Origin of the sequence: Bradyrhizobium sp. SZCCHNR3119 (assembly GCF_032487775.1) — a bacterium.
Taxonomy (GTDB): Bacteria; Pseudomonadota; Alphaproteobacteria; order Rhizobiales; family Xanthobacteraceae; genus Bradyrhizobium.
The window spans coordinates 5187691-5303033 of record NZ_JAUEUV010000001.1; the positions used below are offsets into that span (position 1 = coordinate 5187691).

At 63.6% G+C, this 115343-nt stretch carries 102 protein-coding genes; 44 read left to right on the top strand and 58 right to left on the bottom strand.

The window, feature by feature from the left end; translation table 11 throughout:
- The first annotated feature begins 163 nt into the window (after positions 1-163).
- Positions 164-928 (top strand): phosphorylase, encoded by a 765-nt coding sequence (locus QX034_RS23830; protein WP_315706194.1) that lies wholly within the window; start codon positions 164-166, stop codon positions 926-928.
- 28 nt (positions 929-956) lie between these two features.
- On the opposite strand, the gene QX034_RS23835 is transcribed toward QX034_RS23830, so the two are convergent.
- From QX034_RS23835 to ispH, 8 genes are all read right to left on the bottom strand, one after another.
- Positions 957-1505: a TonB family protein gene (locus QX034_RS23835; RefSeq protein WP_316195869.1), complete on the bottom strand. Its 549-nt coding sequence runs from the start codon at positions 1503-1505 to the stop codon at positions 957-959.
- A gap of 216 nt (positions 1506-1721) precedes the next feature.
- Positions 1722-2105 (bottom strand): biopolymer transporter ExbD, encoded by a 384-nt coding sequence (locus tag QX034_RS23840; protein ID WP_315706192.1) that lies wholly within the window; start codon positions 2103-2105, stop codon positions 1722-1724.
- Positions 2098-2526, bottom strand: a complete 429-nt coding sequence (gene exbB / locus QX034_RS23845; protein ID WP_316195870.1) for a TonB-system energizer ExbB — start codon at positions 2524-2526, stop codon at positions 2098-2100. The genes QX034_RS23840 and exbB overlap by 8 nt, the downstream gene beginning before the upstream one ends.
- Before the next feature lie 30 nt (positions 2527-2556).
- On the bottom strand, positions 2557-4281 hold the full coding sequence (locus QX034_RS23850; RefSeq protein ID WP_316195871.1) for a ShlB/FhaC/HecB family hemolysin secretion/activation protein: 1725 nt from the start codon (positions 4279-4281) through the stop codon (positions 2557-2559).
- 56 nt (positions 4282-4337) lie between these two features.
- Positions 4338-7709, bottom strand: a complete 3372-nt coding sequence (locus QX034_RS23855) for a beta strand repeat-containing protein (protein ID WP_315706189.1) — start codon at positions 7707-7709, stop codon at positions 4338-4340.
- A 242-nt stretch (positions 7710-7951) separates the two neighbouring features.
- Positions 7952-8812, bottom strand: a complete 861-nt coding sequence (modA, locus tag QX034_RS23860) for a molybdate ABC transporter substrate-binding protein (RefSeq protein WP_315706188.1) — start codon at positions 8810-8812, stop codon at positions 7952-7954.
- Between the two features lie 500 nt (positions 8813-9312).
- On the bottom strand, positions 9313-10467 hold the full coding sequence (gene hpnH, locus QX034_RS23865) for an adenosyl-hopene transferase HpnH (protein ID WP_315706187.1): 1155 nt from the start codon (positions 10465-10467) through the stop codon (positions 9313-9315).
- A gap of 34 nt (positions 10468-10501) precedes the next feature.
- Positions 10502-11428 (bottom strand): 4-hydroxy-3-methylbut-2-enyl diphosphate reductase, encoded by a 927-nt coding sequence (ispH, locus tag QX034_RS23870; RefSeq protein WP_315706350.1) that lies wholly within the window; start codon positions 11426-11428, stop codon positions 10502-10504.
- 460 nt (positions 11429-11888) lie between these two features.
- Here ispH and QX034_RS23875 point away from each other — a divergent pair, with 460 nt between their 5' ends.
- Entirely contained in the window at positions 11889-14480 is a 2592-nt protein-coding gene (locus QX034_RS23875) for an MMPL family transporter (RefSeq protein ID WP_315706186.1), read from the top strand.
- 75 nt (positions 14481-14555) lie between these two features.
- Here the strand turns inward: QX034_RS23875 and QX034_RS23880 are convergent, their stop codons facing one another.
- Positions 14556-15161: a DUF2147 domain-containing protein gene (locus QX034_RS23880; protein WP_315706185.1), complete on the bottom strand. Its 606-nt coding sequence runs from the start codon at positions 15159-15161 to the stop codon at positions 14556-14558.
- 101 nt (positions 15162-15262) lie between these two features.
- On the opposite strand from QX034_RS23880, the gene hpnO reads away from it, so the two are divergent.
- Positions 15263-16654, top strand: a complete 1392-nt coding sequence (gene hpnO, locus QX034_RS23885; RefSeq protein ID WP_315706184.1) for an aminobacteriohopanetriol synthase HpnO — start codon at positions 15263-15265, stop codon at positions 16652-16654.
- 179 nt (positions 16655-16833) lie between these two features.
- Here the strand turns inward: hpnO and QX034_RS23890 are convergent, their stop codons facing one another.
- From QX034_RS23890 to QX034_RS23905, 4 genes are all read right to left on the bottom strand, one after another.
- Positions 16834-17598 carry an anti-sigma factor gene (locus QX034_RS23890; RefSeq protein WP_315706183.1) on the bottom strand — a complete coding sequence of 255 codons (765 nt, stop codon included), beginning with the start codon at positions 17596-17598 and terminating at the stop codon, positions 16834-16836.
- Positions 17595-18149: a sigma-70 family RNA polymerase sigma factor gene (locus QX034_RS23895; protein ID WP_315706182.1), complete on the bottom strand. Its 555-nt coding sequence runs from the start codon at positions 18147-18149 to the stop codon at positions 17595-17597. The genes QX034_RS23890 and QX034_RS23895 overlap by 4 nt, the downstream gene beginning before the upstream one ends.
- 91 nt (positions 18150-18240) lie before the next feature.
- Entirely contained in the window at positions 18241-18573 is a 333-nt protein-coding gene (locus tag QX034_RS23900; protein WP_315706181.1) for a cupredoxin family copper-binding protein, read from the bottom strand.
- A gap of 11 nt (positions 18574-18584) precedes the next feature.
- Positions 18585-19529 (bottom strand): metallophosphoesterase family protein, encoded by a 945-nt coding sequence (locus tag QX034_RS23905; protein ID WP_315706180.1) that lies wholly within the window; start codon positions 19527-19529, stop codon positions 18585-18587.
- 504 nt (positions 19530-20033) lie between these two features.
- Here QX034_RS23905 and QX034_RS23910 point away from each other — a divergent pair.
- Positions 20034-21770, top strand: coding sequence for an adenylate/guanylate cyclase domain-containing protein (locus QX034_RS23910; protein ID WP_315706179.1), 1737 nt, complete (start codon positions 20034-20036; stop codon positions 21768-21770).
- 65 nt (positions 21771-21835) lie between these two features.
- On the opposite strand, the gene QX034_RS23915 is transcribed toward QX034_RS23910, so the two are convergent.
- Together QX034_RS23915 and QX034_RS23920 are read right to left on the bottom strand one after the other, a co-directional pair.
- Positions 21836-22792 (bottom strand): IS110 family transposase, encoded by a 957-nt coding sequence (locus tag QX034_RS23915; RefSeq protein WP_315701447.1) that lies wholly within the window; start codon positions 22790-22792, stop codon positions 21836-21838.
- Between the two features lie 252 nt (positions 22793-23044).
- Entirely contained in the window at positions 23045-24664 is a 1620-nt protein-coding gene (locus tag QX034_RS23920) for a GMC family oxidoreductase (RefSeq protein ID WP_315706178.1), read from the bottom strand.
- 170 nt (positions 24665-24834) lie between these two features.
- On the opposite strand from QX034_RS23920, the gene QX034_RS23925 reads away from it, so the two are divergent.
- Positions 24835-26004 carry a M20 aminoacylase family protein gene (locus QX034_RS23925; protein ID WP_315706177.1) on the top strand — a complete coding sequence of 390 codons (1170 nt, stop codon included), beginning with the start codon at positions 24835-24837 and terminating at the stop codon, positions 26002-26004.
- Positions 26005-26105: 101 nt separating this feature from the next.
- Here QX034_RS23925 and QX034_RS23930 read toward each other — a convergent pair whose 3' ends face one another.
- The 3 genes from QX034_RS23930 to QX034_RS23940 all read right to left on the bottom strand — a co-directional run bounded on the left by QX034_RS23930 (position 26106) and on the right by QX034_RS23940 (position 29566).
- A complete protein-coding gene (locus QX034_RS23930; RefSeq protein ID WP_315706176.1) occupies positions 26106-26345 on the bottom strand; it encodes a hypothetical protein in 240 nt (79 codons plus the stop codon).
- 373 nt (positions 26346-26718) lie between these two features.
- A complete protein-coding gene (locus QX034_RS23935) occupies positions 26719-28221 on the bottom strand; it encodes a UdgX family uracil-DNA binding protein (protein WP_315706175.1) in 1503 nt (500 codons plus the stop codon).
- A gap of 106 nt (positions 28222-28327) precedes the next feature.
- Positions 28328-29566 carry a putative DNA modification/repair radical SAM protein gene (locus QX034_RS23940; RefSeq protein WP_315706174.1) on the bottom strand — a complete coding sequence of 413 codons (1239 nt, stop codon included), beginning with the start codon at positions 29564-29566 and terminating at the stop codon, positions 28328-28330.
- Positions 29567-29729: 163 nt separating this feature from the next.
- On the opposite strand from QX034_RS23940, the gene QX034_RS23945 reads away from it, so the two are divergent.
- From QX034_RS23945 to QX034_RS23965, 5 genes are all read left to right on the top strand, one after another.
- Positions 29730-30524: a DNA repair protein gene (locus QX034_RS23945; RefSeq protein WP_315706173.1), complete on the top strand. Its 795-nt coding sequence runs from the start codon at positions 29730-29732 to the stop codon at positions 30522-30524.
- Positions 30418-32010, top strand: a complete 1593-nt coding sequence (locus QX034_RS23950; protein WP_315706172.1) for a DNA polymerase Y family protein — start codon at positions 30418-30420, stop codon at positions 32008-32010. The genes QX034_RS23945 and QX034_RS23950 overlap by 107 nt, the downstream gene beginning before the upstream one ends.
- Complete coding sequence (locus tag QX034_RS23955; RefSeq protein WP_315706171.1) at positions 32007-35534, top strand: error-prone DNA polymerase; 3528 nt, start codon at positions 32007-32009, stop codon at positions 35532-35534. Before QX034_RS23950 ends, QX034_RS23955 begins: the two co-directional genes overlap by 4 nt.
- 140 nt (positions 35535-35674) lie before the next feature.
- Positions 35675-37201, top strand: a complete 1527-nt coding sequence (locus tag QX034_RS23960; protein ID WP_315706170.1) for an FAD-dependent monooxygenase — start codon at positions 35675-35677, stop codon at positions 37199-37201.
- A 505-nt stretch (positions 37202-37706) separates the two neighbouring features.
- A complete protein-coding gene (locus QX034_RS23965) occupies positions 37707-38345 on the top strand; it encodes a VOC family protein (protein ID WP_315706169.1) in 639 nt (212 codons plus the stop codon).
- 72 nt (positions 38346-38417) lie between these two features.
- On the opposite strand, the gene QX034_RS23970 is transcribed toward QX034_RS23965, so the two are convergent.
- Genes QX034_RS23970 through QX034_RS23985 form a run of 4 tightly spaced genes read right to left on the bottom strand, consistent with a single transcriptional unit; the run spans position 38418 to position 45156 of the window.
- Positions 38418-40538, bottom strand: coding sequence for a tetratricopeptide repeat protein (locus QX034_RS23970; RefSeq protein WP_315706168.1), 2121 nt, complete (start codon positions 40536-40538; stop codon positions 38418-38420).
- The gene (locus QX034_RS23975; RefSeq protein WP_315706167.1) at positions 40531-41772 is read right to left on the bottom strand and encodes a hypothetical protein; all 1242 of its coding nucleotides are present in this window, start codon (positions 41770-41772) and stop codon (positions 40531-40533) included. Before QX034_RS23975 ends, QX034_RS23970 begins: the two co-directional genes overlap by 8 nt.
- 28 nt (positions 41773-41800) lie before the next feature.
- A complete protein-coding gene (locus QX034_RS23980; RefSeq protein ID WP_315706166.1) occupies positions 41801-42928 on the bottom strand; it encodes a serine protease in 1128 nt (375 codons plus the stop codon).
- A 38-nt stretch (positions 42929-42966) separates the two neighbouring features.
- The gene (locus tag QX034_RS23985) at positions 42967-45156 is read right to left on the bottom strand and encodes a DNA/RNA non-specific endonuclease (protein ID WP_315706165.1); all 2190 of its coding nucleotides are present in this window, start codon (positions 45154-45156) and stop codon (positions 42967-42969) included.
- A gap of 519 nt (positions 45157-45675) precedes the next feature.
- Between QX034_RS23985 and QX034_RS23990 the strand changes: the two genes are divergently transcribed.
- The 4 genes from QX034_RS23990 to QX034_RS24005 all read left to right on the top strand — a co-directional run bounded on the left by QX034_RS23990 (position 45676) and on the right by QX034_RS24005 (position 52598).
- Positions 45676-46893: an efflux RND transporter periplasmic adaptor subunit gene (locus tag QX034_RS23990; RefSeq protein ID WP_315706164.1), complete on the top strand. Its 1218-nt coding sequence runs from the start codon at positions 45676-45678 to the stop codon at positions 46891-46893.
- A gap of 45 nt (positions 46894-46938) precedes the next feature.
- Positions 46939-50061, top strand: a complete 3123-nt coding sequence (locus QX034_RS23995) for a CusA/CzcA family heavy metal efflux RND transporter (protein ID WP_315706163.1) — start codon at positions 46939-46941, stop codon at positions 50059-50061.
- Between the two features lie 183 nt (positions 50062-50244).
- Entirely contained in the window at positions 50245-51684 is a 1440-nt protein-coding gene (locus QX034_RS24000; protein ID WP_315706349.1) for a hypothetical protein, read from the top strand.
- Positions 51685-51695: 11 nt separating this feature from the next.
- Positions 51696-52598: a hypothetical protein gene (locus QX034_RS24005; RefSeq protein WP_315706162.1), complete on the top strand. Its 903-nt coding sequence runs from the start codon at positions 51696-51698 to the stop codon at positions 52596-52598.
- 382 nt (positions 52599-52980) lie between these two features.
- Here QX034_RS24005 and QX034_RS24010 read toward each other — a convergent pair whose 3' ends face one another.
- Together QX034_RS24010 and QX034_RS24015 are read right to left on the bottom strand one after the other, a co-directional pair.
- Positions 52981-54081, bottom strand: coding sequence for an IS4 family transposase (locus tag QX034_RS24010; protein WP_315701243.1), 1101 nt, complete (start codon positions 54079-54081; stop codon positions 52981-52983).
- A gap of 574 nt (positions 54082-54655) precedes the next feature.
- Positions 54656-55621: an amidohydrolase family protein gene (locus tag QX034_RS24015; RefSeq protein ID WP_316195873.1), complete on the bottom strand. Its 966-nt coding sequence runs from the start codon at positions 55619-55621 to the stop codon at positions 54656-54658.
- A 378-nt stretch (positions 55622-55999) separates the two neighbouring features.
- Here QX034_RS24015 and QX034_RS24020 point away from each other — a divergent pair, with 378 nt between their 5' ends.
- The 3 genes from QX034_RS24020 to QX034_RS24030 all read left to right on the top strand — a co-directional run bounded on the left by QX034_RS24020 (position 56000) and on the right by QX034_RS24030 (position 59105).
- Positions 56000-56452: a (2Fe-2S)-binding protein gene (locus QX034_RS24020; protein WP_315706160.1), complete on the top strand. Its 453-nt coding sequence runs from the start codon at positions 56000-56002 to the stop codon at positions 56450-56452.
- Between the two features lies 1 nt (position 56453).
- Entirely contained in the window at positions 56454-58769 is a 2316-nt protein-coding gene (locus QX034_RS24025) for a xanthine dehydrogenase family protein molybdopterin-binding subunit (protein WP_315706159.1), read from the top strand.
- A gap of 72 nt (positions 58770-58841) precedes the next feature.
- Positions 58842-59105, top strand: coding sequence for a hypothetical protein (locus QX034_RS24030; RefSeq protein ID WP_315706158.1), 264 nt, complete (start codon positions 58842-58844; stop codon positions 59103-59105).
- A gap of 52 nt (positions 59106-59157) precedes the next feature.
- On the opposite strand, the gene QX034_RS24035 is transcribed toward QX034_RS24030, so the two are convergent.
- The 3 genes from QX034_RS24035 to QX034_RS24045 form a co-directional block, all read right to left on the bottom strand.
- The gene (locus QX034_RS24035; protein ID WP_316195875.1) at positions 59158-60576 is read right to left on the bottom strand and encodes a TolC family outer membrane protein; all 1419 of its coding nucleotides are present in this window, start codon (positions 60574-60576) and stop codon (positions 59158-59160) included.
- 290 nt (positions 60577-60866) lie between these two features.
- Complete coding sequence (locus QX034_RS24040) at positions 60867-61646, bottom strand: enoyl-CoA hydratase (RefSeq protein ID WP_315741479.1); 780 nt, start codon at positions 61644-61646, stop codon at positions 60867-60869.
- A gap of 111 nt (positions 61647-61757) precedes the next feature.
- Positions 61758-62162, bottom strand: coding sequence for a hypothetical protein (locus QX034_RS24045; RefSeq protein WP_315706155.1), 405 nt, complete (start codon positions 62160-62162; stop codon positions 61758-61760).
- A gap of 283 nt (positions 62163-62445) precedes the next feature.
- On the opposite strand from QX034_RS24045, the gene QX034_RS24050 reads away from it, so the two are divergent.
- Positions 62446-62991 carry a sigma-70 family RNA polymerase sigma factor gene (locus QX034_RS24050; RefSeq protein WP_316168143.1) on the top strand — a complete coding sequence of 182 codons (546 nt, stop codon included), beginning with the start codon at positions 62446-62448 and terminating at the stop codon, positions 62989-62991.
- 2 nt (positions 62992-62993) lie between these two features.
- Entirely contained in the window at positions 62994-63632 is a 639-nt protein-coding gene (locus QX034_RS24055; RefSeq protein ID WP_315706153.1) for a DUF1109 domain-containing protein, read from the top strand.
- Between the two features lie 8 nt (positions 63633-63640).
- On the opposite strand, the gene QX034_RS24060 is transcribed toward QX034_RS24055, so the two are convergent.
- Positions 63641-64756: a DUF2336 domain-containing protein gene (locus QX034_RS24060; RefSeq protein WP_315706152.1), complete on the bottom strand. Its 1116-nt coding sequence runs from the start codon at positions 64754-64756 to the stop codon at positions 63641-63643.
- Between the two features lie 485 nt (positions 64757-65241).
- Here QX034_RS24060 and QX034_RS24065 point away from each other — a divergent pair, with 485 nt between their 5' ends.
- The 3 genes from QX034_RS24065 (at position 65242) to QX034_RS24075 (ending at position 67630) form a co-directional block, all read left to right on the top strand.
- Entirely contained in the window at positions 65242-65811 is a 570-nt protein-coding gene (locus QX034_RS24065) for a sigma-70 family RNA polymerase sigma factor (protein ID WP_315706151.1), read from the top strand.
- Entirely contained in the window at positions 65808-66554 is a 747-nt protein-coding gene (locus tag QX034_RS24070) for a hypothetical protein (protein WP_315706150.1), read from the top strand. The genes QX034_RS24065 and QX034_RS24070 overlap by 4 nt, the downstream gene beginning before the upstream one ends.
- A gap of 548 nt (positions 66555-67102) precedes the next feature.
- Entirely contained in the window at positions 67103-67630 is a 528-nt protein-coding gene (locus QX034_RS24075) for a TIGR03809 family protein (RefSeq protein WP_315706149.1), read from the top strand.
- 5 nt (positions 67631-67635) lie between these two features.
- On the opposite strand, the gene QX034_RS24080 is transcribed toward QX034_RS24075, so the two are convergent.
- Entirely contained in the window at positions 67636-69009 is a 1374-nt protein-coding gene (locus QX034_RS24080; RefSeq protein WP_315706148.1) for a TIGR03808 family TAT-translocated repetitive protein, read from the bottom strand.
- 254 nt (positions 69010-69263) lie between these two features.
- Here QX034_RS24080 and QX034_RS24085 point away from each other — a divergent pair, with 254 nt between their 5' ends.
- Positions 69264-69551, top strand: coding sequence for a GlsB/YeaQ/YmgE family stress response membrane protein (locus tag QX034_RS24085; protein ID WP_315706348.1), 288 nt, complete (start codon positions 69264-69266; stop codon positions 69549-69551).
- Positions 69552-69569: 18 nt separating this feature from the next.
- On the opposite strand, the gene QX034_RS24090 is transcribed toward QX034_RS24085, so the two are convergent.
- The 11 genes from QX034_RS24090 to QX034_RS24140 all read right to left on the bottom strand — a co-directional run bounded on the left by QX034_RS24090 (position 69570) and on the right by QX034_RS24140 (position 79280).
- Entirely contained in the window at positions 69570-70268 is a 699-nt protein-coding gene (locus tag QX034_RS24090) for a pyroglutamyl-peptidase I (protein ID WP_315706147.1), read from the bottom strand.
- Positions 70265-71260, bottom strand: a complete 996-nt coding sequence (meaB, locus tag QX034_RS24095; RefSeq protein WP_315706146.1) for a methylmalonyl Co-A mutase-associated GTPase MeaB — start codon at positions 71258-71260, stop codon at positions 70265-70267. The genes QX034_RS24090 and meaB overlap by 4 nt, the downstream gene beginning before the upstream one ends.
- 31 nt (positions 71261-71291) lie before the next feature.
- A complete protein-coding gene (locus QX034_RS24100; RefSeq protein ID WP_315706145.1) occupies positions 71292-72068 on the bottom strand; it encodes a DUF3298 and DUF4163 domain-containing protein in 777 nt (258 codons plus the stop codon).
- Positions 72069-72198: 130 nt separating this feature from the next.
- Positions 72199-74355, bottom strand: a complete 2157-nt coding sequence (gene scpA, locus QX034_RS24105) for a methylmalonyl-CoA mutase (protein ID WP_315706144.1) — start codon at positions 74353-74355, stop codon at positions 72199-72201.
- A gap of 18 nt (positions 74356-74373) precedes the next feature.
- Positions 74374-74838, bottom strand: coding sequence for a GFA family protein (locus QX034_RS24110; RefSeq protein ID WP_315706143.1), 465 nt, complete (start codon positions 74836-74838; stop codon positions 74374-74376).
- Between the two features lie 2 nt (positions 74839-74840).
- A complete protein-coding gene (locus tag QX034_RS24115) occupies positions 74841-76709 on the bottom strand; it encodes a methylmalonyl-CoA mutase subunit beta (protein ID WP_316195877.1) in 1869 nt (622 codons plus the stop codon).
- Between the two features lie 95 nt (positions 76710-76804).
- Positions 76805-77299, bottom strand: a complete 495-nt coding sequence (folK, locus tag QX034_RS24120) for a 2-amino-4-hydroxy-6-hydroxymethyldihydropteridine diphosphokinase (RefSeq protein ID WP_316185029.1) — start codon at positions 77297-77299, stop codon at positions 76805-76807.
- A complete protein-coding gene (gene folB / locus QX034_RS24125; RefSeq protein WP_315706140.1) occupies positions 77299-77664 on the bottom strand; it encodes a dihydroneopterin aldolase in 366 nt (121 codons plus the stop codon). The genes folK and folB overlap by 1 nt, the downstream gene beginning before the upstream one ends.
- Entirely contained in the window at positions 77661-78524 is an 864-nt protein-coding gene (gene folP / locus QX034_RS24130; RefSeq protein ID WP_316195878.1) for a dihydropteroate synthase, read from the bottom strand. Before folP ends, folB begins: the two co-directional genes overlap by 4 nt.
- Before the next feature lie 72 nt (positions 78525-78596).
- A complete protein-coding gene (locus QX034_RS24135) occupies positions 78597-79004 on the bottom strand; it encodes a DUF4332 domain-containing protein (protein ID WP_316195880.1) in 408 nt (135 codons plus the stop codon).
- A gap of 39 nt (positions 79005-79043) precedes the next feature.
- Positions 79044-79280, bottom strand: a complete 237-nt coding sequence (locus tag QX034_RS24140; protein ID WP_316195882.1) for a hypothetical protein — start codon at positions 79278-79280, stop codon at positions 79044-79046.
- A gap of 345 nt (positions 79281-79625) precedes the next feature.
- Here QX034_RS24140 and QX034_RS24145 point away from each other — a divergent pair, with 345 nt between their 5' ends.
- The 4 genes from QX034_RS24145 to QX034_RS24160 all read left to right on the top strand — a co-directional run bounded on the left by QX034_RS24145 (position 79626) and on the right by QX034_RS24160 (position 84910).
- Positions 79626-81236, top strand: coding sequence for a helicase HerA-like domain-containing protein (locus QX034_RS24145; protein ID WP_316195884.1), 1611 nt, complete (start codon positions 79626-79628; stop codon positions 81234-81236).
- Between the two features lie 34 nt (positions 81237-81270).
- Positions 81271-82596, top strand: coding sequence for a glycosyltransferase family 87 protein (locus tag QX034_RS24150; protein ID WP_315762132.1), 1326 nt, complete (start codon positions 81271-81273; stop codon positions 82594-82596).
- Between the two features lie 14 nt (positions 82597-82610).
- Positions 82611-84014 carry a M20/M25/M40 family metallo-hydrolase gene (locus tag QX034_RS24155; protein WP_315762130.1) on the top strand — a complete coding sequence of 468 codons (1404 nt, stop codon included), beginning with the start codon at positions 82611-82613 and terminating at the stop codon, positions 84012-84014.
- Between the two features lie 149 nt (positions 84015-84163).
- Complete coding sequence (locus tag QX034_RS24160) at positions 84164-84910, top strand: SDR family oxidoreductase (protein ID WP_315741468.1); 747 nt, start codon at positions 84164-84166, stop codon at positions 84908-84910.
- A gap of 85 nt (positions 84911-84995) precedes the next feature.
- Here QX034_RS24160 and QX034_RS24165 read toward each other — a convergent pair whose 3' ends face one another.
- Both QX034_RS24165 and QX034_RS24170 read right to left on the bottom strand, forming a co-directional pair.
- Entirely contained in the window at positions 84996-86213 is a 1218-nt protein-coding gene (locus tag QX034_RS24165) for a GGDEF domain-containing protein (RefSeq protein WP_315706133.1), read from the bottom strand.
- A 154-nt stretch (positions 86214-86367) separates the two neighbouring features.
- Positions 86368-87465, bottom strand: coding sequence for a trypsin-like peptidase domain-containing protein (locus QX034_RS24170; protein WP_315706132.1), 1098 nt, complete (start codon positions 87463-87465; stop codon positions 86368-86370).
- A gap of 335 nt (positions 87466-87800) precedes the next feature.
- Here QX034_RS24170 and QX034_RS24175 point away from each other — a divergent pair, with 335 nt between their 5' ends.
- From QX034_RS24175 to QX034_RS24185, 3 genes are all read left to right on the top strand, one after another.
- Positions 87801-88250 (top strand): Hsp20 family protein, encoded by a 450-nt coding sequence (locus QX034_RS24175; RefSeq protein WP_316195887.1) that lies wholly within the window; start codon positions 87801-87803, stop codon positions 88248-88250.
- A gap of 73 nt (positions 88251-88323) precedes the next feature.
- A complete protein-coding gene (locus QX034_RS24180) occupies positions 88324-88818 on the top strand; it encodes an Hsp20/alpha crystallin family protein (RefSeq protein WP_316195888.1) in 495 nt (164 codons plus the stop codon).
- Between the two features lie 85 nt (positions 88819-88903).
- Entirely contained in the window at positions 88904-89449 is a 546-nt protein-coding gene (locus QX034_RS24185) for a hypothetical protein (protein WP_315728563.1), read from the top strand.
- 123 nt (positions 89450-89572) lie between these two features.
- Here the strand turns inward: QX034_RS24185 and QX034_RS24190 are convergent, their stop codons facing one another.
- On the bottom strand, positions 89573-90568 hold the full coding sequence (locus QX034_RS24190; protein WP_315706128.1) for an NAD(P)-dependent oxidoreductase: 996 nt from the start codon (positions 90566-90568) through the stop codon (positions 89573-89575).
- A 211-nt stretch (positions 90569-90779) separates the two neighbouring features.
- Between QX034_RS24190 and QX034_RS24195 the strand changes: the two genes are divergently transcribed.
- Positions 90780-92171, top strand: a complete 1392-nt coding sequence (locus QX034_RS24195; protein WP_315706127.1) for an NAD-dependent succinate-semialdehyde dehydrogenase — start codon at positions 90780-90782, stop codon at positions 92169-92171.
- A gap of 82 nt (positions 92172-92253) precedes the next feature.
- On the opposite strand, the gene QX034_RS24200 is transcribed toward QX034_RS24195, so the two are convergent.
- Positions 92254-93906 carry a glycosyltransferase family 39 protein gene (locus QX034_RS24200; protein WP_315706126.1) on the bottom strand — a complete coding sequence of 551 codons (1653 nt, stop codon included), beginning with the start codon at positions 93904-93906 and terminating at the stop codon, positions 92254-92256.
- A 447-nt stretch (positions 93907-94353) separates the two neighbouring features.
- Between QX034_RS24200 and QX034_RS24205 the strand changes: the two genes are divergently transcribed.
- A complete protein-coding gene (locus tag QX034_RS24205) occupies positions 94354-95220 on the top strand; it encodes a hypothetical protein (RefSeq protein ID WP_315706125.1) in 867 nt (288 codons plus the stop codon).
- Positions 95221-95449: 229 nt separating this feature from the next.
- The gene (locus tag QX034_RS24210; protein WP_315706124.1) at positions 95450-95866 is read left to right on the top strand and encodes a MucR family transcriptional regulator; all 417 of its coding nucleotides are present in this window, start codon (positions 95450-95452) and stop codon (positions 95864-95866) included.
- Between the two features lie 4 nt (positions 95867-95870).
- Here the strand turns inward: QX034_RS24210 and QX034_RS24215 are convergent, their stop codons facing one another.
- Both QX034_RS24215 and QX034_RS24220 read right to left on the bottom strand, forming a co-directional pair.
- Entirely contained in the window at positions 95871-96296 is a 426-nt protein-coding gene (locus QX034_RS24215) for a SufE family protein (RefSeq protein WP_315706346.1), read from the bottom strand.
- Positions 96297-96368: 72 nt separating this feature from the next.
- Positions 96369-96821: a DUF5330 domain-containing protein gene (locus QX034_RS24220; protein WP_315706123.1), complete on the bottom strand. Its 453-nt coding sequence runs from the start codon at positions 96819-96821 to the stop codon at positions 96369-96371.
- A 384-nt stretch (positions 96822-97205) separates the two neighbouring features.
- Between QX034_RS24220 and QX034_RS24225 the strand changes: the two genes are divergently transcribed.
- The 3 genes from QX034_RS24225 to QX034_RS24235 are packed head-to-tail and all read left to right on the top strand — an operon-like array spanning position 97206 to position 100114.
- Positions 97206-99035: a PAS domain-containing sensor histidine kinase gene (locus tag QX034_RS24225; protein ID WP_315706122.1), complete on the top strand. Its 1830-nt coding sequence runs from the start codon at positions 97206-97208 to the stop codon at positions 99033-99035.
- Positions 99028-99720 carry a peptidoglycan-binding domain-containing protein gene (locus QX034_RS24230; RefSeq protein ID WP_315706121.1) on the top strand — a complete coding sequence of 231 codons (693 nt, stop codon included), beginning with the start codon at positions 99028-99030 and terminating at the stop codon, positions 99718-99720. The genes QX034_RS24225 and QX034_RS24230 overlap by 8 nt, the downstream gene beginning before the upstream one ends.
- Before the next feature lie 52 nt (positions 99721-99772).
- Entirely contained in the window at positions 99773-100114 is a 342-nt protein-coding gene (locus QX034_RS24235) for a DUF1491 family protein (protein ID WP_315706120.1), read from the top strand.
- Positions 100115-100189: 75 nt separating this feature from the next.
- Here QX034_RS24235 and QX034_RS24240 read toward each other — a convergent pair whose 3' ends face one another.
- From QX034_RS24240 to QX034_RS24250, 3 genes are all read right to left on the bottom strand, one after another.
- A complete protein-coding gene (locus QX034_RS24240) occupies positions 100190-100486 on the bottom strand; it encodes a hypothetical protein (protein WP_315706119.1) in 297 nt (98 codons plus the stop codon).
- A gap of 129 nt (positions 100487-100615) precedes the next feature.
- On the bottom strand, positions 100616-101167 hold the full coding sequence (locus tag QX034_RS24245; protein WP_315706118.1) for an inner membrane-spanning protein YciB: 552 nt from the start codon (positions 101165-101167) through the stop codon (positions 100616-100618).
- A 26-nt stretch (positions 101168-101193) separates the two neighbouring features.
- Complete coding sequence (locus QX034_RS24250; protein ID WP_315706117.1) at positions 101194-101769, bottom strand: hypothetical protein; 576 nt, start codon at positions 101767-101769, stop codon at positions 101194-101196.
- Between the two features lie 266 nt (positions 101770-102035).
- On the opposite strand from QX034_RS24250, the gene QX034_RS24255 reads away from it, so the two are divergent.
- Positions 102036-102767 carry a TetR/AcrR family transcriptional regulator gene (locus QX034_RS24255; RefSeq protein ID WP_315706116.1) on the top strand — a complete coding sequence of 244 codons (732 nt, stop codon included), beginning with the start codon at positions 102036-102038 and terminating at the stop codon, positions 102765-102767.
- 43 nt (positions 102768-102810) lie between these two features.
- Here the strand turns inward: QX034_RS24255 and QX034_RS24260 are convergent, their stop codons facing one another.
- Positions 102811-103446 (bottom strand): hypothetical protein, encoded by a 636-nt coding sequence (locus tag QX034_RS24260; protein ID WP_315706115.1) that lies wholly within the window; start codon positions 103444-103446, stop codon positions 102811-102813.
- A gap of 148 nt (positions 103447-103594) precedes the next feature.
- Between QX034_RS24260 and QX034_RS24265 the strand changes: the two genes are divergently transcribed.
- Positions 103595-104224: an SET domain-containing protein gene (locus tag QX034_RS24265; RefSeq protein ID WP_315706114.1), complete on the top strand. Its 630-nt coding sequence runs from the start codon at positions 103595-103597 to the stop codon at positions 104222-104224.
- A gap of 94 nt (positions 104225-104318) precedes the next feature.
- Here the strand turns inward: QX034_RS24265 and QX034_RS24270 are convergent, their stop codons facing one another.
- Both QX034_RS24270 and QX034_RS24275 read right to left on the bottom strand, forming a co-directional pair.
- Positions 104319-104936, bottom strand: a complete 618-nt coding sequence (locus QX034_RS24270) for a class I SAM-dependent methyltransferase (protein ID WP_315706113.1) — start codon at positions 104934-104936, stop codon at positions 104319-104321.
- A gap of 96 nt (positions 104937-105032) precedes the next feature.
- A complete protein-coding gene (locus QX034_RS24275) occupies positions 105033-105257 on the bottom strand; it encodes a hypothetical protein (RefSeq protein WP_315706112.1) in 225 nt (74 codons plus the stop codon).
- A gap of 100 nt (positions 105258-105357) precedes the next feature.
- On the opposite strand from QX034_RS24275, the gene QX034_RS24280 reads away from it, so the two are divergent.
- Both QX034_RS24280 and QX034_RS24285 read left to right on the top strand, forming a co-directional pair.
- Positions 105358-106176 carry a helix-turn-helix transcriptional regulator gene (locus tag QX034_RS24280; RefSeq protein ID WP_315706111.1) on the top strand — a complete coding sequence of 273 codons (819 nt, stop codon included), beginning with the start codon at positions 105358-105360 and terminating at the stop codon, positions 106174-106176.
- A 66-nt stretch (positions 106177-106242) separates the two neighbouring features.
- On the top strand, positions 106243-106920 hold the full coding sequence (locus tag QX034_RS24285; protein WP_315706110.1) for a DsbA family oxidoreductase: 678 nt from the start codon (positions 106243-106245) through the stop codon (positions 106918-106920).
- A 9-nt stretch (positions 106921-106929) separates the two neighbouring features.
- Here the strand turns inward: QX034_RS24285 and QX034_RS24290 are convergent, their stop codons facing one another.
- From QX034_RS24290 to QX034_RS24300, 3 genes are all read right to left on the bottom strand, one after another.
- Complete coding sequence (locus tag QX034_RS24290; RefSeq protein WP_315706345.1) at positions 106930-108114, bottom strand: GNAT family N-acetyltransferase; 1185 nt, start codon at positions 108112-108114, stop codon at positions 106930-106932.
- 145 nt (positions 108115-108259) lie between these two features.
- Positions 108260-109309, bottom strand: coding sequence for an HD-GYP domain-containing protein (locus tag QX034_RS24295; RefSeq protein WP_315706109.1), 1050 nt, complete (start codon positions 109307-109309; stop codon positions 108260-108262).
- A gap of 163 nt (positions 109310-109472) precedes the next feature.
- Entirely contained in the window at positions 109473-109907 is a 435-nt protein-coding gene (locus QX034_RS24300; protein ID WP_409977698.1) for a hypothetical protein, read from the bottom strand.
- Between the two features lie 372 nt (positions 109908-110279).
- Here QX034_RS24300 and QX034_RS24305 point away from each other — a divergent pair, with 372 nt between their 5' ends.
- Positions 110280-111749, top strand: a complete 1470-nt coding sequence (locus QX034_RS24305) for a caspase family protein (RefSeq protein ID WP_316195890.1) — start codon at positions 110280-110282, stop codon at positions 111747-111749.
- A gap of 122 nt (positions 111750-111871) precedes the next feature.
- Complete coding sequence (locus QX034_RS24310) at positions 111872-112105, top strand: hypothetical protein (RefSeq protein ID WP_315706107.1); 234 nt, start codon at positions 111872-111874, stop codon at positions 112103-112105.
- Positions 112106-112157: 52 nt separating this feature from the next.
- On the opposite strand, the gene QX034_RS24315 is transcribed toward QX034_RS24310, so the two are convergent.
- From QX034_RS24315 to QX034_RS24325, 3 genes are all read right to left on the bottom strand, one after another.
- Positions 112158-113333, bottom strand: a complete 1176-nt coding sequence (locus tag QX034_RS24315; protein WP_316195892.1) for an aminotransferase class V-fold PLP-dependent enzyme — start codon at positions 113331-113333, stop codon at positions 112158-112160.
- 96 nt (positions 113334-113429) lie between these two features.
- Positions 113430-113684 (bottom strand): PilZ domain-containing protein, encoded by a 255-nt coding sequence (locus QX034_RS24320; RefSeq protein ID WP_315706105.1) that lies wholly within the window; start codon positions 113682-113684, stop codon positions 113430-113432.
- A gap of 219 nt (positions 113685-113903) precedes the next feature.
- Positions 113904-114344, bottom strand: coding sequence for a PaaI family thioesterase (locus QX034_RS24325; RefSeq protein WP_315706104.1), 441 nt, complete (start codon positions 114342-114344; stop codon positions 113904-113906).
- Positions 114345-114663: 319 nt separating this feature from the next.
- Here QX034_RS24325 and QX034_RS24330 point away from each other — a divergent pair, with 319 nt between their 5' ends.
- Both QX034_RS24330 and QX034_RS24335 read left to right on the top strand, forming a co-directional pair.
- On the top strand, positions 114664-114957 hold the full coding sequence (locus tag QX034_RS24330) for a hypothetical protein (protein WP_315706103.1): 294 nt from the start codon (positions 114664-114666) through the stop codon (positions 114955-114957).
- 135 nt (positions 114958-115092) lie between these two features.
- Complete coding sequence (locus QX034_RS24335; RefSeq protein ID WP_409977536.1) at positions 115093-115290, top strand: hypothetical protein; 198 nt, start codon at positions 115093-115095, stop codon at positions 115288-115290.
- Positions 115291-115343: the final 53 nt, after the last annotated feature.

Genomic DNA, 115343 nt, shown 5'->3' on the forward strand with positions numbered 1-115343 from the left:
TGGCAACACCGGGCAAAAAACGCATGTCGGACGGCCGCACTGCGGCGTAAACGGGGTTTCCTGACGAATTCTTTCTGCGTAATCGTAGGATTTGTGAATGCTTCTCGCTTCGGGTGTCCCCCGCGGCGGAGAAATTGGGACAAGAGATAGCAGGGGTCGGATTGTGAAATTGGGGACGGGGGACAGAACGTCCGCGGATCGCCCGATCGATCCGCGGCCAGTCTTGGTTGTGACTGGCCTGGTACAGGAAGCCCGTATCGCGGCTGGTCCTGGGATGATGGTCATCTGCAGTTCGAGCGATCCGCAGCAATTGCGCTCGCTGCTCACCGTGTTCGACCCGACCTCGATTCGCGGCGTCATCAGCTTCGGCGTGGCTGGCGGACTGGATCCGTCACTGAAGGCCGGCGATATCGTCGTGGCGACGGAGGTCACCGCCGGTGACGCGCGCTGGTTTGCCGGGCTGTCCTTGAGCGAGTCGCATATCGCGCGCGCGGCCCTCGGCCGACGCCGGGTGGTTCGCGGCGTGCTTGCCGGGGCCGAGGAGGTCGTGGTGGCGCAGGCGCGCAAGGCGGCGCTGCGGATGAGCACGGGCGCGGCTGCGGTCGATATGGAGAGCCATATCGCGGCGGCCTATGCCACCGAATACGGCCTGCCTTTCGCGGCGCTGCGCGTGATCTCCGATCCTGCCCACCGCACGCTGCCGTCGCTGGCCAAGGACGCCATCAAGCCGAATGGCGACATCGATCTGCCGCTGATCCTGCGCGGCGTAGCGCGCAATCCCGGCGTGCTGCGGGGCTTGGTCTCGACCGGCATCGAGTTCAATCTTGCTCTGCGGTCGCTGCGCGGTTGCCGCGATTTTCTACTGAACAGCCTCTTGGGGGCTGAGGCATTTGCCGGCACCACGGAGCTTGCTGCCGCCGAGGGCTGAGTTCAGTCCCGGCCTTCGGAGCGGGACGTCAACGCTGGCGCCCGAACTCGACGGCAATGGCGATGGGCATCTCGGCCGGTGCGGGATCGAAAGGCACGCTGGCGCGAATGGTCTTCAGCGCGCTGGTGTCGAGAAGCGGTTGGCCGCTGCTGGCAACGATCTTCAGGGTTTCCGGACGGATATCTCCGCTTGGCAGAACGACGAAGGATACCTTCGCGGTGCCCTGAAGCTTGGCCTTGCGAGCGTCGTCGGGATAGACCAAGTGGGCCTGCACTCTCTTCGACAACCGCGCTCCATATTCGCGGCGCAGAGCGATCTCCGCCTTGCGATCGGGCTGGACGGTATGGGCGACCTGACCCTCCTGAGCACCGGCGATGGTGTTGTCGCTGGTGCCGGCTGATTTTGTGTCGGCCTGCGGCTCCGGCTTCTGTTCCGTCGGTCGAGGCGCGGGCGGCGGCATCGCCGCATCCTGGTCATCGATCGGATGTTGTTCGGCGGCTTCCGAAGCGGGCGTTTGCGCGGGCTTCGTCGGTTCTGGCTTATCCTGCTCGACGGAGCCCTTGATCTCCTGCTGCACGATCGCTTCGGTTTGAGTGTCCGCGACGGCGCCTTGCAATTCGACCACCAGGCTCGACGGTTCGTCCGGTGGTGCGGCCCACGTGGACCAGACGTACGAAGCGGCCGGCGCGGCATGGAGCAGCAGCGAGGCTGCAAGACCATGCCAGATCGTGAACCAGGATCTTCGGCTGGTGTTGTCTGCAGGCATGGCGGTCTTCCTTCCCGGAGAACGCCGCTACCGGGACAGAGTCTGGGTCTGCACGGCGGTCTTGCTGAAGTTGAGCCGCTTGAGAAGGTCGGCGACGTCCACGAAGTTCTGGAACGGCGTGGCGCGATCGGCGCGGATCAGGAACGACGTCTCCGGCGGCAGCGCCTTGATCCGGCTTTCCAGCTCGTCCTTCGTCACCAGCGCGCTGTCGAATGCCAGCGCGCCGGTGGCGGAGATCTCGATGATGATGTCCTTGTGCTTTTCGACCTTGGTCTGCGAAGCCTGAGGCAAGGCGAGCGGAATGCGCCCGGTGGCGATGAAGTTCGCTGTCGTCAGCACCATGGTCAGCAGCACCAGCATGATGTCGACGAAGGGAATGACGTTGAGGGTCTCGAATGGTTTCTCATCCATGGGCGATCTCCCACCGCACGAGCAATACCTTGGTCTTGCGCAGCAGCGCGTTGTAGGAGACCACCGACACCAGGGCGACCACGAGGCCGACCGCGGTGGCCTTCAACGCCAGTGCAAGGCCGACCATGATCTTGCTGGCATCCGCCGAGGCATCGAGTCCCATGTTGTAGAACGTCAGCATGATGCCGAGCACGGTGCCGAGCAGGCCGATATAGGGAGCGTTGGAGGCGACGGAGGCGACGACGATGAGGCGCCGGGTCAGTTCCAGTTCAAGCGCCTTGATATTCGTGAAGCTGTCCAGATCCACGGCGCGGAAGAAGAAGATCCGCTCGAGCACGATGGCGACGACGACGATGCTCAGTGCGATCAGAACCCCGATGATGCCGTAGTCGATTGCGGCCGACAGCCATTGCATCTCCATGTGGATCTTCCCGGAGGTTGAGCGGTTTGGTCAGAAGGTCACGCCGATCTGCACCAGGGCCTTGGTGCCGCGGTCGTAAGTTTGCGCGCCGGCATTCGAGCCATAGCTGTGGGCGACCTGGGCCTTGAGCAGCACCAGCCGCCTCGGCGAATATTCGTAATTCGCGTAATAGCCGAGGCCGACGGCATTGAGTTGGGTGTAGCCCTTCTGCAGCGTCGTGAACGCCGGGTTCTCCAGCCAGACCGCACCGACATCGGTGAACAGGCCGACCGAGTGGCGATAACTCTGAATCTCGGGCAGGGCGTATCTCAGCTCTGGCGTGAACAGATAGCCGCTATCGCCGGCCAATCCCTCGTCATAGGACCGCACGCCGTAATAGCCGGTCAGGCCGAGTTGTTCGCTGGAATCCAGATTGCCGCGCAGGGATTTTTGCGCCCGGACGCTGGTCGCAAGCGACAGCTTGTCCGTGAAGGCCAGCACCGCATTGAGGTTCAGATTGATCTTCGCAAAGTCGCCCGCAGTGTGGACGCCGGCGAGATTCGCCGCCCGTTGCGCCGGATCGGGAAAATCCACCGTGCCTCCGGAGATGGAAAACATCGCACTGGTGATCAGTGGCAGCCCCGCAAGAGCGCCCACGGTGTCGCGGGTGACGCTGAGGAGTCCGACGTCCATGTTGCGGTCGGCGATGGACACGCCGAGGACGTTGTCGTTCAGCTTCTTATGGGTGTATCCGCCTGAGATATAGATGCTCTCGTCGCGTCCGCGCAGCACGGGATAAGTCAGGGCGGCGCTGAACGCGTCGGCAGTGCCGGTCGCGTTGAGGCTCTGATAGATGCTTCCGAGCGTATAGGTGGTACGATAGGCTGCGATCTCGCCGCGCAATCCATTATAGCCAAGCGGAGCAGAATAGGCGATCCGCCCGTTCAAGAGATGTTTGTCGTCCGTCACGATCCCGAACGCCGAGAGCCGGTCGCCGAAGCCGAGCGGCGAGTTCAGGTTGATGCCGCCGGTGAGCCGGTCGCGGCCGGTGTAGGGCGAGCCGAAATTGTCAGCGAGCAGGTAGCCGTCGACGCGCCGCGCTTCCGGCACGCCGAACACGAAATCGGACGTCTCAGGCTGCTGCCCGCGCGCGATCGCAACCCGCGGCATGCCGGCGCCGGGCAGATCGGAGGTCAGCAGCATGGCCCGTTCGAGCTCGTCCTGGTGGATGAACGGCGAGGCGGCCAGCGCCTGATCGATCACGCCGCGCAGGAAATCGTCGCGGACCAGCGACTCGTTCTTCAGGGTGATGGTGCCGTACTTGCCGACGACGATCTTGAACCGCAGCACGCCCTTGCGCGCGTTCTGGGCCGGCACATAGGTCTTGGCGACGAGATAGCCGCTGTTGCGGTAAAGCAGCGTCACCTTGTCGGCGGCCTCGTAGATTTCGGCCAAGGTGAGCCTGCGGTTCTCGTAGGGCGCCAGGATCGCGCGCAACTCGGCCTCTCCCGTCAGCTTCGGGCCGTCGACCTGAATCGAGCGGACCAGCAGCTTTTCGTGGTCGTTGAGCGTGAATGGCGGGTCGACCAGCCGCGGCAGCACAGGCTCGGCATTGGTCTGAGGGGACGGAGCATGCTTGCGGGTTTCGTCCGCCTGCCGCACCGCGTCGCCAATGCCCGGCAACGTCTGTGCTTGTGTCTGCGCCTGCGACGGTTGGGCTGAGATCAGCGTCGTGGAGAGCACGCCACAGCAAACGAGAATTGCGGCTGACTTCATGGACCAACTACCTTTGGAATTTGCTGTGATGAGGACGGCCGGTTCACCAATGGCGGTCATTGGGGCTTCTCAGCCGGAGCGCCTTTCTTGCCGCCGCCCTGCAGGTCGAACCGCTCGCCGTCGACCTCGATGCTGCGGATGGTCGCGCCCAGATCGGAACCGCCATTGCCATTGTTGCCACGGCCGCGGCGTGCAGCTAACGCGCCGGCGACTGCCGCGGTCGTGCGGCGGCGGGCGCGATCGTCGTCGGCCTTGACGCGGTTCCCGATTGTCTTGAGGCTGTCGTCCATCCTCTCGCCGGCCGGAGAGCTCGTTGCCTGCGTGCCGGCCGTGGAAGACGCCGGGTTTGGCGGTGTCGCGGCGGACGTTGCTGCATTGCTCGCCACAGTGTTGGCGGATCGCGAAGCGGCCTGGGCAGTTTGGGCAGCTGCTTCCTTGGCAGCTGCCTCCTTGGCAGCGGCTTCCTTGGCAGCGGCTTCCTTGGCTGCTGCTTCCTTGGCGGCAGCGGCCCTGGCGGCTGCCTCCGCCGCAGCCTGGGCAGCGGCATCTGCTGCGTCCTGCGCTCTGCTGGCAACGGTCGACACGCGCCCAGATCCGGCCGAGTTGGTGACGGTTGTGTTGTCGGACATGCCGACCAGGCTGCCGGTATTTGCACTGTTTGGATCGTTCGACGTGACGTTTCCCGAGGCGTGATCCCCGCTGAACGTGCTACCCTTGCCGCTCGGGAAAGCCACGCCCGTACTTCTGCCAACGAGTCCGCCGACTGCCGATCGCCCGATAACGTTGCCCGTCGCATACGAATCCACGATGGTGACTCCGCCGGTGTCGCCCACCAGGCCGCCGACGGAACTGCTGTCTGGCGCCGTCACATTGCCGGTCGCGTGCGAGCCCGAGATGGTGCTTCCGCCGCCGAGGATGCCGACAAGGCCGCCGATGCCGCAACGGTTGTTCGGACAAGATCCCGCGGCCGCCCCTGTCACGGTAACGTTGCCGCTCGCATAGGAATCGGAGATGGAGGTGGAGCCCGAACTCGTCCCGACCAGTCCGCCGATCCCTGTGCCACCGGAAACTGCGGCGACGACGGTTATGTCGCCAGTGGCGTGTGAACCTGTGATCGTAGCTGAGTTGTAGCCGACAAGACCTCCGACGTTGAGGCTGTTCGTCGCAGAAATGGCAGTGTCCGCGTAGGAGTTGCTGATCGAACCGGATGCGCCTCCAGCGAGCCCGCCGACGGCATTGCCGCCTGTGACGGTGATTTGCGCCACATCGGAGTGGGAGTTCGAGATCGTACCGACGCTATAACCGACCAGTCCTCCGATCCCTACAACGGTCGAACTGACTGCGTTCACGGTCCCTGTTGCGTAGGTGTTGTCCAAAGTGCCGGCATTGGATCCCGCAAGCCCGCCGATGTACTGTTTGCCAGAAACTGCCGCGCTGGTCGCGTGACTATCCTTGACAGTACTGCGTGCAGACGTGGCCCCGACCAGACCGCCGACGGCAGTCGCGGTCCCGGCCACCGTGACACCATCCGCGTAGCTGCTTTGGATCACGCCGCCCGAATTGTTCCAGCCGACCAAGCCGCCCAGATTGCCGCTCCCGGATATATTCGAGACCGCGATGTAAGAATTACTGATCGTCCCACTATTTTTTCCGGCGAGACCGCCCACAGTGCCGGCGGACCCCACAATCGTGGCATTTGTGATGCCGATGTCGTGGACTGCCGCGTTCAATCCGACTACGCCGAACAGGCCGACATTGGAGGTCGCCGCGTTGATGGTCAGGCCCCTGATGGTATGGTTGCCGCCGTCGAAAACGCCTGAGAACGCCGTCGTCAAGTTTCCGATCGGCGTGAAGCCGGCACCGCTGTTCCAGCTTGCCGTTCCGCTCGCGTCCACGTCATTGGCCAGCACGACCGAACTCCCCAACAGGGAGGTCGAGCCGATACCCTGCAGGCCGTAGACGTCGGCGATCTGATACGGGTTGGCGCTGCTGCCATCGCCGCCCAACGCACGAATGAATGTCCCGCCGGCTATCCGGAAGTCAGCCGCGCTGAAGCTTGCCAGGGCCGTGCCGACCTGTCGCCATGTGCCGCTCGCCAGCGTGAAGGTGCCGACATTGACGGCGGCGATCGTGCTGATCTGGCCGGTCGCATTCAATGTCAAGCCGCCGCTGGCGGCCGTGATGGCCGAATTGATGTTGATGCCGTTGGTGGCATTCAGCACGAGGTTTGAGTTGGTCGACCAGCTGATCGTGTCGTTGACGTTGATGTTGCCGTCCGTCCCGTTCCCGCTGGTCGAAGCAATAGTCACCGTTCCGTTGGTGGCGAGCAGGGCTGATAGGGCGGCGCCCGTGGTGTCGCCACCGCTCGATGCGATGGTGTAGCCATCCGGATCGATCAGCCACGTTCCGCTCTTGCCGCTCGGAGCCAGAGTGGTGATGACCGCGTCATCCGCGATCTTCACCTTGTTGCCGCTGGTCTCGATCGCTCCGCCGTCGCCGCCTTTCGGCGCCGAGGCGTCGAGCTTGCCCGAGACTGTGGTGGTGCCGCCGTCGGCGATCAGCTTGATCGAACCGGTTTTGGCGGCGCGCGTCTTGCCCGAGCCGCCCGTGAGGGCGGCCATGGTGCGCGCCTGGATGATGCCGGAATTGTTGACCTGCGCCGACAGCACGCCATCTGCCGCCTTGGCGGTCATGATGACTTGCCCGCCGTCGGCGATGATGGCGCGCTTGTTCTCGACCAGCGCATTCAAGGTGCCGCGGTCGATGGTGACGTCGAGCAGCGAGTTGCCGCCGAAATTGAGGGTGATCTGGCTGCCGGCGGCCATGGCGACGGTGCCGAGCCTTGCGGAAATCACGCCGTCGTTCGCAACCGTGTTGCCGAGCAGCGCGACGTAGCCGCCGCCATGGGCGTGGATGCTGCCCTGGTTGACGACGGACGCCGCCGAATTGCCGGAGAAGGTGTACTTGCCCGCCATGAAATTGGCGTTGGAGATATCGAGCGTCGACGCGACCAAGCCGCCGACATTGACCTGGGCGTTCTTGCCGAACAGAACGCCGGCCGAATTGACGATGAAAACCTGTCCATTGGCATTGAGCGCGCCCGAAATGACACTGGTCTCGTTGCCGATCACCCGGTTGAGGGTGACTGACGAACTGCCTGGCTGGTTGAAGTTGACGGTTTCACCCGTGCCGATTGAGAAGCCTTGCCAGTTGATGATCGCTTTATTGGAGGATTGATTGATGTTGGTGGTGCTTCCGGCCTGGGAGATGCCGGCTGAGCCTTCGACCACTGTGCCGCCGAGGGGAGCGGCGAATGTCGCGCGTTGTCCGATCAATAACGCCGTCACCGCAGTCATGGTGGCGAAACAAACGGGAGGCCGGCGACGCTCTGTCCGGCGGATGCGGACAGTCAGGAACTGATCGAACATCACGGAAACTCACTACTAACGACATGCGCTATATATAAGTAAACATATCGTTAAAGGAGCTGCGGTGGGTAAGTCAATACTCAGTCGGCAACACTGCTCGTCAGATACTGCTGATTTTTTCCGCCGACAGCTGTGTTCATCACAAAGGTACGCGCGCGCATGCGATCATGCCATGATGTGCCTCGAAGACGAGCTACAGCGTTGCCGAAGCAGCGCCGTAGCTCGATGCGGACGGCTGTTTGCTATGGAGTGCTGTAGCAATAGTTCGTCAGGGTGGTGATCATCTGCGACGGCGGCAACGTCGTATAATCGGTCAGATAGGCGACAAAAGCGTCAAGTTCGGTGTTCTGGTCCGTCGTGCGGGTACGCGCAATTCTGATGCCGGCTTGCACGATAGGGTTATAGTTGAAGATGACAGGAGATACGCTGGTATCGGTCGGCGGATAGACCAAGGCGCTGCCCGATGTCGGGTAGCTTCCGTTCTGGCAGATTTGCGACAAAGCCACGAAACCGACAGTCGCAGTCTGGTTCTTCACGGCGGCAAGTGTCGTGTCGATGTTGCTGTACTCGCTGACCAACGGATTGGTCGAAAGCGGCGCTGTCAGGCCGTAGCGACCGGTCAGCACCGTGTTGGCCGCGAGGCCATAGGGAGCCGTGCTCGGATTGGCGATCGCCACGTTGTGATAGGTGCTCGAATTATAGCCACAGCTTCCGCCGCTGCTGCAGGTCACGTTCACATTCGGCGTATTGCTCCAGAACACGAGCGTGCCGACGGCGTAGTTGAATGGGCTGCCGACCACCAGTGATGAATAATTGGTCGCGAGATCCTGGGGATGCGCGGTGTCGGCGGCCAGGAAGAGGTCGACGCCGAGCCCATTGCCGCCCGTGATTTGACTTTCGAGCGTGCCGGTCGCCCCGTTTTGGACGACTGTGACCGTGCTTCCAGGGTTGGCGGTCTGGAAGGCGGCGATGAGATCCGCGATCGCGCTGCTGCCGGCCTGGCCCGAATTGTAGAAATTCGATGCAACCGCGATGTTGATATTGGCTGCCTGTGCCCCGAACGACGATGTCGCCAGCAAAGCCGCGGCGAGGCCGCCTTGCATGACACGCCTTATATTATTGCCTCTGTTCAACGTGATTCCCTTTCATTTCTTTCCATGCGCCCAAGGTCAGTATCAATCCTTGGAGCCACCAACGGTAGACTCAACCCCAGGGTCTACCTAATTAGTTACATATACCGCTATAGTTGCGCTTATATGACGGTAAGCAATGCGGGTGCGGGAGATATCGCTATATCACAGCATATATAATGGGCAGCGCGGTGCCGGCTCGCGTCGTCACGAGCTTGGATAGTGGGTCGGTGAGGCGATGATCGCGTTGGGGGGCGGGCGGCCGTGTTGCTGAGCGCCGGCTACGCTCTGCTGTCGTCGTCAGGGCGATCGAGATGTCCTGGCGGACAGCCTCCTTGGCCTGACGCATTGATGGGGGCGGGCTGAGTTGGCGCGACGGATTTCTGCTGGCACACGAAAAAAGCCGCCGGTTTGCCGAGATCGTCTCGGCAAACCGGCGGCCCGTGTGGCTCGCGGACCGTTGCGTCGTGGCTTTAGGCCGCCGTCGATGCCTTTTTCGGCTGCTGCGCTTCCAGCGCTTCGTCGCGGCGGATCTCGGACAGGCGCTTCTGCACCTCGGCCGAGAACACGTACTGCGCCGGGCGCTGCTTGGAGAGGTCGATCTCCGGTGCCATCGGGCCCGTGGTCTTGATGCCGCGCAGGCTGACCCACATCGCCTTCAGCGGGTTGGTCAGCGCGGCGTTGGCTGCCGTCGCCTCGTAACCGCAATGGGCCATGCAGTCGGCGCACTTCTCGTACTTGCCGGTGCCGTAGGAATCCCAATCGGTGGTTTCCATCAGCTCCTTGAAGGTCTTCGTATAGCCCTCGCCGAGCAGATAGCAGGGCTTCTGCCAGCCAAAGATGTTGCGGGCCGGCATGCCCCAGGGCGTGCACTCGAATTCCTGATTGCCGGCCAGGAAGTCCAGGAACAGGCCGGAGTGCATGAAATTCCACTTCTTGCCCTTGCCGCGCGCGAACACGTCGCGGAACAGCTGCTTGGTCTTGGTGCGGTTCAGGAAGTGCTCCTGGTCCGGCGCGCGCTCGTAGGCATAGCCGGGCGACATGGTGACGCCGACGCCGAGCTCGGTGGTGAAGTCGAGGAACTTGGCGATCTCCTCGGCCGGATGACCGTCGAAGACAGTGGCGTTGACGTTGACGGTGAAGCCGCGCGCCTTCGCCGCCTTGATCGCGGACACCGCGCGATCGAACACGCCCTTCTGCGACACCGCCTTGTCGTGGTGGTCGCGCAGACCGTCGAGATGCACCGAGAAGAAGAGGTAGGGCGAGGGCTCGAACAGGTCGAGCTTCTTCTCCAGGAGCAGGGCGTTGGTGCACAGCGAGACGAACTTCTTGCGCGCCACCAGGCCGCGCACGATCTCGCCGATCTCCTTGTGGATCAGGGGTTCGCCGCCGGGGATCGCCACCATCGGCGCGCCGCATTCGTCGGCGGCGTCCCAGCACTCCTGCGCCGTCATGCGACGGTTCAGGATCGCATCCGGATAATCGATCTTGCCGCAGCCGGCACAGGCGAGGTTGCAGCGGAAGAGGGGCTCCAACATCAAGACCAGCGGGTAGCGTTTGCGGCCGAGAAGCTTCTGCTTCATCAGATAGGCCCCGATGCGCAGTTCCTTATGGAAGGGGATTGCCATTGCGTGTCTTCTTTCTGGACCAAACGGATTGCGATTAGCCCGCGACCAGCTCGGCCGGCAGGCGGAATTCGATGTTTTCTTCCCGTCCCGGGAGCACGGAGACCTCGACCGGTCCGATGCGCCGCAGGGCTTCGATGACGTCGTCGACAAGAACTTCCGGCGCCGAGGCGCCGGCAGTGATGCCGACGGCCTTGGCCTCCTTCAGCCATTCAGGATTGAGCTCGCTCCCGTCTGCGATCAGATAACTCGCGACCCCGGCCTCGGTACCGATCTCGCGCAGCCTGTTCGAGTTGGAGCTGTTGGTGGCGCCGACCACCAAGATCACATCCACCAGCTTAGATAGGTCCCTTACCGCAGATTGGCGGTTCTGTGTCGCATAGCAGATATCCCGGATATCCGGACCTTGAATGTCTGTAAAGCGGGCCTGGAGGGCGGCGATGATATCCTTGGTATCATCGACGCTGAGTGTGGTCTGGGTGATATAGGCCATTGGCGTATCGGCCGGCATCGGCAATTCCGCCACCTCTGCCTCATTCTGGACCAGGTGGACCGGGCCGGGAACCTGGCCCATGGTGCCCTCGACCTCGGGATGCCCGGCGTGGCCGATCAGGACCAGGGTCCGGCCTTTGGACATGTAACGCTTGCCCTGGTTGTGGACCTTGGTTACGAGCGGACAAGTTGCATTGAGCACCGGCAGGCCCCGGACGGCTGCTTCCTCTTCCACCGAGCGGGCCACGCCATGGGCGCTGAACACGGTCACCGCCAGCGGCGGCACTTCGGAGAGGTCCTCGACGAAGATGGCGCCCTTGTTCTTCAGGTTTTCGACGACGTATTTGTTGTGCACGATCTCATGGCGCACATAGACGGGCGGCCCGTATTTCTCCAGCGCGCGCTCCACGATCTCGATCGCGCGCACGACTCCTGCACAAAAACCGCGTGGTTGCGCGAGATAGACCTGCATCGGACGTCCGTTACCCACGTTGCCTCACTGTCATCCGTCACCCCGCGGCCGGATCAACGCTTGACGGGGTGCAATATCCACACCAGCGATGTGCCCCGGTTTAGGCCAGTTTCCGGCCGTTCAAGCGCAATGGAGGCGCAGGGCTTTGTGTCAAAATTTCCGGGAAGAGGGAAGTCTGTTTGCAAATGGCTCGCATGTGACTGGAAATACACAGTCGGATCAATTGTGGTATTTTAATAAGGATGAATAATATAAGTAATTACAACATATTATAATCTCACCCGTTCGTCACTTTACCGCCGAAGAGCGCCGCTATATCAGCCGCCCCGGGCAGGGCCGTCCGTGTGTGATCCAGCCCGCCTTCCGCAGCAGAACATCATCCTGTTGGGCTAGCCCGGACGATGGAACTCCGATAGGCAGCGGACGTTTCAGCCGAGCTCAAATATGAGAAAGTCAAGAAGTGCTCACAACTATTGTTGTCTCGATCGTCAGGGCCAGTACCCGGTTTGCATGGCCGACCTTGATTGTGGGACTCCTCCTTGCGGTGGGCGCCGGGTTTTATACGGCGCATCATTTCGTCATCAATACTGACATCAATACGCTGATTTCCCCCAATCTGGACTGGCGTCAGCGCGATCAGCAATACGAGCAGGCCTTCGATCGCGATCGCTCCATCCTTGCCGTGGTGGAAGCGCCGACACCGGAGCTGACCGGCGTTGCGGCCAACGCGCTGGTGGAGAAACTCAAGGGCGATACCACGCATTTCTCCTCGGTCGAGCCGCTCGGCACCGGCGAGTTCTTCGCCAAGAACGGCCTGTTGTTCCTGCCGACCGACGAGGTCAAGCAGTTGACCGAGCAGTTCACATCGGCTGCGCCGCTGCTCGAGATCATGGCGGGCGACCCTTCGATTCGCGGGCTGACCGGCGCGCTGGAGACCGGCCTTGCCGGCGTCAAGCGCGGCCAGGTCAAGCTCGACAGCACGGCGCGGCCGTTCGACTACATTTCGGAGACCGTCGAGACCGTGCTGAACACGGGTGACGCCACGTTCTCCTGGCGTCAGCTGATCAGCGACAAGCCGCTTCAGGACAGCGACAAGCGCGCCTTCATCCAGTTCAAGCCGATCCTCGACTACCAGGCCCTGGAGCCTGGCAAAGCGGCCACCGATGCCATCCGCCAGGCGGCGGCCGAGCTCGACTTTGCCGGCAAGTACAAGGCGCGAGTGCGCCTGACCGGGCCGGTCCCGATTGCGAACGAGGAATATGCCACCGTGCAGGAAGGCGCGGTCACCAACGGCATCGGCACCGTCGTGGTGGTGCTGGTCATTCTCTGGCTGGCGCTGCACTCGGCCAAGATCATCTCGGCCGTGTTCGTCAACTTGTTCATCGGCCTGTCGCTCACCACCGCGGTCGGGCTGATGATGGTCGGTTCGCTCAATCTGTTGTCGGTGGCGTTTGCGGTGCTGTTCATCGGGCTGGGCGTCGATTTCGGCATCCAGTTCAGCGTGCGCTACCGCTCCGAGCGCTACAAGAACGACAATCTGCCGGAGGCGCTGGCGGAAGCCGCGCGCCGTTCGGCGGTGCCGCTGTCGCTCGCGGCGATGGCGACTGCGGCCGGCTTTCTGTGCTTCCTGCCGACCGACTACAAGGGCATTTCCGAGCTCGGCGAGATCGCCGGCGCCGGCATGCTGATCGCTTTCATCTCCTCGATCACGGTGCTGCCGGCGTTCTTGAAGATCCTCAATCCGCCCGGCGAAATGGAGCCGGTGGGCTACGCGTTTCTCGCGCCGTTGGACCGCTTTCTGGAGAAGCACCGCGTGCCGATCATCGTCGGCACGCTGGGCATCGTGATCGCAGGCCTGCCGCTGCTCTACTACATGAAGTTCGACTTCAACCCGATGAACCTGCGCAACCCGAAGGCGGAATCGATCGCGACCTATCTCGATCTGCGCAAGGACCCCAACACCGGTGCCAATGCGATCGACGTGCTGACGCGCTCGGAGGCGGAGGCCAAGGCGATCGAAGACAAGCTGTCAAAGCTGCCGGAAGTGGCGCGTGTGACCTCGCTCGACACCTTCGTGCCTGCAGACCAGCCCACCAAGCTGAAGCTGATCGCACAGGGGGCGAAGGTCTTGGGGCCGGCGATCAATCCGGATCAGATCGACGCTCCGCCGACCGACCAGGAAAATGTCGAGGCGCTCAACTCGACGGTCGCCAATCTGCGCCGGACGGCGGGCGAGGATAAGGGACCGGGTGCGGTGGCCTCGCGACGGCTGGCCGACGCGCTGGCCAAGCTTGCATCCTCCAATGAAACGGTGCGCAATAAGGCGCAGGCGGTGTTCGTCGAGCCGCTCCGCATCGTGCTGGAGCAGCTGAACATGGCGCTGCAGGCCCAGCCCGTCAGCCTCAGCAACCTGCCGCACGAACTGGTCTCGCAATGGAAGAGCAAGGATGGCCTGATCCGGGTGGAAGCGGAGCCGAAGGGCGATCCGAACGATAACGACAATCTGCGCCGCTTCGCCAATGCGGTGTTGGCGGCGGAGCCGATGGCGATCGGCGGGCCGGTGTCGATTCTCAAATCCGGCGACACCATCGTAAAGGCGTTCATCCACGCCGGCATCTATGCGCTGGTCGTGATCAGCCTGCTCTTATGGGCGACGCTGCGGCGCCTGACCGATGTGCTCATGACCATCGTGCCGCTGTTGGTGGCGGGGGCTGTCACGCTCGAGATCTGCGTGCTGATCAAGCTCCCGCTCAACTTCGCCAACATCGTTGCTTTGCCGCTGCTGCTCGGCATCGGCGTGGCGTTCAAGATCTATTATGTCGTGGCCTGGCGGTCAGGCAGGACCAACCTGCTGCAGACCAGCCTCACGCGCGCGATCTTCTTCAGCGCGCTGACGACGGCGACGGCGTTCGGCAGCCTGTGGCTGTCGAGCCATCCGGGGACGTCCAGCATGGGCAAGCTGCTGGCGCTGTCGCTGGTGACCACGCTGGCTGCCGTGCTGCTCTTCCAGCCGGCGCTGATGGGCAAGCCGCGCGTGATCAAAGAAAATTAGCGCCGAAGAGCTAACCAAAAAAATGAAAGCGGTCGAGGATCTCGGCCGCTTCCACCTCTTGAGCATCGGCCCGTCTTAGTGGGTGTGCTCGATTTCCGGAAGCAGACAGATATCGCCGATCTGATCGCCCGGTTTTTTGGCTGCCGTCGTCGCCGCGCCAGTGGTTTTCGGCGCCGGAGCGATCGGTTTCTGCGTACCTTTGGCCATGCTGTTGACCGGGCTCGACGGGATCGGCGGACCGACGCGCGTCCAGGTTTCGCCGCCGCACAGGAAGCCGAGCACACATCCCTGGATTTCAAGGTGGTCTTGATCAGTCGGGGTGATTGTAGAGCTGTAGAGCTGGCCGTCCTTGGCGTTGTAGACTTGGCCTTCCCACTGATCCGTGCCTGCCTTTTTCTTCATGTCGATCAGAATCGACATGCCCAGCGTCGGCCGGCTCTGCTTGGCCGGATCGGGGTTGTGGGTATCGCGGCCACCGGGTGTCTTTTCCCAGGCCACCACGCCCCACATGCTGCCATTACATTGTGCGACTCGGATGTTAGCGACGCCATCTGCCACTCGCCAGTCTCCGGTCGGATCGGCGGCCAAAGCGGGCGACAGAAAGGAAGAAAATCCTACTGCGAACAGCACACCAGAACATGATATGACTGTGCGCATGAGAGATTTGGGGCGATGCAACATTGGCTGAAACCCGTGCTTGCTTTGATGGTGCGAATGGGGGCAAAACGCCGCATTGCGCGTTTTCAGTTGACGAAGCGTCCATCAACCGAAGTATGTAGCCGATGCTAAAATCCAATCTAGACGTTTCCGAGATGTTTGTGGAGCGCCAAGCGCAGCGCAGTTCCATGCATTCTCGGCATCTGAACGAGCAGTTGGTCCGCGTTCTCAAAACGATCGGATACGATGTCGGTTTCAAAAGAGGGCAGGGGCAGTACCTCTACGACCGCGAGGACGTCCGTTATCTCGATCTTTTGAGTGGATTTGGCGTTTTCGCAATCGGCCGCAATCACCCGACGCTCCGTGATGCGCTCAAGAGCGTGCTCGACAGCGACCTGCCGAACCTGGTGCAACTCGACGTTTCGACCTTGGCCGGCGTGCTCGCCGAGCGCCTGCTCGAACATGTGCCATACCTGGACAAGGTGTTCTTTGCCAATTCCGGCGCCGAGACGGTGGAAGCGGCGATCAAGATCGCGCGTGGCGCGACTGGCCGCCCCGGGATCGTCTATTGCAGCCATTCCTATCACGGTCTGACCTATGGCGCGCTGTCGCTGACGGACGATTCGAACTTCCGCGCGGGTTTTGAGCCGTTGCTGCCGGGCTGCACCGCGATCCCTTTCAACGATCTCGCAGCACTCGAGCAGGCGCTGTCGTCACGCGAGATCGCGGCCTTCATCGTGGAGCCGATCCAGGGCAAGGGCGTCAATATGCCCACCGACGAGTTCCTGCCCGGGGCTGCGGCGCTCTGCAAAAAATACGGCACGATCTTCATCGCCGACGAGATCCAGACCGGCATGGGCCGCACCGGCCGGTTCCTTGCCGTGGAACACTGGAATGTCGAGCCCGATATGGTGCTGCTGTCCAAGGCGCTGTCGGGCGGGCACGTCCCGGTCGGCGCGCTGCTGACGCGCAAGGCGATCTTCGACAAGATCTTCAACCGCATGGATCGCGCCCTCGTGCATGGCTCGACCTTCGCGAAGAACGACCTCGCGATGGCCGCGGGTATCGCCACACTGGAAGTGCTGAAGGCCGAGAAACTGATCGAAGCCGCCGCCAAGCGCGGCGCCGAGCTCCGTCTGGCACTGACCCGCATGGTGCCGGGTTATGAGCTGCTCAAAGAGGTGCGCGGCAAGGGCCTGATGATCGGCGTCGAGTTCGGACCGCCGAAATCGCTGCGGTTGAAGGCGTCCTGGAACGTGCTGGAAAGCGCCAACAAGGGGCTGTTCGTGCAGCTGATCACGGTGCCGCTGTTCAAGGATCACAAGATCCTGACTCAGGTTGCCGGTCACGGTCTGCACACGGTAAAGTTGTTGCCGCCACTCACCATCACCGAAGAGGATTGCGCCTGGATCGAGCGCGCCTTCGACGACGTGATCGCCCAAAGCCACAAGGTGCCCGGCGCGATCTGGTCGCTGGGCAAGACCCTGGTCGACAACGCCATCCGCAAATCGGCGTGAGGCGGATTTGATCGTAGGGTGGGCAAAAGCGCGAAGCGCTGTGCCCACCGCAGAGTCTCCTGAAACGGCGCTGTAACGTAACGGTGGGCACGCTTCGCTTTGCCCACCCTACGAATATGACCAGGATGACTTCGCCCTTGGGATGCGGCGGAGAAGCGATTTTGCTTACCCTGCGTTTTTCACCCCTCCTTATTCCCCCGCATCGCGGTCTCGAATTTCTCGCCGAACTCGTTGAGCTCGTCGGCGCCGATGTCGCTGATCGCCCAGAATTTCAGCCCGCGCTCGCCCCAGCGGCGGATGTTGAAGCCCTGAATGGTATCCATCTTCGCGGCGTGTTGCGCGGTGTCGGCGGTCTGCGCGACGAACAGGTTGATGATGTGCTGCCGACGGCGATAGATCACGGCCCCGATCGGGCGGGCATCGACATAGTCGAGCCGGCCGCCGATCAGGGTGAAGCCGAGCGCGGTCAGGTCGATCACCGGCGGAGCCACGTCGAGTTTGCCGTTGAACCAGGGCTTGACCGTATGCTGGTCGGTCGACAGCACGTCCGCGAGATGGCCGGCCTGCAGCGAGCGCAGATGGGCCGAGACGATCTCGGCCTCGATGCGCTGCTGACCGTCCTGGCGCAGCACGATGGCGACCAGCCCGGTCGCGGCCAGCGCCGACACCGCGGATCCCAGGGCAAAGCCCTTCAGCACCGAGCGGCGGTTCGGCGGCGTGGCTACCGCCGGCAGCGCATCTTCGATGCGACGGCGCAATTGCGGCGGCGCCTTGAAGCCGAGATCGGCGCGAGCGATGGCCTCCTTCATCTCTCTGATGGCCGCTAACTCGGCCGTGCAGCGTGGGCAGCCGGCGACATGGGTTTCCACCTCGCTGGCGTGGCCGGCGTCGAGCTCGCCGTCGGCGAGGGCATGGATCAGGATGTCGGCCTCCTCGCAGGTCATTCCGAAGACTCCTCTTCCGCGAGCCACGCAGTGCGCAGCATCGCGCGGGCGCGGGCAAGCCGCGACATCACCGTGCCGACCGGCACGCCGGCGCTGTCCGCGATCTCGCGATAGGACAGGTTGTTGATCTCGCGCAGCACGAAGGTCTCACGAAATGGTTCGGCGAGCCGGTCGATCAGCTTGCGGATCGCCGAGGCGTCGCGCTCGCGCAGGACGGTGCCTTCCGGCGTCTCCTGGGCTTCGTGCCAGAGCGGCGGCTTGTCCTCGGCTTCCGGCGCGTCGTCGATCGCCTGGATCTTCGCACTGCTGCGGCGGGTGAATTCAGTGTGGCAGACATTGCGCAGGATCGCAAACAGCCAAGGTTTCATCGCCGGGCCGCGATAGGTGTCGAAATGCTTGAAGGCGCGCAGGTAGCATTCCTGCACGGCATCCTCCGCATCCGTCGGATCGCGCAACAAATAGCGCGCCAGCGTATAGACGTCGTCGAGATAGGGCAGCGCCAGCTCGCGGAAGCGCCGGTTACGCGCGGCATCGTCGGTGTTCAGCGGCATCGTCTGCGGACCGGCTTTTGGGGAAGCGGGAGACGCCTGGCCGGAGGCGAGCCTCCGGCCAGGGAATATGCTGATGCCCTGGTTTGGCGCGCTACTCAACCCTGATCAGCCCGGTCATGTGCGGGTGCAGCGAGCAGAAATATTTGTAGTCGCCGGCCGCGGTGAAAGTGAAGGAGAAGCTGTCGTCGCTGTCCAGCGCCTTGGAGCGGAACTTTCCTGCGGATACCACCGTGTGCGGAATGTCGTCATGGTTGGTCCAGGTCACGGTGTCGCCGAGTTTCACGGTCAGCTCGGGCGGATTGAACGTGAAATTGTCGATCACGACCGCAGCCGTCTGGGCGTTCGCCTTGCGGGTTTCCGATGGCAACAAAATAGCGACCGCGGTGAGACGCACGCCGCGGAGGAGAACATCGCGTCGGTTCATGGGAAGGTCCTTCAGCCCTGCAGCGGCGTGTCGATAATGGCGAGCCGTTCGTCGCCGAGCTTGAAATTGATGCTGGCGATGCCGAGCAGGCTGCGCAGCCTGGCATCCTCCACCTTCATCGGGCCGGGCGAGGGCGCCGTGCCGGGCGCCGGCTGCGGGAAGGCGGTGGAGCGCGCGGTGTGGAAGGTGACGTTGCCTTCGACCTTCTGCATCACTTGGTGAATATGGCCGTTGAGCACGGTGACCGAGCCGAAGCCCTTCAGATAATCGAGCGCCCGCGCGCCGTCCTCGGTGCCCCAGCCCCATTGCGGATAGACGGTCCACAGTGGGATATGCGCGAACACGACGATCGGCGTCGATTTCGAACGGCCCTTCAGATCGCCCTCGAGCCATTCGAGTTGCTCGGCACCGAGATTGCCGAGGCCACCGGCCTTGAGGTCGACGACATTGACGAGACCGATGAAATGAACGCCGCTGGCGTCGAAGGAGTACCAGCCCGCGCCGCGCGTCCCCTTGCCGTAACGTTCCTTGTAGAGCTTGACCTCCTCGTCGAGGAAATCATGCTCGCCCGGCACATAATGCACGTCGAGCCTGGCCTGCGAGATGATGCGGTCGGCGTCGTCGAACTCGGACGCCTTGGACAGATGCGAGATGTCGCCGGTGTGGATCATGAAGGAGGGCTTGACCGGTATCGCGCCGACTTTCTGGATCGCTTCCTCCAGCGTGCCCAGTGCATTCGGATTGGCGGGTTTGTCGAAGCCGACATGGCTGTCGCTGATCTGCAGGAAGGTAAGGGGGGAGGCCTGTTGGGCGGCTTTGGCCGCATCGACCAGTCCAAGCGAGCGCGGCACGCCTCCCGCGATGGTCCAGAGCACGCCGGTACCGGCCCAGGTCATGCATTCCAGCACTTTGCGGCGGTTGACGCCGCTTTCCTCGTCGTGATCGTGATGGCTCATCGCGCTCTCCTTCGGCCCAGCATTGGGCTAGCGGGCGAGGAGATCGGTCGGAGAGCTGCTTTATTCCCGCCCGGCTGCTTTGAGCCGCGGATGACGTGCTTGTGAGGTAACGCGGACCTCAGGTCAAAGGAGGTGGGCCCGCCAGGCACATCTCGTTGACATGCCGATGATGGACGAGGTCTTTTCCCCGATCTTCTCGTCAGTCTGCCGGCCTCCCGCCTGTCGTGCAATTGTCAGCCGATTGTCAGCTCCGTCGGCTAAGCCTCGCGCGTTCGGAGCTCAGTATCGCGTCATGCCGCCCGTGTCGTACGGGCGGCATTGTCGTCTGGTCCAGGCTGCTGCGCTCGTTTGGCGCTGACGGGTCGGTTATCAGGGAAGCCGCGGCGAAGGCACGGTCCCAATCGATCTTCCTTAACGATCAATGAGTTGTTAGCGCTCTTCGATAGTTCGCAAACGGGTTTGCCGCGATAGGATGCGAACCTCGGAATCGGGGGGGCGCTCGTCATGTTTCGCAAATCGATCAGGCAGAAGATCATCGGCATCGCGGCCGGACTGATCGTCCTCGCGGTGATCACGTCCATCCTGTCGATGGTGTTGGCCAGCAGGGTCGGCCATCTGCTCGAAGAGCTGACCGGCAGATACATTCCGGCCTACGGCCATCTGGCGCGGGTGAACATCAAGTCGCTCGAACGTTCGGTTGCGCTGCGTCGCATGATGGGCGCGCGGATGATGGAAGCCGCACCGGACCAGGCCTCCTATGCCGAGCAATTGAAGCGATTCCAGGAGCTCGATGCCGATGTTGCCCGTGAGGCCGCGGCGGCGCGTCAGCTCATCAACGCGATCATCGAGGATCCCAGCACGCCATCGGACAACGCCGCGCTGGGGCGGCTGGACGCCCGGATCGAGGCGACCATGAGCGATCTGCGCCGCCGCGTGAACGAGGACAGTGCGCGGGTGATCGAGCGGCTCGACGCGCATGATTTTCCCGAGGCCGCTCGCATGATGGCGGAAGTCGACCAGTTACGGGACGAGTTCAACGGCCGGATCGACGGCATCCGCGCCGACATGCTGGGCCAGGTCGAAGCCAGCGCCGCCACCGTTGTCAGTGAACAGCGGCACGCGATCGCGATTTCGGCCGCGGTGACGGCGATCGCCTCGGTGCTGGGCTTCGTCTTCGCGATGCTGGTCGGCAGCGGCATCACCCAGCCGGTGATGCGGCTGCTCGAAGGGACGCGGGAGGTCGAAGCCGGCCGGCTCGATCAGCCGATCAGCATCACCACCAGGGACGAGATCGGCCAGCTTTCGGCCGCCTTCAACCGCATGATCGAACGTCTCAGGCAGAATCAGCAGATCAGGGAGACCTTCGGCAGGTATATCGACCCGCGGGTCGCCGAAGGATTGCTCGATCAGCCGGCACTTGCGGCCGCCGACGGCCAGCGCCGCACCATGACCGTGATGTTCTGCGACATGAAAGGGTTCACGACGCTCAGTGAAGGCGTGACGCCGCAAGGCCTCGTCAAGATCATGAACCTGTATCTGTCGACGATGTCGGAGCCGATTCACGCCCATCGCGGCATCATCGACAAATATATCGGCGACGCGATCATGGCCTATTGGGGCCCGCCCTTCGTTGAAGAGGCTGAGCAGGCAAACCTCGCCTGTCTTGCGGCGGTTGACATGGTGGGACGCGTCGCCGGCCTGCGCAAGGCGCTACCCGAGCTGCTCGGCGTGCGTACGATTCCGGCCGAGTGCGACCTTCGGATCGGGATCGCGACCGGTGAGGCCCTGGTCGGCAGCATCGGCTCGGCGTTCATGATGAACTACACGGTCATGGGGGCCACCGTGAATCTGGCCTCGCGCCTGGAAGGTGCCAACAAGCTCTACGGCAGCCGCTGCCTGATCTCGGAGGCGACCGCCGAAGCGGGGGAAGCAGTGATCGAGGTCCGGGAGATCGACAGGATCGTCGTGCTCGGCCAGACCCAACCGCAGACCGTGTTCGAGATCATGGGCGCGAAAGGCGGCCTGACGCCGGAGCAGGAACTGTTGCGCGACCATTACGACGAAGGCCTCGCCGCCTACCGGGCGCAGCGCTGGGATGAGGCGCTCGCCGCTTTTACGGCCGCGCTCGAGGTGGCGCCTGGAGATGGTCCCTCGCTGGCTTTGGTCGCGCGCATCGAAGGCCTGAAGCAAAATCCGCCCGGGTCGGACTGGGACGGGGCCTGGAGGCTGGAGCGGAAATAGGGGGCTGGCGGAGCTTTTTGAGATCGTCATTCCGGGGCACGCGAAGCGTGAACCCGGCGACTGTCTTAGCTGTCAAGCGATTGCTGGGTATATCGGGTGTTGTTTTTGACCATGGTGTTTGCGGTGACCAACAGCTTTCGGGCGATGGCAATGAGGGCGAGCTTGGCGGGCTTGCCCTGTTCTCGCAGGGCTTGGTAGGCGGCTTTCATTCGGGGATTGTGACGGCTGGCGACGAGGGCGGCCATGTAGAGCGCCGTGCGCACGCAAGGGCGGCCGCCCGAGATGGCGGCACGGGGCGGCGCATTGCCGGACTGGCTGACATGCGGCGCGAGGCCGGCCAGGCTGGCGACAGCCTTGCGATCGACGCGGCCAATCTCAGGCAGTTCGGTGATCAGCACAGTGGCCACGCGCTCGCCGATCCCGGGGATCGAGGTGAGGATCTCGAAGCTGCAGGCAAGCTGCGGATCGGCGGCGATCCGGCGGTCGAGTTCGGTCTCGATCTGGCGGCACTGGGTCGTCAGAACAGAGATGGTGGCACGGTGATTGTCCAATAGGAGTGGCTCGGCGGTTTGTTTCAGCCGTGTCTTCTCCATGGCGATCATTTCCGTGAGCTGGCGACGACGTGTGGTGAGGGCCTTGAGCGTCAGCTGCTCGGCGGATGGCAATGGGCGAATGGCGTCGGTCATGGCGAGAGCGAAGCGCGCAATCAGCCGCGCGTCCAGCCTGTCGGTCTTGGCACGGCGCCCTTCAAACTCACGGAATGCCTTGATGCGGCGCGGATTGACGAGACCGACCTCGAACCCGGCCGCGCCGAGAGCGCTGACGAGTTGCCGGGCATAGGGGCCGATCGCCTCCAGCACGACACGGCCGACGCCGGCCTGGGTCAACCGCTCGACCACGGCGGCGACGCCTTCGGCAGCGTTGGCAACCCGGAAAGTCTTGCCCGAGGGAGCAAGGCCGACATCAAGAAAGCGCTGACCGACATCGATGCCGGCCGCGAGCGCAAGAGACTGAGCTGTCATGGGGATCAGACCTGTATGCGAGCTACCGGAAATCGGCGCTCATGCGACTGTTCGATCAGACAAGGCAAGCGGAGACGCCCAAGCCGGGTTACGGTCGCCGAGGCAACCGGGAATCCAACGAGCTGTCTCTACCCGCCGCCACTATGACAGTGACACCCGGTCAGATACAGGAATCCATTTGGCCTTGCAGACGGTGGTGAAATGGATTCCGGGTCCGCCCTGCGGGCGCCCCGGAATGACGATCGAGAGAGACTACTTCGCATCCTCCAAAATCATTGCCGCGGCTTTCTCCGCGATCATCGCGGTCGGCGTGTTGGTGTTGCCCGAGGTGATGGTCGGCATGATCGAGGCGTCTGCGATCCGAAGCCCCGCGATGCCATGGAAGCGCAGACGTTCGTCGACGACGGCCATGGGATCGTCGCGGGTGCCCATCTTGGCCGTGCCCACGGGGTGGAAGATCGTGGTGCCGATATCGCCGGCCGCCTTCGCCAGCGACGCGTCGTCGTCGCCGACGGCAGGGCCGGGGAGGAATTCGACCGGGTTGAAGCGCGCCAGCGTCTTCTGCTTCATCAGCCTGCGCGTGACGCGGATGGCGTCGGCCGCGACCTGGCGGTCTTCTTCGGTCGCCAGATAGTTCGGCGCGATCGACGGCGCCTCATCCAGCTTGGCCGAGCGGATCCGCACGGTGCCCCGCGAGGTCGGACGCAGATTGCAGGCGCTGACCGTGATCGCGGGGAAGCGGTGCAGGGGATCGCCGAACTTGTCGAGCGAGAGCGGCTGCACGTGAAACTGGATATTGGCGCGGTCGCGCGTCGAGTCCGAGCGGGTGAAGATGCCCAGCTGCGATGGCGCCATGGTGAGCGGGCCGCGGCGGCGGAGGGCGTAGTCCAGCCCCATCAGGCCGCGGCGGAATAGCGAGTAATAGGTCTCATTCAGCGTGCGGACGCCCGTGACCTTGTAGATCGCGCGCTGCTGCAGATGGTCCTGCAGGTTGCGCCCGACGCCAGGCTTGTCGAGCGTCACGTCGATCCCCAGCGGGCTGAGCCACTCCGCCGGCCCGATGCCGGAGCGGTGCAGCACCTGGACCGACCCGATCGCGCCGGCGCTGAGGATGACTTCTCCTCGCGTGCGTGCCTCGATCGTCTCGCCGTTCTGGATGAAGCGCACGCCGACCGCGCGTCCGTTCTCGACGATCAGCTGCTCGACCAGCACATGCGTCTCCAGCCGCAAATTGGGACGGCTCAGTGCCGGCTTGAGGAAGCCCCGTGCTGACGACCAGCGCCGCCCGCGCTTCTGGTTGACATGGAAATAGCTGACGCCCTCGTTGTCGCCGGTATTGAAATCAGGAATCCGGCGGATGCCCATCTCCTCCGCGGCGTCGCCGACCGCGTCAAGGACGGCCCAGGACAGGCGCGGAGCCTCGATCCGCCAGCCGCCGCCGGTGCCATGGTGTTCGCTTTCGCCGAGGAAGTGGTCCTCCAGCCGCCGGAATACCGGCAGTACGTCCTGATAGGACCAGCCGGCCAGGCCGAGCTGGCGCCAATGGTCGTAATCGGCCGCCTGGCCGCGCATGGAGATCATCGCATTGATGGCGGAGCAGCCGCCGATCACCTTGCCGCGGGGATAGGCCAGCGAGCGGCCGTTGAGCCCCGGCTCCGGCTCGGTCCGGAACATCCAATCGGAGCGGGGATTGCCGATCGCAAAGAGGTAGCCGACCGGAATATGGAACCAGATCCAGTTGTCGTTGCCGCCGGCTTCCAGGATCAGGACGCGCTTGGTCGGGTCGGCCGAGAGCCGGTTCGCCAGGATGCAGCCGGCCGTGCCGGCGCCCACGACGATATAGTCGAATTGTCCCTCGAGCTGCCTTGGCATCGGCGTCCTTCCCTGGTCTGCTTGCGGCGGTTTTAGTCAGCGGGATGGCCGGGGGACAAGTCCATCTTCATGCGCATGGCCGCATTGCTCGCGGACGTCTATCGGTTGGGCGGTGTGCATCTTGCATGCTACACAGGCCTCAATGCCAACAGGGATCACGAGAATTTCCTATGCCTATCGTCAATCGCGTCGCCGATCTGCAGCCCGATATCCAGGCCTGGAGGCGGGATATCCATTCTCATCCGGAGCTGCTCTACGACGTGCATCGGACCGCGGCGTTCGTGGCCGAGCGGCTGCGCGAATTCGGCTGCGACGAGGTCGCCACGGGCCTCGGCCAGACCGGCGTGGTCGGCGTGATCAAGGGCAGGAAGCCGGGCAACGGTGAGGTGAAGGTGATCGGCTTGCGCGCCGACATGGACGCGCTGCCGATCGAGGAGGCCACCGGCCTGTCTTATGCCTCCAAGACACCCGGCAAGATGCATGCGTGCGGCCATGACGGCCACACCGCGATGCTGCTGGGCGCGGCCCGCTACCTCGCCGAGACCCGCAATTTCGCCGGCGAGGTCGCCGTGATCTTCCAGCCGGCCGAGGAGGGTGGCGGCGGCGCCCATGCCATGATCAAGGATGGCCTGATGGAGCGCTTCAAGATCGACCAGGTCTATGGAATGCACAACGGCCCCGGCATCCCGGTCGGTGCGTTTGCGATCCGGCCGGGTCCGTTGATGGCCGCGACCGACAACATCGACATCACCATCGAAGGCCATGGCGGCCACGCGGCCAAGCCGCACAACTGCATCGATTCGCTTCTGGTCGGCGCGCAGCTGGTCACGGTGTTGCAGCAGATCGTCTCGCGCAATGTCGACCCGCTGGAGTCGGCGGTGGTCTCGATGTGCGAATTCCACGCCGGCAACGCCCGCAATGTCATTCCGCAGACGGCGACTTTGCGCGGCACGGTGCGAACGCTGACGCCGAAGATCCGCGATCTCGTCGAGAAACGCGTGCGCGAGGTGGTTGCGGGCACGGCCCAGATCACCGGCGCCAAGATCAACCTCACCTATACGCGTGGCTACCCGGTGACGGTCAATCATGCCGAGCAGACCGAGATCGCGTTGCGCGCCGCCAAGGAGGTCGCGGGCGAGACCAATGTACATGAGATGCCGCCGATGATGGGCGCGGAAGATTTCTCCTACATGCTGGAGGCGCGGCCCGGTGCCTTCATCTTCATCGGCAATGGCGACTCGGCCGGGCTGCATCACCCCGCCTACAATTTCAACGACGAGGCGATCGTCTACGGCACGTCCTACTTCATCAAGCTCGTGGAGAACACGCTGGCGGCGTGAGCCGGAGCGGTCTCAAGCTCGCCATCACCTTGCGACGTCCCGTCGGCATCGTAGCGGTGCCGATGGGGTCGATCGCTTTGTCGGTCCGAGGAGTCGCGCACTCACGCCGCGTTCTTGATCTTGTCGTCCAGTTCGCCGCGCTCATGATGATGCACCAGCTGCGAGAGCGACTCCTCGTCGATGCGGTGTAGCACGTCTGCGAGCCTGTCCGAGTCGGCGGCTCCCTTCGCAAAGCCGGGGCCGTAGATCGTGCGCAGCGTGCGGATCAGGGTGTTGCCGTGCTTTCTGCTGATTTCGCCATTCTTGTCACGATGGCGGTGATCCAATCCAGGCTGTCTCATCCGTCTCTCTCCGCTGATTCGCTGCTCATGTGAAAAGGCGCCGAGACTCGCACAGTGGCTCCGCGCGGCCGTCGTGCCCGGATGCTGATGACGCGCTTACTCTGGACTGCTCGTGGCAGATCGCACGGCGGAGCTCCCGGCGAACAGCAGGCGAGCTGCATCGAAGCCAGCCTCGCCCGTGTGCCATTCGCCCTGTCCTGCGGTTCGGAATGATCCGACCCCGCGATCCGAGCACCTTGCAGGCCGTTCGGATCTGAACTGGACGATAGTTCGTGCTGGCGGCGGGGTTTTGACCCAACTCAAAGATAAAGACCGAACAGGACACGGGCCGGCGAGCTCATTCCCGGTATTTGGCTACGAAGATTTTCGACGACTACGCTGCCCGAACCGACCGCTTCATCGCATGCGCAGCGATCTGCAGGTCCTCGACGAAGCGCTGATATTCGCGCGCCTTGGCATCCGCGTCGGGCAATCGCAACAAATAGGAGGGATGGACCGTCACCATCGCCTTGACCCCGTCGGGCAGGTCCACCACATGGCCGCGGCTCTTGTTGACCGGAGTGATCTTGCCGAACACGGATTGCGCGGCGGTCGCGCCGAGCGCGACGACGAGGGCTGGGCGGATTGCGGCAAGCTCGCGCTCATACCATTGCCGGCAGGCCTTGATCTCCGGCGTCGTCGGCTTCTGATGCAGGCGGATCTTGCCGCGGGGCACGAATTTGAAATGCTTCACCGCGTTGGTGACATAGACCTTGGTGCGGTCGATACCGGCTTCGTCCAGCGCGCGGTCGAGCATCTGCCCGGCCGGGCCGACGAACGGCTGGCCCGCGAGGTCTTCCTTGTCGCCGGGCTGCTCGCCGACCAGCATGATCGGGGCGTGCGCCGGCCCTTCCCCGAACACGGTCTGGGTGGCGTTCTTCCACAGTGGGCAGGCGCGGCAAGAGGCAGCTTCTTCACGCAACGTCTCAAGAGCGGCGGCATCGGTCTCGTGCGGCTTGGATGCATGAGCCTTAGTTTCGTGAGCCTTAGTTTGAGCTTTGGGCTTGCGGGCCATCACTGTCTCCTCAACCCGTTTCTGCGCTTTGTGCGCTTCGGTGCCGGGCTCGGCGATCATCGCGCTCGCCCGCTGGGCGGCGGTTTCGATCAGCGGCTTGATCAGGGAGGCTTCGGGCAGGTTGTGCCAATATCGCTTCGGCATCTCCTTCTCCATCGCCTTCACTTTCAGCCGTGCAGGATTGAAAATGCTCGCATAATAGCGCCGCCAGACCTCCTCGAGCCGATCTTCAGACGGCGCCTCAGCTTTGCTCACGCCGGGCGTGAAGCTGACTCGGCTGCCGTCCCAATGCGCGCAGAGGTCGGGGGTGAGGATAGACCAGGGCATGTCGGCGAAGCGGCGGGCGAAGAAGGGGGCGGCGAGTTCGACGATGTGGTGCTCCGGCTCGAACCAGGCGACGTAACGCGTCTCGCGTTCCCGGCCGATCTCGCGGAAGCGGACGAAGGCGTGCATCTTGTGCTCGTCGCGGCGCACCGCCCGCGCTATCGCATTGACCTGGGCGACATCGGGATCGGTCGCGATGGTCATGAGGTCGTGATTGGCGCGCAAGCGCCACAACAGCCGATAGAGCAGGCCGAAGCGATTGGGATCGCGATGCAGGATGGCGGATTGCGCCAATTCGACGAATGACGCCGGCACCGAGAACGTGCCCTCCGGGACCTCCGGCAGCGTCGTCTCGGCCTGATCGTCGAACAGGTCAGCCGTCGCGCCTCGCACGCGCCAGGTCACCTCCGCCGGCTTGACGTCGTTCGTCGCCAACGCCCGCGCCGCCTTGCGCCAGCCGTCGAAGTCGGTGTTGCTGTCGAGGGTGACGATGTGCATCTGTCTCCTCCCGTCATTCGAGGAGCCGAAGGCGACGAAGCAATCCAGAATCGTTGTCTGGCTCCTGGATTGCTTCGGGGCTTCGTCCCTCGCAATGACGGCTCGGTTAGAATCCAAATCCCAATTGCTGCGGCTTCGGCTGAAGCCTCGTCCGCAGCCCGGCGGCATCAAGCAGCCCGCGAGACGGACGATGGTCTGAGAGAACGATGAACGGCAGCGCCTTGTTCCGGGCCACGTGCAGTCGGGTGAGGTCGGCGAGCCGGATCGAGGTCGCGCGGCGCATGGTGAGAATGCGCTCGACCGTGCGGGTGCCGAAGCCCGGCACGCGCAACAGCTCCTCGCGGCTCGCCGTGTTGATGTCGAGCGGAAAGCGGTCGCGGTGGCGCAGCGCCCAGGCGAGCTTGGGGTCGATGTCGAGCGGCAGCATGCCTTCGCCTTCGTCGACGATTTCCTCGGCGTCGAAGCCGTAGAAGCGCATCAGCCAGTCGGCCTGGTAGAGCCGGTGCTCGCGCGCGAGGGGCGGCGCCTGCAACGGCAGCGCGCGGCTGGCATCCGGGATCGGACTGAAGGCGGAATAGTAGACACGCCTCAGCTTGTAGGCGCCGTAGAGATTGGCCGAGGTCGCCAGGATGGTGCGGTCGTTAGCGCTGTCGGCGCCGACGATCATCTGCGTGCTCTGGCCTGCGGGCGCAAAGCGCGGCGGCCGGGCCTTGCGGATCGCCTTTTTGGCTTCATCCGCTTCGTCGAGCTTGAGCCGGAGCCGCCCCATGGTGCGGCGGATCGCGCGCTGGTTCTTTTCCGGTGCGAGTTTGGCGAGGCTCGTCTCCAGCGGCATCTCGATATTGATGCTGAGCCTGTCGGCATATTTGCCGGCTTCCGCGATCAGCGCTTCGTCCGCTTCGGGAATCGTCTTCAGATGGATGTAGCCGCGGAAACGATGCTCCTCGCGCAATTTGCGCGCGACCGACACCACTTGCTCCATCGTGTAGTCGGGGCTGCGGATGATGCCGGAGGAGAGGAACAGGCCCTCGATGTAGTTGCGGCGATAGAAGTCGATGGTGAGCTTGACGATCTCATCCACCGTGAAGCGTGCGCGAGGGACGTTGGAGGAAGCGCGATTGACGCAATAGAGGCAATCGTAATTGCAGGCATTGGTAAGAAGGATCTTGAGCAGCGAGATGCAGCGGCCGTCGGGCGCATAGGAATGACAGATGCCCATGCCGGGCGCGGTCGAGCCGAGACCCTTGCCGTCGCTGGAATCCCGCATCTCGGTACCGCTGGAGGCGCAGGAGGCATCGTATTTGGCGGCATCGGCCAGGATCTCCAGTTTGCGTAGCAGCTCCATCGGCCTGAATCCCTTTGATTCCGTTGCGTGAATCTCGTCCGGGTCAATCCCGATTGACTCATCGCAAGGCGTTAGCTTTATATTAGAACGTATCATGAACAAAGAGGTTCGTTGCGGGTTCAACCGCAAGGACCTGTAACGGGGCGAGAAGGAGCGGCGACGCATGACCGGCGCACGCATGGACACGCTTGCGCGCCTGCGCAGCGGCATCGCCCGCCTCGAGGCGGGCGAGGGCACGCTGGAGGGGCGCCGTGTCGCGCTCGGCCATGACGAGGTCGACGCGACCTTGCAGGGCGGGCTCGCCACCGGCGCATTGCACGAAGTGTTTGCGCCGAGCGGAACGCAGGCGGCAGCCGCAACCGGCTTTGTCTTTGGGCTTGCGGCGCGCGTCTCGGCGCGGCGGCCGCTGATCTGGATCAGGCAGGATTTTGCCGAACGGGAGAGCGGCGCGCTGTCGCCATGTGGATTGGCCGAACTCGGCCTCGATCCACGCCTGCTGGTGACGGTGCGTGCGCCCGATCTCGAAACGGCGCTGCGCACAGGCGCGGATGCGCTCGCCTGCGATGCGCTCGGCGCCGTGATGATCGAGGTCTGGGGCGAGACCAAGAAGTTCGATCTCGTCGCCAGCCGCAAGCTGACGCTGGCGGCACAAGCGTCCGGCGTCGCCGGGTTGATGTTGCGGATCGCCGCCGAGCCCGTCCCTTCGACCGCCGAAACGCGCTGGATGTTGCGCACCGCGCCGTCTTTGCCCGGGGCGTCTTGGACCGCGTGGGGCGCGCCGCGCTTCGATGCCGAGCTTGTTCGCAACCGTCACGGCCAGACCGGGCGATGGATCATGGAGTGGACCTGCGATGACCAGTGTTTCAGCCAACCGGCGGCGGATCCTCAGCCTGTGGCTGCCGCGCCTGCCGATCGATCGCATCAAGCGAAAGCTGGCATCCACAAGCGCCACGCCTGATGACGGCAAGCCGAACGTCGTCGTCATCAAGGACGGCAACGCGCTTTTGATCCATTCGCTCGACGAGGCGGCGGCCCGCTGGGGCCTGACGCATGGCCTGCCGCTCGCCAATGCCCGCGCCATCTGTCCGGACCTCCTGGTGCACGAAGCCGATACCGCGGCGGATACCAAGACGCTGGAGGACATCGCCGATTGGTGCGACCGCTTCACGCCGCTGGTGGCGCTCGACCCGCCGCATGGTCTGGCGCTCGATGTTACCGGCTGCGCCCATCTGTTCGGCGGTGAGGCCATGCTGATGAAGCTCTTGTGCGACGCGCTGACCGCGCGCGGCTTCACCGTGTCGGCTGCGATCGCGTCGAATGCGATCTGTGCGCGCACCTTGAACCACCATGTCCACGGCCGCATCGTGCTTGACGGTGAGGAGGCGGCTGTCGTCAGTCCGTTGCCGGTGGTGGCACTCGGCGCCGGCGAGGCGATCACGCTGGGGCTGCGCCGCGCGGGGTTGAAGACCATCGGCGATGTCGCATCCCGCGGCCGCCACGAGATCACCGCGCGCTTCGGCGCGGTCTTCACGCGCGTGCTGGCCCAGGCGTTGGGCGAAGCGGATGCGCCGATCAGTCCGCGCAAGCCGCCGCCGGACTACATCGTCGAGAAGCGCTTTGCCGAACCGGTGGCGACCGACACCGTCATCGCCGCGAGCCTGTCGAGCCTCGCATCCATGCTGGTGGCTGCGATGGCGCAGCAAGGCAAGGGCGCGCGGCGGCTGGAGGCTTATTTCTTCCGCACCGACGGTGTGGTGCGCATGATCGCGGTCGATACCGGCCGGCCGGTGACGGAGATGCGCGTGATCGACCGGCTGTTTCGCGAACGGCTGGACGCCTTGAGCGATCCGCTCGATCCCGGCTTCGGCTTCGACCTGATCCGGTTGTGCGCCAGCCGCAGCGAGCTCGTGGTGCAGGAGCAGCGCGATCTCGACGCCCATGTTCATGATAATGACGAGATCGCCGCGCTGATCGATCGTATTGCTGCGCGGATCGGGGGCAAGCGCGTCATCGTGCATCTGCCTGTGGATACCCACATTCCCGAGCGCGCAAGCCTGCCGGCTCCAGCGCAGCAGCAGCTTGTTGCGGCTTCGAAGGCCGACTGGCCCGCGCGCGTCGAGGGCGAGCCGCCGCTGCGGCCCTTGCGGCTTTTTGACTGTCCTGAGGAAATTCAGGTGATCGCGCAGGTGCCGGATGGGCCGCCCGCGCGCTTCGTCTGGCGGCGTGCCGCACATGCGATCGTGCGTGCCGAAGGGCCGGAGCGGATCGCGATGGAATGGTGGCGGCCGGATGGGCAGGGGCTGACGCGCGACTATTTTCGCGTCGAGGACGAGAACGGTTTGCGGTTCTGGCTCTATCGCGACGGCCTCTACGACCGCGAGATCGAGCAGCAGCCGGGCAGAGTCGTGCAGCCCGCCTGGTACATGCACGGTCTATTCGCATGAGCATCGAATATGCCGAGATCGGCATCACCACCAATTTCTCCTTCCTGCGCGGCGGCTCCCATCCGCAGGACTATGTGCAGCAGGCCGCCATCTATGGCTTGAAGGCGATCGGGATCGCCGACCGCAACACGCTCGCCGGTATCGTCCGCGCCTATGCCGAACTCGACAATGACAAGCTCCCTTACCGGCCGAAGCTGCTCTATGGCGCGCGCATCGTCTTCACCTGCGGCACGCCAGACATCCTGGTCTATCCGCGCGATCGCGCCGCCTATGGCCGGCTGTGCCAGCTCCTGACCCGCGGCAAGCGCGGCGACGACACCGACAAGGTCGAGAAGGGCGCCTGTTATCTCGCTTTCGATGATCTCCTGGAGTTTGCCGAAGGCCAGCTCCTGGTGGTGATGCCACCACATCGCTTTGAGGAAGCCGGCTTGCGCAAGGTCCTGGTGCGCCTGCAAGAGAGCCAGGCTGAGGGCGTGTGGTTGGCGGCAAGTTTGCTCTATCGCGGCGATGACCGCCGGCGTTTGGCTCGGCTTGCGCGGCTTGCCGCCTCAGCTCACGTGCCGCTGATCGCGACCAATGACGTGCTCTATCATCATCCCGCGCGACGTCCGCTCCAGGATGTGCTGACGTGCATCCGCGAGAAGACCACGATCGAGGCGGGCGGCCGCAAGCTCGAGGCCAATGCCGAGCGTCATCTCAAGCCGGCGCAGGAGATGGCGCGGCTGTTCCGCGACCACCCGGATGCGATCGCGGAGACCGTCCGTTTTGCCGACCGCATCACCTTTTCGCTGGATCAGTTGAAGTATCAATATCCGGACGAGCCCGTGCCGCCCGGCAAGACCGCGCAGCAGCATCTGGAAGACCTGACTTGGGACGGCGCGGAAAAATATTTCGGTGACGGAATCGACGAGAAGCTGCGCGCCACCTTGAAGAAGGAGCTCGCGCTGATCGCCGAACTCAACTACGCGCATTACTTCCTCACCGTCCACGACATCGTGCGCTACGCGCGCAGCCGTGGCATCCTGTGCCAGGGCCGCGGATCTGCGGCCAATTCCGCGGTCTGCTACGTACTCGGCGTGACCTCGGTCGATCCCACCAAGGTCGATCTGTTGTTCGAGCGCTTCATCTCCAAGGAGCGGCTGGAGCCGCCTGACATCGACGTCGATTTCGAGCATTCCCGGCGCGAGGAGGTGATGCAATATGTCTATCGCCGCTATGGCCGCCACCGCGCCGCGATCATCGCCACCGTGATCCATTATCGCCCACGCAGTGCGATCCGCGATGTCGGCAAGGCGCTGGGCTTGACGGAAGACGTCACATCGCTGCTTGCCGACACCGTGTGGGGCAGCTGGGGCGACGGGCTGTCGGAGATGCAGGTGCGGCAGGCCGGGCTCGATCCCAAAAATCCGATGGTCGGCCTTGCGGTCGAGCTCGCCGCCGAGCTGATCGAATTTCCCCGGCATCTCTCCCAGCATGTCGGCGGCTATGTGCTGACCCAGGACCGGCTCGACAGCTACGTGCCGATCGGCAATGCCGCGATGGAGGACCGCACTTTCATCGAATGGGACAAGGACGATGTCGACGCGCTGAGCATGATGAAGGTCGACGTGCTGGCGCTTGGCATGCTGACCTGCATCCGCAAGAGCTTTGACCTGATCGAGCGGCACAAGGGCGAACGCCACGAGCTTGCGACCGTGCCGCGCGAGTTGCCGGCGGTCTACGACATGCTGTGCAAGGGCGAGTCGCTTGGCGTATTCCAGGTCGAGAGCCGGGCGCAGATGAACATGCTGCCGCGGCTCAAGCCGCGCAAGTTCTACGATCTCGTCATCGAGGTCGCGATCGTGCGCCCCGGGCCGATCCAGGGCGACATGGTGCATCCCTACTTGCGTCGTCGCAACGGTCTCGAAAACGTCAGCTATCCGTCGCCATCACCCGATCGAGGCCCAAAGGACGAGCTCTACAAGGTACTGCACAAGACGCTCGGCGTGCCCTTGTTCCAGGAACAGGCGATGCGGATCGCGATCGAAGCCGCGAAGTTCTCGCCCGAGGAGGCCAACGGCCTGCGCCGCTCGATGGCGACCTTTCGCAATGTCGGCACCATCGGCTCCTATGAGGACAAGATGGTGAACAGCATGATCGCGCGCGGCTACGACCCGGCCTTCGCGAAAAGCTGCTTCGACCAGATCAAGGGCTTCGGCTCTTACGGCTTTCCGGAAAGCCACGCGGCGAGCTTCGCGCAGCTTGTTTACATCTCCTCCTGGCTGAAATGCTTCCATCCCGACGCATTCTGCTGCGCGCTCCTGAACTCGCAGCCGATGGGCTTCTACGCGCCAGCGCAGATCGTCGGCGACGCCCGCAAGAACGGCGTCGAGGTGTGCGACATCGACGTGTCCTACAGTTTCGCGCAGAACACGCTGGAGGAGGGAGACGGCAAATATTGTGCCGTGCGGCTCGGCTTTCGCCAGATCGACGGCTTTTCCTGGATCGATCCGGACGAGGAGGGGTTGAAACGATCGAAGCAGCTCCAGGCATCATTCGGGGATAAGGCTCCCGCTATCTCCACGTCGCCATTCCTGGGCGATGCGCCGCAACAAAATGGCGGAGCTATTTTGCAAGGCGCATCGAACCGGGAAGCTCGAGGTTCCGGGGGCGCACTGCATGCGTCCCGGAACGACGAAGTGAACACAGCGCACAACGACAACCACGATCTCGACGACTGGGGCGAGCGCATCGTCAAGGCACGTGCGCGCCGGCCGTTCACCTCGCTGGAGGATTTCGCCCGCGACACTGGCTTGCCCAAGCGTGCGCTCCTGCTGCTCGCCGATGCCGATGCGTTCCGCTCGCTCGGGTTCGACCGCCGCGCCGCGCTATGGGCTGTCCGCCGGCTGCCGGATGACGTGCCGCTGCCCTTGTTCGAGGCTGCGGTGGCGCGCGAGCAGCCGGACGAGTGCGCAAAGCCGCTGCCGCAGATGCCGCTAGCGGAGCAGGTGGTCGCCGATTATCAGACCATCCGCCTGTCGCTGAAGGGGCATCCGATGGAATTCTTGCGGCAGCGCTTCGCGCGTGAGGGTGTGATCGCCTGTCGCGATGTCAATGATGCCAATGACAGGCGCTTCATGCGCTGCGCCGGCGTGGTGCTGGTGCGCCAGCGGCCCGGCAGCTCCAAGGGCGTCGTATTCATGACCTTGGAGGACGAGACCGGCATCGCCAACATCGTGGTGTGGCCGAAGGTGATGGAGCGCTTCCGGAAAGAAGTGATGGGCGCGCGGCTCGTGCTGGTCGAGGGCCACATCCAGAGCAGCCCCGAAAAGGTCGTACATCTTGTCGCTGAACGGCTGATCGATCGCTCCGCCGATCTGTCATTGCTCTCAGACGATCGCCTCGGCCCACAGGCCGTGCCGCATGGTCCGATGCCGGCCGAACCGCTGCAGGATGATCGCCGGCAGCATCACGACAATCCCGCCCAGAAGGTCGGCCATCCCCGCAACGTTCGCATTCTGCCGCGCTCGCGCGATTTTCATTAGCGGGGGATCGTCTCGATCGCGGCATCGCGGAGAGAAGCATCGCTCCTCCCAGCTTGATATGGGGCGTGCAAGGGGCTTGCTTCAAGCCCCGGCTCATCCCGTAGAACCGCCGCCCCTGCCACAACCCATGGGGTGACGAAATGCGTGCATCATTGTCGACGTCTGCAGCGCGCGCCGCAGAGCGGAGCGACGTGACCAATCATGCGGTGGTGATCGTCGGCGCAGGCCCGACAGGGCTGATGCTGGCGGCCGAACTGGCGCTGGCGAAGGTCGACGTCGTGATCGTCGAACGTCGCGCCAGCCAGGATATTGTTGGCTCCCGCGCAGGCGGTCTGCATGCGCGCACCATCGAGGTGCTCGATCAGCGCGGCATCGCCGATCGTTTCCTGGCACAGGGCCAGATCGCGCAGGTCGCAAGCTTCGCCTGGATCCGGCTGGACATCAGCGACTTTCCCACCCGGCATCCTTACGGGCTCGCGCTGGGGCAAAGCCATATCGAGCGCATCCTGGCCGACCGGGTCGGCGAACTCGGCGTTGAGATCCAGCGCGGACGCGAGGTGACTGCGATCGCGCAGGACGACACCGGCGTCGATATCGCGCTGGATGACGGCCGCTCGCTGCGGGCGGATTATCTTGTCGGCTGCGACGGCGGGCGTAGCCTCATTCGCAAGTCAGCCGGCATCGATTTTCCCGGGTGGGATCCGACCATCAGTTGTCTGATCGCCGAGATCGAAGTGACGAAAGAGCCGGCGTGGGGCTTACGCCGCGACGACAAGGGCATTCATTCCTTCTCGCGCCTGGAAGACGGCAAGCGCGTGCGCCTTCTCGTGACCGAGCCGCACGTCGGACAGCGTGGATACGTCAGCGAGCCCGGCTTGCGCGATCTCAGCGAGGCACTCATCGCTGTCTATGGGACAGATTACGGAATCCGCACCCCGACCTGGATCTCCAGGTTCACCGATATGACGAGGCAAGCGGCATCGTACCGGAATCGACGGGTCCTGCTGGCCGGCGACGCCGCCCATGTGCATTTTCCGGTGGGCGGGCAGGGGCTCAACGCCGGTGTGCAGGATGCGGTGAATCTCGGATGGAAGCTGGCCCAGGTGGTCAAGGGCACATCGCCGGACAGCCTGCTCGACAGCTACCACGCCGAGCGTCATCCGGTCGCGGCGCGCGTCCTGCGCAACACGATGGCGCAGACCCCGCTGCTAGGCCACGGCGACCGCATCGATGCATTGCGCGATACCGTGTCCGAATTGTTGACGATGGACGAACCGCGCAAGCGGATCGCCGGCATGATCTCCGGTCTCGACATCCGTTACGATCTCGGCGAGGGACATCCGCTCCTCGGCTGCCGCATGCCCGATCTCGATCTCGTTACCGCCAATGGATCGCTGCGGCTCTACGCTCTGTTGCACGACGCCCGGCCGGTGCTGCTCAATCTCGGTGAGCCCGCGGGTCTCGACATCACAGCCTGGGCTGACCGGGTGCGACAGATCGATGCCGCATATGCCGGTGCGTGGGAGCTTCCGGTCCTCGGCGCTGTCACTGCACCCATGGCTGTTTTGATCCGGCCCGACGGATATATCGCGTGGGTGGGAGATCGGGCCGGGCACGGGCTTGCCGATGCGCTGACCACTTGGTTCGGAGCGCCCAGCCGCGTATAGCGCAGCGCAGCTTCTTACTCGGCAAGCTCTTTCAGGATGCGGTCGCGGTCTTGCAGATGCAGGGCCTGACTTGTCCGAAGCGTCTGCAGAATGGCTCTGGCGTCCTTCGTATCGTGGCCGTCCCGGTCCAGCTCCGCGATCAATTCCTCTTGCCGCACGAGATGCCATACTTGCTCAGGTCAGGCTTGTCCTCCGATTTCGACGTCCTCGGCGCGCGCGGACCCATCCGCAGCGCGCGGGGGAAACTCGCGAATCGAATTGGGATTGTGGCGAAAATACAATTGGCTCGCGCAGGATATTCCTCATACTCATGAGAATGATTCGGGGGGTGAGGCGTCAAATGATGATCCAGTGGGACAAGGTCTCGACGACCGAAATTCTATTCATCGCAGTCATGCTCGTCAGTGTCGCCGCGATCGTCGGTACCGGCCTTGAATGGGCCATGCTGCGTTAGTCGCTCCGCGACAGGCTACTGTCCGTCACCGCTGCTGGCGGTCCGGCAGACATGCTCAAGCTCGACCATCTCACCGTTATTGCTCCGAATTTGGCCGAAGGTGTCCTGCACGTTCGAAACTGCCTCAATCTCGATGTCCCGTTTGGGCAACGCCACGCCTATATGGGCACTCACAATCACCTGCTTCAGCTGGGTGACACGGTCTACCTCGAGATCGTTGCTCTCGACCCGGAGGCGGGGACGCTGAGTCGCCGACGCTGGTTCGGTCTGGATGACCTGGCCAAGGTCGAGTTGGATTGGGACGAGGGCCGGCGTTTGCGAGCCTGGGTCGCGCGAACCGATGCGATCGACGCGATCTTGGCAACCCACGGGCACATCTTTGGAGAGAAGGTCCCGCTTCCGACCGTCGACTCGTCCTTTGATTTCGCCATTCCGGACGACGGCTCTCTTCCCTTGGACGGAGCGGCGCCTTCCATTATCGATAGGCGTGGCAGGCCACGTGCGATGGCGACAATTGCCGATCTCGGTGCGCGCCTGCGATCCTTCGCTCTCGAACATCCGAACCCCGCCGCCATAGAGACGCTGTATCGCGCGCTGAAGGTGGACCGCGCGCCCGACATCGTGAGAGGTTCCAAGCTGCGGTATCGTGCGCAGATCGAAACACCGGCCGGGGTGAGGGAACTCACGTGAGCATAAGGCCGCTCAGGTCAAGAGGTTCAACGGGGCTCGGGTGAGGCCAAAGCCCGCGCACGTCTTGCAGCTTCACTGCGCGATTGATGTCAGAGCATCCATCTTCTTCCGCAGCCGGTCGCGCGCCGGTTCCAGGCGGCTGCCCGGGTCCTTGCGCAGGAATGCTTCAATGACGGTCAGTCCGGCTTGATAGGCATCGCCAGCATCCCGGAGGTCAGATTGACTCTTCTGCGCCTTTCCTCGTGTCGCCAGCGCGTCCCCTTTATGCTCATATGCGGTGGCGAACTGAGATTGGCGACTGCGATCGTCGGGAAACTTCGCCGCGAGGTCTTTCCGCTGCTCAAGAGCCGCGTCGTATTCCTTCAACGCGCTATCAAATTGCTGATCCTGCATAAGAGCGCTGGCCAATCCATCATGGGTGCTGGCAAGATTCGCTTTCCACGCGGCGTTATTGGGATCTTTGACGACCAGTGCCTGCCGAATATCGAGCGCCGTTCGGTACTTTTCCATGGCTCCCGCCAGGTCCTGCTTCCGTAAGAGCGCGTCCGCAATCGCGAGTTCCTCTTGCTGGAGCGAATCCTGCCAGGAGGCATTGCCGGGATCCACGTTCGCACGCGCCTGCCTGATCTTGAGCGCTGCACCATATTGTTGCAGCGCCTTGTCCAGCAGGTCATCATTCTTGGTCGCGCTGTAATAGTTCCGATATACGCCGCCCATGAAATGATAGGCCGCTGCAAGATTGCCTTGATATACGCCTTCCTCCGGATGCTCGTCGGCCAAGGACTTCCGTATGTTGAATGCTTCCTGATATTGCTTGAGGGCCTCGTCATAACGTCCCTGGGCGGCGGAAAGTCCTCCGAGTCTCGCCCACGCGTCGCCTACGATCTTTCGCGCGGCAGGATTTTGCTGCGGCTCCCCTCCCTTCAACGCCTTGCCGATATCGAGTGACTTTTGGTACCGGGACAGCGCAGAATCCCAGTTGCCCTTCATAAGGTCAAGGTCGCCTTCCTTGTTCATCACCAAGGCGACGTCCGCCTGTCGGTCGACGTTGCTGGGATCCTTGTCTGCAAACGTTTCCGCGACCTTGAGCGCAAGGTCATATTTTACTTTCGCTGCTCCAATATCGTAGTTCACGACGATGTCCCCGATACGAAATGCGGTCTTGTAAACCAGGCTCTGCCAGGCGTCGTTGCCGGGATCTTGCCCGGTAAGTTGGCCCGCCAGTTTCTCCGCTTGTTCGGCGAGCGCAAGCGCCGTCCGGGAATCGCCTGCATCCAGGTATACATCCGAAAACTGTATGAGCAGCTTGGCGTGCGCTTCGATCACTTCAGGCCGCTTTCCGTCGGGCTCCTGGTCGCCGGACGAAAGAATACTCTCTGCGCCCTTGAACAATTCCGCTGCGGCCGCAATCGGGATGGCTCGGTCACTGGTTTGCTTGGACAGCACCTTCAGGATGCGTTCGACGGCGTTGATGGACGTGGCCGCGCTCAGTTCTGCTTCACGCGTACGTAACTCCTGAGCGGCTGCTTTCCTATCCGCCTCACGCAGGCGGGACTCTTGAAAGAGCGTGACCCCAAGCATCCCAATGATCATCAGGCCCAGAATTCCGACGATGGCGAGGAAGCGCTGGGTCGTTCGTTTCTTGCTGAGGGCGATCTTGCTCTCCGCGACCAGTTCGAAGACATCCGGGTCCTGGTGTTTGAAGCGCGACGCCTGAGCAATGGATTCCTCGTCGTTCAGCAGATAGCCGGGCTGCCTGTCAGAGTCTCGCCACAGCCGCGCGGTGGCCACAAAGCGGATCAGCTCGCGCGCTTCTTCCTCCGGCAATTTCTCTGAGCGGGTCGGCTCGCCGGCGGCGGGAGGAGTCTGCGAGCTATCGAAGGGCTCCAGCAGCGCCGGAGTGAAGTCCTCTGCCGCCGCAGCCGGAAGGCTGAGCAGTTCGGTCGACCAGTAGTCCAGGATGCCTTGAGCGGTCTGACGTTCGTTCTTGTCCGTAAGAATGGTTCCGGTCGCGCGCGCGTGCACGATGAACGCGCGAATGTCGGATGCCGTCCGAGGTGCCTCCGCAGCACCCCTTTCGGCATTCGAGAGGGTGTATCGCAAGTCGAGATGCGCGCGCCAGAGTTCGGCCATCGATGAAAAGGGTTTGTTCAACGCTGCCGCGCGCGCTGCATCGCCGGGTAGTTCAGACATCGCCGATCTCCTCGACTATCGATTTCAGCGGCTCGTGGAATTTGCCGAGCGAACCGCAATCTTCCTTCAGCTTGGCATCGACCTCGAAGAAATGGAATTTGAGGACACGACAGAAGGCGTCGAACGATGGCTTCATCGTATCGCTGAGTGTCTCCCGGGTCAGCTCCGTGTCGACGCGGTCCGAATAGGTCATCGCCTCCTTCGCCCACGCGGCCCCGGGATCGAGCGAGGCGAGCAACTGGACGTGCGAGTGCAGCCGGTACCAATTCTGCGCGATGAGTTTCTGGGCGCTCGTTGCGGGCGTGCTGAGCACATCCTCGACCAGCGAGAGCTCGTTTTCGGCATCCTGCCAGATTTTGTGCACCAGTGCGCGTGCCATGACCGTAGCCTTCAGGTCACGGATCGCATGCGACAGTTGCTCAAAGGACTCTTCGAGCATGATCACGCTCGGCAAGACGAGAATCAACTCGTCGAGCGACAGCTTGTCAGCGGCATCGAAGATCCGTGCGTTCAGGCGTGAGAGCTGAAGGCGGACGAGGCGTTGCACGCCGCCGAATCCTTCTTGCGTGGCGGACGAATTCGCCGTCTTGATCGCCGGGCCGAGCCCATCCGCCAAGCGGTCGAGCTCGGCAATCCAGACGAGTTCGGCGCTTGCGGCGGCGCCGAGCGGCACCGCTGCGGCGCGCGCGGCCGTACAAGTGTTCCCGATGTTCTTCAGGCCCTCGAGATCGTCGACGGCGACGGACCTGAATGCGAGCTTGAGATGAAGCGCATGCAGGCATTCGTGCAGGTTCTTGAAAGCCGCTAGCGTGCGTATCTGCTCGGATATGGCGGCTATCTTGTCGCGCGACGGCTGGAGTTCGGGCAGGAATTCGGGTTTCAACACCATCGCCGTCACGAGAGTGAGGCTTTGCAGGGCGCGATCGACCCCGTTATCCACCTTCGGCAGCGCCGCGAGCGTCTCCGGCGAGGCCTTGATGATCAGTCGACGCAGTTGCTCGTTGGCGACCGCGGATACGAGCACTTGGATAAGCAGCCAGCGTTCCGTTCCATCCTCGATCAAGCGGTCCAGCGTCCGGCGGACCGCGCGATGGAGAGGATCGGTGGGGCTGGCATATTCCTTGTAAAGTTCGTGGCCGGTCGCGGCCAGCACGATCTCTGCGAATTGCTCCGTGGAAAAGGCCTTGGCAATCTCGTCAGACACGAGATCGAGATATTTTGCCGGTATGGCCATCGCTTGCTCTCCCCGCGATTGCACGTCCTCACTTGCCGAGCGCGTTCCCGAAGCCCTGCGCCTCGATGCGCTGGCGGATCAGGTTGATCGGCACCCCTTGATTGAACAGCGGCCTCTGCCAGTTCGGGTCGCCATAATGATGCATGGCGACGATCTCCCACTCCATCGTGAAGCAGGGGGAACCCGACGAGCCCGGATCGGTGTTCGCTAGGTATTTGATCCGCGTTCCATTGGCGTTCGGACCGATCACGGCCTGTGTATCCATCGCCATCTTCATCGGCCCGCCTTCAGGATGCTGCACGATCAAGAGTGGCGCGTCCCGCGGTAGTGGAGCTGCATCACGCGGCAGCGCGATCCATCCGCGACACGCACCATCAACCTGCTGCTGCCCGGCAGTGGCTTCCAACTGCAGCAGCGCAAAGTCGAGCTCTTCTGGGGTCGGCGAGGGTACCTCGGGATTGGCCGTCGTTTCAGCATTGCTGTAAGGCGAGAACGTGAGGCAGCCGTCCGGGCGTAGCGCCACGAGGTGACCGGGATTCAGCGTGCCGTTCGCAAGCCTGACGTAGTCGAACCGGCAGCCGATCTCCGCCAGCTTGCCCTCGGCCTTGATATCCTTGACGACGTGCCAGTTGGTCAGCACGGTATCCGGGCCGACCAAAAACCCGGTGCCGAGGCCATTTCCGCCGCGCTCGATCCGGCAGACGCGGTGGTAGATTTCAATTGCCCGCTCGAGCCACACGCGCACGTCGGGCTTGGCGAGGTAGGGCCGTATGTTGCGCTGCAGGCCCGGAGCGAGGGCGTTTGCCGGTGCATCGGCCTGCACCTGACCTGCCTTCTGCAATGACAGCGTAATGCTTTGGTCCGGTACTGCGCCGATCGCTTCCGGACAGAGCTGTTCGATCAGGTGCTGCAGATCGGGTTTCCCGGGGCGGCGCGCATGAACGTAGTGAAGGAAAAGCGGGGTCGTGCCGTGCTCTTCGAGCGCGTTGAGCAGATCGCTGATCGTTGGCCTTAGTGGCTTTCCCTTACCGACATATTCCACGTAGAGGCGGTCGCCCGTGCTGGCTTGGACGAAGTCCTCGAGATCGTCGAAATTCAGGGAGCTTGCGAGCGACTTGCTGAGCTTCGTGATGTCCTCGCCGCGCAACTCGGGCATCTGGCTTCCTCCATCGCCTCGGCACGGATCGCCGGCTTTCAACGTCGCTCGAGCCGCCGGCGCTTGGCGCCTGAGCGCATCGACACCTCGGCGCCGCGCAGCGTGTCGTACTGGTCGGCAGCGCGCACGTTGGCTGGAAACCGCACACCCGTCATCGCCTCGATCTCGGAGAGCGGATACATGTGCGGCGCGAACTCGGCGGGCACGACGAATTCGAACTCCACGGAGGACAGGTCCTGCTCGAGCACGAAACCGAACGCCGCCAGCCCGTCGGCCGTCGAGGCCACGATGACTTTCCAGAAGCGCGCCGGAATCTTGGCTCTGATCTTGTTGCGGCCGCCGCCCGCTCCGACAAACACCTCGTCTGCTGCATCGAGAACCGGCCCGGCAAATTGCGCGAGCTTCTCGCTGGCGGCGGATGCCAGAACATGGTTTTCGAGATCACCCCAATTGTCCACGCCGCTGCCCGACCGGTTGTATTCGGCGGTCTGCGGCGAACAGTTGGTCACGTGATAGCTATCCCCATTGCCGCGCCGCAGATCATCATAGGTCTCGCCCCAGGCGACATCCTCACGGCGGACGATATGCCCCTTGTCGAAGGCGCCGCGATCGCGCGTGAAGAATACGTCCGGAAGTTGGAACTTCTCTTCGAGTCTCGGATCGACGAACCAGCGCTCCTGGTCGCGGTCGCCGAGCCCGGACAATGCCTTGCGGGTGTACTTCTTGCTGGGATCCGGGCGCTTCAGCCGTGGGTCGGCGGTGACGTTGGAGGCCGTGAACAGCGCAAGGCGGCGCGCGGCATGCATTGCTATCGAAAAGTTCTGATAGGGCAGGATGTTTCCACCGAGACGCGTTGTGGCCAGCACGCTCGGATCGGCCGCTTCCGGCATCGGGATTTCGGCGCCGAGAAAGTCTTTGTCATATCCGGTGCGGGATGCGTAGTTCGTATCCCGGAACGGTTCCACCATGGCCTCGGTGAGGGCCCCGCCGCCGGCCGGGGCAGCCTCAGTGCCGCTCGGCTTGCCGACGATGGATGGCGCGCCGAGCCGTATCGTGATCTGCAGCGGTACTTCCAGCGTGATCCCGTCAGCCGTCGCCCGTACCACGCTCTGACTCACGTCGGCGGATGGGCGCGGTGCGGGCGCCTGAGCAGTCTGATCCGCCGTCACATCTTCATCGGAAAACCCGGCGAGATCGGCCTTGCTCCACCAGTCGGACCAGGCCGGCGTCCCGCCCGGCGCGCCGCTCGCAAAATTGACTCCCAGATCAACCACGCGTCCGTCGCGCGCCAACTCGAACATCGGCACCGCGTAGTTCTTGTCCTGGTAGCGGCCGCCGAAATGCAGCGCGACAATCTCACCACTCGCGAGGTCGATGACGCATGAACCCGAATTGCCGCCGAGGGTGGAACAATCGTGCGTTCCCGCAGAAACAATCTTGCCGAAACTCTCGGTCGGCGACACCCCGTGGAGTTGTCCCGGCTGGAGACGTTTGACCCCATACTCCTTGTCGAACAGTTGGTCCTGCTCCGCCGCATCGTTGCGCGGGTCGAAGGCCGGGTAGCCGATGACGGCGATCTCGTGTCCGTCCATATCGGAAATATCTGCAAGCGACATCTTCAGCGGCTTGCGGCCGGCCGGCAAGTTCTCGACTTCCAGGATTGCCATGTCCCAATAGGGATGGATCATCACTACGCGCCGCACCACCAACGTCGGTCCGGTCGGCCGGCCGCGTTCGTGCAGGAAATCGACCCCAGCCTTGCAGCCCGTCCGGAAGGCGATCGCCCGATTGCCCAAGCCGCGAGCAAAGATCGCGGCAACGTGGCGATTGGTCATGATGAGGTTGGTGCCGACCACGAAACCGGTCCCGCCATAGGGATAATCCGGGTTGTCCGGCAGTTCGATGCGGCCGACCGACGGGATCACATCCTCGATGCGGGTGCGGATCGCCGCGTCGGTCGTGAGCTTCTGCCACAGATGGTGGGAGACCTCGAACTTGCCGTCGATGATATCGATCGCGGGTCGAAGCTTGGGAATGATAATGGCCTCCATGCCGACCAGTTGATCGGGGGAGGGCTCGCGCTTGTTCAGCAGCATCTCGAAGCCGGCTCGCGCATTCCTCGCTTCGGGGGCTTCGGCCATTTCGAGGCCACTCACCGCCGGTTCCGCCGCTTTCAAGAGGCTGTCCGGATCCTTCTTGCGCGAAATCAGCTCCAGGTACGACTTCACTCGCTCTGCATTCGAACGCTGCATAGTTCACCTTCGGTGCGAATCCTAAGGTTGAGCCTCCATACTAATGCAATCTTCAATTTGACGTGGATCAATAGTTAGTCGTGAGACAATGCGAGTTGGAATTAAACGACTTGGTCGTTGCGCCTTTGAGTTCGAGGCAACGGACTTTCGGATGCAAACTCGCTCCGCGCGGCACCTGCGGGTCGACGCTGATGGAGGGAGAGACGTTCGAATCCGCCGCCTATACCGCCGGCGACGTGGCCGCCCCGAGGCGTTCGCGTGATGCGTCGCAACGGCGGCCCAGGGGGCAAGCCAAATGAGCTGAACGGTGGATGAACGCCTGTCATTGAAGTTTCAAATTTTTAACCCAGAACGGAGGTGATTTTGGCGATTTTTAGGTTGTTTAGAACAACGGTTCCGCACTATTAGCGCAGAAAGAACGGTCATCGCCGGCGTCCCCGTAAGGCGAATGTAAGGTGGATGGGCCATAGTGCCGACATGAACCAATCTCCGCAGATGCTGAGTAAAAAAGGGCTGATCATCGGCTTGGCGGCCTTTGCGCTCGCCGCTGCGGGCGCCTATGGCTTCACGCAATTCGGTCAAACACCGAAAAAAGACAGCCTCGAGCTGTCCAGCCAGTCGCGCAAGGGAGGCCAGACGTTCACGCCGTCGCCCTCCGAATGGGCCACGCTGACCGTCGAGCCGGTGTGTGACAAGATCTTTCGGGCGGAACACGTGACTGAGGGCAAGGTCGCGGTCGATGAGGATCGCTCGACCCCCGTATTTTCCCCGTATGCGGGCCGCGTGACCAAGCTGCTGGTCAAGCCGGGCGAGACCGTCAAGCAGGGCCAGCCGCTGTTCGTGATCGAAGCCGCCGATACCGTGCAGGCGCAGAACGATTTCATCACTGCGATCACGGCGATGAACAAGGCCAAGTCGGCGCAGGACCTGGCGGAGATTCAGTACAAGCGCGCCAAGGACCTGTTCGAGGGCAGGGCAGTTCCGCTCAAGGATTTCCAGCAGGCGGAAGCGACCTTCGTCCAGGCCCAGAACGACATGCGTTCGGCCCAGACCGCGCTGGACGCCGCCCGCAACAAGCTCCGCATCCTTGGCTACTCCGATGCGGCGGTCTCCGAATTCCAAGCCAAAGGCACAATCGACCGCGAGATCACGGTCAACTCGCCGATCACGGGCACCGTCGTGCAGCGCAAGGTCGGCCCCGGCCAATATGTCCAGGCCGGCGCAAGCGATCCGGTCTTTGTGATCGGCGATCTTTCGACGGTCTGGCTGATCGCCTTTGTCCGCGAAAGCGATGCGGCAGTCGTCAATGTGGGGGAGGAGATTTCGGTCAGCGTGCTGGCGCTGCCGGGCCATCCGCTCAAGGCCAATATCGACTATGTGGCGGCAGCGATCGATCCGACCACCCGCCGGCTCCTGGTTCGCGCCACCATCGACAACAAGGACGGCCTGCTCAAGCCGGAAATGTTCGCCAATGTGACGATCTATTCGCCGGGCGATCGACCCGCCGCGGCGGTGCCTCGGCAGGCCTTGATTTACGAAGGTAACCAGGTGCGTGTCTGGGTCGCGCGTCCGGATAAGTCGCTTGAGCTGCGCAAGATCAAGACCGGCCTCGTCAATGGCGATCTCGTCGCCGTCGAAGGCAATCTGAAGGCCGGCGAGCAGATCGTCACCAAGGGCAGCCTGTTCATCGACCGTGCCGCGTCCGGTAGCTGACGTGCGGGTCCAACTCTTCCCAACGCGGTGAAAGCCTGAACCTGAATGGATCGCCTGGTCGCCATCGCCGTGCAGCGGCGCTTCCTCATGGTGGGGATGTTCATCGCGATCCTGGCCGGCGGCCTGATCGCGTTCAAGCAGCTCAACATCGAGGCCTATCCCGATCCGACGCCGCCGATGGTCGACGTCGTGACGCAAAGCCCGGGCCTGTCGGCCGAGGAAATCGAGCGCTACATCACGATCCCGATCGAGACCCAGGTCGCCGGCATCAAGAACCTGCGCACCATCCGCACGATTTCGCTGTACGGCCTGTCCGACGTCAAGCTGCAGTTCTCGTTCGATTATACCTATGACGAGGCGTTGCAGCAGGTCCTGAACCGGCTCTCGCAGCTGTCGCCGTTGCCGGGCAACGTGACGCCGCAGATTTCGCCGTTGAGCGCGATCGGCGAGATCTATCGCTATCGGCTGAAAGGCCCGCCTGGTTACAGCGTGCTGGATCTGAAGACCCTGCAGGACTGGGTGCTGCAGCGGCGTTTTCGCGCCGTGCCCGGCGTGATCGACGTCACCGGATGGGGCGGCAAGACCAAGACCTATGAGATCCAGGTCGACAACAACAAGCTGGTCGCCAACGGGCTGACCCTGCCGCAGCTGTTGCAGGCGGTGAGCAATTCCAACATCAATGTCGGCGGCAACACGGTCGAGATCGGCACGCAATCGGCTGTGGTGCGCGGCGTCGGCCTGATCCGCTCGATGGACGATCTCGCCAACACGATGGTGTCGCAGACGAGCGGCAATCCGGTGCTGGTCAAGGATGTCGCGACCGTCACCGTTGGCGAGAAGCCGCGGCTTGGCATTGCCGGCCTCAATGACAATGACGACATCGTCCAGGGTATCGTGCTGATGCGGCGCGGCGAGCAGAGCTCGCCGACGATTGCCCGGGTCGAGGCACTGGTCGACCAGATCAACCACTCCACCATTCTGCCGCCGGGTGTCCGGATCGAACGGATCTACGACCGCAAGGACCTGATCGACACCACGACCCACACCGTGCTGCACAACATGGTGGTCGGCATTCTCCTGATCGTGCTGTTGCAGTGGATATTCCTGGGCGATCTCAGGAGCGCACTGATCGTCGGCGCCACCATTCCGTTTGCGCTGTTCTTTGCCGTGATCATCCTGGTGCTGCGCGGGGAGTCCGCGAACCTGTTGTCGGTCGGCGCAATCGATTTCGGCCTGATCGTGGACGCCACCGTGATCATGGTGGAGGCGATCTTCCGAAGACTGACGCAGACCACGCCGCTGTCGGAGGTCGAGGAAAGTCACATCTCGCCCGAGACGATGATGGGCATGAAGAGCCACGCGATCCTCTCCGCGGCGGCCGACGTCTCGCGCTCGATCTTCTTTGCCGCCGCCATCATCATTGCCGCCTTCCTGCCGCTGTTCACCTTGAGCGGCGTCGAAGGCAACATCTTCGGCCCGATGGCGCGCACCTATGCCTATGCGCTGGCCGGAGGCCTGCTGGCGACCTTCACGGTGACGCCGGCCTTGAGCGCCATCATCCTGCCTGCTCATGTCCAGGAGACCGAGACGCGCCTGATGCATCTGTTGCATCGGCTCTACGGGCCGGTGCTGCGTTGGGCGGTCGGCAACCGCAAGCTGGTGATGATGGGCGCCGTCGGGCTCGTGGTCATGACGGGTGTGTTCGGCCGGCTGCTCGGCCTCGAATTCCTGCCCAAGCTGGAAGAGGGCAATCTCTGGATCCGCGCCACTCTGCCGCCGACCATCTCGCTGCAGGAAGGCAATCAGTACGTCAACGAGATGCGCAAGCTGATCCGCGCGCGGCCCGAGGTCGAGGCCGTGGTCTCGCAGCACGGCCGTCCCGACGACGGCACCGACGCGGCCGGCTTCTTCAACGCCGAGTTCTTCGCGCCGCTCAAGCCGGTCAGCCAGTGGCCGGGCACCAAGGACAAGGACCAGCTCACCGCCGAACTGCTGAAGCAGCTTGATGACCGCTTTCCGGGCGTCGAGTTCAACTTCTCGCAATATCTGCAGGACAACGTCTCCGAGGCAGTGTCGGGCGTGAAGGGCGAGAACTCGATCAAGCTCTATGGCAACGACCTGCAGGCGCTCACCGACACCGCCAACAAGATCAAGCAGGTCTTGTCGACCGTGCAGGGCGTGACCGATCTTGCGGTGTTCACCTCGCTCGGCCAGCCGACCGTACAGATCGACATCGATCGCGCCAAAGCCGCGCGTTACGGGCTCGCCCCCGGCGACATCAACGCCACGATCAAGGTCGCGGTCGGCGGCGACACTGCGGGCGACCTCTACGAGCCCGGCAGCGACCGGCATTTTCCGATCATCGTGCGGCTGGCGCCGGCATATCGCAAGAGCGCCGAGGCGATCGAGAATTTGCGTATCGGCGCGCAGGGGCCGAACGGCGTCACCCAAATTCCGCTCAGCGAAGTCGCCACCATCAAGCTGGTCTCCGGTGCGGCGTATATCTATCGCGAGCAGCAGGAGCGCTATCTGCCAATTAAATTCTCGGTGCGCGAGCGCGACCTCGGCAGCGCCATCCAGGAAGCGCAGCAGAAGGTCGCCGAGCAGGTGCAGCTGCCGCCGGGATCGCATCTCGAATGGGTCGGCGAATTCGGCAATCTGCAGGACGCGATCAAGCGGCTGTCGATCGTGGTGCCGATCAGCCTGGCGCTGATCGCGATCCTGCTGTGGTTCAATTTCGGCTCGATGGTCGACACGCTGCTCGCGATGAGCGTGATCCCGATGGCGATCTTCGGCGGCGTCGTCGGTCTCGTGCTGTCCGGCATCCCGTTCAGCGTCTCGGCGGCGATCGGCTTCATCGCGCTGTTCGGGATCGCCGTGATGGACGGCATCATCATTCTGTCCCAGTTCAACCAGCTGATCGACGAAGGCTACGACCGCGTCGCCGCGGTGATCCGCACCGGCGAGTTGCAGCTCCGCCCGGTGTTGATGACCTGCGTGGTGGCCGGCGTCGGCTTGTTGCCCGCGGCACTGTCGAGCGGCATCGGCTCGCAGGTGCAGAAGCCGCTCGCGATTGTGGTGGTCACCGGCATGATGCTGGCGCCGATAGTGATCCTGATCACCTTGCCGGTGTTGATCTCGTTCTTCTCGCGCCGCGGTGCGCGCTAATTGCCTTGGGCATGTGGGCACATGCCCATAAATCTTGCCCACTCCCTTTGTGGTTGACGACCCCTGGCCGGTGCGCCTTGATTGATGCCAATCAAGAAAACGGCCAAGGAGGTCGCCATGCGCGCCGAACAGCGCCAGCACAGGGTGGATGAGCCGGCGGTCGCGCGCGCCAAGGCGGATCACATGTCGGGCCACAAGCCGGGTCCCAGCGCCGATCATGCACGGCTCGAGATCGGCACCTCGGAGCAGGTGCTTGCCGAGATCAGGGAATTCTGCCGCGCCACCAAGACCTCGGAATCCACCTTCGGCCGGCTGGCGGTGAATGACGGCAAGCTGGTGTCGCGGCTGCGCGATGGGGCCCGGATCACCACCGGCACCCTGGACAAGGTGCGCGGCTATCTCGCGACGCATGGACGGAATGGTCATGACAGCCCGGCCGATCAGGCCCTCGTTCCGATCGCGCCGCGCAGCGAGGTTTCTGCGGATACCGGCGCAGCGCCGTCCGGCTTCCGCTTCTTCGACAACCGGCAGAAATATCTGCTGTTCGTCTCCACCTGCAGCGAGAAGACCGAGGTCGCCAACCGGATTTCGCTCGAGCTTTCCAATCTGCAGCCGGCGCCGCCGGCGCTGCGGCTGTTCGATGCCGGCGTCGGCGATGGCACCGTTCTGTCTCGGGTGATGCGGGCGCTGCATGCGCGCCTGCCCACCATGCCGCTCTATGTCGTCGCCAAGGAGATCTCCTACGAAGACGTGCGGATGATGCTGGAGAAGATGGCCGATCGGCTGTTCGAACATCCGGCGACCGTCGTCGTCGTGACCAACCTCTATTATGGCGAAGCGCCGTGGCTGACGCCGCGTTCGGCCACCGCAGCCCAAAGCCTGTTGTGGAAGGACGTCGCGCTCGCCGGCAACACCGCCCACGGCTTTGCCGAGCAGATCGGCGCGCTGGAGCCGTTCCTGGCCGAGAACTGGCGGGCCGGCATCAGCCCGACCACCGGCAATCCCGTCTACAAGCGGCCGGTGATCCTGACGCTGTCGCGCGAGGATCACTCGTTCCTGCTCGATCCGATCATGCCGCGGCCGGGGCGGGTGAGGGCCGACTATGATCTCGTCATTGCATCGCAGCCCTATCGCGCCCGCGCCAGCGTCGCGTTCAAGGCCTCGAAGGTCGTGACGCCGCTGGTGCGCGCGCTGCGTCCGGGCGGGCGGCTGATCGGCATCCATTCCCACGGCCACGATCCCGGCATGGAGATCATCGATCAGGTCTGGCCGGGCGACAATCCCTTCACCACCGACCGTTACGCCATCCTGCGGCAGGTCAAGCACGAGCTCGGCGCTGCCGCGCGCCATTACAATTTCAACGCATCCTCGGACGCGCGGTCGATCTTCCGCTACCGCATGCACACGCTGCCCGACGAGGTGTCGGGGCCGATCGGCACCTCCACGCTGTTTGCAGCCTGGAACGCGGCGATCTATGTCGCCCAGATCGAGGACAACAGGCTGTCCGAGGTGGTTCGCGACGGCCGCTATCTCGAAGCCACCGACCGCGTGCTCAAGAAGCATGGCGGCCTCTGGTTCAATGACGAGACCTATGTGATCTCGCGCCGCCGCGCGCCAGCCTGAGGGAGCCTCCGATGCTTGCGCAGGACCAGCTCTCATCCCAGCGCCTGATGCGATTGCTCGCTGCGGCGTCCGTCGAGATCTCCTCGCGCGGTCACCAGCTTGCAGAGCTGCGAGACAATTTTGCGCCGGGCACCAGCGTCTCGATCACGTTTCTGCCCGGCGACGACTATCATCATAATGTCGAGACGGCCGCCGCCTTGCGCCGCGCCGGCTTCAATCCGATCCCGCACCTTGCTGCGCGCGAGATCAGTTCCAAAGATGCGCTCGCGGACTTTCTCGCCCGCTTGCGCGGCGAAGCCGACGTGACATCGCTGCTGCTGATTGCGGGCGACGTGCTGGCTGCAAAGGGCCCGTTCAAGGCGAGCCGCGACATCGCCGAGTCCGGCCTGATCGAACAGCACGGTTTTGCGCGCGTCAGCGTGGCCGGCCACCCGGAAGGCCATCCTTACCTCGATCCAACCGGCGTCTTGAAGCTGCTTTTGGATTGGCAGGACTGGAGCGACCGGCGCGGCGTTCCCATCAACATCATCACCCAGTTCTGCTTCGAGAGCGCGCCGATCCTGGACTGGTTGTGGCAGCTCCGCGCCCACGGCGTGCTGCTGCCGGTCACGATCGGGCTGGCCGGTCCTGCCACCCCTGCGACGTTGGTGAAGTTCGCCTTGCGTTGCGGCGTCGGCAATTCCTTGCGCGCGGCGCGCAACCGGATTGGACGCTACGGCCGACTGATGACCGAAACGGGACCAGACGAGGTGGCGTGCGGGCTTGCCGACGCGCCGCCTGCGGATACGCAAGCCATCACAGGCTTCCACCTGTTTCCCTTCGGCGGTCTCCGCAAGGCGGCCCGCTGGCTGCGCGACGACAAGGCCGATGGGACGAGGGCACCTCCTGCCGGGCCAGGGGCTGGAAAGTCGTAGCTCGAAAAGAGAAAGGAGACGACAGCGAGCAGGGCACCGGTTTCGTAGCGCGATGGCCGCAGGCATGCGATTGGGATTCATCAGCATGGTCGTTGTCTCCGACGACTGCGGACGCGTATCGGCAATCCCGCGGCGCTGGTTGCGTCCGGGTGATCCGTGAAGTTCATGCCCTCTTCGAAAGTGATGAGGGCGCAGGGAATGCCGCATAGGCGTTAAGGTAGCGCGAGCATCGATTGATACTTGCGTTTTCGAGGAGGCTCGCGAAGGTGGCGCCCCAACGCGCGTTTTCTGCGGCGCAAGCAACGGATGGTTGGTTGTGGAATGATTGCTTGCAGCAAGGATGCAACGAGCTGCTGCAGGACCCGCCAAGCGCCAGGCGTCGTTAAGCGGCCTGCGTCCAGTGGGGAGAGTCCTCGAAGTCGCTGGCAAGCGGCTCGAGCAACAGGATGATCAGGAGGTGGGCCAGCAGGTAGGGCTTGGCAGAGCGCGGATCGGTTCCTGGCGGCGTCTTGAGGCCAATCAGACTCTTCAGTCGCTTGAACCCAAGCTCGATCCGCCATCGCAATCGATAGAGCGCAAGCACATCTTTGGTGGAGAACTCGTCCCGCGCGAGCGACGTGATCAGAATGACCCAATCCGCAGCCTCCAAAGTTTCTTTGGAGATGATGCGGTTTTCATCTTTTGCGTCTTGCCGGGCTTTACGCCGAGAAGCAGCAGCCGCACCGGTGGGCTTCTTGATTGCGACCAGACGCATAGCCAGAGGCGCGCCGCCCTTGCGCTTGATCCAAATCTCCCGATCGACCAGTCCGCGCGCCTTCGCGGCACGCAATTGGGCCATCAGATCGAACGGAAGGCCTTTGGCGTCAAGCCAACGTGCGTTCTTCCAGCCCGCTCGGATCAAAACGTCGGCCCCGGCTTCGCGGACGGCCGCAATGCGGTCAGGTTGCAGATAAGCGCGGTCAGCAATGCGGATCTCGTTCTTGACCACTGGTATCCGGTCAAACGTTTCGCCCTCTTGCTGATCTGTCAGCTCGAAGTGACCAAAGCGCTCATAGGGCAGATCAAATGCGCTATGAACGCGCCAAAGCTCACTGTTCTTGCGCGCAGCCGGTCCCGCCTGAGGCACTGTCGTCGCATCGATGATGCGGATCAGGCGGCCTTGGCTCGCCTTCGGAGCTGCCGCAGCGAGCAAGCCCTCCACCAGCACCGCAAACCAATCACCACATTGACGCAGCCGATAGAACAACGCCACGCTGGTGAGGTCGGCAAGGCCAACAGAAGCCGCCCATGCGGCTGTCGATCTCAGCCCTCTTTCACCCAAACAATAGGCCAGCATCAGCCGAAGTAACGTCACCGCATCTGGAATCTGCCGCCGACGCGCGAAGGCCTTCGTCTGGCGCGCAGTTTTCTCGAGCTGCGCAGCCCCGCCCAGCTGCGCAACCACTCTCGTCCAGTCCTCGTTCAGGAGCGATTCGTCTGCCATCCCCTGTTCGAATCACGGCGGATTCCAACACTCAAGCATAAACTTAACGCCTATGGGGAATGCCGGGTGTTGGCCTCACCCATGGCCCGCCTGCAGAAGAAAAAGCAGGCGGCAGTCACCACAGGTTCAGCCGGGACATCCGGCATTCCCTGCGCGATGGCTTACGGCTTATACGCGCTCTCCTCGGGGACCGGCTTGATTGCCCCCGTGTCGCGACGACGCGCTATGCGCGTCGCGCTGGGCGCCAGCACCGGGGCGCCAGGACCACGCGATTTCGCCGTCCATGAAAGCATTGCTCGTCCGCGCAAGATGCGCGCGATGCTCTCACGTCCACCGCATTGCCGGTCCAACGTATCGTGACGACGCGTACGTCCCTCATCCGGACCGGAACGGTGCGTAGCATACGACTGATTTGCTGATTTTCAGAAGCGATTTATTTTTCCTGCGGCCTCTTGAAGCAGGTCTTGTCATTGAAGTCGTTCATGAAATGAGCGCTTCAGCGCCGATGGCCGTCATTGCGAGGAGCGCAGCAACGAAGCAACGACAAAGCAAATCTTGCTGGCTGCATCAAATCTCAAAACCCATAGAGCCGGGCCGGATTGTCGACCAGGATCTTCTTGCGGATCGTAGCATCCGGCGCCCACACCGGCAGCTGGTTCATCAGCCGGCCGCCGTCGATCTGATAGAGCGGGGCGATGTCGGTCGGCTTGCGGTCGGGACGAATGGTGGAGTCCGGATGCGGCCAGTCGGTGCCCCAGACGATGCGATCCGGATTGGCTTCGATCAGTGCCTTGGCGAAGGGAATGACATCCCGATAATCGGGGACGAGCTTGGAGGCGCGATAGGCGCCGGAGATCTTCACATAGGCCTTGCCGCTCTTCACGAGTTCGATGAGGTCCGGAAAGCCGGGCTGCTCCAGTCCGAGCTCGGCCTGTGCGCCGCCGAAATGATCGAACACGGCCGGCACCGGCGAGGCCGTCACCAGATCCTTGATCGCCGCGATCATCGGCGTGTTGGTGTAGAGCTGGATGTGCCAGCCCCGTGCCTTCATGCGTTCGACCGCGGCGGAGAACCGCGCGCGTCCGACCGAGGGATCGTTGATGCCGCCGGTCGCGAGATTGATGCGGATGCCGCGGAAGCCTTCTTGTTGCATCCGGTCGAGATCGGCTTCTGGCGTCTTGTCATCGATCACAGCGACGCCGCGCGCATTCGCCCCCCGTGCCTTCATGCCGAACAGCGTCGCTGAATTGTCGGTGCCGTAGACGCTCGGTGTCACGATCACCACGCGCTCGATATGCAACGCCTTGTGCAGCGCAGCCATTTCCTCGGGCGAGGCCTGTTCGGGCGTATAGACGCGCCCCGCGAAGAACGGAAATTTCGCGGGATCGCCATGAATATGGGTGTGGCAATCGCAGGCATGCGCCGGCACGTCGAAGTCGACCGGCGTCGACGGCTGCGCCGCCTTCGCCTGCGCGCGTTGTTGAGGCATGGTCATTCCGGCCGCGATGCTTGCGAGCAATAGGGTGCGTCGATTCAGCACGATCAGGTCCTCCCCGCAGGATGCGGCGCATTCGTTGTTGCGGATGATGCGTCATTCTGCGGATAAGCGTGACCGCTTCCACGACAGGAAACAAGGGACAAAGAAGACGATCAGGATTGCAATCAGGTCGGCGCGAAGTTCCATCAGGTCACGGGATGCAAGCATATGCGGTATGGATGATGACCATCACGTGAACATTGTCGTGAGGTCTATGCAACGTCCATGTCTCTGATAGCCTCAGCAGGTGCAGAGACGTCGAGCAGCAATTTTCGACACGACCGACCGTCTGCTGTCGGGCAGGTGTGCCTTACAGGAGCGCGGGCGGGAGGGGACTTTGGATCCTTTTTCCGAGATGCTTAAGAAGAGCGAGGAACGATCATGATCAAGCTGAAAATCAACGGTCAGGAACAGAGCTGGGATGGCGACCCCGATCTTCCGCTGCTTTGGTTCCTTCGCGACGAGGTCGGCCTGACCGGCACCAAATTCGGTTGTGGCCAGGCGCTGTGCGGGGCCTGCACCGTGATGGTCGATAACAACGCAGTGCGCGCCTGCATCACCTCCGTGTCCGACGTGGCCGATCGCCAGGTCACGACGATCGAAGGCTTGCACCCGACCGGGGACCATCCGGTGCAGAAGGCCTGGCGTCAGGTCAACGTTCCGCAATGCGGATTTTGCCAGGCTGGCCAGATCATGCAGGCCGCCGCGCTGCTCGCCAGTAATCCCAAGCCATCGCACGACCAGATCCGCGAGGCGATGTCGGGCAACATCTGTCGCTGCGGTTGCTATCAGCGCATCGAGAACGCCGTCCATCTCGCATCTACGGGAGTGTGACATGAATTTCATCGCCAGTTCGAACAAGCCTCGCGGCTTTGAAAAAGCGATCAGGGTCGAGAACGTATCGCGCCGCAACATTCTGAAGGGCCTCGGCTTGGCCGGCAGCTTCGTGCTCGCCGCTCCGATCCTGTCGCGTCCCGCCTTTGCCTATGAGACCGGCGCCGCGAAGATGCCGCACGGCGTGGTGGTCGATCCGAAAGTGTTCGTCGCCATCGCGCCTGACGGCGCTGTCACCATCCTTGCGCACCGGGCGGAGATGGGCACAGGCGTTCGCACCAGCCTGCCGCTGATCGTCGCCGAGGAAATGGAGGCGGAGTGGACCCGCGTCCATGTTCAGCAGGCCCATGGTGACGAAACCAAGTTCGGCAACCAGGATACCGACGGCTCGCGCAGCACCCGGCACTATCTGCTGCCGATGCGGCAGATCGGCGCAGCGGCCCGCACCATGCTGGAGCAGGCCGCGGCCAAGCGCTGGGGCGTCCCGGCGACTGAGGTGAAGGCGGTCAAGCACGAGGTCGTCCACGACGCGACCGGTCGGCGCCTCGGCTTCGGCGATCTCGCCGCCGACGCAGCCAAGGAGTCCGTGCCCGGCATCGAAGGGCTGAAGCTGAAAGACCCGAAGGACTTCCGCTATCTGGGCAAGGGCGAGATCAGCATCGTCGACCTGCACGACATCACCACGGGCGCGGCGCATTATGGTGGCGACATCCGCCTGCCGGGCATGAAATACGCTGTCATCGCGCGGCCGCCGGTGACCGGGGGCAAGCTCGTCTCGTTCGATGCTGCGGCGGCGCAGAAGATCTCCGGGGTGGAAAAGGTGATGGAGGTCAAGGGCTGGCCCTGGCCCTCCAAATTCCAGCCGCTCGGCGGCGTGGCAGTGATCGCACGCAACACCGGCGCGGCGATCAAGGGACGCGATGCGCTCAAGATCGTCTGGGACGATGGCCCCAATGCGAAATACGACTCCGTCGCCTATCGCGCCGAGCTCGAGCAGGCGGCACGCAAGCCGGGCCTTATCGTCCGCAAGGAGGGCGATGTGGACGGCGCGCTGAAGACGGCCGACAAGGTGGTCGTCGGCGAGTATTACATTCCGCATCTCGCGCATGTCAGCATGGAGCCTCCGGTTGCGGTGGCGAACGTGACGGGCAACAAGGCCGAGATCTGGGCACCGGTGCAAAGTCCCGGCGGCACGCGCGAAGACGTCGCGAAGACGCTCGGCATCCCGCTGGAGAACGTTACCATCAACGTGACGCTGCTCGGCGGCGGCTTCGGCCGCAAGTCCAAGTGCGACTTCGCGCTCGAAGCGGCCCTGCTGTCGAAGGAGCTGGGCACGCCGGTGAAGGTGCAGTGGACGCGCGAGGACGACGTCCAGCATGACTTCCTGCACACCGTCTCGGTGGAGCGCATCGAGGCAGGCCTCGACAAGAACGGCAAGGTGATCGCCTGGCGCCACCGCAGCGTCGCGCCCAGCATCGCCTCGACCTTCGCCGCCGGCGCGGTGCACCAGGCGCCGTTCGAGCTCGGCATGGGGCTGATCGACGTGCCGTTCGAGATCGCCAACATCCAATGCGAGAATCCGGAAGCCGCCGCGCACACGCGGATCGGCTGGTTCCGCTCGGTCTCGAACATCCCGCACGCCTTTGCCGTGCAGTCGATGGTCGGCGAGATCGCGCAGGCGGCGGGCCGCGACCAGAAAGACATGCTGTTGGAGATGATCGGCTCGCCGCGGCACGTCGATCTCTCCTCGGTCAAGGATCCCTGGAATTACGGCGAGCCTTACTCCAGCTATCCGATCGACACCGCGCGGCTGCGCAAGGTGGTCGAGCTGGTCGCGGAGAAGGGCGAGTGGGGCCGCTCGCTGCCGAAAGGACACGGGCTCGGCATTGCCGTGCATCGCAGCTTCGTCAGCTACATCGCGACCGTCGTCGAGGTCGCCATCGACGACAAGGGCAAGCTGACCGTGCCGCGGGTCGATACGGCGATCGATTGCGGCACCTACGTCAATCCCGAGCGCATCCGTTCGCAGATCGAGGGCGCCGCGATCATGGGTCTCAGCCTCGCCAAGTACGGCGAGATCACCTTCAAGAACGGCCGTGTGCAGCAGAAGAACTTCGACGACTTCCCGGTGCTCCGCATCGACGAGGCGCCGCTGGTCACGAACGTGTACATCGTGCCGCCGGCGGCGGACACACCGCCAAGCGGAGTCGGCGAACCCGGCGTGCCGCCGTTCGCGCCGGCGCTCGTCAATGCCATCTTCGCCGCGACCGGCAAGCGCATTCGCGCGCTGCCGATCGGCAAGCAGCTGGAGGCGTAAGAGGGAACGGACCTTCGCAATCCCTGTTCATTGATCTGACCACTGCACTCAGTGCACTTGGAGGGACAGACGATGAGCAGCGCCTTCAAGGCGCTCGCGGCGATATTCATCCTCGCGGGCGCCGTTTGTTTCGTCACGCAGCCGGCCGCGGCAGAGGACAAGACGCCGCCCGCGACGGCCAGCCGGCCTTCGGCCAGCGGCCCGGATCAAAGCTCCGTGCCGAACGCGGCGCCGCCGGCCTCGCGCACCCAGACCACCGGGCAGTCCGGTCAGGATCAGACGGTCAAGGAGATGAACGAGCGCGAGCGCAGCAAGGTCGAGCGCGAGGGCAAGTGAAGCGCCAATCAAGTGAAGCGCCAATGACGGGACGGCGCTCGACGCGCCCTCGTCACTGCCCCGACGGCGTGCGCAAGCCGTGCCAGGCGTCGCGCACCTGGTGGTAGTGCACCTCGGGCAGATAGTCCGGCGTATTGAGGTTGAGGTTCTTGACGTCGAGCCGGCCGACCGCGCTGAGCAGCGTGTAGGAGGCGATCACGCGATCGCGCTGGGCGCCGATCAGCCGCGCCTTGGCCTGGATCAGGTCGGCCTGCGAGTTCAGGACATCGACCGTGGTGCGTTGCCCGCCTTGTGCCTCGCGGGAGACGCCTTGCAGCGCTACAGTGGCGGCACGCACTTCGGCTTCCGAGGCACTGACCGCGATCTTGGCGCCCTCATTGGCAACCCAGGCGCTGACCGCGGCGGTGCGCGCCTGGTTGCGGACCTGATCCAGCACGAGCCGGCTTTGCGCCGCGACCTCCTTGGCCTGCCGGGTCTGCGATGCGGCCATGCCGCCGTCATAGATCGGCGCGTTGATGTTGGCGACGATCGAGGCCTGGTCGGTGCCGCGGGTGCCGAGCGTCGGATCGTTATCGCGGCTCTTGCTCGCGCTGCCCTGCAAGGTGACGGTCGGCAGCAGGCTGCTCTCGGCGACCCGGATCGAGGTGGAGGCCACATCGACATCGAATCCCGCCGCGGTGACGGCCGGGTTTTCCTTGATCGCGAGTGCGATCGAATCTTCGCGGCTGCGCGGCAGCAAGCGGTCGATCGGATCGGCGGTCTTCAATGCCCCGGGCGGCATGCCGATCACCTGCGCATAGGTGGCTTGGCTGACCGCAAGATTGACCTCGGCGCTGTTGAGATCGGCCAGCCCACGCTGCAGCCGCGCTTCAGCCTGCGAGGCGTCGGTCGGCGTGACATCGCCGGCATTGAGTCGCCGCTGCGTGACCGCCAGCGTCTCGCGCAGGAAGGCGACGTTGGAGCGCTGCGCTTCGACCAGCGACTGATTCGCGAGCACGTTGGTGTAGGCGGTCACGGCATCGAGCAGCACGCCCTGGCCGGCATTGCGCAGCGACTCCCGCCCGGATTGCACCTGCAGCTCTGCGACACGGACGCTGTTGGCCGTCTTGAAGCCGTTGAAGAGTGTCTGCGTCACGGTGACGCCGATCACCCACGGCTTCAAGTTCTCGGATTGGATCGTGTTGGTCGGCAGAAGGTCGCGCACGGCCTGAAGGCCGGCGCTCAGCGTCCCGACGATCTGGGGTCGATAGCCGGACAGCGCTTGCGGTACATTCTCGTCGGTGGCGCGCTGACGCGCCCGCTCAGCATTGAGCTGCGGACTGGTCTGATAGGCCTTGGTCAGCGCCGCGGCGAGATCTTCCGCGCGCGCCGGCACGGTCAGACCGGCAAGGCACACGATCAGCGCGAGAGACAAGCCTGTGCAAGGTACATGTCTCCGGCCGCCGCCAAGTTCTTTGGCTCGCCTCACCATCCCGACTCCGCCGCATCCCGTTTATTGTTCCAACGCCTGTTTACATGTTTATGCCGCAGCATCGCCACAGGCAAAGCGTCGCTGTGAAAAACCCCAGATATTTCCGGGATTTGTTGTTGCTGCGACGCCACAGACTCATTGTCGCAGCGCTGCGGCATAGCGGCGCGATTTACGAGGTGTGCGAGTAGGGTGCGATCAACCTGGGGGCGACAGCCTCGCCAGCAAGCTCGCAAAGAAGCTCGCCAAGAAAACCGATTGCGACACAGATCGCGGATTCGCGGCGGGCAGGGCTATTTGTTCTTGTTCACCGGCTTGCGCTTCTCGATGAAGGCGGCCATGCCCTCGGCGCGGTCTTCCAGGGCAAAGGTCGCGTGGAAGAGGTTGCGCTCCACGCTCAATCCTTCCGCCAGCGTGGTCTCGAGCGCGCGGTTGACGGCTTCCTTGGCCATTGCGGCGGTCGGGCGGGACATCGATGCGACCTTTTCCGCTGCCGCCATGACCTCATCCATGAGCTTGTCGGCCGGGACCACGCGACTCACCAGGCCGCTCCGTTCCGCCTCCTGGGCATCCATCATGCGCCCGGTCAGGCACAGATCCATGGCCTTGGCTTTGCCGATCGCGCGGGTCAGGCGCTGGGTGCCGCCAATGCCCGGGATCGTGCCCAAGGTGATTTCCGGCTGGCCGAACTTGGCCGTGTCGGCGGCGATGATGATGTCGCACATCATCGCGAGTTCGCAGCCGCCGCCCAGCGCGTAGCCCGCCACGGCCGCGATCGTCGGCTTGCGGCACTTCGCGACCCGATCGCCGCCGATCGCGGTGAAGTCGCTGGAGAACATGTCAATGAAGCTTTTCGGCTGCATCTCCTTGATGTCGGCGCCGGCCGCGAACGCCTTGTCGCTGCCGGTGATGACGATGCATCCGATCGCGTCGTCGGCCTCGAGGTCGTCGACGGCCGCGGCAATTTCCCGAAACACGCCGAACGACAGCGCATTGAGCATTTTCGGACGGTTGAGGGTGATGATCCCGACCGCACCCTTGCTCTCGACGATGATGTGCTCGAACACGCTCATGCTCCCACCCCGCAAATCGTTCAGCGGACAATTTGCCCGCTGCCGGCATGCGCATCAAGTGGAAGGTCGCTGAAAGAGCTGCGCGTCCGCCAGACAGGCGGGCGCAGGGTCTCAGAGCATGAACATGCGAGCGGCGGAGCCCAAGGTGAGCAGGGTGCCGCAGGCGATGAAGATCTTGCCGACAATGGACGCCTTGTCCCAGCCGGAGCTGTCGTCGCTACTGACCGTCGCAACGCTGGCCGGTGCATCCTCGGCCGGGGTGGACGCTGCCACGGCGGCGTTGTCAGTCGCTCCGCTGGCGTCGGCGGGCTGAGCCATGGGAGCGGCCTGCATCTCGGTCGCGGGGGTGGCAGGCGCGCTGCCGTCGGAGCTTGCCGCAGCGTTGTCCGATGTCATGGCCGGGGCGGGAATTGTGCCCCAGTCGGTGGCAAATGCAGGGGCAGAGCCGATGACGCCCAGGACGAGCGCGGCTGTAAGAATCAATGCCGAACGTGCACTACTGGCTTGGATTGTCATTTGGTCATCTCCCCATCCCGCCAGTCCCGCCGCAAGTGAGACCCCGACGCGTGTCGGGAACGGGGCGGAAAAAGGGAATTTTTCCGTCCGCGAAGGCCAAAACGGGGCACCGCACGCCGAGGCTGCCCGCGCGCCAATTCGATGCTAAGACCCGACAGGGCCATGCTGACAGGACTCTTGCCGGGATTTGCCATGAAGATATTGCCGTCACGGCTTCGTGATTTTTCCGGCAACCGGCGTAACAACCTGAAACTTGGGGCGAATAGCTCTTGTAGGTGCGCGTGTGCGCGAACGTGACGACGAATGGACCGGCTTGATGCGGCAGGCGATCGCCGGCAACGACGAGGCCTACCATCGTCTGCTGAAAGCGGTCACACCGGTGTTGCGGGCCGCGGCGCGCCGTGGCTTGGCGCGTGCCGGCCAGCCGGCCGACCAGTCCGAGGACATCGTGCAAGAGATTTTGCTGGCAGTGCATTTGAAGCGACATACCTGGGACGCCAGCGCCCCGTTCGGGCCTTGGCTGTTTGCCATCGCCCGCAACAAGCTGATCGACACGCTGCGTCGTCGCGGGCGGCGCATCTTCGTCAATGTCGATGATTTCGCCGAGATCCTGGCGGAGGAGCCGCCGGCGCCCACCGTTTCGGCCGCCGAGCTCGAGGCGCAGCTGAAGACCCTGCCGCAGCGTCAGCGCGAGGTGCTGCAGTCGATCGCGGTCGAGGCCAGCTCGATCAGGCAGACAGCTGCGAAGTTTTCGATGAGCGAGGGCGCCGTCCGGGTGGCGCTGCATCGCGCCCTGACGGGCCTCAGTGCCAAGCTACGGGAACAGTGACCATGGAGACCGATCAACTGATCCGGACCTTGGCCGCCGACAATGCGCAACGCGCGCTGCCGGTCGGCATCGTGCTTGCGCTGGCCTTGCTTGCCGCGACGCCGCTCTCCACCGCGATGTTCCTGCTTGGGCTCGGAATCCGGCCCGACATCATGGTTGCGGTGCGCAACCCGTTTTTCGACCTGAAATTCGCCGTGACCTTGGCGCTTGCGATTCCCGCAACGATCATCAGCCTGCATCTGTCCCGACCAGAGGCCTCGCTGCACGGCTGGGGCTGGCTGTTGCTGGCGCCGGTTCTCGTGCTTGCCGGCGCCATCGTGAGCGAGATGATGCTGCCGCAGCGGCTGCCGATGCTGACGCGTCTCGTCGGGCATAACTGGCTGCTCTGCATGAGCGCGGTCCCCGTGTTGTCGCTGCCGCTGTTGGCCGCCGCCATGTTCGGTTTGCGTCACGGTGCCCCCCGCCGCCCCGCAGTGGCAGGGGCAATTGCTGGCCTTTTGTCGTCGGGATTCGCGGCCACGCTCTACGCCGCTCACTGCACCGACGATTCCCCGCTGTTCGTGGCCACCTGGTATACGATCGCGGTCGCCTTCGTGGCCGGCCTCGGGGCGCTGATCGGCAGGAAAGTCTTGCGCTATTGAGGAGAGCCTCAGGCCGTCGGGGCCGAGGCGGAGAACTCCTGCATGCGATGAAAGCGCAGCACCTGCTGCGCGGTCGAGGGGCGCAGCCTCTCATAGGCGGCCTTGGAGACCGACAGATCGACGGGGTTGCTGCCGTTCAGCGCGTCGCGCATGTCGATGAGCAGCGCGACCGTTGACCATGGCAGTCCCGCGACCTTGCCCAGGATCATCACCCCTTCGGCACGACCCTCGACCATAATCGTTTCGGCCACATCCACCGACACATGGGCCAGCGCCGCAATCGCTGCATTGGCCTCGTCGAATTTCTTCTCCTCGGCAAACTGCTCGATGAGCGGACCATCCAGCCGGCCGTCCGCATGGAGCGAACGGACCAGGGCATGGGCGATTTCGGTCTGTTTCGTCTGGGCGACGGATGCTGAGCGGGCCCGCCTTGCGCCCGCGCGCACCGCAACGCAAATCTGGCTGACCTGATCGGGCTGCGCCGCCTCGAGCCGCTGTCGTACCGTCTCGGAGGCCTTGGTCACCAGCTTGAGATAGACGTGCCGCGGCAGGTTCGGCCGGAGCGCAAGGCAGTCCGCAAGCTCCTCGTCCTGCTCGGCCCGGTCGACAAGTTGTTCGAAGCCACCCTCGGAGAACTCTGCGCCTGGATTGGCTGCGGTGCTTCGGACGACCTCATCATTGCCGCGCAGGAGCAGCACGTCGGTCACGGCCCGGCTCAATACGCGGCGGATCGAGATCGCCAACAGATGCGCTTGGCTCTTGGTTCGGGCGGTCTCGATCAGCACGTCGTCGTCGAGCCGTTCGGATTTGGACAGCACGGGTCCTGCGACTTCAATGGCGTCGTCTTTCGCCAGCCTGTGCATGGTCTGGAATGGGGCGGTGTCGACCGCCGCCAGACGTCGCGCGAGGAGAGCCTTGGCCGAGACCTCGATATGTTCGATCAGGCATTGGAAGACGTCGTCGAACAGCACGATCTGTTCGGCGGAGAAATCCAGCGCATTGCGGACGAAGAGGTCCGTCACGCGCTGCAACGTTTCGACCCGCCGTGCGACCGTCCCATGGGTGAGCGTGCTCTCGAGTTCGTCGAGCAGGCTCCGGGTGCGGTGGACGGGCTTCAAATTCATTACTAAGAGACCTGACGCATTCTACGAGCCTCAGAGGCTCGAACTGAAATCGAAATACAAAGTCGCCTTTCAGCGGCCGGCGGCGCCATGCCGCCTCCGGGAGCGAGTGCCCTTGCGCTGGCGAGCCCATGTTCTTGTCAATCGTGGAACTCGGGCCGAAAAGCTAGGTCGTAAGCCTTTCGTTTTAGTATCCAAGGAAACCGCCGGGTATTCGTGCCCGACATGGGTCCATACCCGATACCGCAAGGCGCCCACCGATAGGATGCGCCGTCAGGCGCCGTCGTTTGGGCTGAGTTTTGGGGAGATTTCACCCGAGTGCGGTATGGCCAGCGGCCCGATGCCATCCTGCGGACGAGGGCTGCGGAAAATGCTGTAATGTGCGCTAATTCACAGAGCGGATCGGCGCTTTCCAATACCTTGAAGATTTTTGCACGGCCCATCGAACCGCGTACGGCTTACCCCCGACCAAACATGCGAGACGGCCATTGAGCGTGACCCAGGCGGAATCGGACGAAACCCTGATCGCCCGGATCGCTCGAGGCGACCGGCTCGCCATGCAGGTGCTGTATGGGCGGCACCACGTCAGGGTGTACCGTTTCGGGTTGCGACTCGTGCGGCACGAACAGATCGCTGAGGACCTGATCAGCGAGGTGTTCCTCGACGTGTGGCGTCAGGCTGGCAAGTTCGAAGGCCGATCCGCCGTCTCGACTTGGCTCCTGGCGATTACGAGATTCAAGGCCCTCTCGGCACTGCGGCGCCGCAAGGACGTCGAATTGGAAGACGAGGCTGCCAATGCGATCGAGGATACCTCCGATGATCCGGAAGTGGCGGCGCAGAAGAAGAATACCGGGGAAGCCTTGCGGAAGTGCCTGACGGCACTTTCGCCCGACCACCGGGACATCATCGATCTCGTCTACTACCACGAGAAATCCGTGGAAGAGGTGGCTGAGATCGTCGGAATCCCGGAAAACACCGTCAAGACGCGCCTGTTCTATGCGCGCAAGAAATTGGCCGAACTCTTGAAGGCGGCCGGCGTTGAGCGAGGCTGGCCATGATCGCTTTGAGCAAGAAGATGCTGGACCATGAGCCCAGTGAGATCGAACTCCTGTTGCCCTGGTATGCAGCAGGCACCCTGAATCTGCGCGACAAGCAGCGGGTGGAGGAGGCGCTGGCCCGCGATCCCGAACTCGCCGGGCAATATGCCGTCATCCAGCAGGAATATGCCGAGACCATCGGCCTCAACGAAAGCCTCGGCGCGCCTTCGGTGCGGGCCATGCAGAAATTGTTCGCTGCGATCGATGCCGACCCCACGCAAAGTGCCGTGGTATCGCGCGGCATGTTCGCGCGCGTGCTTGGCTTTTTCGACGGCCTGTCGTCGCGGACGCTGGCCTGGTCGGCGAGTCTCGGCGCGTTGCTTGTGCTGTTGCAGGCCGGCCTGATCGGCGCGCTTCTGGTGAGTGGTCAGACCGCGACCTACCAGACGGCCTCTCTGAGCACGAACGAGAGGGCGGCGGACAACCGCGCCGTAGCGCCCAGCGCGAGCCAGCCCTTGACGCGTTCCCTTGGGACGCAGCCGGCGGCTCCCGTGCATGTATTGGTGCGCTTTGCGCCGGATGCGCGCATCTCCGACATCACGGCGTTGCTCGACCGCTACCAGGCATCGATCATCGGTGGCGCCAAGGGTGGCATGTTCCAGCTGCAATTCGGTGATGGCCCGATGTCGAAGGCCGACGCTGACAATCTGATCGGTCGCCTGCGGCGAGAGAAGATCGTCGGCCTCGCGACGGCCGTGCCGTAACCGTCTGGAATAAGGCGAGGTTCGAGCGCCCGTGGTCGGTGCCGAACCGACCGCGCGGCGGGGAAAGCCGCTTCGCACTCTTCGGATCATGCTTTTGGCGCAGCAGCCAGATTTTTCGCGAATGCTCGAATAATTCGCCGGGTCGCTTGAACGTGGGCCGGACCGGTCGCGACAAAAGAATGTGGGAGCGGTTAACCCTCCCCATAGCTGTATCTGGGCGCGAGCGCCCATCCACCCCAAGCGCCCATATAGCTAGACCCGTCCGGTTGTCCCCCCGGACGGGTCTTTCGTATCGGCTTCAGAAAGCCGGTCAGTCAGTAATATGCAATTTATAGTTGGTTTGCTGCGCGTGAACGTGCGCAAAGATTGTAGTTCTGACGGCATTCTCGCCGTCGCATCGGCCAGGGAGCCGGCGCAGCTACGGTCCGGCCGACATAAATTTGGGCGTTAGCTAGACTTTATTAACCTTCTCCACAAAATATTGCCGTCACGTCGTGTTGATTCGTGCCGAGTAAGTTGCGTCCGTCCTCTCTCCTTGCGGGCTCCTTATGACACATCGACTGAACGTGGCGTGCAGCCGCGAGCTGTCTGAGCGCTGGTGTGCGCTCGCCCAGCGGCGTCTGGATCATCTCACCGAGCTATTCGAGAGCGGCCGCTGGCGCCGCTATCACACCGAGCGATCCCTTCTCGAAAACATCCGGGAAGCGAAAGCGGCGGTGAAGACGTGGCGGGCGCTGGCGCTGGGCGAGAGCGTCGGCCGGGAGACCGGCTCTGCCCAAATGGATGTCGAGGCCGTACCGGCGCCACGGCCGCGCTTTCGGCCTCCTGTCGATCGCCACAAGCCGGTTCTCCAGCCCATCGAAGTCCCGCCGACGATCGAGACCGTTTTGGCGGAATCCGATATCGTGGTCCCGGAGAAGATGGTCGCGCCTGAGCCGGTGCCGAGCACGCCGCGGATCGATATGGCCGCGCTTGAGGAAGCTTTGAGCGTTGGGATGAAGGCCGATGTCGGGCCGCCGCTGCTCGATCTCGACGAGATCGAGCGCCGCTATCCGGCGCTGCGCCACGCGCTCTGAGACGACTATCGCACGACGGCGTTGCCGGTGACGACAAGCTGTGCATGGGCCTTTGTGCCATCCTGACAGAGGTCGTCCGTGACCGGCTTGAGGTGATCGAGCCCGAGCACCGCGCCGCGCGGCGCACCTGAGATCATGTTGTTGCTGATGAGAGCACTGCCGGCGCCGGAAACCACCGACACACCGACGCCAGCCAGCGCATTGCGGATGACGTTGCCGGAGATCACGACGTCGCGCAGATATTGGCCCCAGCCGGCGACGATGCCGAACGACGGCGCGTTCTCGATCACATTGCCGGTGACGGACGTATCAGCCTCGACATAGATGCCGATGCCCGCATCGTCATCGGGGGCGGTCCCGATCGGCCGCTTCGGAAGCAGGTTGCGGATGATGTTGCCCTGGACCACCGCGAGGCGGCCGCCTTCGTTGAAATTGCAGACGGAGACGCCGAACGCGGCGCCGTCCACCGTATTGCCGCTGATGACGGCGCCCTCGAACGCGAATTCGGAATAGAGCGCGACTTCGCGCACGTCGGAGACACTGTTGCCTGTGATCTGAATGTTCGACGCCGAATTGCCGCGCACGGCGGAGTAATCGCAGTTCCTGATGCGGTTGCCGCGCACGATCACATTGCCGGCGCGGAACGCGTTGATGGCATTGCCGTATTGGCCGGAGCCGCCGGGGCCAGCCTTGATGTTCTCGATGCGGTTGTCGAGCACCAGCGAGCCGTCGTCGCCAATGGCGGTCCGCAGGATTTCGATGCCGTTGTCGCTCGTATCTGTAATCGTGTTGCGCGAGACGATCAGTCCCTTCGCATCGAAGGAGACGATCGCCGTAGCCGCGATATGGGTGATGATGTTGCCGATGACGTCGCCGGAAACCTGCTCGAACCAGATGCCGCTGCCGCCTGCGTTGGTGATCTCGCAATCGATGATGCGGACATCGCGTCCACCGAGGCCATGCACCAGGCCGCGCCGCGCGGGGAGCGGGATGTTGCCGCCATCGAGCGTGAGTCCGGTCAGGCCGATGCCGTCGGCGCCTTCGCCCGATAGCAGGGAGGGGCCGCCGCCGGCGAAGAGCAGTTTCGTCGCGCCCCTGACGCCGATGAGCTGGCTGCCGCTCGGAAGGTGCAACAGGGAGGTGCGGTAGTTGCCCGGCGGCAGCGCCAGCGGCACTTGCGCACGCGCAGCCTCGTCGATCGCGCGCTGCAGCACACGGGTCTGGTCGTCAGGACTATTGGGCCGCACGCCAAATTGCGTGGCATCGCGGCCGAGCGTCGACGTCAGCGGGGCGGAACGTGCGGAATCGGCCGGCAGGGTTAGAGCACCGGCGGTACCGGCAACGGAGGCGCCCAGAATAGCACGGCGATTGACGTCCATGACCAGCATCTCGCGCGAAAGTGGCGTGCTGCCACCACTTAAGCCGAAACGCTGAACCTGGACGGTAATGGCTGAGGAAGGTGGAGGTGTTTGTTGCCCGTAGGGTTAAATCTTTACTGGAGGCCACAGCTGCAAGGCCGTCACCTCGACAAGCAACAGGCGGGCGACAATTTGCCGATATGCCGCCATCGTGCGGGAACCAATAACAGGCGCCGAACTTGGTCCAGAAGAATCGCTCGGCGAGGAGAAGGGTTATGCATCTGTCCAGTCAAAGTCTGCTGGTTATTCTTTTTGTCGGCATCATCGCGGGGTGGCTCGCGGGGCGTGTCATGGAAGGCGGCGGTTTCGGCCTGATCGGCGACTTGCTCGTTGGACTCGTCGGCGCATTCATCGGCGACTGGCTGCTGCCGAAACTCGGAATTCATCTCGGTGTCGGCCTTGTCGCCGCGATCCTCAACGCCTTCATCGGCGCGGTGGTGCTGCTGCTGATCCTCCGTTTGATCAATGGTGGATTTGGTTATCGCCGCCGCGGCGCGTGGTAACCGGTTACGGCCATCGTCTCAGCTTGAACCACGGCCATCGATTGCAAAAGAAGCCAGCCCGCGAATGCGCGTGCTGGCGTCCTGCCTCGTCAGCTTCACCAGCTCCATCAGCATGGCTTCGCCGGCGTCGACCAGGTGTTCCACGCTGATGGCGCGATAGCCTTTGCGCAGCATGGCGCCGTCACGGGGTGGCAGCGGGATATGGACGAAGGCGGCAAGCGCCGGCCCATCCGCGGTCCTCGTCGCCTCGATCGCCCGCCAGCTCAAGTAGTTGCAGAGATAGCTGCCGGCGTCGCGCGATGGCCTTGCATCGATGCCGGCCATGCGCGCGGCGCGCAGCAGTTTGGCCGTATGCGGGCCGAACAGCATGGGCGCTGCGCCAGGCACGATCGAGCCTTGGCGCGCGACGTCGCGGTCGGCGTCGGGAAAGGTCGTCGTGATTGCGTTGCGGGCGCGGGTCTCGATCCGGACGTGCGCCGTGCGGCTGGCAAGCCCGAACATCAGCATCGCGTCGGGGCGCCGCTGCGCGATTAGCTCGGGCAGCTTGCGATCGACGGTGCGGTAGGTCACATGGAAGATGTGGCTGGTCAGCTCGACATCGTCCAACGCGGGGCGGCGCAGGGCCGCGAGCCGCTTGACCAGCGGCATGGTCGGATTAAACGGCGCGCCCGGGAACGGGCCGAAGCCGGTGATGAGGATGCGAAGGGGCTTGCTCATTGGAGCATCTCCGCGAGCTTTTCGGCTGCGACCGCGGGTGCAATGTGGCCTTCCGCCACCTCGGTCTCCAGCTTCCTCACCTTGGCGCGAACAGCGGCATCGCTGCGCAGCCGCGCCATGATGCGGCTTTCCAGCATCGACCACATCCACTTCACCTGCTGCTCGCGGCGGCGTTGCGCGAATTCGCCTGACGCGGTCATCGCCTTGCGGTGATCCAGGACCTTTTGCCAGAGCTCGGCGATCCCAGCGCCGGTCAGCGCCGAATAGGTCGTCACCGGCGGGTGCCAGTGTTCGGAGCGCGGACTGAGCAGATGCAGCGCGCCGCGATAATCGGCTGCGGTGATATTGGCGCGCTTGAGATTGTCGCCGTCGGCCTTGTTGATCGCGATCATGTCGGCGAGTTCCACCAGGCCCTTTTTGATGCCCTGCAGTTCGTCGCCGCCCCCCGGCAGCATCAGGGCCAGGAAAAAATCGGTCATGTCGCAGACCGCGGTTTCGGATTGCCCGATGCCGACGGTCTCGACCAGGATCACGTCGAAACCGGCGGCCTCGCAGAGCAGCATGGCCTCGCGCGTTTTGGCGGCGACGCCCCCGAGCGTGCCGGAGGAGGGCGAAGGGCGGATGAAGGCGTGCTCGGCGTGCGACAGCCGTGCCATCCGCGTCTTGTCGCCGAGGATGGAGCCGCCGGTGCGCGCTGAAGACGGATCGACCGCGAGCACCGCAACCTTGTGGCCCTGTTCGATCAGATACATGCCGAGCGCGTCGATGGTGGTGGACTTGCCGACCCCTGGCGAGCCGGTGATGCCGACCCGGATCGCGCGCCCCGTCTGCGGCAGCACCGCCTGGACCAGCTCGCGCGCCGCGGCCTGGTGGTCGGCACGGCGGCTCTCGACCAGGGTGATGGCGCGGGCGAGCGCGGCGCGATGGCCGGCGCGAAGGTCGCGGGCGAGGCCAGCAATGTCGGGAGGCTGGACAGTCGAACGTGGGGACATGCCTTCGTTATAGCCGATCGAGGCTCGCCCGCTAGTTCTCTTCCGCATCCCCCTTCGGCCGGCTGCCGCCGAAGATCGCCTGGCCCTCCGCACTGAGATAAGGCTTCAACGTCTCCCACGGAACGAAGGCGACATAGTCCCCCTCGGCATAGGGGCCGACCGCGTAAGGCGGATAGTGGAAGGTGAGTCCTGAACTCTTGCCCGCTTCGGTCGACGGCGCCAGCGTCACGGCGCCGATCTTGAGCAATTTCGGTTCGAGCCCCTTGAACCATTCGTCGGTCGCGGTCTCGGCGGCATCGCGCTTCTTCTTCTCGGCCGTCAACGAGACGATGATCGCTTTCAGCATCGCCTTCATGGTCGGGCCGTTATCGGCGGTCTCCGTGAAGAAGGGGCGGATCGAGATGCGCTTGTTCTCCGCCCTGTCCCATAGGATGGTGTCCACCGTCCTGTTGGGGTGCGCCCCGTGGGTGTCCATATAGTCGTTTCGGACCACGCTGACATAGCGATCGGCCACGATCGAGCGCACCGAATAATCGCGCCCAAAGGAGTAGGGGCCGTCGCGGAACAGCTCCTTGTCCTCTTTGAACTCCTTGGCGGCATCCGCAGCCTGTTTGTCGATCCACTTCCGCCCCTCGGCGAGGCAGTTCGCGGCAAGCGCCGGATCGGCCTTGATCTGTGCGTCGAGCGTGACGGTGGCCTCGACGGCCTTGGTCTTGATCGACGCGTCCGGCTTGGGCTCCGCGGCAAAGCCCGGCGCGAGCGCGAGCAGCCCAAGCAGGAGGGCGAAAGAGAATCTGGAACAATGCATGGAAATACGATCCGGTTTCCTGGACATATGTGCGCCCAGTTACCTGAAAGGTTAGACCCTGCCCAGATCGAACGCGCGGCCAGGGGGAGCCGCGTGAATTTGTCCGCAGGAATGCAGTTGAGCCGAGCGGCTATTCCGCCGCCTCGCTGTGCCCAAGGCGGGCGTTGAGCTTGTGGATCAGCTCTTCCGCGGCTTCGGCGATCACCGTGCCCGGCGGGAAGATCGCCTCGGCGCCAGCCTTGTAGAGCGCATCGTAATCCTGCGGCGGCACCACGCCGCCGACGATGATCATGATGTCCTCGCGTCCCTGTTTCTTCAACGCGGCCTTCAACTCGGGCACGGCGGTGAGATGGGCGGCGGCCAGCGAGGAGACGCCGAGAATATGCACGTCGTTCTCGACCGCCTGGCGCGCCGCTTCGTCGGCGGTGGCGAACAGGGGCCCGATATCGACGTCGAAGCCGAGATCGGCGAACGCCGAGGCGATCACCTTCTGGCCGCGGTCGTGGCCATCCTGACCGATCTTGGCGACCAGGATGCGCGGCCGGCGCCCCTCCGCCTCTTCGAAGGCCTCGATCAGCGCCTGCAGCTTCTCGACCTGCTTCGACATGCCTGCAGTCTCCCGCTTGTAGACGCCGGTGATGGACTTGATCTCGGCACGGTGACGGCCGAACACTTTTTCCAGCGCGCCGGAGATCTCGCCGACGGTCGCCTTGGCGCGTGCGGCATCGATTGCGAGCGCCAGGAGGTTGCCATTGCCTTCGCCGGCCGAGCGGGTCAGCGCGGCCAAGGCGGCATCGACCTCGGCCTGCTTGCGCTCGGATCGCAGCCGCGCGAGCTTGTCGATCTGCAGCCGCCGCACGGTCGAATTGTCGACCTTGAGCACATCGAGCGGCGGCTCGTCGGTCGGCTTGTACTTGTTGACGCCGATCACCGACTGGCGCCCGGTGTCGATGCGCGCCTGGGTCTTGGCGGAAGCTTCCTCGATGCGCAGCTTGGGAACGCCAGCTTCGATCGCCTTGGCCATGCCGCCGAGCTCCTCGACCTCCTGGATGTGGCTCCAGGCCTTGGCGGCGAGATCATGAGTCAGCCGCTCGACATAGAACGAGCCGCCCCAGGGATCGATGATCCGCGTGGTCCCGCTCTCCTGCTGCAGGAACAGCTGCGTGTTGCGGGCGATGCGGGCGGAGAAGTCGGTCGGCAGCGCCAACGCCTCGTCCAGCGCATTGGTGTGCAGCGACTGGGTGTGGCCTTGCGTCGCCGCCATCGCCTCGATCGCGGTGCGTGCGACGTTGTTGTAGACGTCCTGCGCAGTCAGCGACCAGCCCGAGGTCTGGCTGTGCGTGCGCAGCGACAGCGAGCGCGGGTCCCTGGGGTTGAACGGCTTCAAGAGCTTCGCCCACAACAGGCGGGCGGCGCGGAGCTTGGCGACCTCCATGAAGAAGTTCATGCCGATAGCCCAGAAGAACGACAGCCGCGGTGCGAAGCGGTCGACGTCGAGGCCGGCGGCGATGCCGGCGCGCAAGTATTCGACGCCGTCGGCCAGCGTATAGGCGAGCTCGAGATCCTGCGTCGCGCCGGCCTCCTGCATGTGATAGCCGGAGATCGAGATGGAGTTGAACTTCGGCATCCGCTGCGAGGTGAAGGCGAAGATGTCGGAGATGATCCGCATCGAAGGCGAGGGCGGATAGATGTAGGTGTTGCGCACCATGAACTCTTTCAGAATGTCGTTCTGAATGGTGCCCGCGAGTTTTTCCGGCGGCACGCCCTGTTCCTCGGCGGCAACGACGTAGAGCGCCAGGATCGGCAGCACCGCGCCGTTCATGGTCATTGACACGCTCATCTGGTCGAGCGGGATGCCGGAGAACAGCGTCCGCATGTCGTAGATGGAGTCGATCGCAACGCCGGCCATGCCGACATCGCCGGCGACGCGCGGGTGATCGGAATCATAGCCGCGATGGGTGGCGAGATCGAAGGCGACGGAAAGGCCTTTCTGCCCCGCGGCGAGATTACGCCGGTAGAAGGCGTTGGAATCCTCGGCCGTGGAGAAGCCGGCATATTGCCTGACAGTCCAGGGCTGGTTGACATACATTGTCGGGTAGGGACCGCGCAGGTAGGGCGCGATGCCCGGCCAAGTCTCCAGGAAATCGATGCCGGTGAGATCCGTCTCGCCATAGGCCGGCTTCACCGGGATGCCTTCCGGTGTCAGCCAAGGCTCGGCGGAGCCTGCGGATGCGGGCACGGCCGTCGGCTCGAAGGCGATGTCGGCGAAGTTCGGAATGCGGGTCATTCCTGGCGTCCTCATCGGTCAATCGTGATCCGGATGCTGATGGCTGACGATCGTCGCCATCTTCTCCGGTCCGTAATTCTGCTGCGTGGTCTGGCTCGGCAGATTGGCAATGGCGACGACCCAGCCGAGCCGGGATTCCGTGCCGTATTGTCGTGTCGGCACTACGCGATCCGGCCGGTCGAACGCGCCGGTCATGATCTCGATCCGCGGCCCATCAATGCGTCCGAAGCCGAGCGGCGTGCCGCAGGCGGGGCAGAAGAATCGCTCGGCGATCGTGGACGAGCGGAACGCGGCGGGCTGACCGCGCGTCCAGGCGAAGTGCTCGCGGTCGATCTCGGCAAACGAGGCGAACGGCGCGCCGGCGGCCTTCTGGCACATCCGGCAATGGCAGATACTGACCTTGCCTGGCGTGGTCTTGAACGCGAAGCGGACCGCGCCGCATTGACAGCCGCCGGTCAGGAGAGGCTTGGTGTCGTCGGTCATGCTCACTCCAGAAATGTATAGGCGTCCTCGAGCGTCTTGGGCGCGTCACAGCCGGCAAAGATGAACCCATCGACACCGGCCCCGCGGAGCGCCGCTTCTTGTTCGCCGCCGCGCCCCGCCAGATAGATATGGCGGACACCGGCGTCTTTCAGGGCCTTGGTGGCCGGAACTGCCATTTCCGCATAGACCTTGTCCGAGGAGCAGAGGCAGGCCAGCGTCGCGCCGGACGCCTCGCAGGCCGCCGCCAACGCGGACGGATCGGATGCTCCTTCGCCGCCGATCGCAGCGATGCCGCCCGCCTCGAAGAAGCTCTTGGTGAAGGTCGCGCGTGCGGTGAAATCGGCAGGCGTGCCGAGATTGGCAAGAAACACGGACGGACGCTTGCCTTTGCTGTTCAGCAGGCTGTCGGAGCGATCGCGCAGGCGCTCGAACGGCTCGGCCAGCCGGATCGGGGCGAGGGGCTCGAACGTGACCTTCGCCTGATCGTTTGTCGCGGCCGCGATCGGCGTCACCGCCTCGACCGCGACATCGGCCTCAGTGAGGTTCGGAAACTCGCTGGCACCGGTCAGCACGTCACGCCGTTTGGCAATATTGGCCGCGCGCGCCTGTCGCGTCGCCGCCACCTTGCCCTGGATCAGCCCGGCCTGCAGCGCCGCGAACACACCGCCGGCTTTCTCGATCTCCTGGAACTGCACCCAGGCCGTTTCGCAAAGCTCTTGGGTCAATGCCTCGATGCCGCCCGAACCGGCCGCGGGATCGGCGACCTTGGCGAGGTTGCTTTCCTCCAGCAGGATCAGTTGTGTGTTGCGCGCCACGCGCCGGGCGAACGCATCCGGCAGGCCGAGGGCGAGCGTGTGTGGCAGCACGGTGATCGCATTGGCCCCGCCAATTCCGACCGCGAATGTCGCGATCGTGGCGCGCAGCATGTTCACATAGGGATCGCGCTGCGTCAGCATCCGCCAAGCGGTTTCCGCGGCGATGAAAATCGGCTTCGGCGTAAGGCCGCAAGCCGCTTCGATCCGCGCCCATAGCAGGCGTAATGCGCGGAATTTCGCCGATGTCAGGAACTGATCGGCGTCGGCGCAGAGCCGGAACGAGAGCGCCGCGCGCGCCTCGTCGAGCGGGATGCCGCCGGCTTCGAGCGTGCGCAGATAGGCGAGGCCAGACGCGATCGCAAACGCCAATTCCTGCGCTTCCGATCCGCCGGCGTCATGAATCGGGCGGCCGTCGGCCAGGACCAGATGCCGACTGAAGCCGCGGTCCTTCAGGCCGCGCACCACCTTGGCGAACCCGTCCTCCATCTCGGACCAGGTGGCGGCGGCACTCCCGCGGACGGCCAGGGCGGAGAGGGCCTGATAGTTGATGCGAAGATCGACCTTGGCAGGATCGACGTGCTGGGCTTCGATCAACGATGCGACCGCTTCGCCCGCATTGCCGCGGCCGAGCACCGGATTGAGCGCAATCGAGATCCCGGCATCAAACATGACACCGGCGAACAGCCGCTGCAGCGTTGCCGGCTCGGCGTCCGGAATGCCGAAGCCGCGCGCGCCGGGGCCGTTCTGGAAGTCGAGCTCGATCCCGGTCGCGCCATTCTCGAGATCGGTCAGGATCTGGGCATTGGCCTTGGCGACATCGGGATGGTCGACCCGCTGCATGATGAACCAGGGCGCGGCGGCGGCGCGTCCGGTAACCGGGGATGCACCCTTGGCACGGGTGTAGATCGGCTGGATAGAGAGGCCGTCATAGGTCTTGCCGACCAGCTTCTCGAATGGCGCTCCCTTCAGTACGCCATCGACCAGCTTGCGCCAATCGTCACGACTGGCCGGCGCGAACTCGGCGGCCAACCGCAGGTCCTCGGTCACGGATGTCATTCGGCCTAAGTCTCCCGGGCGCCTGTTTTCACCATTGTTGGCCGCAAAATGCCACGTCGGAACGGCCAAGCCAAACGGTTGTTTCGGCTTTGGACCTATCGTTCGAGAGGGGGCAGACGCTCGATTCCGTCGCACGGGACATGCGCCAACGCCTCCTTGATGCGGCGGCCTGCGATCAGCCGCTCCGGTGCGATCTCGGCCAGCGGCACCAGCACGAAACCGCGCTCGAACAGGCGAGGGTGCGGCAGGGTCAGCTGGGGCGTGTCGATCGCGAGATCGTCATAGGCGATCAGGTCGAGGTCGAGCGTCCGCGGTCCCCAGCGGCTCTCGTGCGCGCGGTCGCGGCCAAACATCCGCTCGACCTCGTGCAGGGCGGCGAGCAGAGCGTGCGGATCGAGCTGCGTCTCGATCGCGATACAGGCATTGATGAAGGGCGGCTGCTGCGTCTCACCCCAGGGCGGCGTCAAGTAATCGGCGGATCGCGCTGCGAGCGTTGACTGAGCAGGGCGGCAGATTTCCGCGATGGCGCGTTCAAACGTGGTGCGGACATCGCCGACATTGCCGCCGAGGGCGATCAGCGCGCTCGCCATCAGTCGCGCGAGCGCGTCAGGACAACGCCCACATCCTCGAAGATCGCGGCGATCGGCGCGTGCGGCTTGTGCACCGTGACCTTCACGGCGCGGATCCGCGGGAAAGCCGCTAGGATCGCATCGGCGACCGCGCCGGCCGCGCGCTCCAGCAGCTTGTAGCTAGTGTCCTTGAAGGCTGATGTCGCGGTGGCCACCACGTTGGAATAGTTCACCGTGTCGGCGAGACGGTCGGAGCGCGAGGATTCGGACAGGTCGGTATCGAGTTCGAGATCGATCACGAAGCGCTGGCCGACCTCGCTTTCGTGCTCCAACATGCCATGGCGGGCATGAATCAGAATTCCCTTGATGAAGATGGTGCCGCTCATCCTTTTTGCGCCTCGATCGCTGCGGCCACGCGCAAGGCTTGCACGGTTTCGGCCACGTCATGGGCCCTGATGATCTTGGCGCCGCGCTCGGCGGCAATCAGATGCGCCGCAATCGAACCGCCCAGCCGTTCGCTCGGCTCCGAGGGCACGACGGAGCCGATGAAGCGCTTGCGCGACGCGCCGACCAGGAGCGGCAGGCCGAAGCACGAAAGCTCGCCGAGTCGCGCCAGCATCGTCATGCTCTGCTCCGTCGTCTTTCCGAAGCCGATGCCGGGATCGAGCACGATGTTGCCGTCGGGAATGCCGGCCTTCGCGGCGATGTCCAGCGAGCGGGCAAAGAAATCCAGCACGTCCTGCACGATGTCAATTGCGGGATCGATCGAGAGGCGGTTGTGCATGACGACCACCGGCGCGTTGTGTGCAGCCACGACCTTGGCCATCTCCGCATCGCGCTGCAGCCCCCAGACATCATTGGCGATCGCTGCGCCTTGCTCCAACGCAAACGCGACGACCTCGGCCTTCATGCTGTCGATCGAGACGGGTACACCGAGCGCCACGACATCAGCAAGAACAGGCCTCAGCCGCGCCAGTTCCTCATCAGCCGACACGGGCGTCGCCCCGGTATAGGGACGGGTGGATTCGGCGCCGATATCGATGATGTCGGCACCCTCGGCGATCATACGCCTGGCCTGTGCGATCGCGCGTTCCGGTGCATTGAATCGGCCGCCGTCCGAGAACGAGTCGGGTGTGACATTGAGAATGCCCATCACGGCCGGGTAGGGTCTTGCGACCCATTCGCGCAGCAGCGGATGCACAGCCGAAGCTGGGCTCAGGCGGGATTTTGGCGCTGGCGCATTCATGGCGACGCTTTGCGCGGTCGCGGCGACGGAGTCAAGATGATGCACTGCACGCGCGCAAGGGCGCCGATGCCGTCAATAGCTGATCTTCGGTTCCAGCTTGCGTGCCTGCTCGATCATGTGCCCGACCGATTTCTCCGAAGGCAGGATGCGCACCAGCTTGCGCCTGGTGTTCACCTCCTTGATATTTTGGGCGAGGCGAGCCGGGTTGCGGTGAGCCAGTTCGCGCACCGTGGTGACGCCGGCGGCACGCACGAGGCCGACCTTCGCTTTGCCCATGCCCGGAATTCGCATGTAGTCGGCCACATTTGCCCAATCGAGCAACTGCTGCTCGGTGATGCCGGTCTGGGCGGCGAGCGTCTTGCGGCCTTTTGAGGTGCGAGCGGCTTCAAGCAGCGCGTCGGTGGTCCGGATGCCAAGCGCCTTCAGTTTGGACGCGGCAAAGGCCATCATGCCTTCGATTTCGGAAATTGGGTATGTCATGATCTTCAATGGGTGCGAAAGTGCTTCAGGCGAGATGGGTCAGGCCCGGTGTCTTGCGACGATCGCGCCCATTCGATCGACTTCGATTGTGTCGCTGCAGAGCTTGAAAAGTTCACCTGTGCGGATGCAGATCCCAGCGCGGCAGAGATCTTGGATGTAGAAATCTTGCGCCATCAACCCGGTGCGAAGAAAGTCAAGTATGATGCCGATGGCATTTTCAGCCAAAGCTCTACCGATGCCAGCCTTTGCAGCCAGCAGCTCACTTAATTCGTCCATCTTGCCCCGTCCTCGATCCGGCCCCCCAAGACCGGACTTGTCCTTGAGGATTTATCTTGATCGGGCGACCGGTGAAAGACAAGTCATGAGCACACGCCGACGCGCGCAGATTCGCGATCGCGGCAAAAGTGTTGCAGCGATGCAAGACGGCGTGTGAAATTTGCGGATTGGCAGCGTAATATCTGCTCCTATCGCATTTCTGTTGACTGCAACGGGCTGATAGAGCGGATACGAGGCGGCTGCGGTTCCAGCAGAGCCAAGATAGAGCCAAGACCAAGCAAGTATGACGCCGGGCCGATTGCAGACCGCCAACTTAAGACGAAAACGAGCGAAAGACCTGTCGTAATGGCATTCTCCGGAACATCCTCGGCCGATACCGAGGACAAAATTCTCGTCGGCAAAGGAGAACAGCCGGCCTGGTTGACGCTTGCGCTTTCCAATCGCCACGGTCTTGTGACCGGTGCGACCGGCACCGGCAAGACGGTGACGCTGCAGGTGATGGCCGAGGGCTTTGCGCGCGCCGGCGTTCCGGTATTTGCTGCCGACATTAAGGGGGATCTGTCGGGCATTGCCGAGGTCGGTGAGGGCAAGGATTTCATCCTCAAGCGCGCGAGCGAACTGGGCCTGACATATCAGCCCGACCAGTTCGCGACGGTATTTTGGGACGTGTTCGGCGAGCAGGGGCATCCGGTGCGCGCCACCGTCACCGAGATGGGACCGTTACTGCTGGCGCGCATGCTCGACTTGAACGATGTGCAGGAGGGCGTGCTCAACGTCGCCTTCCGCGTCGCCGACGACAATGGGCTGACGCTGATCGATATGAAGGACCTGCGTGCGCTGCTCGATGCCATCATTCCCGAGGTGGCCAAGAAGAGCGCCGATGCCGAGGAGGATCCGTTGGCGCCGATCCGCAAGGCCGCACAGTCGTTCGGCAATGTGACGCGCGCAACCGTCGGAACGATCCAGCGCCAATTGCTCGTGCTGGAAAACCAGGGCGGCACCAAATTTTTTGGCGAACCAGCTCTGTCCCTGCAGGACTTCATGCGCACCGACCGGGACGGGCGCGGCATGATCAACATCCTGGTCGCGGACAAGCTGTTGCAGAACCCGAGGCTCTACGCGACCTTCCTGCTGTGGATGCTCTCGGAATTGTTCGAGGAACTGCCGGAAGTCGGCGATCTCGCCAAGCCGAAACTCGTGTTCTTTTTCGATGAAGCGCATCTGTTGTTCAACGACGCGCCGAAGGCGCTGATGGACAAGATCGAGCAGGTGGTGCGGCTGATCCGCTCCAAAGGCGTCGGCGTCTATTTCGTGACGCAGAACCCGCTCGACGTCCCCGATCGCGTGCTCGGCCAATTGGGCAATCGCGTGCAGCACGCCTTGCGCGCGTTCACGCCGCGCGATCAGAAGGCCGTCGCTGCGGCTGCCGAGACGTTCCGGCCCAATCCGAAGCTCGACACCGCCAAGGTGATCATGGAACTCGGTAAGGGCGAAGCGCTGGTGTCGTTTCTCGAAGGCAACGGCACGCCGGCGATGGTCGAGCGGGTGTTGATCAGGCCGCCGTCGGCGCGGATCGGACCGGTCACGCCGGAGGAACGCAAGGCGATCATGGATGCGAGCCCGGTGAAGGGCAAATATGACACCGCGATCGATGCGGAGTCGGCCTATGAGATGCTGCAGAAGCGGATTGCGGGCACCGCGGCCACCGCAGAAGGCTCATCCGGCAGTGTGCTCGGCAGGATCGGCGACATCGCCGCTGCGATCTTCGGCACCAACGTCAAGCGCGGCCGGCTTTCGACGGGCCAGTTGATGGCGCGGAATATCACGCGCTCGGTCACCGACAAGGTGGTCGGCGGCGTGGCGGCTGATCTCGGCAAGCAGGTCGGCGGCTCCCTTGGCGGCTCGATCGGCCGCTCCCTGGTACGTGGCGCGCTCGGTGGGTTGTTGCGACGATGATGATGAACATGTTTGCTGATCGCGTGACCTGCTGATGTCCGAACCAATGCCTAGGTTGCGATGGCCGTCGTTGCGCGCGCCGGTCGATATCCTCTTCTTGATCTGCTGTGTGCTGCTGATCGGTGACGTGCTGGTCCCGGAGCTGTGGGGCAACGGCAAAACCAAGGACTATCCGCTCTGGTATTGGGCCGGACAGCAGGTACTCCTGGGCCAGGACCTGTATCCGCATAACCTCGCCGACTATTTCGCCTTCCTCTATCCGCCGTTCCCGGCCGTGCTGCTGGCGATCCCTGCCTGGTTCGGCAAGGTGGTGCTCTACACCTGTCTGGGGCTGCTCAATGTGGTGGCGTGGTGGATCACGGCGCAGCTCTCTCACGCCATGACCGGTTCGGGCAGGGAGCCCAATCAATGGCTCTATTTTCTGCCCGGCTTCGTGACGATCAGCTTCGTGTTCGACATGTTCGATCTCGGGCAGCCCAACCTCATGCTGTTGGCGTTGATGCTCTACGGCTTCTGGCTCCTGCAGCATGCGCGGCCGTGGCTCGGCGGCAGCATGTTTGCGCTTGCAACCGCCATCAAGGTGTTCCCGGTCGCCGTCTTGCCGTACCTCGTCTGGCGCCGGCAATGGTGGGCCGCGGTCAGCATGATCGTGTTCACATTGGTGTTCCTGTTCGTGGTGCCGGCGCCGGTGCGCGGCTTCCAGCACAACGTGGCGGAGCTGAAGACCTGGTATCGAGGCATGGTCGGCACCAGTTCCGAGAAGGGGTTTGGCCAGCGTGACGAGCAGAACTGGTCCTGGGTCAATCAGTCGATCATCGCGGTCACGCATCGTCTGACGCGTCCGGTGAACTACAACCAGGACGATCCGTCCAAGCCGGTGCGCACGATGAACGTCGTCGACATCTCGTTCCAGGAAGCAAACCTCGTGGTGCTCGCGGTCTCGCTCGCGCTGGGATTGGGCTTCCTGGCGGTGATGCCTGCGCAGAAACGGCGGACGCCGCGCTCCGACGCCGAGGAGCTTGGAATCCTGTTCTGCCTGATGACGGTGGCCTCGCCGCTTGCGCGGCAATATTATTTCATATGGCTGTTCTTTCCGATGACGATCCTGATGCATCGTGCAGCCTATGACTCCCGGCCGCGGGTGCGTCTGTGGACATGGCTTGCGCTGGCGCTCTCGGGCATCCTGCTGCTGCTGTCGTTGCCGCCATTCCCGAAAGATATCCAGGCATGGGGCAACAATCTTGCCGCAACCGCCGTCATGGCCGGCGCGCTGGTCTGGCATATCCTGCATCCGCCCCTGCAGGAGGCGGCTAGCTCGCCGGGGACAACGGGGTTAAAACCGGCGCAGCAATCAGCTTGAAGGAATTGGCGATCATGGCCAGCGCGCAGCTTCAGTCCGTCCTCGATCGTATCGACGCCGATTTCGACAACAGTCTGGAGCGGCTGTTTGCGCTGATCCGGATCAAGTCGATCTCCGCCGATCCGGCCTTTGCCGCGGACTGCAAGGCGGCGGCCGATCATCTTGCCAAGGATTTGGCCACGCTCGGTTTTGCCAGCGAAGTGCGGCCGACCGCGGGACATCCTGCCGTCGTCGGCAAGAGCAACGGGCACGGTGCTTCAAGGCCGCACGTGCTGTTCTATGGCCACTATGACGTGCAGCCGGTCGATCCGCTCGACTTGTGGCACCGTCCGCCGTTCGAGCCGGTCGTGACCGATCATGCCGATGGTCGCAAGATCATCGTCGCGCGCGGCGCCGAGGACGACAAAGGTCAATTGATGACCTTCATCGAAGCGTGCCGAGCCTGGAAAACCGTCACCGGCTCGCTGCCGCTCGACATCACCGTCCTGATCGAGGGCGAGGAGGAGGTCGGTTCGAAGAACTTCGTGCCGTGGCTCGAGGCCAACAAGGATGAATTCAAGGCCGACTGCGTGCTGGTCTGCGACACCGGCATGTGGGATCCGAACACGCCCGCGATCACCGTTGCGCTGCGCGGTCTGCTCTACGAGGAGGTCAAGATCAAGGCCGCCAATCGCGACCTGCATTCCGGCGTGTTCGGCGGCGGTGCGCGCAATCCGATCCGGGTGCTGACCGAGGTGCTGGGACGGCTGTTCGATGAGAATGGCCGCATCACCATTCCAGGCTTCTATGATGGCGTGAAGGATCTGCCGCCTGCGGTGCTGGAGCAGTGGAAGAGCCTCAACTTGACGCCGGAGACGTTTCTGAAGCCGATCGGCTTGTCGATTCCGGCCGGCGAAAAAGATCGGCTCCTGATCGAGCAGATCTCCTCGCGTCCGACCTGCGACATCAACGGCATCTGGGGTGGCTATATCGGCGAGGGCTCCAAAACCGTCATCCCGGCGCATGCGTCTGCGAAGGTCTCCTTCCGCCTTGTCGAAGGGCAGGACCCGGCCAAGATCCGCAAGGCGTTTCGCGATTTCGTCTCGGCGCGCATTCCCGGCGATTGCTCGGTCGAGTTCGGCGACCATTCGGCAGGCCCTGCGATCGCGCTCGACTGGAACATGAAGCCGCTTGCTGCTGCTAAGCAGGCACTCACCGACGAATGGGGCAAGGAGGCGCTGTTGATCGGCTCCGGCGCGTCGATCCCGATCGTGGCCGACTTCAAGAAGACGCTCGGCCTCGACTCGCTGCTGGTCGGCTTCGGTCTCGATGACGACAACATTCATTCGCCCAACGAGAAATATGATCTGAAGAGCTACCACAAGGGCATCCGCTCCTGGGCGCGCATCCTCGCTGCGCTGGCGGAATTGCCGCGTTAGGATCAGAAGCTGCGCACGCTCGATCGCGACACGTCAGAGCGGCGCTTCGCGGTCTCCGCGCTGTGGTTCGTCAAGCTACTCGCATGGCATTCTTGGAGGTTTACGAGAGGTTCCCGCTCAAGATCGTTGGCTGAACAGGAGAGTATGTCATGAAGATCGTCATGATTGGCGGCTCGGGCCTGATCGGATCGAAGTTGGTCGCCGTACTCAAGCAGCGAGGGCATGACGCTCTCGCCGCTTCTCCGCGGACAGGTGTCAACAGCGTGACAGGGGAGGGCCTTGCCGAGGCGCTCGCCGGCGCCGAGGTCGTCGTCGATGTTTCCAACGCTCCGAGCTGGGAGCCCGCCGCGGTGCTCGACTTCTTTCAGACATCGAGCCGCAATCTGGTCGCCGCAGAGGCCGTCGCTGGGGTCAAGCATCATGTTGCATTGTCGATCGTCGGGACCGACCGTGCACCCGGCAACAGCTATTTCCATGCCAAGCTCGCCCAGGAGCAGGTGATCAAGTCGTCCGGCGTGCCATACACGATCGTCCGCGCCACGCAGTTCTTCGAATTCCTGAGCGCGATCGCCGATGCGGGCGTCGTCGACGGCAAGGTCGTGGTTCCGACGGCCTCTTTTCAGCCGATTGCTGCTGATGACGTCGTGAGCGCGCTTGCCAGCGTTGCAACAGGCGCTCCACTGAACGCTACGATCGATATCGCTGGTCCGGAAAAAGCCCCCTTCAACACGTTCATCGCGCGCCGCTTGAAAGCGGCGGGGGACGCCCGGCCGGTCGTTGCTGACCCCGATGCGCAGTATTATGGAGCTGCGATCGATGATCGTTCGCTGGTCCCGCTTGGGTCGGCCCGCCTCGGTCCAACTGGTTTGGACGAATGGCTCGCGACAGCAACGTGAGCGCCGCTCCATTCCCCCCGAGTTCGCGTGCGCGTCCGAAAGCCGGTTTCCACTTTTCCGGATCGTGCTGCTCCATGCCGATATGTCAGGCTGCGGACAGAGCCGTGGCAGTAGCCTGATTGCTGCCGGCGAACTTGCGCAGGGCTGCGAGATTGGCCTCGGCGGAGGCCAATCTCCAGCATGACTTTCCGCTCGATTTCGCTTCGTAGAGCGCGGCGTCTGCTGCAGACAGCAGGGCCTCCGGGTCGGTGCCATGATCGGGCGAAGCGGCAATGCCGATGCTCATTCCGATGTGGACGTGCGCGCCGTCCGGCAGTTCCACGGGTGCCGTCATGACGGAAATGATGCGCTCGCCGAGTGCCAATGCATGATCGATCGCCGGGTCGCCGGCGAGCACGACGAACTCGTCGCCCCCGATCCGCGCGATGACGTCGGTCGGAGAGACGGTGTCCCGCAGCGTTGCGGCGACGATCTTCAGCAATTCATCACCCGCGGCATGACCAAAGGTGTCGTTGACCGGCTTGAAGCCATCGAGATCGAGATAGAGGACGGCGAAGCTCTGATGTCCAGAGGCTTTGCCATTGAGCCTGCTTTGCAGCGCGTCGATCAATCCGGCGCGGTTGCGCAGGCCCGTCAGCGCGTCGAGCCGCGCCAGCTCGTCGCTCTCGCGTTTGGAATGCATGACGGCCACCAGCATCTTGTTCAGCCGGAAGGCCGCGCCGGTCATGGCGAGGAAGTACACCGGCATCTGCAGATACATCACGAACAGCAGCGGCTCATGGGAGATGGCGACGCCCGGGATCACCGGGCCGATGCTGCACAGGATCATCGTTCCCGCGAGGTGGGGCGCGCTGAAATTGCGGAAGCAGATCCCGCCGACCATGGCCGCCGATGAAATGCAGGCGAGTGACGCTGCGATCCAGTCGCCGGACGCCAGGCTGATGCCGACACCGAAACCGACGCTGGCGCTCCATGCAACCGACAGCAGGATGTGGATATCGGTCGGAGTCGCGCGCTGCTCGCGCGCCCTGCGATAGGCGATCATCATCACGATCAGCCGCGAGAGGCAGATCACGACTTCCATCAGTAACCAGGTGATGAAGAGAACCGTGGGCGTGCGAAGTGCAAGCGCAGCAGCGACCGCGACGGTGTTGATGACGCCACCGGCGAAAACAGACCAGCAGCCATAGAGCTCGCCGATCAATGCGAGGCGAATGTCGGATGACACCGGATATCCCGGATCTGCCAGCCAGCGCGTCGCGCGCCAGCGTGGCAAACTGAAAGCCAGACCGTCACCCCGCATTTCAATACCTCCGCACGGGCGCACTAAGCAGCGGGGCACTTAACAGGTCTTTATGGACGTATCGGCGTCTCGTTGCATGCTTGATGTGCGGTAAAAATCTACCCCACGTCGTGAGCGTTGCCGGTAGCGGGACTGAAGGTTGAATCCGCAGCTCTCAGCCTGACGTTCGCACGCGCGCCCGCTCCTCCGGAACGGGAGCCACCTCGACCACCGCATTGCCCAGGGTGCGATCGCGCTCGAATGTGAGGCGGACGCGCTGGCCGACCGGCGTCAGCCCGATCAGGTTGCGCACCTGAGTGGCGCTGCGCACCGGCACGTCGTTGGCCTTGACGATGATATCGCCCTTGCGCAGGCCGGCGCGTTCCGCCGGAGAGCCGGCGCTGACGTCGGCGATCTGCGCGCCGTGAACACGGCCGTTGCCGGGCGTATCGAGGTCCAGCAGCGTCACGCCGATACGGCCGCGCTCGACCCGACCGCTCTGCACCAGTTGCTCCATCACCCGTCGCGCCATGTTGATCGGCACGGCAAAGCCGATCCCGACATTGCCGCCGCCCGGCGAGATGATCGCGGTGTTGATACCGACCAGCTCGCCGCGCAGGTTGATCAGCGCGCCGCCGGAATTGCCGGGATTGATCGCAGCATCTGTCTGGATGAAATCCTCATAGCCCTGCTTGCCGAGACCGGTGCGCCCTAGCGCGCTGACCAGGCCCGAGGTGACAGTCTGGCCAAGGCCGAAGGGATTGCCGACCGCGATCACGAAATCCCCGACCTCCAGCGCATCGCTGTCGCCAAGCGCAATCGCTTTCAGATCGACGGGATCGCGGATCTGGAGCAGGGCGATGTCGGTGGCAGGATCGCGGCCGACCAGGCGCGCGGCAAATTTTCGGCCGTCCTTGGTCCGGATCTGGACTGTCGTGACATGCTCGACGACGTGGTTGGCGGTCATCACATAGCCGCGCTGGGCATCGACGATGACGCCGGAGCCGGTTGCGCTGAACTGCTTCTCGACCTGCTTCGGCACGTCGAAGAATTCGCGAAAGAGGGGGTCGTGATAGAGCGGATTGTCTTCGCGAAGGCGGCCCTCGACCGAGATGTTGACCACCGCGGGCGTGACCTCCTTGACGAGCGGGGCCAGGGTCGGCACCCGCCCGAGCTTGAGGTCGGGGATCTGGGCTCCGGCCGGAGCCGCCAGTAGGCACAACACGATAGCCGGCGCGATTGCCAACGGCCGGACCCAACGCAGCAGCTGCATCGTCAACCCCCTCGAACAGGTTCAATCGGATTCTGGCGGCGATTTAGCTGGGAAAATGTCCAGGCTCGGTCAAGAGGGGGTCCGCAATCGGTCGAGCCTGTGCCGTGAAATTTTCGGTCCCGCCAGCGGGCGCCTTGAGGGTCCCGAAAATTTTCTGATGCCCCCTTGAATTCGTCTTCCGTTTTTCTAACTCGCTTGTTGCCGCCGCAAGCGGCGCCGGGTGCCCTGTCGGGCCCGGCGGACTGCCTGGGCGCAGGACCGGTTTCTGTACCGAGCGGGTCCAGCACCGGCCTTGCGCTCCTTCGTATCCATCTTGCTCTTAGGAGGACTTGGCTATGAGGACTTACGATTTCACGCCGCTCTGGCGCTCGAGCATTGGCTTTGATCGTCTCCTTGGCCTGCTCGACGAGACGCAGCGCGCGGTCGACGACAACTATCCACCTTACAACATCGAGCGGCTCAGCGAAGACCGCTACCAGATCTCGCTGGCGCTCGCGGGCTTCGGCCCGGACGAACTCGCGATCACTGCAGAACAGAATGTGCTGACGGTGGAAGGCCGCAAGGCCGACAAGGAGGGGCGTGAATATCTCTATCAGGGTATCTCCGCGCGGCCATTCAAGCGGCAGTTCAACCTCGCCGACTATGTGCAGGTGACGAACGCCTCCTTTGACAACGGCCGGCTGCGGATCGAGCTGGTGCGAGAAATCCCCGAAGCCATGAAGCCGCGGCGGATCGCGATCGGTACCGGCCCGGTCGAGAAGATCGAGCAGAAGAAAGCTGCCTGAAACTGGGCGTGGCCGGCGCGCGGGGCGTTGAGCCCCCGCGCGCGCTGATCCCATGCAAGGAGGAGATATCCCTATGGCTATTCGCGACCTGATTCCGTGGTCCCGGCCGCAGCAACTGGCGTCGCGGGACACCTTTGATCCGTTTCTCGCATTGCATCGCGAGGTGAACCGTCTGTTCGACGACGCCTTCCGCGGCATCGGCTCTTTCGGCGGGCTCGGTCCGTCCCTGATGGAAGGCCAGTTCGGCTGGCCCAAGGTCGAGCTGCGCGAGACCAACGACACCGTGACGATCTCGGCCGAGTTGCCGGGCCTGTCGGAGAAGGACGTCAATGTCGAGATCGCCAACGGCGTGCTCTCGATCCGCGGCGAGAAGAAGACCGAGCGCAATGGGGAAGGGCGCTTCTTCACCGAGCGCTATTATGGCGCGTTCGAACGGCGGATTCCGCTCGAGGATGTGCAGGAAGACAAGGCCAAGGCCGAATTCAAGAACGGCGTCCTCACCGTGACCATGCCGAAAGCCGAGCAAGCCGCCCGCGCGGTCAGGCAGATTCCGATCCAGACGGCTTGATCCGTCGTTCAGGGGAGGCAGCCGGGCGGCCGCCTTCCCTATCCAACAATTGTTCCTACGAAGGAGTGGTACCAGGAGAAACGACATGAGCGAACGCAGTGTTTCGATCAACGTCGGCGATGCCGCGTTTCATCCCGTGTCGCATTATGATTCCCCCGCGGCGGTGCTCGGCGACGGCAGGCTTTCGACCGCCGAGAAACGGCTGATCCTGTCATCGTGGGCGTCCGACATGTATGCGGTCGAGGATCAGCCGTCCCTGCGCAAGATACCCGGGAGCGCCCGGCCGCTGCGGCTGCCCGACATTCTCGGCGCCTTGCGGCAGCTCGATCAGGAGGACGACCCGCCGCGGCCGCGCGGCGGTGCTGCGATGCGGATCATACGTCGTGGCGACGTCTGCGCGCACGGTGCGTCGACAGGAGGCGGCGGCCTTGCCGCGGGCGAGAGCCGCGTCGGCCCCTTGAGGCTATCGCAACGTGCGCGCTTTTCCCGCGAGGCCAATGTGCGGCGTTACCGCAAGCTGCTCACCACCAAGCTCGCCGATCATGAGCGGTGTTACATCGAGCGGCGGCTTGCCGAGGAACTGAGCACGCTTTCGGAGCGGCGCGGTCTGGCCGGCGCCGAGACGTGCTGAACTCGCAAAACAAAAACGCCGCCCGGAATTGGGCGGCGTTTCATTCCAAAACGTGTAGAGGGTGTGTGCTCATTCGTTAGCACATCGCCTCCGATGGGTCCAGTCCGGCACGCCTCGTGCAGCCTAGGCCGGTCCGTGTCCGACCGGGAAAGGACCGTCGGCAAAACTGCGGTCATGATAGCCCTTGCTGCCGATCGCCTGCGTCAGCGGACTGCGGAAATCCTCATCGGCCGCAAGACGCGTTACGATCGATCGGAAGTCATGGCGCGGTCGCCAGCCAAGCTCCGCCCGCGCTCTGTCGTTGACATAGACCCGGTCGATCTCGTCGAACATGGTCCAGCCGCGGCGTTGATATTCCCGCTCATAGTCCGGCACATGACGTCTCACGACCACCGGCGCATGCCGGCGTAGCCCCGCCAGGTCCTCAGGCGTGAATGGCGAGGTCGCGCTGACGACGTATTTTGCAAATCGCGCCGAAGGCGCGTGGATTGCTGCTTTCAGATGCGCGTCCACCACATCCTCGATGTCGATGCGGCGGTAGAGGAATTCGTTCACCTTGGCATTGGCATCGGCGTAGGCCGCGCGCACCTCGGCATTGTCGTCCGCTTCGGGAAAGAAGCGCGAGACCCGCAATATGATTGCGGGCAGGGAATGGTTGCGCGCGAACAGTTGGCAAAGATCTTCGGCCGCAGCCTTGGTCGCACCATAGATGTTCTTCGGCACCGGCGCGACGCTTTCGGTCACCCAGGCCGCGGGTTCGCCGGCCGGCGGGATCAACGCGTCGCCGAACACGCTCGTGGTGCTGGTGTAGATGAAGGCTCCGACGCCGGCGGCGGCTGCCTCTTCCAGCAGGTTCAGCGTGCCGGTGATGTTGACGTCGACGAAGGCCTGGCGGCCGTGGGTCGCCACATGCGGCTTGTGCAAGGTCGCCGCGTGCAACACGGTTGCGATGTCCCGCATCGATCGGCGCACGAAGTCGCGATCGGCGATCGAGCCGACCCGATGCGTGAAGGCGCCGGGCAGGATGTCGATGCCGAGGACGTTGCGCCCGCCCGCCTGCAGCGTGCGGACCAGCGCTTCGCCGAGATGGCCGGAACTGCCGGTCACCAGAAACGTCATGGTCTACTCCCTCACGTCCGCCGTCGGTTTCGTCGCGAAGATCGCGCGACATCCGAGCCATTGATTTTGGTCAACTTGCAGCTCCGTGCCGTCAATAGCATGCGGCGCGACATCGTGCGGACACGCACATCGTTCGGCCTGAACAATTTCGCCGCCTGATCTGCAGCACAGGCAAGAGAAGTTGTAACGGAAAGCTGCAAGGGAATGACAGATGACCTATCAGACGATCAACCCTTACACCGGTGAGACGCTTGCCTCTTTTCCAGATGCGACCGATGAAGAGGTCCGGGCAGCGATCAGCAACGCACATCATGCCTTTCTCGGTTGGCGGCGGACCTCGTTCGGCGAGCGCGGTCGCATTCTGCAGAACGCGGCCGATCTTCTGCGGCGTGACAGCGACGCCTATGCGAGACTGCTGACGCTGGAAATGGGCAAGTTGTTCGGCGAAGCCAAGGCCGAGGTCGAACTGTCCGCCAAGATTTTCGAATATTACGTCCGCCACGCCGAGGCGCTGCTCGCGCCGGAAAAACTGCCCGTACTCGATGCGGCCGAAGGCGAGGCCATCCTGGTCCACGAGCCGCTCGGCGTCCTGCTGGCGATCGAGCCGTGGAATTTTCCCTACTACCAGATCGCGCGCATCCTGGCGCCGCAGCTTTCGGCCGGCAACACGCTGCTCCTGAAACATGCCTCCAACGTGCCGCAATCGGCTGCGGCTTTCGAGCGGCTGATGGCGGAGGCGGGCTTGCCGCGGGGCGCATTCAAGAATCTCTATGCCACCCGATCCCAGATCGAGCTGATCCTCAACGATGACCGAGTTCACGGGGTTGCGCTCACAGGCTCGGAGGCCGCGGGCTCACTCGTCGCAGCCCAAGCCGGCAAGGCGCTCAAGAAGTCGACCATGGAACTTGGCGGTGCCGATGCTTTCATCGTGCTGGCGGATGCCGGGCTCGAAAAGACCAGCAAATGGGCGGTGTTCGGTCGCCATTGGAACGGCGGTCAGGTCTGCGTCTCCTCGAAGCGCATGATCGTCGTTGATCCGGTCTATGACGAATTCCTCACGCGGTACCGCAAGGGCGTGGCGGGCTTGATCGCGGGCGACCCGTTCGACTCCAGGACGACCTTGGCGCCGCTTTCGTCGCAGGGGGCCGCCGACGAGGTGAGGGAGAAAATCCGCGAGGCCGTGAAGCTGGGGGCGACGGCCGAGGAGGTTGGGCCGCCGGTCCCGAACCGCGGCGCATTCGTGCAGCCGACGATCCTGACGGAGGTCCGCGAGGACAATCCGGCCCGCTACTGGGAGTTTTTCGGACCGGTGTCGATGATTTTCCGGGCCAAGGATGAGGATGACGCCGTGCGCATCGCCAACGATTCGCCGTTCGGCCTCGGTGGATCGGTGTTCACGTCCAACCCCGCCCATGGCGCCGAGGTCGCTCACCGTATCTCGACCGGCATGGTGTTCGTGAACCATCCGACCAAGGTCGAGGCGGATCTGCCGTTCGGCGGCATCCGGCGGTCCGGCTATGGTCGAGAGCTGCTCGGGCTGGGGTTGAAGGAGTTCGTCAATCACAAGCTCATCGACGTCGTCGACATCGACGCGCATTTCTGAGGCGCGGCAGCAAAGGCCGAGGCCGGGACATCGGGGCATGATCCGATCGGATGGAATCGGATCATGATCCTTCAGCTACGGCTTATGGCGCCGGGATCGACAGCAGGCTGGAGATGCTCTTGCCCCGGATGTCATAGACCCGCGCAAACACGACGTCGTCGCGTTTGACCTCGAACATCACGGGCGCGGAGAGGCCCTTGCAATAGAATTCGCCGAGCGTCATCGCAAAATCGGCACCTTGGCTGTCCCAGCCAATCGTAAAGTCGGGCCCGAGCGCGACCTGCGCCGGCCGCTGCGGCCCGCAGACGGCGACCTTCCATTTGCGCCCAAGCGGCGGCACTTCCTCGCGCTCATCGAGCTGCTGCTTCAGGCCGTCGGAGGCCTGCTTGAGCGCGAGGCCCCAATAGTCCAGCATGAAGCGGTCATCCGCCTCGCGCACCGTTCCCGCGATATAGTTGAAATGGGCGTACTGATAGGGATGAAGCCGGATCATCTCGGCGAGCGGCAAGAGCAAACCGAAGCTGAACACGGTCACCGCGACCGGCTGCCAGGCCCGCCGATGTTCGGCACCGAGCCAATTCAAGAGTCTCGCGAAGGCGATGCCGCCCAGCAGCGCCATCGGCGGAATCACGAACACGAAATGTCGGATACCGTTGTAGAGCGCCGGGCGCTTTACGATCGCGATCAGGATCGGCAGGGTGGCGGCCACGGTCAGCATCAGCAGGATGCTTTTCTTGCGGGCCGTCATATCATCGCGGGATAGCCCCACGATCGAAGCCGCCGCGCCTGCAATGAACAGGCCGAGCATCAATTCGGGAAGCTGGAGAGCAAACAAGGTCGGCAGATAGGACCAGGGCATGTCCGGCACCGAGACCAGCGCGCCGTCGAACATCTCCTTCCAGGGCTTTTCGAAGAAGTGCGAGAAATAGGTCAGGGCGCGAAACGGATTCGCCGGCTCGATGATCGACCACGGCCAGATCAGGCCCATGATCAGATAGCCGAGGATCAGGCCGGGGATCAGCAGATAGAGCGACCGAACCAGACGGCGCACGGCTTCCCGTGCGCCCTGGGTCCGGAATTCCTCCAGGAACAGCGGCATGAATCCGACCACCGCATAGACCAGCGCGAGGCCGCCGAGGATCCGCGAACCGATCGACAGGCCGGCACCGATGCCGACGATCAGGATCGTGCGCGGCGAAGGGTAGGGATACTCCTCCGCGAGCCGAACCAAGCCCATCAGGAGGATCACCATGGCGACCGCGAAGGGGGCATCCTTCGGGTTCATGAACATGTGACCGTAATAGATCGGGCAGAGCGCGAGCAGCAGCAACGCGGCAAGGCCGGCCACGGCGCCGCCGATCCGGCGCGCCAACCGCCAAGTCACCGCAAGGCCGATCAGGCCGACGATCGCACCCACCAACCGCCGGGTCTCGAACAGTTCGAGCGGAATGACCTTGTGCAGCAACGCCGCGACCATGTCGAAGCCGCCGCCATACATGTAGAGATTGGCAAACGAGAGTGCCGCGGTGTCCTTGAAGCCGGAGCCGTACATGCGCAGCAGCAGGTCTGCATATTCGGCGTGGGTGTAATCATCCCAGCCGAGACCGTAGTCGCGGAACGTTAGGCTGGCGACCACCGCCACCGCTGCGAGCACGAAGATGGCAAGATCGTCGCAAGTCCGCTCGACCGTGCGCCGTATCGGCGTGTCGAGGGCCGAAGTTGTAATCGATGTCATGGCTAGTGGTGATCCGGCGTCCCTAACGATCCCCGCTGATGTGCCGAAGGCCTATTCCGTGGCCGCTCCGAACAGCGCGATTGTGTTTTCAAGCAATTGGCAGATCAGGCATAGTTTTCTGCTGCATCGCAGCAAGGATTGGATAATGGTGCGTAATTGTGCACTATGGACATACGACATGAATGCGCGCTGAACCATAGTGCCTGGAGATCAGGCGAGGGGCCGCGGCAGAAGCGGGACTGGCCCCATGTACATTATGACGGTATTGTGGCAATCTTGCCCTGGAGACATGCGGAGCTTGGGACCGCAACTTGATTCTCCACTGCAAGATATATCGTGCCCCATCGCCAAGAACCCGGGTCAAAAACGACACGCAACTGTTAGATTCTAATGTAGTTTTGGCTTAGGACTGCGCTCCTGAGGCCGCCACATTAGGGGGTGGGTTTGATGATGAGTGCCCTGTTGATCGCCGGGACTGTCGCCGTGCTGGCGGGTCTCGGAGCGATCGCATACGGAATTCCGGTCAAGGAATTCAGCTTCGGCAACACCATGGTCCTGGCCGGGACCATCACGGTGTGCACTGGGCTGCTCCTCTTCGGGCTCTCCGCCGTTCTGGGCGAACTGAAGATGATGTCGCATCGGCTCCGTCTGCGGTTGTCCCCCGACGGCAGTCCGAAGGCGCTACAGTTACCGGGCAGCGACCGCGACACCGACGAGCAGGTCGATCTTGCCGCCGCCCCGCCGATGGAAGATCTATGGCGGGAGGGCGGAACGCCGCGAGGCCGTGGCGGCCGTACGGTGGAGAGGCCGATGCTGCCCGAGCCGGAGCCCGAACCGGAACCCATCGCGCCGGAATCCAACAAGCCGCGGCGTAACCTGTTCTTTGAAGCGGCTGCGCGCAGGCAGCGCGAGCGCGCCGAAAAGCGCCCGGCTGAGTCGGGTCTGCCGGACTTCCGCGCGCCGCCCTTGAGCGAGCCAGCAGAATCCGCCGACGAACCCGCCCCGCCTGCATCGCCCCCCAGCTTCGAGGAGGCTTGGCCGAAGCCGGAGCGGGCGCGTGCGCCGGAGCCGGCTCTGCCACCTTTGCCGCCCTTGCCGCGCCGTCCGGCGCGAGCGGCGCCTGCCTTCAGCGAATCCCTGGTGCCATCGCGGCCGCCCGAACCTGCGGCTGTAACGGTCATCAAGTCCGGTGTTGTAGATGGGATGGCCTACTCGCTCTATTCCGACGGTTCGATCGAGGCGCAGATGCCCGAAGGCATGATGCGGTTTGCCTCCATCGACGAACTGCGGACGCACTTGGATCAGCGCAGCTGACTCCGGGATCGGCGCAGCCGACCCGGGGATCAGCGCAGTTGCCCCGGAATCTCCGTAGCAGAGCGCATCGCCTGCGCTCTACTTCGGTACCTCACGTTATTCGCAAGAATAGTGACTTGCTCTAGTTGTCACGCCCTCGCTTCCCGGCCCATAATATTGCTCGCGGCAAGATCAGGGGTGGTATTGGCCTGTCGCGATACTAGGGCGGCGGCGCCGCAGCGAGGGTCCGATGACAGACAGCGGAGGCAAGAGCTTTATTGACCTGACGGCCAGTATCGTCTCGGCCTATCTGAGCAATAACCCTACGCCGGCGGCGGAAATTCCGAACCTGATCAGCCAGGTCCACGCCGCCTTGCAGCGCGTGGCCAGCGGCCGCCCCGAAGGAACCCCGGAACCGGCAAAGCCGGCGGTGGCGGTGAAAAAATCGATTCACCCCGACTATCTGGTCTGCCTTGAAGACGGCAAGCGCTTCAAGTCGCTGCGGCGGCATCTGCGCACGCAGTACAATATGACCCCGGAACAGTATCGCGAGAAATGGAACCTGCCGCCGGATTATCCGATGGTCGCGCCGAACTACGCGGTGACGCGCTCGCAGCTCGCTAAGAAAATGGGACTGGGTCAGCAGCGCCCCGAACGGGGAAAATAGCTGTTTACGACACCCCGGCGAGCGCTTCGCGCGCGTCGGAGCGGATGCGCTCGACCATGGAACGCAAGCCGTTCGAGCGCTGCGGCGTCAGATGCTCGCGAAAACCCAATTCGTCGAACACGGCGAGCGCATCCGTCGCAAGAATCTCACGCGGGGTGTGGCCGGAGTAGAGTGTCAGCAGGATCGCGATCAGGCCGCGCACGATATGGGCGTCGCTGTCGCCGACATAGTTCAATACGGGTTCCGAGTCGCCCTGATCGATGTGCTTGGAGAGCCAGACCTGGCTCGCGCAGCCCTGCACCTTGTTCTGGGCCGAGTGATCCGCCTCGGGCATCGGCGTCAGAGTCCGGCCGAGTTCGATCACGTAGCGATAGCGGTCGTCCCAATCGTCGAGCAGGGCGAAGTTGTCGCGGATTTCGTCGATCGTCATGATGCTCTTTGGTCCCATCCAGGCCTCTATATAGGGACTTGGGAGAGCGAAAGCGATACGAGTTCCAGCCGCTTATTCGGTCGGCGGCAGATGCCATTCCGTCGCGAGATCGTCGGCCGAGAGCGTGTCGGCCGGCGCTTCTCCATCCGGCAACTCCTCGGTCACCGGCGCGTCGATCGAGCCGGTCCGATCGGCGTAGCGCTTGTCGGAGCCGGCCGGCTTTTCCGGACCGATCGCTTTCTCAGGCGCGGCCTGCTTCTCGTTCTTATCGGTGATGATCTGATAGAGCTTGCGCGCACCTTCCTGGGCACGGTGGCCGATCACCGTGGCCGCCTGACCACCGACCTCGCAGGCCTGCGGCTGGCGCTTACAGAACTGGCTCATGTCCGACACCGCTGCGGTCGCGGCCTGAACCGCTTCCTGAGGATTGATCTGCGGCAGCTTGTCGGACTCGGGCGTCTTTTCCCGTGGCAGCAGCACAAGCACCAGCCCGAGCCAGAACGCCATGCGAAGCAGAAAAAACATCACGCAACCCCGATCGTCTGGCCTGGTCCTGCGGTGCTTCCATTCCGCGCAAGGTCGGTGGCCACCCTTCTGTCTAAGCCGCAACTGCTTGCATTGAGCTTAATTGGTTGAGAAATCGCGAAACCGTGCGCTGATTTTGTATGTGTAAATAATTGCTTGCGAGTGCGCTCGCTCCGGAGCTCAGCGCGCCGGGCTTCTGCACGTCACTGCGCCTATGCCTGCGTGCAGCAACTTTGCGTTCACCATCCTGGCCGAATGCCGCAGTCCGCAGGGCATGGGCCTTAGCGTTCGCTTAATGCGAGTCTGAGACGTTGACGCACGACGACAGAGGGCGTCCCGGCGCGTCCTTCGATAGGACGACCGATAGGCCGAGGCGCGAGAGCCGTGAGTGTGTTGAGTATCATCCGCGATTGTCTTGATGCGTTATTGCATCCATCGGCTCGAAACGACGCGCTGACGTGCGCGCGCCACCGCGCCTTCATCGCACCGCGCCTGCTCGGCAGCTTGGGCGCCTTCGCGATCTTCCCCGCTTATCTCGCCATGCGCGGCGCGCCCAGCGCGCTCGAGGTCGGAGCATTGGCCTGGCTGATCGCGCCGATTCTGCTGTCCTGGTTTCTGTCGCGTACCGGCCGTTACGAAGGCGCCTATGCGCTGTCGTCGCTCGCGCTCTCGGCACTGATCATGGGGGTCGCGATCGAGACCGGGGGCATCGAATCCTTCGCCGCCGTCTGGCTGATCGTCATTCCGCTCGAAGCTGCGCTGTCCGCCTCGCGCAGGGTTGTCGTGTTCGCTGCCATGCTTGCTCTGGCCTGCGTGGCCACGCTGATCCTGATCGACCATTTCGAGTCGCTGCCGCGGGCGGAAAGCAATCCCGCGCTACGTGCGAGCTTGATCGGCTTTGGCGTCGCCTCGGCCACCCTCTATGCGGCAGTTCTCGCCTTTGCCGCGGACGCATTGGCACGCACCAGCGTTGTCCTGCTTTCAAAAGAGGAGGAGCGCTATCGCCTTCTCGCGCGCAACATGAGCGACGTGATCTCGCGGCATCGGCGCAACGGCGCCGTGATGTTCATCTCGCCGGCCGCGGAGACCTTGCTTGGCGTGCCGGCGATGCAGCTTCACGAGCATGGCCTGTTCGAGCGTGTCCATGTCGCTGATCGCCCGGCCTACCTGACGGCATTATCGGATGCCGCGCGTGGGAGCGAAGCCTCCAGTGTCGAGTTCAGGCTGCGCCGGAACGTTCCGGTCGATTCGTGCGGTTCAAACCATCTCGTCGAATTCATCTGGGTCGAGATGCGCTGCCGTCCGCTCGATCGGGCCGGCCCGACGGGCGTGGGCTCCGAGGCCGAGGTCGTTGCGGTGATGCGCGACGTCACCGACCGCAAGCTCCAGGAGCAGGCGTTGGATGTTGCGCGCGGTGCGGCCGAGCGGGCCGATGCCGCGAAGACGCGCTTCCTGGCGACGATGAGCCATGAACTCCGCACTCCCTTGAACGCGATCATCGGTTTTTCCGATATGCTCGTTCAGGAGCAGAACCTGATGCTGAACGCCGCGCGCCGCCGCGAATATGCCCAGTTGATCAATGATTCCGGTCAGCATCTGCTTTCCGTCGTGAACGGCATCCTCGACATGTCCAAGATGGAATCGGGCAATTTCGAAATCACGCCCGAACCATTCGCAGCCCGTACGGCGTTGATTAGTTGCTGCAACCTCTTGGCCCTGCGCGCCCGCGAGAACGGCGTCGATCTGTCGGCTGATGTGCCCCAAAATCTGCCTGACATCACCGGCGATCCACGCGCCTTCAAACAGATTGTGCTCAATCTCGTCTCCAACGCGATCAAGTTCACCGAACGTGGCGGCAAGGTGACGGTCGCTGCCGCAGCGGACGAGGCGCAACTGGTTCTGCGCGTCAGCGATACCGGGGTGGGGATCGCTCCCGACGACCTGAAGCGGATCGGGGATCCATTCTTCCAGGCCGGCAAGACCTATGAGCGTCGTCATGAGGGAACCGGGCTTGGGCTCTCGATCGTGAAGAGCCTTGTGAGCTTGCACGCCGGCGAAATGTCGATACAAAGCAAGCTCGATGAAGGAACGACGGTGACCGTGGTGTTGCCCTTGGCTTTCGCGCCGCCGGACGAAGGCAAGATCATGACCCTGGCTCCGGCTGGACGCACGCTGCCGCAGGGGCAGGCGTTTCAGGTGAAGAAGAGTGCCTAGACGAGCCGCAGATGAGGACGAGGCGCCGCGCCGTCGCAAGCGGACCGCGGCCGCCGCCGTGGAGGCTGCCGATGAGCGCGGCCTCTTGATGCGTGCGCTGCTCTATAGTCCGAAGGATCTGTTTGCGGGCCTGCTCGCCTGTGCTGCAGCGAGCGCCATCATTGTCAATGCGGTGTTCCTGCAATCGGGGCCGCATCCGGCACCGATGTTCGGCTCGTTCGTTGCTGTCCCGCCAGTCCTGCCCACTTCAAATCCATTGCCGCGTCCGCGTCCGATCGACGCCGAAGTCTCGCCATTCGACCCGAAGGTGATCGAGACGCGCCCGCCGGAAGCAAAGTCCGCCGAGACGAAGGCTGTCGATGCGAAAGTGGGGGAAGCCAAGGGAGATCAGAAATATTCCGATCCCCTGGCGGACCTCGTCAGATCGGTCAGCGGCGGGCAGGGATCGGCATCGCGGGCGCAGCAGCCCGTGGCTCAGAGCGGCAATCCGCGTCGTATCGCGGCCGTCCAGCGTGCGTTGACCGAATATGGCTACGGACAGCTGAAGCCGACCGGAATGATCGGGCCGGATACTCAGGCCGCAATCCAGAGATTCGAGCGGGAACGCAAGCTGCCGGTGACCGGACAGGTGTCCGATCGCATGGTGCGCGAACTCGCGATTGTCATCGGCCACCCGATCGAATAGAGCAGGCGCGCGCTGCGATTTGCGCGCCGATGTGGCGGTCTGAAGTTCTCCGATGCGATTGAAATCCAGCATATGGGTGGCGGCCTATTTGCGCCGCTGCCAGGCTGCGGGCATGTTCGGCGCCGTCCGTCGGCGGGGCGCCGAGGAAGCCGGTGCTGTTTTCGTCAAGATCGCCCTGATGGACGGCACCGCGGTGTTGTACGTGCCGGCGCCGCAGACGATGTATGACGACAGCCGCCCGATCGATCGCTATTTCGTCGCGGCTTCAGCGCAGCCCTTGCCGGAAGCACAGATCGAGGAGCGGCTCACCAAAGAGCTCCGCTTCGATCCGGACGCCTGGATCATCGAGATCGAAGACAAGGAAGGCCGCCACTTCCTCGAAGTCTCTCGATGATCGGCAGAAGGGGGCAAGGAAAAGGCCCGCTGTCGGGTGAAGCGGGCCCACAATCCGTCAAACGGAAATCGGTCTTCAGGCCCGCGCGCCGGTAAAGGGAAAGCTGCCCATAAAGCCGATGCCCATCTCGCCGGCGATTGCGTCGCCGGTGACCTTGCCCTTGAAGTCGAGCGTCAACGGCATCGGGCTTGTGATCGAGACCTTCCAGGCGACATCGTCTCCGTTCACGGTACCATCGAAAATCTCGGCTGAATCGCCCTCCGCGGCCTGCGTGCCGGTCAGCGTGCTGCCGGAGCTTGTCAGGCTCAAGGTCGCGGTCCGTTCGCCCATCGGCGTGTTCAGGGTAAGATTCCAGTTGCCGTCCACAGCCATCCGCTTGTTCTCCTGATGTTACCGCTCCGACGCGGCCGAGCCCGGAAAGCAAGTCTGATAGGCTGGTCCGGCCCAGGCGTCGCTCGGCGGCTCTATACCGCATCTTGAGAGATAAGCCCATTGCGGCGATCAGGCGCGCGCGGCCCGAATGCGGCTCGTTGTGACCAGCCGAAAGGTAATGAACTGGATCGCGAAGGCGGCGACCTTCGCTCCTGCTGCCACGACTGAGATATAGATCGCCCACAGCTTGAGATCGCCAGTCATCGCCACCGCGATGGTACCGATGCCGAGGACGAACATCAGGGCCGCCCAAGCATAGCCTGCTGCCATGACATATTCGGGGATGGTCTCGGCGACGACCGGCGGTACGTAGCGCGACATCCAGCCACGTTTGAGCATGATGACGCCGACCGCAAAATGCGCGATCGCGGGCTTCGCGAACATGAAACGGGGATCGTTGGTCAGCAGGGTCACGGTGCCGAGGACGACGACGAGCCCGAGACTGGCATAGGTCATGAAGCCGAGCGGCCGGCCCTTGGCGCGGGCATAAGCCACCTGTGCGATCGCTGTCGCGATCGCGACGCTCGTGCCCAGCACGGCGCTGCCGCTGACCAGATAGAGTACGAAAAAGACGATGGCCGAGAGAAAGTCGGTGCCCAGCTCGAGCAAGGCATCTTTCATGGTTCATCCTCGGTTGTCGGCTGCTATTATTTCGCCAGCGTGGCGGTAGCCAGCGCGGCCTCGTCCTTCAAACGTCGATAGGTCGGATACCAGCGCGTAAAGTAGAGCGCACTGTTTCGCGCGGCAAAGGCGACCGCAAGTCCGGTCCAGTAGGGCAGGCCGGGCACATAGAGCGTCATCAGATTGCCGACGATCATCAGCAGCGCCGCCAAGGTCCAGGCCCCCGTGATCACGTAATTGGCTTGCAGGAAGCCCGGCATGGCCGCGGTTTCCGCCGGCACCGCTTCGATCGCATATTGCAGCGTGAAGGGCATGCGCAGCAGAATCGAGCCGAGCGAAAGCGCGAAGATGCCGCCGTCGACGGCGAGCCGCACTGTGGCCGGGCTGATCGCCGGATCGATCAGGGCGCAGTAGCACGCGAGGATCGCGAATATGACCCCGGAACCCGCACCCAGGATCTTGACCGAGCGGCCGCGGCGCATATCGCTCGCGATCACCACGAAGCATAGGATGGCGCCGACCGACAGGCTCAGCGTGGCCGAGACGACCGTCAGCAGCGCGGCGTAGATTCCGTATGGGGCGAGGATCAGGAAGACCGTCATGAATGGCTGCTCCTGAGCCAATCTTTACATCGGAAAGATAACTATCGCCTGGGACCGGGCTCGGCAAGCAGAATCTTGACAGTGTCAAGCTTACGTGAACGCAGCAGGAGGGACGAGAGCGGTGGATGGTCGGCACCAAGCCGGCAGGCCAGCGCTGACCGAGGCTCGGCTGCTCCTTTATCCTCTCGGATGGCTCCCGCGCCTTTACGGATCGACCCAGCCCAAATAATCTTTCCACTGTCAAAATTATATAGTATCTTGTTCAGATGACAAGAAAAGCCGAGCCCGCAAAAACGCGCCGTCGCCGCAGCCTGACGGAGCCTGGGCGCGTTGTGCGGCCGAGGCGTCCGCGCCGTCCCGCGCGCGCCGGGGACGACGGGGAGGCCGCCCCGTATCATCATGGCGCCTTGCGCGACGCCCTCTTGAAAGCGGCTGAAACCGTGCTGGAACGGGATGGCCTCGCCGGGCTCACTTTGCGCGCTGTCGCGCGCGAGGCGGGTGTTTCGCACGCGGCACCGGCACATCATTTCGGCGATTTGACCGGGCTTGTGAGCGAGCTCGCCGCCATCGGCTTTCGTCGCTTCAATGCGACAATGGAGGCCGCCGGAAACAGCGCGGCCACGCCGATCGACAAGGCGCTGGCGCGCGCCCGCGCCTATGTCGCCTACGCGCAGGCCAATCCTGGCATGTATGGCCTGATGTTCCGGACCGAGCGCCTTGACTATACGCGGCCCTCGCTGCGCGAGGCGGCGGAGGCCTCTTTTGCCGGACTTGCCGGCGCGGTTGGAGCCGATCGTCAGGAGCAAATCAGCGACCGGACATTGTCGCTCGACCATGCTGCCGTTATCGCGCGTGCGTGGTCGCTCGTGCATGGCTACACGATGCTGCTGCTCGATGGGCGATTGGCCGATATTTTGCGGCGGTTGCCGGCCGGCACGAACGCCGAGATCTTGCTCGAGGCGATGCTGAAGACCACTGTCACCCGCCCGGAGCCGTGAGCGTAGATCGCGAAACCCGAATGAGAGTCGTGGGTTGGGGCGGCTAATGCTGGGTGGCCAGCTCGACGGCACGCCCGCGATTGCCGACGATCTTGACCTGGTCCTTGCCGCAGTCGAAGTCGCGCGCGATCTCGTCGGCCGCCTGACGGGCAAGCTCATTGGCGTCCGGATTCGCTGCGGCGTCGATATAGGCCACATGGCAGACTTGGCCGGGCGGTAGCCGCGTGACGATCAGCAACGGCTTGTCCTGGGCACGCCCGGCCGGGTCCGGATCGGATTGGTCGGCGATCTGCCAACGCTGGATCGTCGCGAAGGGCTCGCTGCCCGCCATGCGCCATTCGACCCTGGTCGAGGCGGAACTGAACGGACCGAACCAAGCCTGCGCAGCCGGCTGCTGGGCCGCTTCGGTTCGATTGCGACCGACCGAGAGCGTCTGTCGCAAATCATCGACGGTGACCGACACGACCAGGCCGGCTTTGCCGCGACAAATGCGTGATGCATGCTCGTCGGCGTCCTTGCTGCCGTTCGCGCTCCAGCAATTGGCGGCGGCCGTCGTGGAATAGGTGCTGCCGAACACCGGCTGGGCAAGGGCGCCGTCCAGGTGGGCTGCCAGGAAGATGAGCACAACGGACGTGTTCAAGGCCGCGTAAACGGCCGATCGTTTCCGATAATTCCTCATGGCTCTTTTCAGCCCTCCAACGGTGTCTTTTGTTCGACGTTCTCAAGTTGGGGACGGGGCGATAAAGCGCCCGGAAGGACCTGACATCGCCAAGAAATTGTCCTAGAACGGCGGCCCTGCGACGTCGTCACCTCCTGCCACCTCGATCATGCCTGTCATTCCATCGAACAAACCCTACCGTATCGGCCGCTCGAAGACTGGTCTTGGCTTGTTCGCCACCAAGCCGATCAAGAAGGGTGAGAAGATCATCCGCTATTTCGGGCCGCTGTTGGACTCCAGGAAGGAGAAGGACGACGCGATCGAGAACAAATATCTGTTCGAGCTCGACAAGCGCTGGACCATCGACGGTTCGATCCGAGAGAATATCGCCCGCTATATCAACCATTCCTGCAAGCCGAACGCCGAGTCCGACGTCAAGCCGCGCAAGAAGAAGATCTTCATCCGCGCCATCCGGAACATCGAGCCCGGCGAGGAGATCAACTACGATTACGGTACCGACTACTTCAAGTCCTATCTGAAGCCGATTGGCTGCAAGTGCGACGCCTGCGAAAAGAAGCGCAAGAAGAAGCGCGCCGAGGCCCGGGTGGAACGCCTCCGGCTGAAGGAGAAGGAAGAGCGCAAGGCCAAACGCAAGGCCGAGAAGCTGGGCAAGGCCAGCACGCGGCGCAAGACGAAGACGGACAAGGTCAGGGCAACCGCCAAGGTCAAGCGCGGCCTGAACGGCAGCGCCAAGCGGGCCAAGGGGCGCTCACTGAGCGGGCAGGCCCGGGCCGCCTGAACGGAGTTGGCAGCGGCGCCTATAGTCGGTGCGTTGTCGCCGTACGTTTGCGTCAGCAGCGCCGCTTTGCTCGATGCGCTTTCACTCAATCCGCTCAGTACGCCTTCATAAGGCCGAGCGTCGTCCAGGTCACGCCGGCGGCCTGGTTTCGCGCATCTTGCGAACCGGCATGCTCGTCGAAAACCAGCGTCATCTTTTGAGCGCCGGCCAGTGCGATGATCTCCTCGCTTGCGACCTCGAACATGCGTCGGCCGGGCGGGACCGGGCCGTGACGCAAGCGGATGATCAGCCGGCCACCAGGCGCAATCTGGCTCGCGATATTCGGCATCGCCCGCGCCCGCTGTTCAGCATCGAGATGCATGAACACGGCGGTCAGCATCACCAGGTCGAAGGTCTGTGCGCGCGACCGTAGCGCGGCAAGTTCCGGCAGGCTGTCGTCGATCCAGGTGATGGCCGGCGAAGGATGTAGCGCTATCGCCCGCAGCCGCAAGGTGTCGGTGGGCTCGACGGCGACCACCTGATGGCCCAGTCCAGCCAACCATGCGGCATCGCGGCCGGTGCCCGCGCCGATGTCGACCACGCGCGCCGGCTGCTTCGGGATGAGGTGGAGCACGGCACGATGCAGATCTTCCGCACGATGGGTCTCATAGCGGACAAAGAGATCGTCTGCCTCCTCGGCATAGCCCTCCGTCCCGCTCACGTGATCTGCCATGGCTACTCCTCGCATTTCTCCGGCAGATTTTATGCCGGAAAAACGCGCGCGCATCACCGGAATCCATGAACAGGCCCGCGGCTCGCGATCGCGTGTTCAGCGAAGCCATGATTGCAGACGGCGCGACAAACGTCGTGGCCGCAGCGTCTTGACCGCTCTGGCCTCGATCGCCTGCACATGCGCAAACACGAGGCTGCCGGTCGCCGTCACCAGCGGCTCCGGCATGTGGAATGAGCGCGCCAGCAGCCAGGTGGCAAGTCCGGTCAACCAGTCCAGGATCCCGGCAGAGGGACGAGCGTTGGGGGCGGTCGGCGTGCTCATGGTCATCTCCTTGGGCTACGAAGATGATCCGGCGGGTGAGGTAAATCGATTACCTTCCGCGTAATGGAAGCGCTGCAAGGCGCGTGATAGGTTTTTCAGCATGAACGCACACGCATCTCTGGCGCGCGCCGACCGCGCCAAGCCTGTTCATGTCGGCGAGCATTTGCGGCAGTGGCGGCAGCGGCGTCATTTGAGCCAGCTCGACCTCGCGCTCGACGCGGAAATCTCGGCGCGGCACCTGAGCTTCGTGGAAACCGGTCGCGCCGCGCCGTCGCGGGAGATGGTCCTCAAACTGGCGGAGCGACTGGACGTGCCCCTGCGAGACCGCAACGTGCTTCTGGTCGCAGCCGGCTATGCGCCGGCCTTTCCGCAGCGTTCGCTGGCGGACCCTGCGCTGACCGCGGCGCGCGAGGCCGTCGAGCTGGTGCTCAAAGCGCACGAGCCCAATCCGGCGCTTGCGGTCGACCGGCACTGGAATCTCGTCTCTGCCAATCGCATGGTCGCACCGCTGCTCGGCGGCGTCTCGCCACAGCTGCTCGGTCCTCCGGTCAACGTCTTGCGTCTTGCCTTTCATCCTGAAGGGCTGGCCCCGCGCACGGTCAATCTCGCCGAATGGTGCGGTCACCTGCTGGAACGGCTGCATCGTCAATGCGAGGCGACCGCCGATCCCGAGCTGCTCAAGCGGTACGAGGAACTGAGGACCTATCCGATTCCTGCACGATCGGGGCCGCTCGCGACTGACAATGTCGCGATCCCCTTGAGGCTACGGCATGGCGCGGACGTGCTGAGCTTCTTTTCGACCACCATGGTGTTCGGCACGCCGGTCGACATCACGCTGTCGGAACTGGCGCTCGAGACTTTCTTTCCGGCGGACGAATTGACCAGAGCGCAGCTGCGGGAGCTGGCGGCGAGCCTATAGCTCTGCTTGCGCTCGGCTGCAGCCGGCCTATCTTGGGCGGAGCACCCGAGCGCCGAGGATCCGCACATGGGCACGTCAACGAGTAGTCTGAAGCCGCTGGTGATCGACATCGTTTCCGATGTCGTCTGCCCCTGGTGCTATATCGGCAAGCGGCGGATCGAACAGGCGTTGCAACTGGTGCCGGACGTTCCGGTCGAGGTGCATTGGCGGCCGTTCTTCCTCAATCCCTGGGTGCCGCGCGAGGGGATCAGCCGCGAGCAGTATCTCACCACCAAATTCGGCTCGGTCGAGGCCTACAAGGGAATCGCCGGCCGGGTCGTCGCCGCTGCCGAGCAGGAGGGGCTGAGCTATCGGCCCGATCTCGTCGCGCGCCAGCCCAACACGATCGACTGCCATCGGCTCATTCACTGGGCCGGTGGAAGCGGCAAGGCGGCCGAGATGAAGCAGCGCTTGATGGAGCTGTATTTCCGCGACGGCGGTGACCTCACCGACATCAATGTTCTCGTGCAGGCCGCGGCCGATTGTGGGCTCGACGCAGGGGACGTTCGTCGTCGTCTTGCAAGTGAGGAGGACGTCGCGCTGGTTTCCGGACAGGCACAGGAAGCGGCGGAGAAAGGCATTTCCGGCGTGCCGACCTACGTGTTTGCGCAGAAATATGCCGTCTCAGGTGCGCAGGATCCGCAGCTCCTGGCCCGCGCCATCCGCCAGGTCTCGGCCGAGGTGAATGCGCAGGCGGCGGAGTAGGCGCTGCTTTCAGCGCCCTCGTGAGCTGCGCAGTGCGTGAACGCCGCGTCGGACGAGATCAAGCCCAGAGCGCCGCGCGAGCAGAGTGGCATGGATCAGGTCCACCACGGGATCGCGGGCGCGGAGCGGCAGCAGGATGTCGCCGATCGCAAGGCGCCCGCGCCAGATCGGATTGATCATCGGGTGATCGGGCCCGGCGGTGGAATCGACCGAGGTGATGGCGGGATCGGCGCAAAGATGCCGCGTGATCGCGATGGTGAGCTGCACGCCCGGAGAATATTTCGCATAGCGCTCATCGACGCCGAGCTTGAAGAAGAAGGCGCGATTCTGATGCCGTAGCACCACGCCTGCAGCTATGGCCGTGTCGCCGCTGCGCAAGGTCAGGATCTCGCACTGGCTGTTGGCGGCAAGGGCAGGTGCCGCACGGCGGATGAAGGCCGCGTCGCCTTCGTGCTGGATCAGCGCGGTGCCGCGCCGGCCTTTCCAGCCGCTGGCTTCCAGCCTCAGGAAGTTCTCGAGTGCGGGCGCCACCTGCTGCGGCGTGCGGGCAACCTCGAAGCTGACGGGGCCATGCTCCGCCAGCCGATGATGCTGCCGCCGCAACTCCTTGAGCTTCTTGGGCCCCAGCGCCTCGCGCAAGACGGCTTCGCCATCACCGCCGGCATCGAGGCACGCGCGCAAATGCGATTGCAGGGGCCGTGGTGCCAGGCTCTCGCGAGCCGATGCCGCCGTGATCGCTTGCATGACTGGGCCTTCAAGAGCCACATCGCGCAGCAGCAATGCCCGCGCGCCGGCCTGCCGCGCCGCCTGCAGCAGACCGGTGATTGCAGTGTCGATCACGTCGCGATCGATGAGCGGGGTACATAGCGTGCCGTAGGGATGGCCGCTCACCAGCACGGGCAGGGGCAGCTTGTACGCGCGCCACATGGAGGTGACCGGCATGAGCCCGATCAGGCGCGTGGTCGAGCCACCGCTCCAGGCGCATAGTGCCGACGTGCCGGTCCGGCCACGCGCGGAGCCGTTCACGGCGATGTGCCAGTCCGGAAGATAATAGCCGTTAGGCTCTACCATCCGACTGCAGAGCGCGCGCCACTCGTCGAGCGGAACGGTGCTGAGCGGCAGCAAGGTGTTCCCGAGGGTGGATGCTCGTTGTGAACCGCTAGCCTCGGTGCGCGGTCGCTCACAGACCGGCATTCGATCGATTACCTCGGCCACGTCCAAATCCCCTGCCAACCACATCCCTTGTGAGCGATGCTATCCCAGAGCTGGCAACAGAGACTTGCAGTTTGCCTGCAATTTGAGCGGTCGTGTTAACCGTCGGTGCTACGCCGGCCGAATTTCACCGCGCCAGCGCGACCTCGCGAAACGCGCCGACCAGCGGCATCTCCAGCTTTCCCTCCATGCTCTGGAGAATCTCGTAGGCTTTCTCGCGTGGCATGGCCGGCTTGTAGATGCGATACTCGATCAGCGCCGCGAAGATGTCCGAGATAGTCAGAATGCGGGTCAGATCCGAAATGCTCGCATCGCACAGCCCGTCCGGGTAGCCGCTGCCATCGAGAAATTCATGATGGTGCCTGACGACATCAAGCATCTCCGGCGTGATGGCAGCGTTGCCCTTGAGTGCGTCGTAGCCGGCAGCGGGGTGGGTTTCGACCAGCGCTCGTTCGTTGCTGTCGAGGCGACCGGGCTTGTCGAGGATCGCGAGCGGAATCCTAGCCTTGCCGATGTCATGGAACATCGCGGCCATGTAGAGGCGTTCGAGGTCGTAGTTTCGGACGCCGAGGCTCAAACCGAAATCGACCGCGATGCCGGTGACCAAGAGGCAGTGCTGATAGGTGCCTTCGTGATGGCGACGGACGTTGGCGAGCCACTCGGCCAATCCGTTCTCTGCAACGCAATCGGCGATGCGTTTGCCGGCGCGCCGCGTCTCCTCGACGTCGATCTCGCCGCCGCTCAGGACGGCCGCGAACATCGAGGCAATGCAGGTGGCACCGGCGAACGCCGCTTGCCGTCCGCCGTCCTGTGTGATGCTTGGCGCAAGCGACGATGGCCGGAGATCCAGCAGCTTGCTCAACAGCTGGTTACGGGTCGGCGTGCTGGACATCACGCTCGTCGCACCGAGCGCATAGGCCTGAACGGTAGATAGCCGCGACTTGTGGTCGGTGAGGAATATCCGTTTCGGAATGCGCGACAGCTGATCGGAGATTTCCTTCAGCGCCGTGATGTTGTCGACGCTTCGCAGATCTGCGGCGACAACGAGGGAGTCGATATTGCGGCCGCTTACATGCGCGCCATCAAGCAATTCGGATGTCAGCGAACAACGATCTTCCAGCATGCCACGAAGCACGGCGAGCTTGGCTACGTCGTCGCTCACGAGATGAATGTTCATGAAGAATCTGACCAGCCCGTCATATACATTTTGATATACGGAGGGGATGGTGCCGAAGATTCGTTAAATTTGCGCGGAGGGGTAAATCGCCGAGCGACGGCACGCGTTAATAGGAAGGTAAGGTTTTTGGGCCGGAGCGGTAATTCCGGCCGCGCGCCTGATCCTATTTGGTTGGCAGAAGCGGCGTGAAGGATTCGGACACGCAATTATCTTCGTTACCGACGCGACGCCGGTCCTTGATCCCGTCCTCTGTGATGAGGAGCCGGTAGGTCTGCGAGCCGAGCGGGGTCCCCGTCGCCGATGTCAGGTCGGCTCGAACGCACGCTGTCCAGCCGTCACCGCGGACGGCGCGATGCGGCTCGGAGACCCGCATGTTGCGCGGATAGGAACTGGCGAGAAAGATGCTGTCGAGGTTGGTGTTGACCAGGCGTTTGACATCAGGCGCCGGCTCGGGTCGCGGCGGGTCCGGCTCCCGGGCTCGCATGAACGCCGGAACGGACGCCCGGCTGTCGGCGGTGCCGCATCCGGAGAGCGTCAATGCCAACGCTGTCCATGCGATGGCCGTCATCAACGCCGAATGAGGGACCGCCGGCTGCACTGGCAAGCTAATGCTCCGCTTTCGAAGCTCGCATCGGCTCGCGGTAGGCTCGTTTGCGAGCTTCGGAATCGGAAAACCCATTGATTGCAGTACGGTTTTGATTGAACTCCGAGGGAGAGGGCATCGAGAACCGACCGGACATTCAACTGCGCTGCGCTGGTCCACGCATCTGCGCAGAGCCTATCCATGATCGCGGCGAAGACCCGGCCGGAGCGATCAACATTTGCTGATCGTGCGACCCCTGCCGCTCACCGTTTCGTGCCGACGAGCCGACTGTGCACCACCTCACATAGCCACCGACCGCCATGAACCAGGATCGGAATTGTTCCGACCAAAGCGCAACGAGGGTCATCGACGAGCAAGGAGATCGCCATGTTTCGCCAGCTGCTGTGTGCCGCCCTCGCTGTCGGCGGATTGTTGGTCGGTGCGAAGCCGGCCGCGGCCGAAAATCGATTGGCGCTGGTGATCGGGCAGTCCGCCTATCGTGCAGTGACGGCATTACCCAATCCGGCCAACGATGCCAAAGCCATGGCGCAATTGCTGACCGATGCCGGATTCGATGTGACGGCTGCTGCCGACCTGTCGCAGCGGGATATCAACAGGCAGGTCGGCGACTTTGCCGCGAGGGTCGCAGCGAAGGGGCCGGATACGGTGGCGCTCGTGTTCTATGCCGGGCATGGCCTGCAGATCGACGGAGAGAACTATCTGATCCCGGTGGATGTCGATCCGCAGCGTGAGGCGGACATTCCGCTGCAGGCGGTACGGCTCAACGACGTGCTGAATACCTTGAACTCGGTGCCGAGCCGGATGCGCATCCTGCTGCTCGACGCCTGCCGCAACAATCCGTTCCCGGCGCTCAATCAGACCGCGGGCCATGGCCTCGCGCTGGTGGACGCCAAGACCGGCGCACCCGGCACCTTCCTGTCCTATTCGACCTCGCCCGGCGCGGAGGCGGAGGACGGCAGCGGCAGCAACAGCCCCTATACAGCGGCGCTGCTCAAGGCCGCGCGGGAGCCGGGCCTTCCGATCGAGGAGGCGTTCAAGCGGGTGCGTGTCGCCGTCAACAAGGAGACCGAGGGACGACAGACGCCATGGGAGTCCTCGTCTCTGACCGAGGATTTCCGCTTCATCGCCGCCACCGATGCGTCCGCGGCGAATGCCGCACCAAAGCTCGTGACAGCCAAGCTGAGTGTGGAGGAATGGCGGCGGACATTGCAGGGCAGGCCGGTCGAGCTCGCCCATGAGATGATCGTCGGCGACGGCAGCGTGGAGGCCTATGAGGCCTTTGTCACCTTGTATACCCAGCCACCGTTTGGACCGCAGGCCCGCGCCTGGCTCGATCTTCACAACCGGATGGCCGCGTGGAATGAGGCCGTGCTGATCAATACGGTGGCATCCTATCAGGCCTTTCTTGGCCGCTATCCCGAGAGCGATCTCACACCGACTGCGCGGAAATTGATCGAACGCTTACGCAACCGTCCTGTCGTGACGCCCGTAGCGGCGGTTGCCAGCACGTCGGTCGGGAGCACGGCACCTCAGGGGAGTCCCTCGATTGCACTGACCAATGCAGCGATCGGTCCCTGTTCAATGCCGCCCAGAAACAACGGGACAAATAAGGTCGAAGAAAAGCCTTCAAAGAAGCACGAGGCGAATCCGCCCCGGCGCGCAAGCCGTACGCCACATGTCCGCGACTTTGAGGATGTCGTGGTCTATGAGCCTCCGGTTCGCCAATATTACGCTCCGCCCGTTCGCGTGCCGCCGGTTGGCATCGGGATTGGTGGCGTATATGGCGGCGGCTACGGGCGCATCCCGCCACATTTTCCTAGCCGGCGTGACTACTAGCATATGTGGTCGTTGGCCGTTTTTTGACGGCGGCCGCCTCGGGAATCCCCGCCATGCAATATGCCGTTGCCCTGGAGGCGATAACGGGTAAGTTCGTCCGCATACGAGGGACGGAGCGTGCGATGAGAATCGTGCTGATTGCGGTGCTGGTCTGGCTCGTGGCCTGGCCGGCGCAGGCGCAGATGGGCGGCGGCAGACGGTCTCGCGGCGGCGATCAGCGCAGCAGCGAGCTGAAGAAACCGCAAATCGATGAGGGCGCCTACAAGGCGGCACTCGAGCGCATCCCGGAACCGAAGGAAAAATACGATCCCTGGAGTGGGGCGCGGCCGTCACAGCCGGACAAGAAGCAGAAGTAGCTACAGAAGCGGCCTGAGGAGTAGCAGTCCACTTGGTGCCACCGACACGGGCCTAATCTGTGCACGCTTGGGTTTGCACAATCCTGGCGATCTCATCGGCACATCGGGCGAGGTCGTCGTTCGTTGTATAGATGTGAGGCGCGATCCGCGCGATCTTGTCGAGGCCGCGGGATTCGAGCTCCCAGCGCGCATAGTCGGGGCCGATCGATGCAATGGCGATATCTCGTGTCGCGAGTGCATGAACGAGCGCGTCGGCGGGAATTCTTGCATGATGGAGCGTCAGAAAGGCGCGATCACCGTGTTCACTTTCGAAGATCTGAAATCCTGGCACGGCGTGCAAGGCTGTCTCCAGGCGGCTGAGCTTATCGGCGAGATCGGCGCGAACACCGGCCACGCCGATCCCGTTCAGCTCCTGTAGCGCGGCACGCAGGCCGAGGCGTCCGGCCGCCGAGAATTCCCAGGTTTCGAACCGCCGTGCATCCTCCCGCAGCCGGAAGGTGTCGTTGGGTTGCCAGCTTCCTGCAATCTGGTCCAAGACAGGGGGCGCTCCGAGACGCCGCATTGCGCGGCCCGACAGTGCCATCATGGCTTGACCGCGTCCGCCTCTCAGCCATTTCCTGGCCGGCGCGACCATGACATCCGCCGATACACCGGGCAGCGTGACATCGAATTGTCCAACGGCCTGTGCGCCATCGACGAAATAGAGGCAATGCTCCGGGCGCGGCAGGGCGCCGAGCGCCGCCACCGGTTGCAGCGCTCCGAAACTGCTGGCGACTGCGGACACGCAAATAGCGGCCGTGCTGTCGTCGATCAGCGATGCAGTGCGCTCGACATCGATGAGTCCGGATGTGGACATCGGCAGACGGATGATCTCGGCGCCGCTCGCTTGCGCACGCTGCAGCACGTTCAGGATGTTGCCGCCCCAATCGTTGCGTGCGAGCAGAATGCGGCCGCCGCGCTCGAGGGGCATCGATGCGAAGGCGAGCGCCCAGAGCCGACTGGTCTGCTCGCCGAATGCGAGATGATGCGGCTCAACGCCAAGCAAACGCGCCGCGAGCAGGCGCGTCTCATCGAGCGCCGTTCCCGCTTCCTGCATAGCCCAATGTGCGCCGCGCCGGCGCTCGAGGTGGAGATGCGATGTGATCGCCGCGGTCACACTCTCCGGCATCAAGCCGGCTCCGGCGGCGTTCAGATGGACGATGTCGGTGCTGGCCGATCGGATCGTCATCGGGGCATCGCTCCGTGATCGCGTCCCGCGCTTATGGGCCCGATGACATCAGCCCTGGTCTGACCTGTCGATCGTCTGCAAACGTCCGCCGCGAACTCAGTCGAACGCTATCCCGATCCGCTTGTCGTGACTCCACACCGCGTGGCAGCGGCGGGTGAACTTGTCGGCCGGGATCACCAGGGTGAAGATTTCAGGCAGACCGACCGGGGTGACGACTTCGACGCGAGCGCCGGTGTCGGAAAGGTTGCGCACCATGCAATCGACGGCGCCGCCGCCGTCGAAGGCAAGCCGACCTTGTTTGAGCACCCGGTGGCGAGGCGCAATGCGTTTGTCCGTCGTGATGTCGCTCATGGCCGTAACCGATCTGATATCACCGCCTTCACTTCAAAATGTACCTAAAAGTACTGCGAAACTGTTTCGTGCAGATGAACGCAATACCATTCACCACTGGCGCCACGGTTTACGCACCGTTAACGATGATGCTCGTGATCCGGCGCCAACATTCGCATCCCCCTTCAGGAAACACGTTTTCGGATGTCGGGCCATGGATCCGAAAGTGCACCAGGAGCCTCACAGCATCGCGAATGCGCTCGAGACCATCGCGACCGGCTTGGCATCGGCAGCGCTTGTGAGCGTCACCCGGCCGAAACTCATGGTACGGCCAAGGCGCACCACACGTGCGTCGGCCAGTACGTCGGAGGAGGCGACCGCACGCATGAAATGCGTGGTCTGATCGACCGTCGTCATCGGGCGGTAGCCGCGATTAGCCGCGACCATGGCAATCACCATCGCAGTGTCGGCAAACGCCATGAGCGCCTGGCCGCAGACCACACCATTGTCGCGGCAGAGCCGTTCGGAGAAGGGTAGGCGCAGGATTGCGCCGGGCTCCTGCCCATCTGCAAGCACGATGCTTTCGACCGACAGCGCCAGCTCTTTGATCCAGGGGGCGAATACGTCGTCGAGGACACGTCGTGCATCCTCGATGCGGAAAGCTGAACTCTCGTGCGGCATGGTGGGCGATCCTCCGATATTCGCTGGGTGGCGTCGAGAACGTGTGATCGAGCAGTATGCCGCAGACGCTCGGCTTGAAAACGCCGGAGTTGTCACTCTATGATCGCAAGCCGGGACGGGTACGCGTAAGGGTTTGCACGCCGTATCGGGTTATCGCCGTGTCGCCCGTAGTCTTGGTTTCAATGGCCCGGGTGCAGAAGCGGGGATCGACGAGCGCCGGGCCGAATGCAGGCGGGCGGGTCGTCTTCAGCCATAGGTCCGCGCTTGGCGGCAGAGCAGGCGGTGCTATAAAACGGCCGAGGCTTTAAGGGAGCATGCGATGAAAAAGCTTGGTTTGGCGGTCACCGTTGCAGTGTTGACGGCATGGATCCTGCCCGCTGCCGCGCAGATGCCGAACATCAATCTGCTCGCGGATAGCCCTTCGAAGACCGATGAGGAAAAGGAAGCCGATGCGGCCCGGGAGAAGGCCTACAAGGAGACCTTGAAGAAGATTCCAAACGCCCAGACGAGCTCAGATCCATGGGGTGGGGTGCGCGCGGCTGATGCGCCGAAAAGCCCGGCGGTGAAGACCACCACCGCCGCCAAGAAGAAGATGGGCGCCAGCGCCAACTGAACCAGTTCCGGGCTTCTGCAGGCAGCGAACGATCTTACTTCCGACTCGGATTCGACCAGCTCTTGTCTATATTAACAGGGGAGGCGTGTACGGAGGTCGTGAGTGAGATTGCGTCCACGAGATCTCGCCAGTCGGATGGCCGCCCGGCGCAAGGGCGGCGATGGCTACGTGCGTGATACATTCATGCTGCCGCGCGAGGCAGCCCGCGCCAAGGCTCGCGAATACCTCAGCCGATATCCCAAGGCAGGCTATATGAGTGCTGTCGAAAGCTGGCGGGAATTGCCGGACGGCACCATCGAATTCACCATGCGGCGGCTGCCCAATGCGGATTAGATCCGATCGGCGTCAGGAAACATCCGGACGCGGTTCGTTTTCTCCGAGGAGCT

Excerpts from the sequence above, each read along its gene's own strand:
- QX034_RS24025 (WP_315706159.1), top strand. The coding sequence starts at position 56,454 with ATGAATTTCATCGCCAGTTCGAACAAGCCTCGCGGCTTTGAAAAAGCG.
- QX034_RS24080 (WP_315706148.1), bottom strand. The coding sequence starts at position 69,009 with ATGGACGTCAATCGCCGTGCTATTCTGGGCGCCTCCGTTGCCGGTACC.
- QX034_RS23935 (WP_315706175.1), bottom strand. The coding sequence starts at position 28,221 with ATGCACATCGTCACCCTCGACAGCAACACCGACTTCGACGGCTGGCGC.
- QX034_RS24335 (WP_409977536.1), top strand. The coding sequence starts at position 115,093 with ATGGCCGCCCGGCGCAAGGGCGGCGATGGCTACGTGCGTGATACATTC.
- QX034_RS24245 (WP_315706118.1), bottom strand. The coding sequence starts at position 101,167 with ATGAAAGATGCCTTGCTCGAGCTGGGCACCGACTTTCTCTCGGCCATC.
- QX034_RS24305 (WP_316195890.1), top strand. The coding sequence starts at position 110,280 with ATGTTTCGCCAGCTGCTGTGTGCCGCCCTCGCTGTCGGCGGATTGTTG.
- QX034_RS23840 (WP_315706192.1), bottom strand. The coding sequence starts at position 2,105 with ATGGATGAGAAACCATTCGAGACCCTCAACGTCATTCCCTTCGTCGAC.
- QX034_RS24045 (WP_315706155.1), bottom strand. The coding sequence starts at position 62,162 with ATGACAATCCAAGCCAGTAGTGCACGTTCGGCATTGATTCTTACAGCC.
- QX034_RS23970 (WP_315706168.1), bottom strand. The coding sequence starts at position 40,538 with ATGTCTGAACTACCCGGCGATGCAGCGCGCGCGGCAGCGTTGAACAAA.
- QX034_RS24265 (WP_315706114.1), top strand. The coding sequence starts at position 103,595 with ATGCCTGTCATTCCATCGAACAAACCCTACCGTATCGGCCGCTCGAAG.
- QX034_RS23915 (WP_315701447.1), bottom strand. The coding sequence starts at position 22,792 with ATGACAGCTCAGTCTCTTGCGCTCGCGGCCGGCATCGATGTCGGTCAG.
- scpA (WP_315706144.1), bottom strand. The coding sequence starts at position 74,355 with ATGACCCGCATTCCGAACTTCGCCGACATCGCCTTCGAGCCGACGGCC.
- QX034_RS24100 (WP_315706145.1), bottom strand. The coding sequence starts at position 72,068 with ATGCATTGTTCCAGATTCTCTTTCGCCCTCCTGCTTGGGCTGCTCGCG.
- QX034_RS24295 (WP_315706109.1), bottom strand. The coding sequence starts at position 109,309 with ATGAACATTCATCTCGTGAGCGACGACGTAGCCAAGCTCGCCGTGCTT.
- QX034_RS23965 (WP_315706169.1), top strand. The coding sequence starts at position 37,707 with ATGCTCAAGCTCGACCATCTCACCGTTATTGCTCCGAATTTGGCCGAA.
- QX034_RS24250 (WP_315706117.1), bottom strand. The coding sequence starts at position 101,769 with ATGACGGTCTTCCTGATCCTCGCCCCATACGGAATCTACGCCGCGCTG.
- QX034_RS24060 (WP_315706152.1), bottom strand. The coding sequence starts at position 64,756 with ATGAATTTGAAGCCCGTCCACCGCACCCGGAGCCTGCTCGACGAACTC.
- QX034_RS23925 (WP_315706177.1), top strand. The coding sequence starts at position 24,835 with ATGCCTATCGTCAATCGCGTCGCCGATCTGCAGCCCGATATCCAGGCC.
- QX034_RS24020 (WP_315706160.1), top strand. The coding sequence starts at position 56,000 with ATGATCAAGCTGAAAATCAACGGTCAGGAACAGAGCTGGGATGGCGAC.
- QX034_RS24140 (WP_316195882.1), bottom strand. The coding sequence starts at position 79,280 with ATGGACGAATTAAGTGAGCTGCTGGCTGCAAAGGCTGGCATCGGTAGA.
- QX034_RS24285 (WP_315706110.1), top strand. The coding sequence starts at position 106,243 with ATGGGCACGTCAACGAGTAGTCTGAAGCCGCTGGTGATCGACATCGTT.
- QX034_RS24315 (WP_316195892.1), bottom strand. The coding sequence starts at position 113,333 with ATGACGATCCGATCGGCCAGCACCGACATCGTCCATCTGAACGCCGCC.
- QX034_RS24090 (WP_315706147.1), bottom strand. The coding sequence starts at position 70,268 with ATGAGCAAGCCCCTTCGCATCCTCATCACCGGCTTCGGCCCGTTCCCG.
- QX034_RS24010 (WP_315701243.1), bottom strand. The coding sequence starts at position 54,081 with ATGGCAGACGAATCGCTCCTGAACGAGGACTGGACGAGAGTGGTTGCG.
- QX034_RS24210 (WP_315706124.1), top strand. The coding sequence starts at position 95,450 with ATGACAGACAGCGGAGGCAAGAGCTTTATTGACCTGACGGCCAGTATC.
- QX034_RS24320 (WP_315706105.1), bottom strand. The coding sequence starts at position 113,684 with ATGAGCGACATCACGACGGACAAACGCATTGCGCCTCGCCACCGGGTG.
- QX034_RS24145 (WP_316195884.1), top strand. The coding sequence starts at position 79,626 with ATGGCATTCTCCGGAACATCCTCGGCCGATACCGAGGACAAAATTCTC.
- QX034_RS23850 (WP_316195871.1), bottom strand. The coding sequence starts at position 4,281 with ATGAAGTCAGCCGCAATTCTCGTTTGCTGTGGCGTGCTCTCCACGACG.
- QX034_RS23940 (WP_315706174.1), bottom strand. The coding sequence starts at position 29,566 with ATGGAGCTGCTACGCAAACTGGAGATCCTGGCCGATGCCGCCAAATAC.
- QX034_RS24310 (WP_315706107.1), top strand. The coding sequence starts at position 111,872 with ATGAGAATCGTGCTGATTGCGGTGCTGGTCTGGCTCGTGGCCTGGCCG.
- QX034_RS24200 (WP_315706126.1), bottom strand. The coding sequence starts at position 93,906 with ATGACATCGATTACAACTTCGGCCCTCGACACGCCGATACGGCGCACG.
- ispH (WP_315706350.1), bottom strand. The coding sequence starts at position 11,428 with ATGCAGGTCTATCTCGCGCAACCACGCGGTTTTTGTGCAGGAGTCGTG.
- folP (WP_316195878.1), bottom strand. The coding sequence starts at position 78,524 with ATGAATGCGCCAGCGCCAAAATCCCGCCTGAGCCCAGCTTCGGCTGTG.
- QX034_RS24185 (WP_315728563.1), top strand. The coding sequence starts at position 88,904 with ATGAGCGAACGCAGTGTTTCGATCAACGTCGGCGATGCCGCGTTTCAT.
- QX034_RS24070 (WP_315706150.1), top strand. The coding sequence starts at position 65,808 with ATGATCGCTTTGAGCAAGAAGATGCTGGACCATGAGCCCAGTGAGATC.
- QX034_RS24165 (WP_315706133.1), bottom strand. The coding sequence starts at position 86,213 with ATGCGGGGTGACGGTCTGGCTTTCAGTTTGCCACGCTGGCGCGCGACG.
- QX034_RS23950 (WP_315706172.1), top strand. The coding sequence starts at position 30,418 with ATGACCAGTGTTTCAGCCAACCGGCGGCGGATCCTCAGCCTGTGGCTG.
- QX034_RS24220 (WP_315706123.1), bottom strand. The coding sequence starts at position 96,821 with ATGTTTTTTCTGCTTCGCATGGCGTTCTGGCTCGGGCTGGTGCTTGTG.
- QX034_RS23895 (WP_315706182.1), bottom strand. The coding sequence starts at position 18,149 with ATGCCGCTGAACACCGACGATGCCGCGCGTAACCGGCGCTTCCGCGAG.
- QX034_RS23945 (WP_315706173.1), top strand. The coding sequence starts at position 29,730 with ATGACCGGCGCACGCATGGACACGCTTGCGCGCCTGCGCAGCGGCATC.
- QX034_RS24115 (WP_316195877.1), bottom strand. The coding sequence starts at position 76,709 with ATGACATCCGTGACCGAGGACCTGCGGTTGGCCGCCGAGTTCGCGCCG.
- QX034_RS24260 (WP_315706115.1), bottom strand. The coding sequence starts at position 103,446 with ATGAGGAATTATCGGAAACGATCGGCCGTTTACGCGGCCTTGAACACG.
- QX034_RS23900 (WP_315706181.1), bottom strand. The coding sequence starts at position 18,573 with ATGAACCGACGCGATGTTCTCCTCCGCGGCGTGCGTCTCACCGCGGTC.
- QX034_RS24055 (WP_315706153.1), top strand. The coding sequence starts at position 62,994 with ATGGAGACCGATCAACTGATCCGGACCTTGGCCGCCGACAATGCGCAA.
- QX034_RS24325 (WP_315706104.1), bottom strand. The coding sequence starts at position 114,344 with ATGCCGCACGAGAGTTCAGCTTTCCGCATCGAGGATGCACGACGTGTC.
- QX034_RS24110 (WP_315706143.1), bottom strand. The coding sequence starts at position 74,838 with ATGACCGACGACACCAAGCCTCTCCTGACCGGCGGCTGTCAATGCGGC.
- modA (WP_315706188.1), bottom strand. The coding sequence starts at position 8,812 with ATGCAAGGCGGCCTCGCCGCGGCTTTGCTGGCGACATCGTCGTTCGGG.
- QX034_RS24170 (WP_315706132.1), bottom strand. The coding sequence starts at position 87,465 with ATGCAGCTGCTGCGTTGGGTCCGGCCGTTGGCAATCGCGCCGGCTATC.
- QX034_RS24040 (WP_315741479.1), bottom strand. The coding sequence starts at position 61,646 with ATGAGCGTGTTCGAGCACATCATCGTCGAGAGCAAGGGTGCGGTCGGG.
- exbB (WP_316195870.1), bottom strand. The coding sequence starts at position 2,526 with ATGGAGATGCAATGGCTGTCGGCCGCAATCGACTACGGCATCATCGGG.
- hpnH (WP_315706187.1), bottom strand. The coding sequence starts at position 10,467 with ATGGCAATCCCCTTCCATAAGGAACTGCGCATCGGGGCCTATCTGATG.
- QX034_RS23975 (WP_315706167.1), bottom strand. The coding sequence starts at position 41,772 with ATGGCCATACCGGCAAAATATCTCGATCTCGTGTCTGACGAGATTGCC.
- QX034_RS23855 (WP_315706189.1), bottom strand. The coding sequence starts at position 7,709 with ATGTTCGATCAGTTCCTGACTGTCCGCATCCGCCGGACAGAGCGTCGC.
- QX034_RS24235 (WP_315706120.1), top strand. The coding sequence starts at position 99,773 with ATGCGATTGAAATCCAGCATATGGGTGGCGGCCTATTTGCGCCGCTGC.
- QX034_RS23910 (WP_315706179.1), top strand. The coding sequence starts at position 20,034 with ATGTTTCGCAAATCGATCAGGCAGAAGATCATCGGCATCGCGGCCGGA.
- QX034_RS24035 (WP_316195875.1), bottom strand. The coding sequence starts at position 60,576 with ATGGTGAGGCGAGCCAAAGAACTTGGCGGCGGCCGGAGACATGTACCT.
- QX034_RS23980 (WP_315706166.1), bottom strand. The coding sequence starts at position 42,928 with ATGCCCGAGTTGCGCGGCGAGGACATCACGAAGCTCAGCAAGTCGCTC.
- QX034_RS24255 (WP_315706116.1), top strand. The coding sequence starts at position 102,036 with ATGACAAGAAAAGCCGAGCCCGCAAAAACGCGCCGTCGCCGCAGCCTG.
- QX034_RS23880 (WP_315706185.1), bottom strand. The coding sequence starts at position 15,161 with ATGTTGCATCGCCCCAAATCTCTCATGCGCACAGTCATATCATGTTCT.
- QX034_RS23960 (WP_315706170.1), top strand. The coding sequence starts at position 35,675 with ATGCGTGCATCATTGTCGACGTCTGCAGCGCGCGCCGCAGAGCGGAGC.
- QX034_RS23995 (WP_315706163.1), top strand. The coding sequence starts at position 46,939 with ATGGATCGCCTGGTCGCCATCGCCGTGCAGCGGCGCTTCCTCATGGTG.
- QX034_RS23930 (WP_315706176.1), bottom strand. The coding sequence starts at position 26,345 with ATGAGACAGCCTGGATTGGATCACCGCCATCGTGACAAGAATGGCGAA.
- QX034_RS24000 (WP_315706349.1), top strand. The coding sequence starts at position 50,245 with ATGTCGGGCCACAAGCCGGGTCCCAGCGCCGATCATGCACGGCTCGAG.
- QX034_RS24155 (WP_315762130.1), top strand. The coding sequence starts at position 82,611 with ATGGCCAGCGCGCAGCTTCAGTCCGTCCTCGATCGTATCGACGCCGAT.
- QX034_RS24085 (WP_315706348.1), top strand. The coding sequence starts at position 69,264 with ATGCATCTGTCCAGTCAAAGTCTGCTGGTTATTCTTTTTGTCGGCATC.
- meaB (WP_315706146.1), bottom strand. The coding sequence starts at position 71,260 with ATGTCCCCACGTTCGACTGTCCAGCCTCCCGACATTGCTGGCCTCGCC.
- QX034_RS24270 (WP_315706113.1), bottom strand. The coding sequence starts at position 104,936 with ATGGCAGATCACGTGAGCGGGACGGAGGGCTATGCCGAGGAGGCAGAC.
- hpnO (WP_315706184.1), top strand. The coding sequence starts at position 15,263 with ATGCTAAAATCCAATCTAGACGTTTCCGAGATGTTTGTGGAGCGCCAA.
- QX034_RS24275 (WP_315706112.1), bottom strand. The coding sequence starts at position 105,257 with ATGAGCACGCCGACCGCCCCCAACGCTCGTCCCTCTGCCGGGATCCTG.
- QX034_RS24205 (WP_315706125.1), top strand. The coding sequence starts at position 94,354 with ATGATGAGTGCCCTGTTGATCGCCGGGACTGTCGCCGTGCTGGCGGGT.
- folB (WP_315706140.1), bottom strand. The coding sequence starts at position 77,664 with ATGAGCGGCACCATCTTCATCAAGGGAATTCTGATTCATGCCCGCCAT.
- QX034_RS24135 (WP_316195880.1), bottom strand. The coding sequence starts at position 79,004 with ATGACATACCCAATTTCCGAAATCGAAGGCATGATGGCCTTTGCCGCG.
- folK (WP_316185029.1), bottom strand. The coding sequence starts at position 77,299 with ATGGCGAGCGCGCTGATCGCCCTCGGCGGCAATGTCGGCGATGTCCGC.
- QX034_RS24075 (WP_315706149.1), top strand. The coding sequence starts at position 67,103 with ATGACACATCGACTGAACGTGGCGTGCAGCCGCGAGCTGTCTGAGCGC.
- QX034_RS24240 (WP_315706119.1), bottom strand. The coding sequence starts at position 100,486 with ATGGCTGTGGACGGCAACTGGAATCTTACCCTGAACACGCCGATGGGC.
- QX034_RS23905 (WP_315706180.1), bottom strand. The coding sequence starts at position 19,529 with ATGAGCCATCACGATCACGACGAGGAAAGCGGCGTCAACCGCCGCAAA.
- QX034_RS24175 (WP_316195887.1), top strand. The coding sequence starts at position 87,801 with ATGAGGACTTACGATTTCACGCCGCTCTGGCGCTCGAGCATTGGCTTT.
- QX034_RS24330 (WP_315706103.1), top strand. The coding sequence starts at position 114,664 with ATGAAAAAGCTTGGTTTGGCGGTCACCGTTGCAGTGTTGACGGCATGG.
- QX034_RS24180 (WP_316195888.1), top strand. The coding sequence starts at position 88,324 with ATGGCTATTCGCGACCTGATTCCGTGGTCCCGGCCGCAGCAACTGGCG.
- QX034_RS24290 (WP_315706345.1), bottom strand. The coding sequence starts at position 108,114 with ATGCCGGTCTGTGAGCGACCGCGCACCGAGGCTAGCGGTTCACAACGA.
- QX034_RS23920 (WP_315706178.1), bottom strand. The coding sequence starts at position 24,664 with ATGCCAAGGCAGCTCGAGGGACAATTCGACTATATCGTCGTGGGCGCC.
- QX034_RS24150 (WP_315762132.1), top strand. The coding sequence starts at position 81,271 with ATGTCCGAACCAATGCCTAGGTTGCGATGGCCGTCGTTGCGCGCGCCG.
- QX034_RS23955 (WP_315706171.1), top strand. The coding sequence starts at position 32,007 with ATGAGCATCGAATATGCCGAGATCGGCATCACCACCAATTTCTCCTTC.
- QX034_RS23990 (WP_315706164.1), top strand. The coding sequence starts at position 45,676 with ATGCTGAGTAAAAAAGGGCTGATCATCGGCTTGGCGGCCTTTGCGCTC.
- QX034_RS24160 (WP_315741468.1), top strand. The coding sequence starts at position 84,164 with ATGAAGATCGTCATGATTGGCGGCTCGGGCCTGATCGGATCGAAGTTG.
- QX034_RS24005 (WP_315706162.1), top strand. The coding sequence starts at position 51,696 with ATGCTTGCGCAGGACCAGCTCTCATCCCAGCGCCTGATGCGATTGCTC.
- QX034_RS23890 (WP_315706183.1), bottom strand. The coding sequence starts at position 17,598 with ATGACCTGCGAGGAGGCCGACATCCTGATCCATGCCCTCGCCGACGGC.
- QX034_RS24030 (WP_315706158.1), top strand. The coding sequence starts at position 58,842 with ATGAGCAGCGCCTTCAAGGCGCTCGCGGCGATATTCATCCTCGCGGGC.
- QX034_RS24195 (WP_315706127.1), top strand. The coding sequence starts at position 90,780 with ATGACCTATCAGACGATCAACCCTTACACCGGTGAGACGCTTGCCTCT.
- QX034_RS24190 (WP_315706128.1), bottom strand. The coding sequence starts at position 90,568 with ATGACGTTTCTGGTGACCGGCAGTTCCGGCCATCTCGGCGAAGCGCTG.
- QX034_RS24280 (WP_315706111.1), top strand. The coding sequence starts at position 105,358 with ATGAACGCACACGCATCTCTGGCGCGCGCCGACCGCGCCAAGCCTGTT.
- QX034_RS24215 (WP_315706346.1), bottom strand. The coding sequence starts at position 96,296 with ATGACGATCGACGAAATCCGCGACAACTTCGCCCTGCTCGACGATTGG.